The 115,343-nt window shown below is 63.1% G+C and carries 86 protein-coding genes and 8 pseudogenes (1 of these 94 cut by a window edge); 45 read left to right on the top strand and 49 right to left on the bottom strand.

Going from position 1 to position 115,343, the window contains the following annotated elements; genetic code table 11:
* The first annotated feature begins 12 nt into the window (after positions 1 to 12).
* Positions 13 to 906 carry a tryptophan 2,3-dioxygenase gene (gene kynA / locus OG300_RS41785; RefSeq protein ID WP_331723096.1) on the top strand — a complete coding sequence of 298 codons (894 nt, stop codon included), beginning with the start codon at positions 13 to 15 and terminating at the stop codon, positions 904 to 906.
* A 26-nt stretch (positions 907 to 932) separates the two neighbouring features.
* Here the strand turns inward: kynA and OG300_RS41790 are convergent, their stop codons facing one another.
* Positions 933 to 1,271 (bottom strand): YbaB/EbfC family nucleoid-associated protein, encoded by a 339-nt coding sequence (locus tag OG300_RS41790; protein ID WP_331723097.1) that lies wholly within the window; start codon positions 1,269 to 1,271, stop codon positions 933 to 935.
* A 232-nt stretch (positions 1,272 to 1,503) separates the two neighbouring features.
* Between OG300_RS41790 and OG300_RS41795 the strand changes: the two genes are divergently transcribed.
* Positions 1,504 to 2,859, top strand: coding sequence for a DUF6421 family protein (locus OG300_RS41795; protein WP_331723098.1), 1,356 nt, complete (start codon positions 1,504 to 1,506; stop codon positions 2,857 to 2,859).
* Here OG300_RS41795 and OG300_RS41800 read toward each other — a convergent pair.
* From OG300_RS41800 to OG300_RS41810, 3 genes are all read right to left on the bottom strand, one after another.
* A complete protein-coding gene (locus tag OG300_RS41800) occupies positions 2,800 to 3,144 on the bottom strand; it encodes a hypothetical protein (RefSeq protein ID WP_331723099.1) in 345 nt (114 codons plus the stop codon). The two genes, OG300_RS41795 and OG300_RS41800, sit on opposite strands and share 60 nt — an antisense overlap.
* Before the next feature lie 343 nt (positions 3,145 to 3,487).
* On the bottom strand, positions 3,488 to 3,943 hold the full coding sequence (locus OG300_RS41805) for a hypothetical protein (protein WP_331723100.1): 456 nt from the start codon (positions 3,941 to 3,943) through the stop codon (positions 3,488 to 3,490).
* 429 nt (positions 3,944 to 4,372) lie between these two features.
* On the bottom strand, positions 4,373 to 4,987 hold the full coding sequence (locus OG300_RS41810; RefSeq protein ID WP_331723101.1) for a TetR/AcrR family transcriptional regulator: 615 nt from the start codon (positions 4,985 to 4,987) through the stop codon (positions 4,373 to 4,375).
* Between the two features lie 377 nt (positions 4,988 to 5,364).
* On the opposite strand from OG300_RS41810, the gene OG300_RS41815 reads away from it, so the two are divergent.
* A complete protein-coding gene (locus OG300_RS41815; RefSeq protein WP_331723102.1) occupies positions 5,365 to 6,315 on the top strand; it encodes an FAD-dependent oxidoreductase in 951 nt (316 codons plus the stop codon).
* Positions 6,316 to 6,803: 488 nt separating this feature from the next.
* Here the strand turns inward: OG300_RS41815 and OG300_RS41820 are convergent, their stop codons facing one another.
* Positions 6,804 to 7,112 (bottom strand): hypothetical protein, encoded by a 309-nt coding sequence (locus tag OG300_RS41820; protein ID WP_405499008.1) that lies wholly within the window; start codon positions 7,110 to 7,112, stop codon positions 6,804 to 6,806.
* A 140-nt stretch (positions 7,113 to 7,252) separates the two neighbouring features.
* On the opposite strand from OG300_RS41820, the gene OG300_RS41825 reads away from it, so the two are divergent.
* The gene (locus tag OG300_RS41825; protein WP_405499010.1) at positions 7,253 to 8,074 is read left to right on the top strand and encodes a KamA family radical SAM protein; all 822 of its coding nucleotides are present in this window, start codon (positions 7,253 to 7,255) and stop codon (positions 8,072 to 8,074) included.
* Between the two features lie 32 nt (positions 8,075 to 8,106).
* On the opposite strand, the gene OG300_RS41830 is transcribed toward OG300_RS41825, so the two are convergent.
* Positions 8,107 to 9,135, bottom strand: coding sequence for a replication protein RepA (locus OG300_RS41830; RefSeq protein ID WP_331723105.1), 1,029 nt, complete (start codon positions 9,133 to 9,135; stop codon positions 8,107 to 8,109).
* 2,062 nt (positions 9,136 to 11,197) lie between these two features.
* On the opposite strand from OG300_RS41830, the gene OG300_RS41835 reads away from it, so the two are divergent.
* Complete coding sequence (locus OG300_RS41835) at positions 11,198 to 11,344, top strand: transposase (RefSeq protein WP_405499029.1); 147 nt, start codon at positions 11,198 to 11,200, stop codon at positions 11,342 to 11,344.
* Between the two features lie 227 nt (positions 11,345 to 11,571).
* Positions 11,572 to 11,952, top strand: a complete 381-nt coding sequence (locus OG300_RS41840; RefSeq protein WP_405499012.1) for a DDE-type integrase/transposase/recombinase — start codon at positions 11,572 to 11,574, stop codon at positions 11,950 to 11,952.
* 87 nt (positions 11,953 to 12,039) lie between these two features.
* Here the strand turns inward: OG300_RS41840 and OG300_RS41845 are convergent.
* The 3 genes and pseudogenes from OG300_RS41845 to OG300_RS41855 all read right to left on the bottom strand — a co-directional run.
* Positions 12,040 to 12,264: pseudogene (locus tag OG300_RS41845) on the bottom strand (HipA family kinase); the annotation flags it as partial.
* Between the two features lie 656 nt (positions 12,265 to 12,920).
* Positions 12,921 to 13,268: a nuclear transport factor 2 family protein gene (locus OG300_RS41850; protein WP_331723108.1), complete on the bottom strand. Its 348-nt coding sequence runs from the start codon at positions 13,266 to 13,268 to the stop codon at positions 12,921 to 12,923.
* A 141-nt stretch (positions 13,269 to 13,409) separates the two neighbouring features.
* On the bottom strand, positions 13,410 to 13,709 hold the full coding sequence (locus OG300_RS41855) for a hypothetical protein (RefSeq protein WP_405499014.1): 300 nt from the start codon (positions 13,707 to 13,709) through the stop codon (positions 13,410 to 13,412).
* Positions 13,710 to 14,345: 636 nt separating this feature from the next.
* On the opposite strand from OG300_RS41855, the gene OG300_RS41860 reads away from it, so the two are divergent.
* The 6 genes from OG300_RS41860 to OG300_RS41885 all read left to right on the top strand — a co-directional run bounded on the left by OG300_RS41860 (position 14,346) and on the right by OG300_RS41885 (position 36,194).
* Entirely contained in the window at positions 14,346 to 14,780 is a 435-nt protein-coding gene (locus OG300_RS41860) for a VOC family protein (RefSeq protein ID WP_331723109.1), read from the top strand.
* A 134-nt stretch (positions 14,781 to 14,914) separates the two neighbouring features.
* Positions 14,915 to 15,325, top strand: coding sequence for a hypothetical protein (locus OG300_RS41865; protein ID WP_405499016.1), 411 nt, complete (start codon positions 14,915 to 14,917; stop codon positions 15,323 to 15,325).
* A gap of 810 nt (positions 15,326 to 16,135) precedes the next feature.
* A complete protein-coding gene (locus tag OG300_RS41870) occupies positions 16,136 to 17,713 on the top strand; it encodes a hypothetical protein (RefSeq protein ID WP_331723111.1) in 1,578 nt (525 codons plus the stop codon).
* 862 nt (positions 17,714 to 18,575) lie between these two features.
* Positions 18,576 to 21,476 carry an AAA family ATPase gene (locus OG300_RS41875; protein WP_331723112.1) on the top strand — a complete coding sequence of 967 codons (2,901 nt, stop codon included), beginning with the start codon at positions 18,576 to 18,578 and terminating at the stop codon, positions 21,474 to 21,476.
* A 1,979-nt stretch (positions 21,477 to 23,455) separates the two neighbouring features.
* Positions 23,456 to 31,876 (top strand): ElyC/SanA/YdcF family protein, encoded by an 8,421-nt coding sequence (locus OG300_RS41880; RefSeq protein WP_331723113.1) that lies wholly within the window; start codon positions 23,456 to 23,458, stop codon positions 31,874 to 31,876.
* Positions 31,877 to 32,819: 943 nt separating this feature from the next.
* On the top strand, positions 32,820 to 36,194 hold the full coding sequence (locus tag OG300_RS41885; RefSeq protein ID WP_405499019.1) for an AAA family ATPase: 3,375 nt from the start codon (positions 32,820 to 32,822) through the stop codon (positions 36,192 to 36,194).
* 780 nt (positions 36,195 to 36,974) lie between these two features.
* Here the strand turns inward: OG300_RS41885 and OG300_RS41890 are convergent.
* Positions 36,975 to 37,565, bottom strand: a pseudogene (locus OG300_RS41890) (IS3 family transposase); the annotation flags it as partial.
* A 116-nt stretch (positions 37,566 to 37,681) separates the two neighbouring features.
* On the opposite strand from OG300_RS41890, the gene OG300_RS41895 reads away from it, so the two are divergent.
* Positions 37,682 to 39,166, top strand: a complete 1,485-nt coding sequence (locus OG300_RS41895; protein WP_331723115.1) for a hypothetical protein — start codon at positions 37,682 to 37,684, stop codon at positions 39,164 to 39,166.
* A gap of 294 nt (positions 39,167 to 39,460) precedes the next feature.
* Here the strand turns inward: OG300_RS41895 and OG300_RS41900 are convergent, their stop codons facing one another.
* Positions 39,461 to 39,592 (bottom strand): hypothetical protein, encoded by a 132-nt coding sequence (locus tag OG300_RS41900; RefSeq protein WP_331723116.1) that lies wholly within the window; start codon positions 39,590 to 39,592, stop codon positions 39,461 to 39,463.
* Between the two features lie 177 nt (positions 39,593 to 39,769).
* Between OG300_RS41900 and OG300_RS41905 the strand changes: the two genes are divergently transcribed.
* The gene (locus OG300_RS41905) at positions 39,770 to 41,671 is read left to right on the top strand and encodes a hypothetical protein (RefSeq protein ID WP_331723117.1); all 1,902 of its coding nucleotides are present in this window, start codon (positions 39,770 to 39,772) and stop codon (positions 41,669 to 41,671) included.
* 373 nt (positions 41,672 to 42,044) lie between these two features.
* Here the strand turns inward: OG300_RS41905 and OG300_RS41910 are convergent, their stop codons facing one another.
* On the bottom strand, positions 42,045 to 43,181 hold the full coding sequence (locus OG300_RS41910; protein ID WP_331723118.1) for a tetratricopeptide repeat protein: 1,137 nt from the start codon (positions 43,179 to 43,181) through the stop codon (positions 42,045 to 42,047).
* On the opposite strand from OG300_RS41910, the gene OG300_RS41915 reads away from it, so the two are divergent.
* From OG300_RS41915 to OG300_RS41940, 6 genes are all read left to right on the top strand, one after another.
* Positions 43,168 to 43,914, top strand: a complete 747-nt coding sequence (locus tag OG300_RS41915) for a hypothetical protein (RefSeq protein WP_331723119.1) — start codon at positions 43,168 to 43,170, stop codon at positions 43,912 to 43,914. The genes OG300_RS41910 and OG300_RS41915 overlap by 14 nt on opposite strands.
* Positions 43,915 to 43,982: 68 nt before the next feature.
* Positions 43,983 to 45,101: a hypothetical protein gene (locus OG300_RS41920; protein ID WP_331723120.1), complete on the top strand. Its 1,119-nt coding sequence runs from the start codon at positions 43,983 to 43,985 to the stop codon at positions 45,099 to 45,101.
* Positions 45,102 to 45,234: 133 nt separating this feature from the next.
* Positions 45,235 to 45,507, top strand: coding sequence for a transposase (locus OG300_RS41925; protein WP_331723121.1), 273 nt, complete (start codon positions 45,235 to 45,237; stop codon positions 45,505 to 45,507).
* Positions 45,508 to 45,556: 49 nt separating this feature from the next.
* Entirely contained in the window at positions 45,557 to 46,489 is a 933-nt protein-coding gene (locus OG300_RS41930; RefSeq protein WP_405499022.1) for a site-specific integrase, read from the top strand.
* Between the two features lie 20 nt (positions 46,490 to 46,509).
* Positions 46,510 to 46,800, top strand: coding sequence for a tyrosine-type recombinase/integrase (locus OG300_RS41935; RefSeq protein ID WP_405499024.1), 291 nt, complete (start codon positions 46,510 to 46,512; stop codon positions 46,798 to 46,800).
* Between the two features lie 131 nt (positions 46,801 to 46,931).
* Complete coding sequence (locus OG300_RS41940) at positions 46,932 to 49,271, top strand: tyrosine-type recombinase/integrase (RefSeq protein ID WP_405499026.1); 2,340 nt, start codon at positions 46,932 to 46,934, stop codon at positions 49,269 to 49,271.
* A 48-nt stretch (positions 49,272 to 49,319) separates the two neighbouring features.
* Here OG300_RS41940 and OG300_RS41945 read toward each other — a convergent pair whose 3' ends face one another.
* Complete coding sequence (locus tag OG300_RS41945; RefSeq protein ID WP_331722855.1) at positions 49,320 to 49,625, bottom strand: hypothetical protein; 306 nt, start codon at positions 49,623 to 49,625, stop codon at positions 49,320 to 49,322.
* Positions 49,626 to 49,862: 237 nt separating this feature from the next.
* Here OG300_RS41945 and OG300_RS41950 point away from each other — a divergent pair, with 237 nt between their 5' ends.
* Positions 49,863 to 50,471, top strand: a complete 609-nt coding sequence (locus OG300_RS41950; protein ID WP_331723127.1) for an IS5 family transposase — start codon at positions 49,863 to 49,865, stop codon at positions 50,469 to 50,471.
* Positions 50,472 to 50,706: 235 nt separating this feature from the next.
* Here OG300_RS41950 and OG300_RS41955 read toward each other — a convergent pair whose 3' ends face one another.
* From OG300_RS41955 to OG300_RS41990, 8 genes are all read right to left on the bottom strand, one after another.
* The gene (locus OG300_RS41955) at positions 50,707 to 53,157 is read right to left on the bottom strand and encodes a hypothetical protein (protein WP_331722856.1); all 2,451 of its coding nucleotides are present in this window, start codon (positions 53,155 to 53,157) and stop codon (positions 50,707 to 50,709) included.
* Positions 53,158 to 53,189: 32 nt separating this feature from the next.
* The gene (locus tag OG300_RS41960) at positions 53,190 to 54,653 is read right to left on the bottom strand and encodes a hypothetical protein (protein ID WP_405498885.1); all 1,464 of its coding nucleotides are present in this window, start codon (positions 54,651 to 54,653) and stop codon (positions 53,190 to 53,192) included.
* A gap of 821 nt (positions 54,654 to 55,474) precedes the next feature.
* Positions 55,475 to 55,723: a hypothetical protein gene (locus OG300_RS41965; protein ID WP_331722858.1), complete on the bottom strand. Its 249-nt coding sequence runs from the start codon at positions 55,721 to 55,723 to the stop codon at positions 55,475 to 55,477.
* Between the two features lie 10 nt (positions 55,724 to 55,733).
* Positions 55,734 to 56,036, bottom strand: a complete 303-nt coding sequence (locus OG300_RS41970; RefSeq protein ID WP_331722859.1) for a hypothetical protein — start codon at positions 56,034 to 56,036, stop codon at positions 55,734 to 55,736.
* Positions 56,033 to 56,272: a hypothetical protein gene (locus tag OG300_RS41975; protein ID WP_331722860.1), complete on the bottom strand. Its 240-nt coding sequence runs from the start codon at positions 56,270 to 56,272 to the stop codon at positions 56,033 to 56,035. The genes OG300_RS41970 and OG300_RS41975 overlap by 4 nt, the downstream gene beginning before the upstream one ends.
* Before the next feature lie 26 nt (positions 56,273 to 56,298).
* Positions 56,299 to 56,559 carry a hypothetical protein gene (locus OG300_RS41980; RefSeq protein WP_405498886.1) on the bottom strand — a complete coding sequence of 87 codons (261 nt, stop codon included), beginning with the start codon at positions 56,557 to 56,559 and terminating at the stop codon, positions 56,299 to 56,301.
* A 405-nt stretch (positions 56,560 to 56,964) separates the two neighbouring features.
* Positions 56,965 to 57,417, bottom strand: a complete 453-nt coding sequence (locus OG300_RS41985) for a P-loop NTPase fold protein (protein ID WP_331722862.1) — start codon at positions 57,415 to 57,417, stop codon at positions 56,965 to 56,967.
* Between the two features lie 36 nt (positions 57,418 to 57,453).
* Positions 57,454 to 57,888, bottom strand: coding sequence for an SRPBCC domain-containing protein (locus OG300_RS41990; protein ID WP_331722863.1), 435 nt, complete (start codon positions 57,886 to 57,888; stop codon positions 57,454 to 57,456).
* 146 nt (positions 57,889 to 58,034) lie between these two features.
* Here OG300_RS41990 and OG300_RS41995 point away from each other — a divergent pair, with 146 nt between their 5' ends.
* Positions 58,035 to 58,361, top strand: a complete 327-nt coding sequence (locus OG300_RS41995; RefSeq protein ID WP_331722864.1) for a hypothetical protein — start codon at positions 58,035 to 58,037, stop codon at positions 58,359 to 58,361.
* 624 nt (positions 58,362 to 58,985) lie between these two features.
* Here OG300_RS41995 and OG300_RS42000 read toward each other — a convergent pair.
* Together OG300_RS42000 and OG300_RS42005 are read right to left on the bottom strand one after the other, a co-directional pair.
* Positions 58,986 to 64,253, bottom strand: coding sequence for a hypothetical protein (locus OG300_RS42000; protein WP_331722865.1), 5,268 nt, complete (start codon positions 64,251 to 64,253; stop codon positions 58,986 to 58,988).
* A gap of 21 nt (positions 64,254 to 64,274) precedes the next feature.
* Positions 64,275 to 64,826: a hypothetical protein gene (locus OG300_RS42005; RefSeq protein ID WP_331722866.1), complete on the bottom strand. Its 552-nt coding sequence runs from the start codon at positions 64,824 to 64,826 to the stop codon at positions 64,275 to 64,277.
* A gap of 783 nt (positions 64,827 to 65,609) precedes the next feature.
* On the opposite strand from OG300_RS42005, the gene OG300_RS42010 reads away from it, so the two are divergent.
* Entirely contained in the window at positions 65,610 to 65,795 is a 186-nt protein-coding gene (locus OG300_RS42010; RefSeq protein WP_331722867.1) for a hypothetical protein, read from the top strand.
* Positions 65,796 to 66,981: 1,186 nt separating this feature from the next.
* Here the strand turns inward: OG300_RS42010 and OG300_RS42015 are convergent.
* The gene (locus OG300_RS42015) at positions 66,982 to 68,280 is read right to left on the bottom strand and encodes an amidase family protein (RefSeq protein WP_331722868.1); all 1,299 of its coding nucleotides are present in this window, start codon (positions 68,278 to 68,280) and stop codon (positions 66,982 to 66,984) included.
* Positions 68,281 to 68,400: 120 nt separating this feature from the next.
* Here OG300_RS42015 and OG300_RS42020 point away from each other — a divergent pair, with 120 nt between their 5' ends.
* Genes OG300_RS42020 through OG300_RS42030 form a run of 3 tightly spaced genes read left to right on the top strand, consistent with a single transcriptional unit; the run spans position 68,401 to position 70,999 of the window.
* Positions 68,401 to 69,018 (top strand): urea carboxylase-associated family protein, encoded by a 618-nt coding sequence (locus tag OG300_RS42020; RefSeq protein WP_331722869.1) that lies wholly within the window; start codon positions 68,401 to 68,403, stop codon positions 69,016 to 69,018.
* 11 nt (positions 69,019 to 69,029) lie between these two features.
* Complete coding sequence (locus OG300_RS42025) at positions 69,030 to 70,142, top strand: NADH:flavin oxidoreductase (protein ID WP_331722870.1); 1,113 nt, start codon at positions 69,030 to 69,032, stop codon at positions 70,140 to 70,142.
* The gene (locus OG300_RS42030) at positions 70,139 to 70,999 is read left to right on the top strand and encodes a polysaccharide deacetylase (protein WP_331722871.1); all 861 of its coding nucleotides are present in this window, start codon (positions 70,139 to 70,141) and stop codon (positions 70,997 to 70,999) included. Before OG300_RS42025 ends, OG300_RS42030 begins: the two co-directional genes overlap by 4 nt.
* A 3-nt stretch (positions 71,000 to 71,002) precedes the next feature.
* On the opposite strand, the gene OG300_RS42035 is transcribed toward OG300_RS42030, so the two are convergent.
* Positions 71,003 to 72,577 carry a PucR family transcriptional regulator ligand-binding domain-containing protein gene (locus tag OG300_RS42035; RefSeq protein WP_331722872.1) on the bottom strand — a complete coding sequence of 525 codons (1,575 nt, stop codon included), beginning with the start codon at positions 72,575 to 72,577 and terminating at the stop codon, positions 71,003 to 71,005.
* Between the two features lie 127 nt (positions 72,578 to 72,704).
* On the opposite strand from OG300_RS42035, the gene OG300_RS42040 reads away from it, so the two are divergent.
* Entirely contained in the window at positions 72,705 to 74,129 is a 1,425-nt protein-coding gene (locus OG300_RS42040) for a cytosine permease (protein ID WP_331722873.1), read from the top strand.
* Between the two features lie 103 nt (positions 74,130 to 74,232).
* The gene (locus OG300_RS42045) at positions 74,233 to 74,853 is read left to right on the top strand and encodes a glycine zipper domain-containing protein (protein ID WP_405498887.1); all 621 of its coding nucleotides are present in this window, start codon (positions 74,233 to 74,235) and stop codon (positions 74,851 to 74,853) included.
* A 222-nt stretch (positions 74,854 to 75,075) separates the two neighbouring features.
* Here the strand turns inward: OG300_RS42045 and OG300_RS42050 are convergent, their stop codons facing one another.
* The 4 genes and pseudogenes from OG300_RS42050 to OG300_RS42065 all read right to left on the bottom strand — a co-directional run bounded on the left by OG300_RS42050 (position 75,076) and on the right by OG300_RS42065 (position 76,958).
* Entirely contained in the window at positions 75,076 to 75,450 is a 375-nt protein-coding gene (locus OG300_RS42050; protein WP_331723128.1) for a transposase, read from the bottom strand.
* A complete protein-coding gene (locus OG300_RS42055; protein ID WP_331722875.1) occupies positions 75,416 to 75,790 on the bottom strand; it encodes a hypothetical protein in 375 nt (124 codons plus the stop codon). The genes OG300_RS42050 and OG300_RS42055 overlap by 35 nt, the downstream gene beginning before the upstream one ends.
* 108 nt (positions 75,791 to 75,898) lie before the next feature.
* Positions 75,899 to 76,003 (bottom strand): annotated as a pseudogene (locus tag OG300_RS42060) (hypothetical protein); the annotation flags it as partial.
* A gap of 19 nt (positions 76,004 to 76,022) precedes the next feature.
* The gene (locus OG300_RS42065) at positions 76,023 to 76,958 is read right to left on the bottom strand and encodes an NADP-dependent oxidoreductase (protein WP_331723129.1); all 936 of its coding nucleotides are present in this window, start codon (positions 76,956 to 76,958) and stop codon (positions 76,023 to 76,025) included.
* A gap of 635 nt (positions 76,959 to 77,593) precedes the next feature.
* On the opposite strand from OG300_RS42065, the gene OG300_RS42070 reads away from it, so the two are divergent.
* From OG300_RS42070 to OG300_RS42080, 3 genes are all read left to right on the top strand, one after another.
* Positions 77,594 to 79,063, top strand: a complete 1,470-nt coding sequence (locus tag OG300_RS42070; protein ID WP_331722876.1) for an MFS transporter — start codon at positions 77,594 to 77,596, stop codon at positions 79,061 to 79,063.
* Between the two features lie 76 nt (positions 79,064 to 79,139).
* A complete protein-coding gene (locus OG300_RS42075) occupies positions 79,140 to 80,006 on the top strand; it encodes an N-acyl homoserine lactonase family protein (RefSeq protein WP_331722877.1) in 867 nt (288 codons plus the stop codon).
* 188 nt (positions 80,007 to 80,194) lie between these two features.
* Positions 80,195 to 80,413, top strand: coding sequence for a zinc-binding dehydrogenase (locus OG300_RS42080; protein WP_331722878.1), 219 nt, complete (start codon positions 80,195 to 80,197; stop codon positions 80,411 to 80,413).
* Between the two features lie 84 nt (positions 80,414 to 80,497).
* Here the strand turns inward: OG300_RS42080 and OG300_RS42085 are convergent, their stop codons facing one another.
* The 4 genes from OG300_RS42085 to OG300_RS42100 form a co-directional block, all read right to left on the bottom strand.
* On the bottom strand, positions 80,498 to 80,992 hold the full coding sequence (locus tag OG300_RS42085) for a hypothetical protein (protein ID WP_331722879.1): 495 nt from the start codon (positions 80,990 to 80,992) through the stop codon (positions 80,498 to 80,500).
* A gap of 135 nt (positions 80,993 to 81,127) precedes the next feature.
* Positions 81,128 to 81,541: an ester cyclase gene (locus tag OG300_RS42090; protein WP_331722880.1), complete on the bottom strand. Its 414-nt coding sequence runs from the start codon at positions 81,539 to 81,541 to the stop codon at positions 81,128 to 81,130.
* A 31-nt stretch (positions 81,542 to 81,572) separates the two neighbouring features.
* Positions 81,573 to 83,132: a long-chain-fatty-acid--CoA ligase gene (locus OG300_RS42095; RefSeq protein ID WP_331722881.1), complete on the bottom strand. Its 1,560-nt coding sequence runs from the start codon at positions 83,130 to 83,132 to the stop codon at positions 81,573 to 81,575.
* A gap of 20 nt (positions 83,133 to 83,152) precedes the next feature.
* Entirely contained in the window at positions 83,153 to 84,136 is a 984-nt protein-coding gene (locus OG300_RS42100) for a zinc-binding dehydrogenase (RefSeq protein ID WP_331722882.1), read from the bottom strand.
* A gap of 83 nt (positions 84,137 to 84,219) precedes the next feature.
* Between OG300_RS42100 and OG300_RS42105 the strand changes: the two genes are divergently transcribed.
* The gene (locus OG300_RS42105) at positions 84,220 to 85,140 is read left to right on the top strand and encodes a LysR family transcriptional regulator (protein WP_331722883.1); all 921 of its coding nucleotides are present in this window, start codon (positions 84,220 to 84,222) and stop codon (positions 85,138 to 85,140) included.
* Between the two features lie 7 nt (positions 85,141 to 85,147).
* On the opposite strand, the gene OG300_RS42110 is transcribed toward OG300_RS42105, so the two are convergent.
* Entirely contained in the window at positions 85,148 to 86,044 is an 897-nt protein-coding gene (locus tag OG300_RS42110) for an IS630 family transposase (protein ID WP_331722884.1), read from the bottom strand.
* A 132-nt stretch (positions 86,045 to 86,176) separates the two neighbouring features.
* On the opposite strand from OG300_RS42110, the pseudogene OG300_RS42115 reads away from it, so the two are divergent.
* Positions 86,177 to 86,281, top strand: a pseudogene (locus OG300_RS42115) (DUF2510 domain-containing protein); the annotation flags it as partial.
* A 129-nt stretch (positions 86,282 to 86,410) separates the two neighbouring features.
* On the opposite strand, the gene OG300_RS42120 reads toward OG300_RS42115, so the two are convergent.
* From OG300_RS42120 to OG300_RS42130, 3 genes are all read right to left on the bottom strand, one after another.
* Positions 86,411 to 87,358, bottom strand: a complete 948-nt coding sequence (locus OG300_RS42120) for an NAD(P)-dependent alcohol dehydrogenase (protein ID WP_331722885.1) — start codon at positions 87,356 to 87,358, stop codon at positions 86,411 to 86,413.
* A gap of 92 nt (positions 87,359 to 87,450) precedes the next feature.
* Positions 87,451 to 88,284, bottom strand: coding sequence for a nuclear transport factor 2 family protein (locus OG300_RS42125; RefSeq protein ID WP_405498888.1), 834 nt, complete (start codon positions 88,282 to 88,284; stop codon positions 87,451 to 87,453).
* A 123-nt stretch (positions 88,285 to 88,407) separates the two neighbouring features.
* Positions 88,408 to 89,091: a winged helix-turn-helix transcriptional regulator gene (locus tag OG300_RS42130; RefSeq protein ID WP_331722887.1), complete on the bottom strand. Its 684-nt coding sequence runs from the start codon at positions 89,089 to 89,091 to the stop codon at positions 88,408 to 88,410.
* Between the two features lie 166 nt (positions 89,092 to 89,257).
* Here OG300_RS42130 and OG300_RS42135 point away from each other — a divergent pair.
* Positions 89,258 to 89,762 (top strand): annotated as a pseudogene (locus OG300_RS42135) (transposase); the annotation flags it as partial.
* 300 nt (positions 89,763 to 90,062) lie between these two features.
* Here OG300_RS42135 and OG300_RS42140 read toward each other — a convergent pair.
* Entirely contained in the window at positions 90,063 to 90,350 is a 288-nt protein-coding gene (locus OG300_RS42140) for a hypothetical protein (protein WP_331722888.1), read from the bottom strand.
* Positions 90,351 to 91,327: 977 nt separating this feature from the next.
* On the opposite strand from OG300_RS42140, the gene OG300_RS42145 reads away from it, so the two are divergent.
* From OG300_RS42145 to OG300_RS42170, 6 genes and pseudogenes are all read left to right on the top strand, one after another.
* On the top strand, positions 91,328 to 91,666 hold the full coding sequence (locus tag OG300_RS42145) for a hypothetical protein (protein ID WP_331722889.1): 339 nt from the start codon (positions 91,328 to 91,330) through the stop codon (positions 91,664 to 91,666).
* Positions 91,667 to 91,687: 21 nt separating this feature from the next.
* Complete coding sequence (locus OG300_RS42150) at positions 91,688 to 98,836, top strand: alanine racemase (protein WP_331722890.1); 7,149 nt, start codon at positions 91,688 to 91,690, stop codon at positions 98,834 to 98,836.
* A gap of 274 nt (positions 98,837 to 99,110) precedes the next feature.
* Positions 99,111 to 99,305 (top strand): annotated as a pseudogene (locus OG300_RS42155) (transposase); the annotation flags it as partial.
* Positions 99,306 to 99,425: 120 nt separating this feature from the next.
* Positions 99,426 to 100,418: a helix-turn-helix domain-containing protein gene (locus OG300_RS42160; RefSeq protein ID WP_331722891.1), complete on the top strand. Its 993-nt coding sequence runs from the start codon at positions 99,426 to 99,428 to the stop codon at positions 100,416 to 100,418.
* 580 nt (positions 100,419 to 100,998) lie between these two features.
* Positions 100,999 to 101,343, top strand: coding sequence for a winged helix-turn-helix transcriptional regulator (locus OG300_RS42165; protein WP_405498889.1), 345 nt, complete (start codon positions 100,999 to 101,001; stop codon positions 101,341 to 101,343).
* A 51-nt stretch (positions 101,344 to 101,394) separates the two neighbouring features.
* Positions 101,395 to 102,042 (top strand): NAD(P)-binding domain-containing protein, encoded by a 648-nt coding sequence (locus OG300_RS42170; RefSeq protein WP_331722893.1) that lies wholly within the window; start codon positions 101,395 to 101,397, stop codon positions 102,040 to 102,042.
* 318 nt (positions 102,043 to 102,360) lie between these two features.
* Here the strand turns inward: OG300_RS42170 and OG300_RS42175 are convergent, their stop codons facing one another.
* From OG300_RS42175 to OG300_RS42185, 3 genes and pseudogenes are all read right to left on the bottom strand, one after another.
* Entirely contained in the window at positions 102,361 to 102,486 is a 126-nt protein-coding gene (locus OG300_RS42175; protein ID WP_331722895.1) for a hypothetical protein, read from the bottom strand.
* Positions 102,487 to 102,709: 223 nt separating this feature from the next.
* Complete coding sequence (locus OG300_RS42180; protein WP_331722896.1) at positions 102,710 to 103,207, bottom strand: hypothetical protein; 498 nt, start codon at positions 103,205 to 103,207, stop codon at positions 102,710 to 102,712.
* Positions 103,208 to 103,376: 169 nt separating this feature from the next.
* A pseudogene (locus OG300_RS42185) lies at positions 103,377 to 103,553 on the bottom strand (IS3 family transposase); the annotation flags it as partial.
* A gap of 617 nt (positions 103,554 to 104,170) precedes the next feature.
* On the opposite strand from OG300_RS42185, the pseudogene OG300_RS42190 reads away from it, so the two are divergent.
* Positions 104,171 to 104,339: pseudogene (locus OG300_RS42190) on the top strand (glutamate--tRNA ligase family protein); the annotation flags it as partial.
* A 16-nt stretch (positions 104,340 to 104,355) separates the two neighbouring features.
* On the opposite strand, the gene OG300_RS42195 reads toward OG300_RS42190, so the two are convergent.
* Together OG300_RS42195 and OG300_RS42200 are read right to left on the bottom strand one after the other, a co-directional pair.
* Positions 104,356 to 105,621: a site-2 protease family protein gene (locus OG300_RS42195; RefSeq protein ID WP_405498890.1), complete on the bottom strand. Its 1,266-nt coding sequence runs from the start codon at positions 105,619 to 105,621 to the stop codon at positions 104,356 to 104,358.
* Positions 105,594 to 106,718 (bottom strand): ThiF family adenylyltransferase, encoded by a 1,125-nt coding sequence (locus OG300_RS42200; protein WP_331722899.1) that lies wholly within the window; start codon positions 106,716 to 106,718, stop codon positions 105,594 to 105,596. Before OG300_RS42200 ends, OG300_RS42195 begins: the two co-directional genes overlap by 28 nt.
* A 543-nt stretch (positions 106,719 to 107,261) precedes the next feature.
* On the opposite strand from OG300_RS42200, the gene OG300_RS42205 reads away from it, so the two are divergent.
* Complete coding sequence (locus OG300_RS42205) at positions 107,262 to 107,399, top strand: hypothetical protein (protein ID WP_405498891.1); 138 nt, start codon at positions 107,262 to 107,264, stop codon at positions 107,397 to 107,399.
* A gap of 541 nt (positions 107,400 to 107,940) precedes the next feature.
* Entirely contained in the window at positions 107,941 to 108,156 is a 216-nt protein-coding gene (locus OG300_RS42210; RefSeq protein WP_331722901.1) for a hypothetical protein, read from the top strand.
* Between the two features lie 51 nt (positions 108,157 to 108,207).
* On the opposite strand, the gene OG300_RS42215 is transcribed toward OG300_RS42210, so the two are convergent.
* Both OG300_RS42215 and OG300_RS42220 read right to left on the bottom strand, forming a co-directional pair.
* Positions 108,208 to 108,498, bottom strand: a complete 291-nt coding sequence (locus tag OG300_RS42215; RefSeq protein WP_331722902.1) for a hypothetical protein — start codon at positions 108,496 to 108,498, stop codon at positions 108,208 to 108,210.
* Positions 108,495 to 109,508 (bottom strand): RNA polymerase subunit sigma-70, encoded by a 1,014-nt coding sequence (locus tag OG300_RS42220; RefSeq protein WP_405498892.1) that lies wholly within the window; start codon positions 109,506 to 109,508, stop codon positions 108,495 to 108,497. Before OG300_RS42220 ends, OG300_RS42215 begins: the two co-directional genes overlap by 4 nt.
* Positions 109,509 to 109,705: 197 nt before the next feature.
* On the opposite strand from OG300_RS42220, the gene OG300_RS42225 reads away from it, so the two are divergent.
* Positions 109,706 to 110,452, top strand: a complete 747-nt coding sequence (locus OG300_RS42225; protein ID WP_331722904.1) for an SDR family oxidoreductase — start codon at positions 109,706 to 109,708, stop codon at positions 110,450 to 110,452.
* Positions 110,453 to 110,525: 73 nt separating this feature from the next.
* On the top strand, positions 110,526 to 111,107 hold the full coding sequence (locus OG300_RS42230) for a dihydrofolate reductase family protein (protein ID WP_331722905.1): 582 nt from the start codon (positions 110,526 to 110,528) through the stop codon (positions 111,105 to 111,107).
* Between the two features lie 309 nt (positions 111,108 to 111,416).
* Here OG300_RS42230 and OG300_RS42235 read toward each other — a convergent pair whose 3' ends face one another.
* From OG300_RS42235 to OG300_RS42250, 4 genes are all read right to left on the bottom strand, one after another.
* On the bottom strand, positions 111,417 to 111,677 hold the full coding sequence (locus tag OG300_RS42235) for a hypothetical protein (protein ID WP_331722906.1): 261 nt from the start codon (positions 111,675 to 111,677) through the stop codon (positions 111,417 to 111,419).
* Positions 111,678 to 112,791: 1,114 nt separating this feature from the next.
* Positions 112,792 to 113,652: an SAM-dependent methyltransferase gene (locus tag OG300_RS42240; RefSeq protein WP_331722907.1), complete on the bottom strand. Its 861-nt coding sequence runs from the start codon at positions 113,650 to 113,652 to the stop codon at positions 112,792 to 112,794.
* Positions 113,653 to 113,669: 17 nt separating this feature from the next.
* The gene (locus tag OG300_RS42245; RefSeq protein ID WP_331722908.1) at positions 113,670 to 114,989 is read right to left on the bottom strand and encodes an FAD-dependent oxidoreductase; all 1,320 of its coding nucleotides are present in this window, start codon (positions 114,987 to 114,989) and stop codon (positions 113,670 to 113,672) included.
* 71 nt (positions 114,990 to 115,060) lie between these two features.
* Positions 115,061 to 115,343, bottom strand: partial view of an NADP-dependent oxidoreductase gene (locus OG300_RS42250; RefSeq protein WP_331722909.1) — the 3' end only. The gene runs 635 nt beyond the window's last position; only the last 283 of its 918 coding nucleotides appear in the window; the start codon falls outside the window, past its right edge — the gene reads right to left on this strand; it ends in the stop codon at positions 115,061 to 115,063.

The following is a 115,343-nucleotide window of genomic DNA, read 5'->3' on the forward strand; positions in this document are numbered from 1 at the left end:
GCATCTCCGCCGATGGATGAAATCGCCTCGTACACAGAACAGATCGACCTGATTCCCGCCACCGAAGCGCACGGCTGTCCGCTCTCCGCGGAGCCTGAGCAGTGGCGATCGGACTTCTCCGCGTCAATGAGCTACACCGACTATCTGTCACTTCAGACGGTCCTCTCAGCACAGCATCCGCTCTCCCCTGAGCACAACGAGATGCTCTTCATCGTGCAGCATCAGACAACCGAGCTGTGGCTCAAGCTGGTTCTGCATGAGTTGACGGCTACGCTTCAAACGGTCAGCCAGGGCGATCTGCCATCAGCTTTGAGAACGCTGGCCCGTGTAGTGCGTATTCTCGAACAACTCGTGAGTGCCTGGGACGTACTCGCGACGATGACTCCGTTCGAGTACGCGACCATCCGCCCTTACCTCGCTCACGCTTCGGGATTCCAGTCACATCAATATCGACGCCTGGAATTCGTTCTGGGCAACAAGAATCCACAGCTGCTACGCCTGTACCGGAATCAACCGGAGATACACCAGCAGATCCGCACAACGCTGGAGGCACCTTCGCTCTATGACGAAGTAATCGCGCTGCTTGCGCGTAACGGATTTCCGGTCGGCCCCGAACGGCTCGTTCGAGATTGGTCTCAGCCTACGGAGTATGACAACACCGTTGAGGACTCATGGCTCGAGGTCTACCGAAAACCCCACGTACATGGCGGATTCTACTCGATGGCCGAGACTCTCGTCGATCTCGAGGACACTCTCCGGCAGTGGCGATTCCGCCACCTGACCACCGTCGAAAGAGTCATCGGTCTCAAGGGCGGAACCGGCGGAACGGAGGGCGTGCCGTACCTTCGACGCATGCTTGACGTGACACTGTTTCCTGAACTCTGGCACGTCAGGACGAACTTGTAAGCCCGGAGCTCGGCACATCGCCCGAGTCACTCTACGACATGCCTACAGCTGAAGCTGTCGAGCAGGGCGTTGTACTCGGCAAATGCCGTACGCGCGGCGACCGCGCAGGTCGCTACCACGAGTCTTTCGAATTCGTTCGGCGCCAATTCCGAGATACCCGGCGCCAGTACAAGTTCGAGTAGCGTCCCGCGCTCATCGAGCGTTACGGTTACCAGACTGTCGGCTGATGTTTCGCGCACTCGGATGCCCGCGATCGCCTCCGCAAGCTCATCCAGCTGATCGGTACCCCCGCCAGCGCCGACTTTGCCGAACCCGACGATATCCATGGCGTCATCCATGACGACCGACTCAGATATTTCCTTCATGCGACGTCCTCGCTATGCGATCGTCTCATCGATTCTTCGCAGCCTTGCGGTGACAGACATCCGCTGTCTCGCTGACCTCGAGCTACCACCGGGCCGCCGTCCAGCTGGAGATATCGCCGAAAATCGGCGTGCGCACGGATGTCTGCGCAAATCCTGAGTGGAAGGTTCTCTAGCGTAGAGGGCGCTCGTGGAACCCGAAGGAACACTCGTGACTACCACTCATCGATTTCCGATGACTCCATCTTTCGAGACAGGCGCGGATTCAGCATGGATCGGGTTGAAGTCGGAGGTCAATTCACTGCGTCTGAGGCAGATCTCCGACGGCCGCATAGACCCGGGTCGGGCGAACACCGTGAGCGCACATCGTGCCGTGTGGCGCGTGGCCGACTCGATACTTCAACTCGCCCCCAACTTTCCACACGACGGTGAGTACCTCGACGCAGTGGTGAGGGACCTCCGTAACTGGGCTCGTGACGGATTCAACCGGCCGGACTTCTCTCGCTCGATGCGATTGTTCCAGCCTGACCGGAGACGGGCTGACGGACGGACCCATCTCGCGGTCTTCCCGATGTATGCCCGAAACGGCAATGGGCAGTGCCGGTATGAGGCGATGCTCGTCAGTCAAGTATGGCCACACTGGCTCGAGAAGCTGGAGCAGACCTACCACCCCGCGTCCATTCACGTGCCGCTGATGGTCACAGACTTCACGGCCGGCTTCGAACCCGAATCGGGCCTGTGCTACCCGGATACGGTATCGGCAAGCCCGCACGGAGGCGATCGCGCCGACAACTCACTGATCCTGTTCGAGTTCGAGGCTGCCCGGTTTCGTTCGGTATGCGCAGCAATGGTCAGACCCTTGAATCTGGCCCTGGACAGCGAGGTCGCGGCCGCCATCGAGCATCGCCGAACCGCCCACCATGCCTTCCTGGCTCTCGGTTTGTTGCGCGAACAAACCAGCGGTCCCGGTCACGTCTCTCCGAGGTCGGCGACAAGGGTTCAGCGCGGACCATATTGGATGCGAGCACTAGACGAGCTTCGGCGAGACTTGTCCGCCTACCTCATGGCAACAGACTTGGCTCCGACTGGACACCCGGTTGGACTCCTGGTGCCCGGAGTCCTACTGCTGGACAGGGCATTTCGGGCACCACTGTCGGGGGGTCGATGGGAAAACTTCGACAGCCTGGCCGGCCAGATACTGTTCGGCTGCCTGCGGGACAATGACGTCTTCGGCCTGAGTGGCGGGCAGATGTACATCGACGATGATCGTGCAACCCAGGTGATCGCCGAATTGGCGGACGCGATAGATCAGCTCTTCAGCGACAACAGCGATATGCTCGCGCCGACGCTGTGGGCCGCCGGCCATGAATTGATATCCCGGTATGTACCCGCGTCCGAGGAGTCGACCTGGTCCCACGGGACCGCAACACTGTCCGATGCCCTTCCTGACGAGTTCCCGCTGGACGTGTTCTTCGAGCACCTGGCCTCGGACATGCCAAGGGCGGCCCAACGTCATCATCCACCAAGGGGCTCAATCGAAGCCGCTGATCGCGGAGTCGGTCACAGCCAGGCCGACCGCGGCACGCAATGACAGTCCCAAGCCGCGCTTCCAGATGTGCTTAAGCTCGGCATCGCCGCGATCGTGTAGCGCGGCGGCAATACACATCGCGCGATACGCGTGCCGGTAGGTCAAGTCCTGACCTGCGAGATAGTCGACTCGCCAATGACCGCGTCCGACATGCTGAGCGCGATGAGTCGTCGCCCCCGAAGTCATCGCATCGGGCGTCACCTTGATTCGCTCATCAGGCGGGCGCGGCGACGCAAAAGCGGCCCGCCAAGTATCGACCGTCCATGAAGTACTGTGATGTGTCGTCATCAGAATTCCGGATCATATGTATTCGCGGGATTTCTCCCGGCTCATTCGATGAAGCGCGCGAATCGATTGTGACAACATCTCTGAGCAGCAACATCGGCCATCTCATCGAGATCTTCCGTCGACGGAATCCACGCGGTTCGTGAGTGCGCGCGGTTCGTGAGTCCGCGCGATGCGCCCGAACCATGTCTGGTGGCCGGCGGTTATGGATAGCCAAGCTGAGGAATCCGCGACCAAATTCGTCGCTGCCTGGCGGATCATGGCGCGATCTGGATGCGCCGACCACATTTGCTGACCGAGTACGGGCCTAGAGCCTGGGCTAGATCGCGGGTTCGAATACTTTGGGCTACATCGACATCCAGCAGTAGAGCTGTTGCGTCGAGGACGCTGCTTCGCGAGCCAATCCGGCGAGCTCGTCGAGGAAATCAGCGAGCCTCGCCTCACGCCCCGCAAACTTGCCGGCGTCCTGCCATCGAGTGTGAGTCCACAGGGTCACCGCCTCCGCCAGCGACGAGGAGTCGGCGACGGCAAGACAATCCCGAAGACTTTCGGTGATCGTCACGACCCGCGGACCGTTGCCGGGAGTAATCGAAATAAGCGGAGCGCACCAGCGAGGGTCATCGAGGACGCGGTCATAGTCGACTCGGCGTAGCAGCGATTCCAGCTTCGCCATATGCAACGCCGGGTTGATACTGGTGACCATTCCGATGGCTGGCAGTCCCAGCGACGCAGCAGCGCACTGTATTGCGGCGGCAGCGGTAGCGTCGTCCGTCGCGGCGAAGTACTCGTAGAGACTGATCATGACATCTCCAGTGTGCTGAGCATTGATGCGGACGGTCGAACTCCAGAACTGGGACGCGGCGGATCTGGTACGACAAAGTAGGGACAGCGATCGGGCCCCGGCGACTGTGGCCATTGGGCCGCACACAGGATTGGCAACGCTACGGGGGTTGGGGTGGGCCGCCCGGGATGCAGAGGGGTAACTCCCGGGCGGCCCACGACGACACCCACCGTGGTCGCAGCCACAAATCCTGGACGAGATCTGCATGGTCGAGTGCCGTACACGTAAATCTAGAGAGATAGCGCATTCGAGACATCCGCCAGGCTGCGGACCTGCCCGGGAGTCGCGGTTCAGAACCGGACGATCACGGCATACCGAACCCAAGACCAACTACGAATGGAGGACCAACTCTATTGGGAGCCAGCCCGATCCGGGCCGGTCAGCGCTGAGTCATATCACCTGACCGGGGACTTCCTCTGGCTTAGTGGCGAAGAACCCGGACTGGAGGTGGCCGATCGTCGACTGCAGGACAGCGAGGTCGTCATAGAGCCGGGCTACCAGCATCGCGCCCTCGAGTGAACCGATAATGACGCCGGCCTTCTCCTGCGGAGATCCGTCGAATTCGAGGCTTCCTTCGGCCAAACCCTGCGCTAAGACTGTCGAGAGCCAATCCTTGTTCTGGTCGAAGAACCGGACGACGGCCTGTTGCATGGGAGCCGACAAAGTCTTGAACTCAGCTGCGAGCATGCCGCACAAGCACATTCGCTGTTCGCGTAACACGCCGACGTACAAGTTCGCATAGAACTCGAACCGCGCCGCGGCACCCTGCCCATCCACCGCCGACAGCGCGTTGAAGAAGCGCTGCTCATATCGCTGTATGAGGGCGAGTCCGAGTTCAGCCTTCCCCGGAAAGTGGTAATGCAGAGCGGGTTTGGACAGCGACAGAGCGGCCGCGATGTCTGCGTAGCTGAAACTGTTGAAACCCCGAGTTTGCACTAGTTGCTCGGCAACATCGAGGATATGGGACCGTGTGCGTCCCTCCGTGCCCGCGGGGCGTGGCTTCATTGTCTGTTACCCCTTGACCATTGTGCGGACAGTGGCGATAATTTGACCTACTAGTAAGGCAGTATACCTTCCGGTCATTCGAAGTGGCTCACGCGCTTTCCGGTCTGGCACAGGATGTCGCAAAGTTGTCGTGGACCCGCAAGACCTGGCATCGCCGACCACCGTGAACATTGCAGCCCACCCGGCCCGCACCCCATTGCGCCCTCCAGGCTTGGCTGTAACCTTCCCATCGATGAGGAAGGCGAGTCGACCTGGCTCGCACGCAGATCGAATTATCAAGCACTCGTGCGCTTTTCGATGATTACCGATCGTATCCCATCCGACGGAGACAGCGTGTGGCTGCGTTGCATGTCCACGCGGAGCTACGATCGACGCTCATGCGGGTTGTGGTTGTGGGTTCGGGAATATCAGGACTGTCCAGCGCCGCCGCCTTGCTGGACGCCGGGCACCAGGTTACCGTCTGCAGTGACACTCCGATCGAGGCGACAACCTCGTATCTCGCTGCGGCGGTGTGGTTTCCAACAGCCATCGCACGCTCACCGCAGACAACGGAATGGAGTACGACGACCTTCGCCCATCTGGAAAGGCAAGCCGCAACCCGCACGCCTGGTGTCCGAATGCGTGAGTCTCTGGCGTTGTATCGCGAACACCCGCATGTCCCTTCCTGGTCGAGGTTGGTGCGAGGCTTCCGCGATGCCGACGACGACGAACTGCCGCCGACATACCGAGCCGGGTTCCGTTTCAGGGTGCCAATGGTCGAGATGCCCATCTATCTGCCCTGGCTGAAGGACTCGATCACTGTCCGAGGGGCTCGATGGATGCGTTGCGTGATCCATCATCTCGACGATCTGGCCGACCTGGCGCCGGACGTGATCGTCAACTGCGCCGGCCTGCGCGCCGCCCACTTGGTCGATGATCCGAGACTCGTTCCGATCCGCGGGCAGATCGTCCGGGTGACCAACCCAGGCCTGTCCATGTCGGTTCGTGACGAAGCCCATCCACTCGGACGTGCTTATGTTCATCCCCGAAGCAACGACTGCATTCTCGGAGGGTCGCTCCAGGTAGGGGAGTGGGATGTGCAGCCGGACCCAGAGCTGACTCGATCAATCCTGCGGCGGTGTCAGGATCTCGTTCCCGCTTTGGCCGACAGCGCTGTCGTCGAGACGCTGGTGGGCCTACGTCCTGGGCGTGAGACGGTGCGCCTGGAACTGGATACGACCACGATCCCCGACACTCCGGTTGTGCACAATTACGGACACGGCGGCTCGGGCATCACCCTCGGTCATGGCTGCGCGACTACGGTAGCTGACATCGTCGGACGGCTGTGAGACCCGTGCGTGCCGCCGCGTGCGCGGGATGAAACCCGTATCGCTCGCCCCCAATCGAGTGGTCAGCGGGGCGCGCTCAGCGCCGAGCTCCCGAGACTTGATCCCAGAGTGAGGAAGTCGAGTAGAACGCCGAGAATGGTGGAACTGGCAGATCCGGTCGAGAGCATGTTGCCAACCTTATGAGTCGTTGAGCCGCTGGTGACGCAGGGCATCGATACCGGGTGCTTGTTCAGCCCCGGTACAGCGCCGTGTCCGCATAGAGGGAGTGGCACGCGCGTCACGCCGATTCCTCTATGCGCGGGATTTCAATCTAGCGCCTTCCCGTCTGTGGGGACCTGCAGCAGCAGCTGGTCGTCGGTATGGATTGCCAAGTCGCACAAGGGTATACGTGAAAGGATTTCATACCGTTGAAGGATGGCACGTTGTATAGTGGTAGATTAATCGGAGGAGTCTGAGGCCGATACCGAGGGGGCAGATCGCATGATTCACTACACCGGCGAGCGGTTGATCGACCTGGCGAGACGCCCGGTCTGCCTGCGAGCTATCTCCGTGAGATGCGCGTCGTTTCGACGGTGCTGCCCTTCCAGGTCAACGACTACGTGGACGAGGAACTGATCGATTGGTCGACCATCGAGGAGGACCCGATCTTTCGATTGACATTCCCCCACCGAGACATGCTGCCGTCCCAGATCTTCTCCGATATCGCTGAACTCGTCGATGCCGGTGCACCACGCGATGTGCTGAACAAGGCCGGTGCACAGGCTCGCCGACTGCTCAACCCACACCCCGGCGGCCAAATCGACTCCAATATTCCTGTCCTGCAAGGGAAACCAGCGCTCGGATTACAGCACAAGTACCGTGAGACGGTCTTGGTATTTCCCTCCCAGGGTCAAACTTGTCATGCGTACTGCGGCTATTGTTTCCGCTGGGCCAGTTCGTGGGCAGCGAGACCCGTCAGGCTCTCTCGGACATCGACACCATGGTCGCGTACCTCCGGCATCACACAGAGGTCACCGATGTCGTGTTCACCGGGGGAGACCCGATGATCATGAGGACTGAAGTCCTCGGCCGATGGGTCGACGCACTGCTCACTCCGGAGCTGGAGCACATCCGCTCCATTCGATTCGGAACCAAAGCCCTGTCGTATCAGCCATCCAGGTTCACCAACGAGTGCGAGGGAGATCCGTTGATGCAGCTGTTCTCTCGATGTGTCGAAGCGGGTCGACACGTCGCTGTGATGGCGCACTTCTCGCATCCACGTGAGTTGTCGACAGCGGTGATGCGGCGTGCACTCCGCCGTATCACCACCACAGGGGCGATCGTTCGGGCACAGGCGCCGGTAATCGCACACGTCAACGATGACGCCGCGACATGGGTGTGCATGTGGCAACGTCTGGTGGAGTTGGGTGTGATCCCCTATTACATGTTCGTGGAGCGAGATACAGGTGCGCACAACTACTTCGAGGTTCCGCTCGTGCGTGCACTGGGGATCTACAGCGACGCGGTGCACCGAGTCTCGGGGCTCGCTCGCTCTGCCCGAGGACCGGTCATGTCGACCCACGAAGGTAAGATCGTGATCGACGGTGCACCGAAAATCATGGGCACCAAGGTCTTTGCTCTCCGCATGCTGCAAGCACGGAATCCCCACGATACGGGTCGGCAGTTCTTCGCCCACTACGATCAGACCGCGTGCTGGTGGGATGGACTACGCCCAGCCCTCGGTACTACCTTCCCAACCCGATCGTCCGCTCTCACCTAGAGGCATCGTCCTCCAGCGCGTTGGCTGGAGGCTCACTCGATCACATGTAGACGCCTGGCGGGCTTTTTGATCACGTGTGTCGGGCTGGGGTACAGCGTCAGCCCGCTCTGATCGTCGACAGCCACCTGGAGGTCCGGGTAGAACGTCCTGACCGCATCCAGGTGCTTCTTGAAATCTCGGCGGAACTGGTGGCGGCCTTGCTTGGTGTCGGCAAGCGCGGTTCCGAACTGGAGCATGAGAAGCGGCCACGAAATGCGCACGGGGTCTTCGAGTTTGAAGACCCGATAGGTCAACCAGATGTAGATATCCATCGCCATCGGGGAGGACTGCAGGGCATTGAGCACCTTCATGTCCACCGGCACCGGATGTTCGATGACTTCCTTGAAGAATTCGCTGGACAAGTTGATAGTGCTGGGCATGAGAGAGGGCTGCAGTTCGTTGCGACCCCCCATCCGTCTGGTCTGACCGGTCCACCACAGGTCCCAGCTGGTCGCGACGCTCAACTTGATTGCCTTGGATCGCTGCTTGGCGCTGCTGTCCTTGTAATCGATGATGATGCTGCAGCGAAGGAGCCGCTCGGTCTGATTTTGGAATCGGCCGATGGTGCCGGTTTTCCCACCAGTCGCACGCCCGAGGCCCACCGTTCGCATGAACTCGCTCTGCGAGTTGCCCAGTACGATCACTGGTTCGCCGGTCAAGACCGCCTCGGTCGACAGATGTGCCAGGATCAGCCGCGGGATGCCGCCATAGGGAAATCCGTAGGACTGGGCCGCCCCGTCCTCCATCACCATGCCGGGCTGGACAGAGATCCGGTACGCACCGCTTTGGCGGCCCCAGACCGCCTTATCTGCACCAGGATCCTTGTAGGGGAGGCTGAATTGCGTGAAGAGCCTGCCCAGATAGCCCACTTCTTGGAGCTCTTGCTCTCGCAGGGCCTGTATCTCGGCAGCGCAGGCGGCGAGCTCTGCATCATCTCGTTTCGGCCGCGGCATGAGGGTCAGCATTGCACGATCGACATCGATATGCGCGCCCGGCTTCGGCGTGTCGGTGTCGATGCGCATTACATGCCGACCGTACTCCGGGGGATACGCGTTCGCATGATCGGAGTCACATTCAAGCTAGTTGGTCGGCAAGAAATGCGCATCGGGTCGAGAAAGCTGATGCTCGTCGACATTGGCTCGGCCAAAGTCCCACGATCCTGCGCATTTCTTGCCGACCAACCTGTCCGGTCACCCCGGGGGCCGCGTCTCGTCGCTGCCTGAGCGGCAGAGGACGTCGCGGACAGCTCCCGGACGTGAGGGCCGGGAGCTGGTGCGGCCCTCACGTCCGGTGGGTTGTCCACACGTCGCGCGCTACCGCTACTACTACAAGATATTTTCTCTACAGGAAGAACAACTACTTGTAGGGGCAAATTTAGGCCGTCTGACCTGCGAAGATATCAGGTCGGGGTCGGCCTTAAATGTGTGCACAGTCGGCAAGAAATGTGTGAGCGGACCACGAATCGCGAGAAGGCCGGTCGGCGTTAAATGTGTGGATGAAATCTGCAATCCACAGGGTTGTGCACAGATTGATGCACACAGTCGGCGAGAAATGCGCGATCTTGAATTACAGGGTACGAGGCCATCCGATGGTCGGCAACAAATGCGCACGTTCGGCGTGTCACGACACGCCCCAGCAGGTAAGAATCGACTCCCGCACGTCCTGGGGAGGAGGGAGGAGGTCGAAGACTCCAGGCCCTCGGTCCGAGCCTCGGTAGGAACCGGTGCCCCAGAGACCGCCCAACGTCTGGAAGCGCGCACGCGCGAAAGACGCGATGGAGCGGAGCCCTCTGCTTGCACGGTCGGCAAGAAATGCGTGGTCTGACACAAGTCCGCGCCACGCGTCGTCCGACCGGCTACAGCTTCCGCCTCTACCGGCGTGATGGCCACGAGTTGCCGATCCCCGCCCTGACCGGGGGAGTCGGCTTGTTATGCGCGCCGCTGGCGCACTCGCCGGTGATCGGGCTGGCCTGCTCTGGTCACGCATAACAAGCCGACCGCCCAGACCGATGCTGCCGATCATTGCAGGTCAGTGGAATCCGAGGATGATGGTCGGTGCGTAATGCGCACGGGACACTCTGCGCGGCAACCGATTCCGCCCGCGGGGCCGGTCGGCAGGTTATGCGCACGCCAGACGTCATCGCCGCCGGACTTTGCGACTGGAAGGGCCTCGACCCGCAGGGCAGGGCGCGCAACTCTGCCTCGGTGTCAGTTCCTGGAGAGAATGCGTGACCTCCAGCAGGCCAGGTCGGCTGGAAATGCGTGAATCAGGTCTAGTCGACATCTAGACGATGAGAAGTCGCAGGCCAACCACTAACGCTCCCACGACTACCGGCCCGGCGAGGGGGCGTGCGCGCATAAACAGCCGACTCGGCCGCGGCCGGCCACGGCGCTGCGGGCACGGATTGTGCCCGGCGCGCTCAGGATCGAGGTTGTCGGCGCTACGGAGGTAGGCAAGCCCGAGGTGGGAGCCGCGCTGATGGTGCGTTCCAGGCGGACGTGCGCATTTCTTGCCGACCTGGGCGTGATGCACGGCTAAAGACGCGGTCGGCGAGAAATGCGCACTTTGCCACACACGGGACGCCCGCCCGGCGTGTGGCAAACGAGCCTGCGGGGCCGGTCGGTGAACGCGTCCCGAGTGGCGGGACCGCTGAGCAGGGAGCGCGAGTTCGCCTCCTGGCAAGTCGTTACTCGCAGAACACCGGCGCCCCCACCTGCCACAGCATCAGGGCTGCTGCAGGATTGGGTAACAGGTTGTCACGTACCCCGGCAGCAGCCCGCATGCCCGACCTCTACGGGGTGTAGAAGTGACTCGAGTACCGCCACCTGTTCACACAACAATGAGCGGTGCCATCGGGACCAGCCCGGATACCATGGTGTCCGCAACCCGCCGTCACTGCGGGAAGAGGTCGCTTCCACGCGTGCGCATTGCCAAGACGAGGTGACTGGATCCCTTTGGGCAGGTCCAGAGGTTGTGAGGGTTCTGATGCACCAGAATGGGTGCAGGAGGACGGTTCACGACGTGGCGTGACGACGACACACCCCCGAGCAGATCATCCGCAAGCTCCGCGAAGGCGGGAAGCTGATCGGGGAGAAGTTCTCGATCGAGGAGGTGTGTAAACACCTCGAGATCTCCGAGGCCTCCGGGCATCGCTGGCAAGCCCAGTACGGTGGCATGAAATCCGACGATGCCAACGGTGGAAAGAGCTCGAACGTGAGAACGCCCGGTTGAAGAAGATGGTCGCCGAGTAAGCCCTCGACATCGACATGCTTGAGGAACTCAACCGAGGAAACTTCTGAACCCGGACCGCCGCCGCAGGGCCGTACTGGTTCTGCAGCAACGGTTTCGGGTGTCGCAACGACGAGCATGCAGGCTGACGCAAGGCGCACGCACTATGTCGCAGCGAAGGCTTGGTCACCAACCATAAACGGACGCACAGACTCTGGCGTGAGGAAGGATTGGAAAGACCGAGTCGCGTCCGCAAGAAGCGCCGCATCGGACCCGGTCGCAACCAACGGTTGAAGGCGTCGTTCCCGGATCAGATGTGGGCCCTGGACTTTCAGGTGGACGTCACCGTCGACGGCCGACAGGCGCGGTTCCTCAACATCATCGACGAGTTCACGCGAGAAGCGTTGGCCACAAAAGCATTCCGCTCCTGCACCGCAGATCCGCTCATCACAGTGCTCGACGAGATTATCGCGGCGACCGGGCGAAGACCGACGCATGTCCGCATGGACAACGGCACCGAGATGACCGCACACGCGATGACCGACTGGTGCCGGTTCACCGGTGTCGATGGCGTGTGTGCTCAGTCCTGCGTCCTGGAGGGCTCCTCGTAATTGTCTTTGATTCACAGTCCTCAGACTTGCCATAATTTCTTTGCTGAGCGTCTTACCTTGATGAGTCATGAAATGACCCAAACAATCTATAAGTAACTTCGGAAGAAACGCGAGCCTATGGTCAACGACGAGTACCTTACGATCTTCTGCAGGATAACGCGCTCCTACAGTACGGTAGTTATCGCGATGTCGGTCTGTGTTGCCGATGATGTGGTCGAACACCGCCATTTTAGCTTGTTGCTCTTCAGGATAATATTGAACAGCTTCGGCCGCAGTGCTGCCTACAAATTTCTGCGCTGAGCCGCGTCCCATTCCTTCTGGGAGGGTGGACGAAGGTGGTCGTTGGCACGAGTCCGAAGCCTAACTGCTGGTCGGCGCGGTAGGCCGCCACTTCACGCTTCGCATATTCTCCGGGCATCGTGGGTATCCCCAGACGCTGGCCGAGTTGTTCACCGGCCTCAGGTTTGAAGACGTATAGCTGGTCATCACTGCCAATCAGCAGATGAACCTTGTTGCTATGCCCCTTCTCTAAAAGCCGCCGCCGTTCTCTCCAAGTCGCTGTCCGGAATTTCAGTTCCCGAATAGACATCTCGGCGGAGTCTGGGGCGTATATCTCCGCTGTTCGACTCATGTCGCTGGCGGGCTCGCTGATGGTCTTAATCGGGAGAGCTGCATCCCCACGTGGCTATTTACGCTATCGCCTGTATTGGCGTCCCCAGCCACGTCGATAGCATGCACAGATCTATGGTGGTGCTGCTCCCTGCCGGTCGCTCTATTTGTCCCCCTCAGCGGACTTGGAGCCGGGTGTATCCGAGGGCGGAATTTCGTCCATCATGCGATAGTAACCCATCGAAAATGACTGTCACAGAGCTCGCCTCGTCGCCGAAGTCGAGGACCTCCCCGACACGACGTCGGACGCGGTCGCCAGCGAACTCGAAAGGACCCGACGGGAGGCCACTCGGTACGAATCATGCGATCTGCGGACAATTGATGAGCCAAAGCCACGTTCCGTCGGACTGGCACCGTGCGACTTCGACGCTGGAGTGACCGTTGGGAAGGCGCCGCAATGTCAGCGCGAGTCGTCCGTGGCGAATGGTTTGCTGCTGCAGGGCGGAGTCGATTGGTCGGGACGACAGATAGTTCTTCAAAACCTGACGGATGGCGTCATGTCCGGTGATGGATCGTCCGGGTCCGAGCATGATCGTCGCTTCCGGCTCGTACAGCGCGACGATGCCTTCCAAGTCGCCGCTTTTCATCCGCTCGATGAAGTACTTACCTAGATCTTCGGGCCGATCGACGAACGTCACAGTTCTCATGCTGTCCTCCTCCAACACCTCGGAGCCTAGGCCGGGTAACCGAATGGAGTTATCCGCCAAGATGCCGACATGGACGTCTCAGCTGGCAACAGTGTGCAATCATTGCACGGGAGCGTCATACGCACCGAGCCATTATCCGAGTTAACGGGCGACTCCGAACTCTTTATCGTTCCCGCGACAGCCGTACCCGACGCGGACGCGTTGATTGCCGAACAGGACCGCCAGCACCAGTTCTGGCAGATAGCCTTCGATCGGACTGGCCGCGCCCAGACAGATCACCCTGGCTCCCCAGCCCCACTGGAAGAACGCCGTGAGTGCGCCGATGCGGCCGCCGCTGCCAGCAGATTCAGTACCGCCGTGATCGCGGGGATGAGTAGCCTGCGGAAGGCCAGCATCAACAACAGGAAGCTGAACCTGACGATTGTGCGCCGCCCTGTGCATCGGAGGACGCTAAGCCGCACTCCGTGCCATCGCACCGGTGGGCGCGGCCGGCTCAGTCCCTGGTTCGTTCGCTGCCGGGCTCCTTCGTGGCGCCTCGCCCTCAGGCAAGCACTTTGCCTGAATGGGATGTCAGGCCCACTATTGCGTGCACCAGCGCGTTGGTCGGGTATCGGCCAAAGTCGGCAATCGTCAACACGGAGCAACCATCCAGGTCGGTTGGCCGCACCAGTCGCAGGACCTGCCTCTGCGAGGCAGGTCTCTAGCGAGGCTCTGAGATAGCTGAGCCGGGAGCGAAACCGACCTCCAGTTGCCGTGGCACCCGCGCAGTGGTTATTCCGAGAGCGCGACCACGACGAGGGCACCGGAACGTCACCGCGCCGTCGCAAAGGTCCCGCGATCGGGTGGGTTGCAAGGGCCAGCCGTACACCAATTCGAGTGGCGGGTGCGAATCGCCCACCCGGGCCGAGTCAGTCTGTCGCAATGAGAACCAAATCTGTCTGACACGACACCGGCAACAGGCTGGATGAACTCGTATCGTCCTTCTATGACTGAAGACGACATCTGACGTCGAGTCGCTCACAGAGGCCGGACGGCGTCGCTCTTCGGCGGATCGTCGCAAATTTCGCGGAGGTACCTATGGCTCTTATCGACACCGCTGGTATCCACCACGTGCGGTTGACGGTAGCTGACCTGGACCGATCGAGCGCCTTCTACCAGGACATATTGGGGTTCACGATCGCCATCGACCAGGCAGGTGATCCCGCCGACCCTGAGGTGCGCACCGATCCTTCACGCTTCTACGGCGGAGTGGTGCTTCAAAACCGGGGAACCCTTCTCGGGCTCCGGCCCATCGCCGACTCAGCTGACCGATTCGACTCCGAACGCGTGGGGCTCGACCATCTCAGCTTCTCCGTGTCCAGTATCGATGAGTTACCCGCGGCAGCCCGACGATTGGCGGACACGGGGATCGAGCATGGCGAGATTACCGAGGTCACTGCCTTAGGCATCGCGATCCTGTCCTTCAGTGATCCCGATGGTATCCATCTCGAACTGACAGCGCCTCTCACCTAGCTCGTCAAAGAGAACCCGCCATGCGAATTCACATCACCCACTGCCGTTCAGCCGCATACACCGTCACAGTCGCATCCCAATCGCCGAACGAAGTCTCACTCGAACCACATCGGCTCTCCGCTACAACGGAATTCATGGACTGCCTGCTGGTCAAACCGGGAGTTCAACCTGGGGACACCATACTGGTCGACCTCGCCGCAGCGGTTGTCGACCGAATCGCGAGTGAGACCGCAGCTGGGCAGATCATCGTCGACGGGTACAACCAACACCCGATATCGCAGGTACCCAACAGCAGTGAGCCGCAGTGCAGCTCGCTGACCGACCTCAGCGAAATCGTCTCGGAACTGACGGTCCGCCTGACCGCCCGTGGCAGGCGCGTACATAATACTCCCTCGGGATGGCGAAAGACCTGGGAATCCGATCCGTACGAGTACCCCGGATCTCAACGCATCCTGGAATTCGCCATCGGCCAGGAACCGGTCATTTGGAGCGCCGCTGACATCGACGGGTGGAGCACCCGCTGCGGTCTGCTATTTCGTCCCTAGGAGGCGCAAAAGATGCGACATTATGCGGATGTTGCGACTGACGATGTGGTGTGACGATCGACCTGTGGCGATCGCCACTATCAGCGCAACGAGAGAAGCAGTGGTCAAGGCGACTAGAGATGACTCGGTGCCATCAGTCACGCGATGGTTACAGATCCGATGCAACTGTTCGTGAGGACCTCGGCTGCGCTGGTGTTGCCCACACCCGAACAGAGGAGTCTGCTGACCCGACAAGGGCTCCGCGTATCTTGAACGAAAGGCATCTCAGGGACCAGGTGTCCGCGTTAGTCGACGACTCCACGCTCGTCGGCGCATCCGCGCACACCCCGGGGCTCAAACTGATGGCGAACATCGGCCCGGCGACTTGTCGATCGGTTGCTCACCTCGGTGTCGCCGTGCGGATTGAGCCTCCGGTATCGGCACGCGGGACGTCCACGGTCCTCATGGGCTAAAACGTTGCTGCGCAACAGGATTCCGTCTCCGTGAAGTGGCGGATGTTACCCATGTCTGCGAGTTCGTACCCTCTAGCAAGGATCGGTCCGAAACGCCAGCGTCGATCGCGAACAGCCCAGTTAACCTTGGTATTTCGGTGTCCGATGCCGATTCAGGTGTTCGACAGACTGGCATCTGGCGGGAAAGGAATCGCAGGATGAACAGTAGCGTGCCTCTGAAGTGTGAGTTGTGGGCGGAGTCCGGACGGCATCGAATTCGGCCGAAGCTCAGCGTCGGTGCGTCCCTGGCTGTCGATCACGACAAGTCGATTCAGTGTTCAGGTTCTGTCCTCGGCCGGCGACCCGCGGAGGACATCGCGTGAGTACAGGTGACACCACTTCGACCCCTGCGGGGCCGAAAGAACAGCACGGGGAGAGTTTCGAACTGTCCGCGCGCACCTCCTCCGCAGGCCCAGGGGATGTTTCCTACGCAGGCGACTCGCTCGCGCAGGTGGGTTCGATGCCACTGCCGGCGGACTTCGGCGGATCGGGGCGTCTGGTCGAGCTCGGTTCGACCACAGAGGAAGCGGTTCTAGCACAGCTGGTCCGCGAACTATCGGGGGCGGCACCGCCGGAGTGGCATTCGGTTGAGGCCGAATTCGTGACGACTGCCGGGAGCGTCCGCGGGCGGGCCCGCTACACCGTTGGCGAGCAACTGCAGTCGATCGAGCCGTCCGCGGCCGCGTGCAGTTTGGTTCGACATTTGAAGTCGGTCTCGGCCACCTCCCAACACACACCTTGGTGGAATGTCCGCCTGCGGTTGTCCTCGGCAGGTGACATCGACGTCGATTTCGATTCCGGTGATGATCGACCGCCACCGGAGATCTACCTACCGGATCTACCGGAGTATCCACCCGGTCGGCTGCCGGTATGGATGGCTGCACACGTCGGACACGAAGACAGGCAATCGCGTGCCCCCCGGGCGGCCGCGCTGCAGGCCCATGCTGATCGCGTCGCCAATGTTTGGCCGTTACCCGCGGAGAGGGAGTTTCCTGCTCCACCCCTGCTATGGGCACGGTGGGCGACGATCGCCGCAGCTCACATCGCGGTGCGCTCCGAACGCGGTCCGAGGGTGTTGCCTTCACTCGGGTGGTTCGAAAGTGCTGATCGTTGTGGATCGACGCTGTATCTCTTGCCCGGTAGCAGGGCTGTGCTGTCGGGCGGTGTGTGGAACGCGCCCGAACTCGACACCGCATACAACGACGCGGCTGCGATGCCGAACTATTATGCGGGCGCGCCGGATTGGATCGCGGACCCGGTCCTCAATCCACGCGCACGAAGCGGACTACTCTCGTTCTGCTACTGGTGGGATGCCGACCGATGGTATCGGGGAGAATCACCGCCGGCAGTGAGGTGCAGGGCAGCCATCCCCGATGTGTGGACTGTCGAGCTGGCCGCCGCCGCTATCGCCGGTTTGCTCGGCGAGCCTCCCGATCAGGAATTGCGCAATGCGGCAACGGAATTGGTAGAGGCGGCCCAACGACGTGACATTACCCGCGCGCGAGTGATCGCGGTCTTCGGCAACCAGGATCGATTCGACATCGATGGCGCTCTGTACCAGCTCGGGTTGGCCGGGTTGGTCCGAGTGCAGATCGAACCACTCACTGCCGAACAGGCCATCGCTCATGTGCGGCAGTACATCCACGGGCGCGGATACGATACGACCGGCTACCCGTTGCAAGAGTTGGTCGCCGATCGTATCTCGGTCGGTTGGACGGTGTATGTGCCGGTGCCGGCAGGCGAAGTGGCGGTGGGCAGAGCCGTGTTCTATATCGCGGACGATGGGGTGCTGGAGCATTCCTCGTCCTCGATCATGCCGGTCGCCTATGTATCCGGATTCACGCAGCGTTTTCGGCAACGCGCGATAGCACGTCGTGAGGCTGGGTTCGAGCGGTAGTCCGGGGTAAGTCGTAACGGTGACGGAGCAGACTCGGGTTCACGAGGGTCGTGCAGGAGAGCGGCAGGAACCAGTGTCTGCGCCGACTCGGACGCCACGCGGGCACGGCGCGAATGACACTGCCGCGCTCGGGATTTCGTCGGCACAGCGGAGGAGCGGCCGAGTCGCGGGTCACCGCCGTTGCACCCTCCGATGAACCGGCGGTGACGTGCCTCCACCGGTCGTGCGTCCTAACGCTGCGTCTGTACCTTATACGTCGCCGATTGTTGAACAAGCGACTGAATGGGTTCTGCTCTATCTGAAAACCGCTATTGCAGTGCAGGTTTGAGCAATGAGGACGCGGGGCCACCTTGGGTGGAGCCGAAGCCGTCGAATCCTCGATTCTTGCGCCGGCCACCAGGTCCGGGATTGTGTGCCGACTTCTGCAGCCCGAATGGCTGGATCGTCGACGCCCCCTTGACTATCGGGCGCGCAGTGGACAGAATCTGACCTACTAGTAAATCAGTGTGCTTCCGGGCGAACCGCAGCGGCAAAAGTGCTTTTGGTCTGGCACGGCCGGCCACGGTGTCGACACAGTCTCGAATTTCCCGCGGCATTGACCGGGCGTGGTTGGGTCGGCATCGAGTACACGGGTGTCGAGTCCGGAGGACTAGCGCAGTACGGAGCTCGACACGACCAGGAAGGAGTGTGAAGCCGACATCGGTGGAACGCCGGGGGCGTATGTGAAGTGTCTTTTTAGCCGTGGTCTCCGGCCTTGCCGCAGCGAACTCAATGGGGGAGAGCGCTGGTGGCATTTGCGGGATCGTAACGGACAGCGACCGGCCGAAGGACATGTCGGCCCTTCGATTCGCAGGCAGCAGGAATGATGGAAATGCACTCCGAGACCACGTCACTGATCGAACTCGTAGGAGAGGTCAGCACCGAGACCTGTGCCGCATCGCCTCGACCGCAGGGCCTTGTCGGTCAGCTCATTGGCCGTCAGGACGAACTCGATCGCATACAAGCCCTGGTCCATCGATCGATTGCCGGACACGGCGGAATAGTCGTCGTCGAGGGCGAACCGGGTATCGGTAAGACGGCTCTGCTCGTCGCCGCGGCGCGCCAAGCGACCGTGAGCGGCATGAGAATTGTTCGCGGTGAGGCGAAAGAGCTCGAGCAGCGAGTGCCGTTCGCGGCATCCGCATCCCTTTCGGTCCGGACGAAGGAACAAACCACCCACTCGATCGGTGCCAACTTCGCAGACATCGCGATCGGCCGGGAAATAGCACAGGTCGAGTCACTCGTCGCCGGATTGACGAGCAGCTGCGACACCGCGCCGACCATGGTGATCATGGACGACGCGCACTGGGCCGATTCCTCGACCTTGCTCGTCCTGCAACGACTGGGCGAATGCTCCCTCGAACTTCCCATCCTGATTGTCATCGCATTTCGGCCGCTTCCACGTGAGGCCGATCTGTCGAGCCTTATCGGTCAGTACGAGACCTGGGGTGCTGAGCATCTGCGCTTGGGGCCCATGAGCGACACCGAAGTCGCAGCGCTGGTGGAGATGTCGTTCGGCTCTCCGGCGGGGCCGAGGTTGTCCGACTTGGTATCTGGTGCCGGCGGGAACCCCCTGTACATCATCGAACTCGTGACCGGGTTGATGCAGGACGGGATGATAGAACTCGGAGAAATCCGGCGAGACCGCGACACGGAAAGCGGCTCGAGCCCGCAGAAGATCCTGTTGCCGGAGTCGCTGACCGACGTCATTACCCGCAGGCTCGACCTCCTGCCCCAGCGATCGCGCCAAATTCTACCGATGGCAGCAGCATTGGGAACCGGTGTCGAAGCGATCGAACTTTCATCCATACTCGGTGCGCCGGTGATCGAGGTGTGGGACGTCATCAGTATCGCCGTCGAGTCAGGCATCCTCGTGCGTGTTGGTGCCGACCTGATTTTTCGTCACGACCTGATACGTCAGGTGCTGGCCGAACAGCTACCACCATCGACGCGAGTGACATTGCGACAGCGTGCTGCGCGCGTGCTGATTTCCATGGACGCGCCAGTCGAGCGCATCGCCACCTACCTCTTGGCCGGCGACTTGCCGCTGGATGGCACCAGTCTGGATTGGCTGATCGACGTTGCGGAAAGACTGACCATCCGGGCGCCGGCGTTGGCAGTCAGCTTGCTGAGCCGCGCGATCCGAACTCCTGGACTGAGCAGCCCGCTCCGCGAGGCTCTTCGACTCTGGCAGGTCAGGGCATTGTTGTGGAGCGGCGACTCCGGCAAGGCCGAATCAGTTGCTCGGCGAGCGCTGACCGGCGTTCCCACCTCGACAGATCGAGAGACGAGCTCCGCCAACACCTTGCAATGGCTGCTGGCACACGCCTGCTTCGCGCAGGGGAATCTGTCCGACGCCGTCGCGATTGCCGAAGCTGTCCTTGCCGAGCCCGATCTCCTGCCTATCCAACGGGGGCAATACCTCGGGTTCTCCGCACTGACGTACATGTTCCAACGGCGCTGGGAACTGGCCGAAGAGGCTTCGGCACTGGCGATTTCGACCGGCGAGGCCTTCTCGGATCCGGTGGCTTGGGGGCTTGGATCGTTCGCGCTCGGGCTGTTGCGCTACCAGCAAGGCTTTCTCGGTGAAGCACAAGAACTCGGCGAACGTCTGATACAAAACTACGAGCACAACGGCAGACGGCAAATCTCCCATATCGACCCGTACACCCTGAGCGGGCGATGCCATCGTGAACTCGACGAATATACCGCCGCAGAAAAAGCCTTCGTGCTCGCCAGCCGATCCAGCGAGAACACATCCGGCATCTACCTCGGATCGATCAGACTGGACATGGCATGGTCGCACTATCTCGAGGGCAAGTGGGACGCCGCCCTCGCCGATGTCGGTAACCGACCGGAGCCAGTGGACATATTCGGCTACACAGCAACTGCTCAATGCTTCATCGCGCTGGTCGCCGTGCGCCGCGGCACCTTCACCGACGACCCTGCTTTGCTTCCACGCGCGGATGATGAAGGGGGAACTCAAGACTCGGATCACCTTCGGCCTTGGGTTCACGCGCTGGTCCATGAATCGCGGGGACGCTCCGCCGAGGCGCTGGAGGCATTGTCGGAGATCATCACGAGACCTCCGAACGAACTCGCTTCAGTGTCAGTCTGTCTGCTTTACGCGGACGCCGTCCGGCTGGCGGTCACCAACGGAAGGCACGATATCGCGGCCAGAATCGCCTCTGCCGCAGAGGTACTGGATGCACGCCATCACACCACGGGCCGTCGTGCGAATGCGATCCTGTGCCGTGGACTGGCGGAAGGCAACGTCGAAGGTGTCGCCGAAGCGGCCGAGTGCTACCGCCACGCCGGACAGCCTTGGTATGAAGCCCACGCACGCGAGAACCTGGCAGTGCTGCTCGTCCATGGAAACCGCACTCCCGAGGCGCGTACCGAACTGGACAACGCGATCGAGCTGTACACCAAGCTCGAGGCCGCGTGGGACAGCGCCCGCGCCGAGGCCCGGATGCGAGACCTCGGAATCCGCCGCGGGCGTCGAGGCCCCCGGAACCGGCCCAAAACCGGCTGGGATGCGTTGACACCCACTGAACGAAAAGTCGCCGCCTTGGTCGCGCAGGGGCGGTCGAACTCGGACATCGCTTCCAGGATGTTTCTGTCGCCTCGCACGATCCAATCGCACGTATCCAGCATTCTGGTGAAGCTGAGCCTTCAATCGCGTGTTCAGGTCGCGATCAGGATGGCCCAGCAGAGCTCGTGATCGCTGGACCGCCGCGGCGTCCACGCAGGCCCACCTGTATAGGGCTGGCCAGCGTCGAGTGCGGACGGGCGTGGCCGTCGTCGGCAACTGTTGGACCAGCGCCGGCACGGTCGCGGTAGCGCCTTGCGGTGTTGAGACCACGGATTTCGCTCAGGCGATTTGACTGACCTATGAGTTGCCAGCCCGGGGAATATCGGCGAGTTTGACCTGCCCACAAATGAGCCGTTATATAACGGTACGCTAGATGGGTATCCGTGGAAGAGGTCGCGATGAGCGCACATATGATCAAGACATCCCTTGCTGCTGTTGTGCTCGGCGCCTCGCTCGCCGCGGCGGTCACCTGCGCCGCACCCGCGGCCCTGGCCGAGCATGGATGTCACTCCAATGGCCACCATGGCACCCATAGCCTCGGCGACGGCGGTCATGGTCAATCAGCTCGGAACGCAGCTGTATCACCGCTGGGATGCATCCCCGGTTCGCCCGCGCGGCCGTGCCAAGGCCATTGACACAGCTTGTCTACCGAATGATGGGTTCGTCCGCGAAAGTCGGCCAATAACCCGCCAGGTCGGGCGTCTTCAACCTTCTTCCCAGCATTGGCATGGGAGCGACCGTCGCATCCGTCATCGTTGACAGATCGCTGTGTGTTCAGTGCTGATTCGTGCCCTGGACTTTGCGGCGTACGGAGCCTGAACGACCTCGTGGACGTCGAAGGGGGAGAGCTGATCCACACAGGGTGATGCTGGGCAGGCACAACGAGCTGACGGTCATTCTGACCTCGGTTCTTGTAAGCTGCACGCGCTGCTCGAGCCCTGGCGACAGTAGAGCTCGTGGTACCGAATTCAGAATCACAACAAAGGATCCGAGAGACACATGGGGTGTGTCGGTGCCTGCGATTCAGTCCGATGCGGCTGTGGGATGACCTGTGCGCACAGCCATGAGTGGGGCGGACGACGATGAGCCAACCGCTTCAGGTCGACCCAGACGCCTTGCGCGCGCGGGCAACGGTATTCCGCGAAATCGGCACGCAATCGTTGCAACGAGTATGCGAGCTGCAGACCGAGTTCACGGCGAAGAGGCAGCGCTGGGGGAGCGACGCAGCGGGCACACAGTTCGCGAAGGACGTACTGCCACAGATCGATCAGAGTTTCTCGTTCTGCGACCAAGCCGCGCGCGCACTGCTGAAACTGGCGGACGAACTGGAGTCCATGGTGGATCAGTACGAGATGGCGGACCACTCCGGTGCCGTACACATTGTGAACGCAGGCAACAGCACGGGTCCGTCCAGTAGCGAGCAGACCCCGGCGACCACAAATTCGCCGCCGTCGGTGTCGCTACCGCCGTCGACAACTCCCGCCCGATCGGTTCCCTGTGGTGCGCGGCCCTATAGAACCGAGCCCAATACGGCACCCGGATCATCACTCGCCGACCAGGCCCGTCCGGCGGACCGTGGTGTCTCGTCGAGCGCCGAAAACAGCGGACCCTCAGACTCTGCTTCTCCGGATAACGCCACCGGTCAAGCCGGCCCGTCGGCATCCAACCCTCCACACGGTGATCCGACTTCGCCTCGAGAGCCCGCAAACAACCCGGGCGCACCGCCAACGAGCAGATCCGGCAACTCCGACCCCCTCACTCGGAACCAACGAACCGCCACAGATGCGGCAAGACCGCCGAGCACAGCGCCCTTGCCCGGCACGAATTCGGTTGCGCCACAGCAATCCGCCACGCCGTGGTCCGAGTCCGATACCGTCGCGCCACGGCAGGCACCGCCGCGACAGGCACAACCGACGCCCTCTGGAGCAGACACCCTGCCGCAGCACCCGAGCTCAGGACGGCCCAGGAACGCCGAAAAGAAGAAGCCCAAAAAACAGACCAAGCCCGACAGGCCGTCAAAGTTGGCGCAACTCGGACGTGAACTGGCTGACAGACACAACCTTTCCGCCGTATACCGGGCCGGTTGATCAGCGGAGGTCCTGCGCGTTGTGTTCAACGATGACCATCTCGTGGAGTTGGTGGGTTCGGTTCCGACTCCACTGCAGGAGGTGCTGCTGGCGGGCCGGTTGCCGGAGCAGAGACCGGGGGCGTTGAGCGAGGTCGGTGCCGTCGTCGACAAGCTCGGCACTCACCTCGTGCAGTTCACCGCCGCCGCCCAACGCGAGTGGACGCTCACGCAGCAAGCCTTGCAGGGTGCCGCGCAACAGCCTCTCTCGCAACTTCTGGACTCGGTAACCGTCGCTTCGGCCTCGGTCGCTGAGGCCGCGCCCAAGATCGGCGGTGCGACACTCGAATTCGCTGAGGAGTCCCTGGCTTCCCAATTGGCGATGATCATGATGGCGTTGCGGGTGGAGTGGACCGTTCTGGCGGGCGTGGGGAATCCGGTCGCCGGCGCGGCGGCAATCGAGGAGACGTTGCCCTCGGTCATCGCGGAAAAGGCCGCGTTCGACGCCGCCGCCGCGGCGACGATTCACGAAATGACGGGCTTGGAGCTATCTCTGGGTTCGCTCCTGCGCCGCGGCGTGGTCGGGGCGGCGCGGATCGGCGCTGAACAATCCGCGTTCACACTCGCTGCCGACGCTGTGTCCGGAACCCGCGTAGAGCCCAAGAACCTCGCCAAGGACTTCCTGCAAGGTGCCGGGTCAGCATTCGTCGGTCACCTCGTCACCGGAACGGTCGTCCATTTCAAAGCGGGGCTGCAATATTCGGCGCTGGGGCGGCTGGGCGTGGGATTCGGTTCAGGCGCCATCATGGTCGGTGCCGGTGCCGCACTGACCCGCCATTGGGACTGGTCGCAATTGCTCGGCGGAGCGCTCAATGGAGCACTGCTGGGCTTCGCCGGACGCCACGATCACCCCACGGCAGAAGGTGCGCAGACCTTCGCCGCCGGCGATGCCGCGTCATCGGCCCATCCGTCCGACGACATCCCCGCCGTCATCTCGGAAGAAACCAAAGCCGAAGCGAAGAAGATCTATTACAGGATCATGCGCTTCGCCCACCCCGACCGGAACCGACCCGAACTACAGACATATTCCGAACAAGCCGCCCAGGCATGGGAAGTGGTCGAAGGCAGGAACACCGGCCGGTCAGCACCCTACACGCCGCAACAAGCGGTGCAGACACTGCGCGATCTCCACGACAACCTCATGGCAGACCTGGGCCTGTCCACCACGTCACCGACCACTGCCAAATCGCCGCCGCGTCAACGCCCCTCCACCCACCCGACACAACCCCTCGCCCTGACCACCGCCCCCGCCACACCACACAGCCGCGAGACCGACACCTCCGCGCCCTCCCCGAAATCCAGAACCGCGGTATCGCATCCCTCAGCAGAACCCCCACCCGAAACCGGCCAAAGCCAAACCGGCGACACCACCGCTATACATCACAACGACACCCACGCCGAAACCTCCTCCCAAACCCGACAACCGCCGGCCCACCACACCGAAACAACACCACACCACACGACCGCCACAGACCCTGTCCACCCACACCCCAACCCGCGCCACACCGATCCATCCGAGTCCGAGCCCTCCGCCCTCGACCAGGAGCCCCGGCAGCAGCCACCAACGACCCAACACCAATCACCCAAACCCGAACACACCGTCTCACAACACATCTCACCCACACCGTTAGCCCTGGACGCGACCGCTCGACTCCCAGCCAGCGGGGCCAACGAACAAGAAGGTCAGACAGGAGGAGTGCAGGCAGCGAACCAAACGACGGTATCGAACGATGATCATCGAACAACGCGTGCCACCGAACCGCCCCGCTCGCGGAAGACCGCACGCACCCCGACCAGCGCCGTGGACGAGCAGGCCAGTCACGCCGGCGCCGAAAACCTCACTCGACGGGATCCACCGCTTGGATTCCACTATCTGGGTATTCCCGGTGCCGGCGTAGCCGGGGAGGCTCATGAAGGGCGTCGACTTGTCGAGCCGAGACGGTCGGCCGATGACGCACCCCAGTGGGCCGAGCCACGGGATCGGATGTCGTGGTCCCGCAATCCTCCTGGGAACTCTGATGACTACGGGCAGGCACCAGGCACCTCGACCGAGCGAGCGGATGCGCCCGTCTCACTGACCCGCTATCCCGCGCCCGCAGCACCCCCCGCCGTCGAGCCGGCTCTGACGCCGACCAGTGAGGATCAGTTCCGCCACGCCCAACATCGGGCACGCTCCGCAACTCCAGAAACGAAAGAATCTGTCAACACTGTCCGCCCTGAACGTGATATCGACGAAAGCAGACGGCGGGAGGTCGAATACCATGTCGATGTCGCCCCCGGTCAGGGCACGCTGCTCGCGGTTGATATTCCTCACGGTGACGCCGCAGTAATTGTCTATCCCAATGAGACCGACATCCATGCCGGGGGCCGCACGGTCGTCCCGATCGACGATGCCTACTCAGTGCTGGCGAGTGAGCACCTGCGCAGCGAGTTGACGGGCGACTTCTCCGAGGCCGATATCGCTGCCGTGTGGACCAGCATCTATTCGCGTATGCCCTCGGAATGGGATCATGCTCTGACAAATGTGATGACATCTAAGGTTTTCGCTCGGGCAAGAAACTGGCAAGTAATCGACCAGCGCGAGCTGATGCAAATTATGGGCATCGTGTTGACAGAGTACGTGGAGGCCTCATACGCGCGAAGCGGCTGGAAAATCGCCTTCGATGAGCAATTCGATCCAGGACATTCGAACATCAACACCCTGCTGGCCGCCTCCGATATCGACATGGTGCACGACGCGCTCTTATCGTCCGATGCTGGATATCGAAGTCAACTACTCCGCATGGGTAAAAGACCGGTGCCCGCGAATCATGAGGCTGTGACCGCTTTCGAATCGGCTCTTCAAGAGGTTGTCGATGAAAGAGCCGCGCGTCCTGTAGGCGGTGACGAGTTTCCGATGTCCGGAAGAATATCGACATCGTCCTCAGCGTCCGCGCCGATTACTCCCGACCGGCGGTGGCCGTTCATCCTCGACGCGACATTGGCAGAAGTGAATGGAGTTCTGTCCCACGACGATCTGATTCTCTGCGCCAGGATGCTTGCGGCTCGCTTCCCCTCGTTCTGTGAGATCCAGCCCGGTGGCCGTTCTGCTGGAGGGGAGCCGATGTGGCTCTTCTCGGTCCATCCTGATGCGACAGCCGTCGCCGATCCCGCCGACAGGGAATGGGCTTTTATTTTCATGTCTGCGCATCGGGGGGAACGACCTGCGGTAGCTGTCGTCATCGCTTTGATGCATTGGTGGACAATGGGAGCTCGATCGATAGGCCTGGAAGTTCTGCTGGAATTAGATGTGGATGGTGTGCGTGTCGTCGAGAAGCTGTTGGACGATTTCCGGCGTATACCTCACGAGCGAGTCGCAAGATACAGTCTTTTCGAAGGTGCGATGCGTATATTTGATCGGCCTGCCTGCAGCCCTTCTGTGGACAGTATAAAAAAGTACCCGAGTGAGGCCCGAGAGGTTCATCCTCGCCAGATAGAATGGAACGATGGGCGATGGCCTCCTGAACTTCTTGTGCTGTATCGTACGCACCGTCGTCGCGGGCATCGGACGGTAGTCTCCATACACGGCTCGGATTACGGCGACAGATATGTACTCGTCGCGGACGAGCGCGTTGGCGTAGAAATCGGCGAGCGGGTCGAGAGGGCGTCTCAGGACGGCGGATTTCCGCTCACCTATGTATCCAGCGACGACCCCACTCTGAAAGTATTCGCTCCAGGGGTGTATCGAATGGAAGCCGTGTCATTCAATGAACATCAAAGAAACTTCAATGCTTTTCGTAGGGAGGCTCTCAAAGAATCCCCCGAGCGCGCTCGCAGGTACGGAGAGGAGGTCAACTACATCGTCATTGAGACACAGTTGTTCCGACCCACTCGCGATCCGCACCTGACCATCGGGGAAGCGATTGATATCTGGGGTCCTCGTGCAGAGCGGCTTTCCTCGCTTTTTGACATATTGAAGGGAGGTCCGCCTACTCGCTTCTACGAGTCGGCATACAGTTTGCTAGTGGCTCTGAAAGAAATTATTGTAGAGATGCAAGAATCGATCGCGGAGCGGCCGGAGGCGGCAGAAGAGCCTGCGATATTGTTTTATCAATTCGATCAATCTGTGCGAGCCGCTGTTGAGATGCTACATCACTGTGATCTGCGGATCGCAGGTGGAACAGCCACATCGGTGACGAGTTATATCAGGAATATCCTCGATGAGCTCATCTCGAAGTGGTGCGATTTCTTACAAGAAATATTCGAGCTGGTCCCGATATCTGCCCGCAGCAATGCACTCTATGTCGCCAGCATCCTGGTCGATACGATCGAGAACGACGGCAGAAGCTCATCTCGTCCTTCAGCCGCCAGCGAAGCCAGCGATCGCGCGGCGGACGCGCCCGATGGTAACGCTGAGCCACCCAGTGCGAACCAGCGCACAATATCCCAGGGTGTGCGTGGGTCTGGAGATATGGCTCAGGCCCCGGAACGGAGTCCGTTCGGGCGATTGGGTGGGGATACGCCGGACCCCGGTGTCCCGGAGGTCCGCGAGGGACATCGGCTCCTCGAGCCCCGTCGGCAGCCCGACGAAGCGTACCAATGGGGCGAGCCTCGGGGTCGGATGCTGTGGCCACGCAATCCCGCTGGCAACTTCCGTGACCACGGACGAGCATTCGACCAGCGTGGGATCGAACCTTCCGGACCCGAATCACCGCCGCCGCCTGTCAGCATATCCGGTGACCCACCGTCCGAGGAAGCCGAGTCAGCAATGGACTATACAGCCGCCGGTGATGGCGCCGTACCGCCAGAGTTGCATGCCTGGCTCGCCGGACTCGACGATGGAGATCAAGTCTTGGCCGACCTGACGACGATCTATGACTGGCTGCGAGCCAACCACGACGGCGCAGGACTCGCCGCCGATCCGCCCGATGTAGCGATCGTTGTGGGCAGTGCCAACGAGATAGGTCACGCTGCCTTGGTGGCGAACCTGACGAAGCGGGGGTCCCGCTATCCGGTGGTCTTCACCGGATACCGCGGCGAGGCCGAGGAATTCGCCACCCACGCTCTCAAGAATGGGTTGAGCGAAGACCGCATTGTGCTCGAGACCTTCGCGAGGAACACGCAGCAAAATATTCTGCTCGCACGAAAGGCGCTGGCAGAACTGCCCAGCGATTCTCGAGGACCCCAACCCCTACGTTCGATCGTGATCTACTGCGCCCCACCGCACGCGGAACGAATTCACCGGACCGCGAAGAAGAACTGGCCGGGAGTCGACATCGTGGTTGTCACAGTCGACGTGCCGCTCACGGTCTACATGACGTATGGACACCGCCGAAACCCGACCGTGCCCGCTGAGCCTACCGATACCGCGCACGCGATCATCGGCGAAGTACACAGGCTGCGTACCCACTCCGTGCACGGCTACGCCGAAAAGGGCCCGATACCAGACCCGGTTTCTGACGCATTCGACCGACTGACCGTCACCTTCCCGGCTCGCCGCGGCACAACCAGCGAGCGCCGGATACCGTTCTCGCGTACTGCGAACCCCATCCTCGTCGCCACCGAAGTCTCAGACGCTATCGGAGGTACCGGAGGCACCGGCCTCCACCCGGCGCTGGTCGAGATGCTCCGTCGCACTCTTCTCGACTCCAGCCGTGATGGCGCGGTGACCATCGCGCCAGGGCAGCACCCACTTCGCATCGCGATCCGCCTGCACGACGACGAGACCGACGTCGCGGCGCTGGACCTGCATACCGCCGCCGACGATGAGCCGGCCGCAGGGTGGATAGCTCTAGCCAGTCTGCGGATCAGTCCCGACGGGGGCGACGCAGCCGCCAATTGCACGGCCTTGGCCGAGGCCCTGCTGCACGCCGGCGCGCACGCGATCACCGCAGTCTTGCCGACAGATGCTCTCGCCTCGATGATCAGTACGGCCCGCGATGCGGTCACCGCCGACGGTGACCTACGCCTGAACCTCGATGTGCGACGAGAACTGTCGGGCGAATGGGCGGTGGTCGCAAGCCTCTGCGATGACGCCGGACCACGAACCGAATTGGCGTTCGGCGCACGGTCGACGGTCGACGGTGCCCGGTCGAGAGCGCCCTTCCACTATGCGTGGCACATCCGCGTCGGTGACTCGATCGAACAGGTCACCAACGTGACGAGTGCAGTCGCCAGCTCAGTACTGGGTGACTGGACAACTCGAGAGCCGCCCAGCGGCGGAATCGATTCGCTGATACGAAATGCCGTGCCGCACATGCCGAGCGGCGGTGATCGTGCATCCGCTCCGCTGGTCGTCGAACTACGTTCCGACGGATGGGCAGGAAACGAGGCATTGACCGTGGCCCTGCGAAGTCCGATCGACTCCACACTGATCACCGAGCTCGTTATCCGCGAACGCCCCCAACAGCCGCTCGCTCCCGCACTGCGAGTCGACTCGCCGACTCGCGACGACCCGATCGCCGTCGATGGCCTCGCCGAGGCACCGGGGACGACCGCCGTTTCGGCAGTTCAGGGCACCGCGGCGGTCGAGGCGGATCAGCACGAAGCCGTGCCGATCTCCGCGACCACCATCACGGCCGGTATGGCTTCGGCTGAGTACACACTCGGACTGTTTCGGCGTAGTGGCAACGTGGGCGACATACCACCACCACGGATCGAGGAGGCGACCCACCCCGAAGTCGAACAGCAGACACCACATACCCGGCTGTTACGTGCACAGGACAACCGCCGCTGGATTCAGGAACTGGGAGCGCCGGGTGCGGTTATCACGGGAGCGCTGGCGGCAGCACCCACCGCGCGATGCGATCTCTTCATGGATTGCTATGACCACACCGTGACGGCCACGCTCGACTACGAACTCATCGATTCTCTTCGGCCCGTCACCGCCACACTTGCCCGCCACAACATCTCCTGGACAGAAGACCTGGCAGCGGGCGGGCACCAGCAGCTGAGATTCGACCTGCCGGCCGACAACACACGGGCCCGCGACGAACTCGACTTCCGGATCGCCAAGATCGCCGGCCGTATCGCGCATCTAACCGAGGCCGATATCCAGCGCCCCGCAGACTTCGCCAATATCAACAGCGAGATCGCCGCGGTGCGACTTGCTCCCACCATCGAGCCCGGCTCGCTGACTCAACTGCGCACACTCCGCCTCGGGGAACGAGTCGCCGCGGTCACCCACGTCGACCTTGCGGCTACCCAGGCCGCATGGCCACAACCCGCCCGAATCGCCGCCCAAAGAGCCGTAGCCGGCATCGTCGACTCGATCCCCCTGGACCGACGGTTCGGCAAGGTCTACGCCACTCCACTACCCGGGCAACGGCTGTATCTGCGCATCGACGTCGTCGGACGCGGTATCCCACACCATCGCCTCGCGACGACGATGGCAAACCTCGGAGTGGAAAGGGAATCATGGAGCGTCCGTCGCCCCGGTCAAAACCGACATCAGCTTGCGATTCGTCTCAACCTGCCTTCCGCTGTCAACCCCTCGGAAGCAAGGCGAGCGCATATCCCGAGCGACTCCCGCTGGGCGCGGCAGGATGACATCGGCGATGCTGCCGAGAGAGCCGCCCCGCGGCGAGCCGACGTCGAATCGGAACCCCCGCGTCGGCCGCACACTGGCACCGACGGCCCAGCGCTCAATCGATACCCGACCGGCCGCGGAGACAGACAATTGCCGCCGAATCCTCGCCGCGAGGCGCGGATCCACCTCGATCCTACCGCTGGCACGTCGGCGAGTGAGGCCGCGCGCGGGCTGGAAACCCTCGCAACACACTGGCCCGCCGACGGCCGAGACGGAATCGTCGATACGATTCGCGATGATGATCCAGCGCGCGGAATCGTCCGCGAGCCCCGATCGACCCTGCATAATCCGAACGAATATCGGCTGGCGGGCAACGAAATTGATTCCGCTGTCCTTGCGGCACTAGGGATGCCCAATGAATCGATCGCAGCAGTTTTGCATGTGCCTGCTGAGAGCATCCCGCTGCTGATCAGCCGGGTGCATGACAAACACGGCATCCTTGGCGGAACTATCGAGCTGTCCGCAAGGCTTGACATCAAAGAACTTCGCCGGGCACATCGATGGTTGGCCGGCGAGCATGAGATCCAGATGCTGAACGAGAAGGAAACAGCGTTACTAAAATTGCTCGGATCCAACGACCTTGCTCGAGAAGAGGAAAACGTCACACCAGAACGGATCAGAAGGGATCGCCTGGCTCAGGCGGCGGAACGGATCGGAATAACCCGTACCGGGGTCAAATGGAGACTCGGCCGGATCATCGACAAGCTTCATGTACGTAACCTCGCCGGCGCTATCGCCGCAGCGCGCCTGAGTAGAGAGGTCAGCTTCGATGACCTGGAACCAGTGACCCTCCGAGGTGGCGGTCGGTTGATCGATTCTGTGTACGATACGCGGTGATCTGCCGCCGATGCCTGCGTTCTGTGCGCCCACATCCATGGTGAGGGTACGCCAGTGATCTGGCAGCACGGGTGCCAGGTAGCCGGTTGGGTCCGCGCAGACCAACCAGGGGGCAATGGGGGCCTGTGTCGCGATATGCCCTTGGCCGCGGCGGTTCCCGCGTCCGATCAGATGCCGATGTATGGGGGACTATGAACGCCGCAAAGATCTACCAAGGTCCAGAGGGCAGTCGAGCGCAAATCGAAGGACGGGTTGTCGACTTCAGTCGAAATCCCGATCAATCTGGAAGGTATCATACGTTCGAAGGTGCCTGAGTCCGTGATGAAATCTTGAAAGAGATACCTGGAGACACTGGCGTCGGATATCTAGCGGGTACCCACCGAGGAGGTGCGGGTTGGGAGACTGACGCGTTGGCGATCAACGGATGTCCGTGGGAAGTGCCATTTTCGAGAATTATGTGCCCGGTGCTTGATCGTGGCGCGAAAGAAGAGGCAACGCAGCTGCCACACGTACAGTGGCTCGCAAATGAGGTCAGCGGATCGAGCATGATTACCTGAATCGAAACCGATCGAACTCACGCTGGAGGACCTCCAATTTCGGCGCCATTCGGACTACGACACCGATGGCCAGGGATTGGGACGACAGACAGACCGTTGACGTCGAACGGCTGAGAGCTCGGCCAGCAACGTGGGAGCCGTTGCACTCGGAAGCCACCCGATCGCAACGTAGCCGCGCAACGCGCATTGCGCCTTCGGAACGAGCTGACGCCCGCCCCGCCGAAGGCGACCGGCCGACGGCGAGCTTGGCCGACTCCGGCCCTGGCATGAGACACCGACATCCGGCAACTACGCCGAGCTTCGGTCCAGAACTCGACTCCCCACCACCGCATCGGCTCCGGCAAAGCCTCGAATTCCGCAACGAGCATGCCGCGCAGTCGCATTCGATGTTCTCGAAGGATGATGCCGGAGAGACTCGTGCACAACTCATCGTGTTCCTGGGCACTGTGATCCGACCGTATCGCGTGTGCGGCGGGATTGTCGATCAGCTCTTGACTATCAGCTGGAAGCTGCAAGAATCCGACTTACTAGTAGATCAGTACACCGCCAAGAGGAGCGAGGCGCGCTTCCGTGCGTTCCGCTTTGGTGCCACTGGACCAACGCGTCGAAATCAAGCGGACACCAAGGTCGGCATCCGAGCGCGGTATCTGGAGCGTTGTGGTTCGACACCTACTTACCAGGAGGTCAATCCCTCGAATCGGCGGAATTCGGGGCGACATATGCGAAGCTTTCTGTCCGCCATCCAAGCTGCGTCGAGCCGCAGCGGACTCATCCGGATTGCGGAACGGCACAGATCCGAGCCGATCGCACGAGACACGTCGGTGTTCGCACACGATGCGCAGGCAGCAGGAACGATGACACCAGAGTCCCAACACCCGGTAACGCACGCTCTCACAGGAGGCGCGCGCACCGCTGCGGCGCCCGCATCAGGCCGACGGCAGGGCCTGATCGGCCAACTCATCGGTCGCCGTGACGAGCTCGAACGAATACACGCAGCGGTTCAGCAAGCTACGTCCGGGCACGGCGCGATTGTCATAGTCGAAGGCGAACCTGGAATCGGCAAGACCGCGCTACTGGTGGCCGCGGCACGGCACGCGAGCGTCGAGGGCATGACGGTCCTACGCGGTGCAGCGAAAGAACTCGGACACCGCGTGTCGTTCGCCGCCTCGGCATCGCTACTGCCCACAGCCTGGAACCAATCCGACACGATCGGCCCAGCGGACGCCGACATCACCAGTGTGGCCATCGGCCGCGAGATCGCACAGATCGAATCGTTCATCACCGGATTCACGGACCTCTGCACAGCAGCTCCGCTCATGCTGATCATGGACGACGCCCACTGGGTGGATCCATCGAGCTTGCTGATGCTGCAACGACTCGGCGAATACGCCAGCGAGCTCCCGATTCTCATCCTCATCGCGCTGCGACCGTTACCGCGCGAGGGTGATCTCTCGAGCCTGCTCAGCCAGTTCGAGGCATGGGGCGCCGAGCATCTCCGACTGGGCCCCATGAATGCCACCGACGTCGTGACACTGGTCGAGACGTCGTTCGGCTCGGCCGCTGGGCCTCGCTTGTCCGACATCGTGGCAGGCGCCGGCGGTAACCCGCTCTACATCATCGAGCTGGTCACCGGTTTGATGCAGGCCGGGATGATCGAGCTCGGGGAAATCAAGCCGGACCCTGACACTCAGCCGACTTGGCGCCCGACACCGATTCAGTTGCCCGAGCCGCTCACCGACGTGATCGTCCGCCGCTTGGACTTCCTGTCCCCACGATCGCGACAAATACTGCCTATGGCTGCCTCGCTTGGAACCGACGTCGAGGCCATCGAACTGTCGTCGGTACTCGGCGCGGCCCTGATAGACGTCTGGGACGTCATCAGCGCCTCGGTGGAAGCTGGAATTCTCGTTCGGTCCGGCAGCGACCTTGTTTTCCGCCACGATCTCATTCGCCAGGTTCTCGCCGAACAGTTGCCCCCCTCGACGAGGATCACACTGCAATTGCGGGCCGCACGGGTGCTGATGTCGATGGACGCCCCGGTCGAGCGCATCGCCGCCTATTTGCTTGCCGGCGATACTCCGCTCGATACCGCCATCCTGGACTGGCTGATCGATGTAGCCGAAAGACTGACTGCGCGCGCTCCCGGGCTCGCGGTCAGCCTGATCAGTCGAGCGGTGCGAACGCCCGGACTGGATAGCTCTCGTTCGGATACCCTTCGCCTCTGGCAGGTCAGGGCGCTGCTGTGGAACGGAAGCCCCATGGAGGCCGAAGCCGCAGCTCGAGAGACATTGTCAGAAGTGGTCACCTCAGCCGATCGCGACCCGGCAGTGGAGAGCCCGTTGCAATGGTTGCTGGCCCATGCCTGTCTCGCGCAAGGAAAGGTCGCCGATGCGCTCGCCGTCGCTGAATCCGTACTCACTTGGTCCGACCTTTCACCGCTGCAGCGGGGGCAGTTCCTCGGCTTTTGCGGTCTCTCATATCTGTTCCAACAACGATTCGACATGGCGGAGAGGGCATCGGCACTCGCGATCTCCTCCGGAGACGCGCTCTCGGATCCGGTCGCCGGGGGCCTCGGTGCGGCCGGACTGGGCTTGCTGCGCTATCAGCAGGGGTTTCTGAACGAAGCACAAGACCTCGGCGATCAACTGGTACAAGACTACGAAAGTGCCGACCGCCGGCGGGTCCCTCAAATCGACCCCTATTCGCTGAGCGGACGCTGCCATCGAGAACGCGGTGACTACGCGTCCGCGGAGAAGTCGTTCACGCTGGCTCTCCGCTTGAGCGAAAGCACCTCCGGTACGTACCTCGGGTTGATTCGATTGGACCTGGCGCATACGCACTACCTGCAAGGTCGGTGGGATGAGGCGCTCGCCGACCTGCGTGCCCTCCCCACCGAACGTGACGTGTTCGGTTACTCGTCAGCCGCGAAATGCCTTGCCGCTTTGGTCGCTGTGCGACGCGGCACCTACTCCGACGATGCTGCGGCCCTGCCACAGCCAGCCGAGCTGATAGGAACCCGCAACACGACCCACCTGCGTCCCTGGGTTCAGGCACTGGTCCACGAATCACATGGCCGTCCTGAACAAGCACTGACGGTGCTGTCCGACGTCGTCGCCGACCTCACTGACGAAACGACCGCCGCTACGGCGTACCCACTCCACCCAGATCTCGCCCGGTTGGCGGCTGCCACGGGCAGACACGACATTGCCGAACGGGTCGCAGCGGCAGCGGAGGTCCTGGACGCACGTGGCCACACCGCGAGCCGTCGTGCGAATGCTCTGCTGTGCCGCGGTCTGGCCGAAGGTGACGTCGAGCTCGTCGCCGAATCGGCAGAGACCTACCGAGGTTCGGGTCAGCCCTGGTACGAGGCTCAAGCCCTGGAGAACCTCGCGATACTGCTCGCCACTGGGGATCGACAAGAGGACGCACTGTCCACACTGGAAAAAGCGGTCGAGCTCTACACCGGACTGGACGCTGCTTGGGACGCCGCGCGAGCTGAGACCCGGATGCGAGGGCTTGGGATCCGGCGCGGGCGCCGAGGTCCCAGAAAACGGCCCAAGACCGGCTGGGACGCGTTGACGCCCACCGAACGAAAGGTCGCCGCCCAAATAGCCCAGGGTCGATCGAACTCCGAGATCGCCACCCGAATGTTCTTGTCTCCCCGGACAATCCAATCGCATGTCTCCAGCATTCTGACAAAGCTGAATCTTACGTCGCGAGTTCAGGTCGCAGTGGGGTTGGCGCAGCAGACCTCGTGGTGACACACTCCAAGGCCTCTTACGTGCAATCGACGAGAGTCATTGGATCGACGACGACCAGAGAAAAGACCGTACCGCCCGAAGGACCGGCAGGCGAGGTGTCAGGCCCCCTGACAGGCTTCATATATCCATTAATGGAAATATAGCGATGTTTGCACTTAATGTCAGTATGTCCCTCAGCAGCCGCGGCCTTCGGTCGATCAACCCTCGTAAGTTGAAGACGCCTCCCATCGCTACGCCAACACCAGCAAGCGCCCGCCACTATTCGTCACGTGACGAATAGTGGCGGGCGCATCTCGGTGGCCGAAAGGTCGTCAAAGTGAAGCGTCTCCGCGGCCCGTATTGCGTAGTCCCTACGAGAGAGGGAGGGTCCGGTGCTGCAATCCGCTTACATGCTCGAGCAGACACGAAGGCCGACTCATGTTGCCGCCCAATATCATTAGATCGCCGATAACATTTCTTATGTAAACCTACGGTGATGACTGCCGCCCCCGCAGGCCCACGCGAATCCTGCCTTACGTGTCCGTTCGCGGTCTAGTTGGCATTTTTCGCACGGAACGTGGCATTCTCCGGAATTCAGGACGTAGTCGCATTGAAGTTGGCAACCGGCCGCTCCCCGGCACCGGTGCTTTGAACTGCGTGGATGCGTCCAATACGAACCTGCGGTTCGCCTCCTCCGGATCTGGCTCAGGTTGTCGAGTTCCTGTTGGCAATAGCTCCGGATCTTCGGCTGGATTCGGAGGGGACTGCCCCGAGTTCGGTTGACTCGCGGGGTGTGGTGTTTCAGGCCGCGAGCGCGGGCTGATTGATTGTCTCAAATTCGATCGGTGTCAGGCGGCCGAGTCGGCGTTGCCGTCGGCGGCGATGGTAGGTCCGCTCGATCCAGATCACGATCGCAAGGCGCAGCTCCTCTCTGGTTGACCAGTGCTGACGGTCGAGGACGTTGCGTTGCAGCAGGGCGAAGAACGACTCCATCGCGGCATTGTCGCCACACGCTCCGACTCGGCCCATCGAGCCTCGTAATCCGTTGGCTGACAACGCATGAACGAATCGGCGGGAACGAAATTGACTGCCCCTATCGGAGTGGACCACAGTGCCGGCCGGTGAGCGGATCGCGACCGCGTTGCGCAGTGCCGCCACCGCTAGCGCGGCGGTCATGCGCTCGTCGATCGAATAGCCGACGATCCGGTTGGAGAAGCAGTCCTTGATCGCGCAGAGGTAGAGCTTTCCTTCACTCGTGCGATGTTCAGTGATGTCGGTGAGCCACAAACGATTTGGTGCCGTCGCGGTGAACGCTCGAGCCACCAGATCGTCATGAACCGGTGGCCCCGCCCGTCTGTTGAGCCCACGTTTACGAGCGAATACCGACCAGATCCGCTGCTGGGAGTGGAATTGGCAGCGAATGTCGAGCGACAGCGATGGTGCTGGCTGATGAGGTTGGTCGAGAAATCTGATTGTCACGTCGACCGTCGACACCCTAATGTTCACTCATGAACCAGATCGTGAGGTCGGCCTCCTGGTGTGAGTTCGAGTATCGAACCTGCGCTGACGACTGTCCGCTCAATGCCGCCGAGGCGCGGCTGCGTGAAGTGCACCGTCACTGGCACGACTGCGCTCGCTCATACCAAGACCCTGAAGACTTTCGAGTTGCACTGAACTCCACGATCCAGGCTCTCCGCAATGTCACCTTTGCATTACAAGCGGCGAAGTCCGCTGTGCCGAATTTCTCATCATGGTACGAACCGCAACAAACCACGATGCGCGCCGACAAGATCTTGCGTTGGATTGTCGATTCCAGAAATAAGGTGGTGAAACAGGGCGACTTGGAAACCCACTCCCGACTGAACGTTGCGTTCGTCATCGACTACACGGACGAAGCCGACCTCATCGCCCGAGAGCAGCGAACTTGGGACGAATTCTTGCGCTGCGACTACGCCAACATGAGAGAATCCACCGCACAGGTCCCCGTCGGGATGTCCGCAGCAGAGATCCTCTCGGATCTGCGACAACTGGACCTCCCCTTGATGGTCCGCCAGCGTGCCAGCGTACTATTCGAGCGTCGGTGGGTCTCCGCCGACATGCCCGGATACGAACTCCTCACAGTGCTGGCGCATGCATACGGTCGACTGCGCGAATTGGTACTCAATTGCCACGAGCTCCTCGATCGAAAACTCGCTCGCGTCGCTGTATCGATCGGCGATGACGGCAACCCGCTCGAATACACCATCGAAGAGATCGATCGGATCCCTTTTCGCGGGGGTCTGCAGTGCATGCTGTCGACCCGTAACATCCGTACGACCAGACGCCGACTGGTGGACGGCACCGTAGTCACAGAGTTCATCAGTCACCGATCAGAGTTCGACCCCGATATCCAAGAAGTCCTAGACACACAGAAACCGTACGGAGAGCATCCTGACTTCCCGACAGAAAGAATCGGGAAACTGCAGACATCCGAACAGCTCGCCGAACTCGTTGAATTCTACCGCGAATTGGCATCTGGAATTCTGCGGAGCGGACAGGACCATGCATGCTTCACGCACTACTTCCGCAACGGAGCAATGTGTGACAGCAGACTGCACATGACCATCGATTCTCAAGGAAAGCATGCCCTCGCCAGCGAAATAGCGTTGATTGCCCTCGAAAATCAAGCTGACGTCGTTGTTATCATCGGCGAGGCCTGGACCGCGCCCTTCCAGGCCACCGTGGACGGGGGTCACGTCCCGCCGCAGTATCACCCCGACAGAGGGGAATGCCTGTTCATCAGCGCGGTCGCCCGCTCGGGCGCGACAGCAGGAATGACACTGCCGTTCACGGTCCTCGACGGGGTGCCACCGCACCGCCAGATCGAAATCGGCACGCCGAGTCACCTGCGATCGGTCAACGGCATGCTCATTCCGACGCAACACGCGTGGAATCAGGCACAGCCGTCATTGACCGGCGAAGCCTTCTGGCGCGCGCAAACCCGAAAACCCTGAGACCTCATCAGACTCGATACCTTCGACGCCCCCGCCCGGCGGGGCTGAGCCGCAACTACGGACCCAGTGACAAGTCTGGCGGTCATTCCCTACATAAACTCTCTCGATCGTGCGACGCTCAGCGACGCCGACCTCGATCCCGACCAGTCGGTGCGTCCACCCGGGTACCGGCACGTCACCCAAGTGGGCGGCGTGTCGGTACCCGCAGGCAGGTCGCCGAACAACGCCGCGCGCAATGCCGCCGAGCTCCACGCCGTGTGCGCCACGCGGAGACGAAATGAAACGGCAGCAACTTCAGCTGCGCAGCCATATTCCATAGCAGCGTAACAACTTCGACACACGTTGCTGGCTCAGGACCACCTGCGGGTCATCGGGATCGACACCCTCTTCACGCAACGCCTGACGTTCATCGTCATCGAGTTCCATGCAAGATCGGACGCCCCGGTGCACAGAAACGTTGCCACGGCGATCTGAGTGACCTCCACTTCGCCTCCCCGACGAGCCAGTCGTCCTCCCTGCCGCCGCATCCGCGTATCGGACGATCGCCCCGTCGCGGTCGCCGCGGCGGGTCAAACCGTTTGCGCCCCATGGGATGCTGGCACGATGCTGCAAGTCATCACCGGCATGTATTTCCGCGACGTCGCACTCTACGAGACCGAACATCGCCGGACCCTCTACACCAACCTGTGGGGACCGTGGACCTGCGACCGGATCGACCTCGGTATCGGCCACCTGATACCCACCACCGACCACACCGCACGGGTCTCGACCATGCTCGTCTGCGTCACCGAACGCCTCGAAGCCGTCCGCGACGACGGCACCGACGAATTCCTGAGATCCACCGGCGGTAGCGCGATCATCGATGATCTGGCCACGGTGTTGTCCTTCGCGCTCGGCGCGACCGTCACCACCAACCACGACACCGCCGAGCGGCTCATCGGCCCACCATCGGGCACCTACCGCACTCCCGTCACACCGGCCGACATCTTGCCGGGCGTCTTCACTCCCGGTCGCTACCTGACCGAAGAGCAGATAGCTGACCTGCAACAATTCCTGTCCACGGTACTCGGCCTGCGCCGTGAGTCCTACACCGCCGCGCTGGCCGCGATGCGGCGCATCGTCACCGCCAGTCAACGAGTCGCAGAAGACCCGACCCTGTCCTACACCGACTACGTCGCCGCCCTGGAATCGCTGTCGGCCGAGACCGACGCGGCGAGGACGAACTGGCAACGCCTCGACTCACGCAAACGAAAGATCCTCGACCCCGCACTGAGCGCACTCGACGACGACACCGCCACGCCCATCCGTGAGGCGATCCTCGAAGCCGAACGCGCCGGAATCCGCAGCCGCTACAGCGAATTCGTTCTCACACACGTGCGTCCCAGCTTCTATCGCGAAGAAGCCACCACCGTGACCGCGCCAGTGCGCGCGGCGGCGCTGCCACGACTGGTCTCGGCCGCATACACGGCACGCTCGAAGAACTTGCACGAGCTTCGCCACCTCGACCCCCGCGCCTGGCCGCTCGTCGGTGACGCCGAGGTGCTCGACCCCGTCAGCGGAGACCCCATGCTGACCCATCGCGGACTCGATCGACTCGCCCGCCACGTAGTGCGCACCTTCGTCGACCGTGCCCCCACCGGCCGGGACGAGGATTTCCGCTGGCGTGAACACCTGCCCAACCTCGTCCACGCCCGGCTGGCACCCGAGTACTACCTCGGCCACGCCGAAGCCATGGCAGCGGAAGTAGCCGCCACCCGCGCCGGCGAATACATCGCCCACCTCATCGAAGCCCTGTCCGGGCGCGCCGAGCAGTACATCGACATGCGCCCAGCCCTGCAGCGGATCGAAACCATCGTCCCCGACACACGCAAGAGCGACGTACGGCTGCCTCTGCTGACGATCTACTACTTGTGGCACATGGTCACCCACAGCGACATGCATTGCCCCGCACCGGAGAAGCTCCTCACGATCGCCGTGGACGAGCTGCGAGGTCCGAACATCTACTCCTTCGCCATCAGCATGCTGCTCGCGAAGACTCCCGACTGGACGACAGCGCAACTGCAGCAGCTGGCCGACGCGCGCATGACAGAGCTGCAGCGCCGAAAGCCCCTGGAACTGCATCCCCGACTCGACGCAGCCCTCTGGGTCCGCGCCGCGCACGCCCACCAACTCGACGGTGAGCACGCCGCAGCACTCACCGCGATCGAGCACGCGATCGGCTGCCGCCCCGGCGACCAAGCGCTGCTCGACCTGGAGCGCACCGTGATCGCCACCGAACCGATCGACATCGATCTGCGCGCCTACGTGCTCGGCCCCCGCCCACCCGAGCAGGAAGCACCTGCGCCCGCACCGTCGCAACCCGAACCCGTCACCGTGGCAGCGGCTCCCGACCCTGCGCACCCGCAACCGTCGGCACCCCTACCGCAGTCCCCCGCCGCGGTCGTCGCCATCCAGGACGAGCCGAAGGGCACCAGCCGACCCGATCCCGACAGCTCGCAATCCTGAGACGGCCCGCCGTTGACAGGCCCGAGCGCGGTCGCCTGCACACACCGTCCTCTCACACGCCACGTCTGCACGACGGGAGGCCGATATATCAACACGTCGGCAAACGCGGTCGCGCAGCTCCACTCACCCGGCATCGCTCTGAGGTCTCGTGTGAGAGCGGAACTCGTTGCAGGCCAGCAGATTCGGAGGCGTTTCCGGGAGGTGATGGTCGGTGTACGAGCAGAGCGACGGACTGTCGGATGAAGGGTTCGGGCGTGGTCGGGTGAGTGCTCACTCGTCGTGGATGCGATGGGCGTCGGGCTCGTCGGGTTGCGCCGGGGCACCCCTCAGTCTGGTTTTCCACAACCTTAAGCGCATGTGTTCGTGCTCGAGTTCAGGATGATCGGCAGGATAGATTTCTTTCGTCGATCGCCAACGCCCGCTCGACCAGGGCGCCCGCGTCGTGCGGGTGGTTCTGGGCGTAAAGGACATCGCCCAATCCGACCAGCACTGCGGGCAGGCGAGGCCGAAATCCCTCGCCCATCGACTCCAACAGTGTGATCGCAGACTCGAATTCGGTACGCGCCACCTTCAACTTGCCCTGTCTGGTGGCCAGGCGCGCGGAGACTGCCGCCAGGTCAGCGGCGATCAGTGCGGAATCTCCGAAGCCGGTGTCGGCCACCTGGTCCCGGGCGCGTGCCAGCAACTGTGCGGCGGTGTCGAGGCTGCCTTCGGTGACCGCGGCGTCGGCGGCTGTATGCAGGTTGAGGATCTGGGTCAGTGGCGGGATGTCGGTGGCGGCCTGCGGGCGCTGGTGTAGTTCCACCAACGCCAGCGCGTGACGCAACCCGGCGGCGCTGTCGCCGCGGTCGCGTGCCAGCAGTGCCGCAGTGGTCAACGCTTTCACCCGCAGCAGCAGTGACACCTCGTCAGGGTCGGCGGCGATGGCTGCGAGGGCTCGATCGCAATGGTCAGCCGCGTCGTCGATGCGTGCCAGCATCCGCAGCACGTTCGCGTGCGCCAACAGCAGTTGCACCGTCATGTGTGGTGCCAGTTGCTGATCTCGGAACTGCTCGAGATAGCCCAGCAGCACCGCGGCGGTGTCGCGGCGGCCGTGGAGGGTCACGATCGGTTCGGCGACCACGACAGCCTCGGCGATGACCCGTGAGTCTTCGACTTGAAATCCGTAGATCATCGCCGAACTGATCGCGCGCAGCGCTTCCTGGACACGTCCAGCGAACGCGTAGGCCTGCGCCAGCACCAAACAGGTCTGCGCAGCCAAGACCTTCCAGATCGGATCGACATGCATGGCCAGGCCACCGGAGACCCGGCTGGCGTGTTCACCGAACTCGATCGCACTCCAGCCCCGCGGCAGAGCCGATTCCTGGGGGCCCACCGCCATCAGTCGCCCGCACAGCAGCATTGCCAGCACCGCCGGCGCCACACCGGCGAATTCCCTGCCCAGTGCGGCCGCGGCGACATGCACGGCCGCGCACAGGTTGTCGTCGATCACCGGGATGGGCTCGTTCACCGAACACGCGTTACGCCACCGCGGGCTCCTGCCGGCCAGTGTTGCCCGCGACACGCCGGCGCGGGCCGCGGTGTGGCGGGCTCTGGGCACGCTGCCGGCGACCGCGTTCACGACACCCCCGCTTCTGCACGATCAACCGGTCACCGAGCGCGGCGTGTGCCGTCGCTGCAGTCACGGCGCGACGGCCACCGCGCGGCTGCCGGGGTGGGGGTGGGTGTGCGTACGGCATCGGATCTGGCTGGGGCACAACCAGATCCCCGTCGCGACCGCTGCGGCGATCCTCGCCGCCGAACGCCGGTTCCGCGCGAGCCTGCCGTGGCGCGGTGTGCTGCACGACAGTCCCGTGATGCTGCTGGCCGGTGACTGCGTCGCCGCGGGCCTGCTCGGCGCCCGCCAGCTCGCCGAGCGTGCCGCCGCCACCGGCATCAGCGACGCGGTCGCGTTGGGCTACCCCGAACAGGTCCGTCTGGCCCGAGCTTTGACTCATGGTGCTTTCCTGGCCACCGCGACGGCACCGGATCGCACCGACCACGACCGCACCCGCATCGCCGCCACGCTCGTAGCGACGATCGCGGTGCCCGGCGGCGACGCTGAGCCGTGGCGGGCACGCGCACGCATCACCGCACTGCTGCACCGGCTGGCCGACATCCGCCGCAGCGCCGCCCATCTCGGCGCACCCGCCACCGATCCCGACACCAACCTGCTGCGCCTCATCCCCGACCCCAGGCAGTGAGCGACACCGCTCACCGCGCACCGTTTCCCCACCCCCGCATGCCTGCGGACCGTCCTGTTGGAGTGCCGATGTCGTTGCGTCCCTTCCTGTTTCGTCCGCATCTGATCCGCGGTCAGCCATTCGAGGCGTTCATCGAGAAGCTGGCCGAACTCAACGGTTCCACCGCCGAGATCGTGGAACGCTGGATGCGCCAAGACCGGCTGCTGCCCCTTGGGCCCGGCAGCGAACCGATTCGACGGCGCTTGTGGTCGCAGCGGGCCGGCCTCGACACCGACTCGTTCACTCTCGACGGTGTCCTCGCGACCGCGCTGCAACCGACCCGCTGCCGACGCTGCGCCGACGAACACGCCCCCGCGGCACCGGCGACGACCGGCTGCGTGTGCCTGAGGCATCGCCGCTGGCTCGGCACCGCCCAAGCCGACCTGCACACCTACCCTGCCGCGGTCGCCGCTGAGCACGTCTTCCGCCGCGAGATCGCACCACAGCGGCACGGTGCCGCCACCCTGCTCATCGGTGAACTCGCCCACCAGGTCACCACCGACATCGTCGGCACCACCGAAATCACCCGCCGCCGCCACGCCCACGGGCCGTTGCCGCATTCCGCGCTGCTCTACCCCGATCAGGTACGCCTGCTGAGCGCGGTGAGCGATCCGTCGTTCCTCGACGCCACCACCCACCCAGCCCGTTCACCCGGCGCCCGAGGTCTGGTGTTGCAGCACTCCCTGCAGCGGTTGTTCCCCGAGGCGGACTGGTCGGGTCACACCACGATCGCCGCCTATCTGCGTGTACTACTCGAACAGCTCGCCCAGGTGCGCGCCGACACCACCGAGAACGACCCCCTGACCACCGTGGTGGCCACCGCACCGCTGACCGCGCTGGGGCTCATGCTGCCGCGCCTCTGGCTACCGGCGCCGCGCCCGCGCATCCCCCGCGAGCCGTCCCCGCTGGACCCGATTTTCGCCCGCGAGCTATCACCGGTCGACCCGACGTTCCCCTCCTGGGTGTACTCCCGCACGTCCCCCGACATCGTGCAGCCGCGCCACGCTCAGGCGGCGGCACCCAGCGCCCCGCCCGCCACCGCCACGGTCACGCGTGTGCTGCCCGGGCCCTTGCCGATCCGTGTGCGCGCGGCTGGCTCGAGCAGGAACCTTCCGGGGTTTTCACGATCACCAATGACGCTGGTGTAGTGGGTGATTGACGGTCCACGGCGTGCTCATGCAGCGGTTTCATCGCTGTCGGGCCGGTGAGGACGCCTGCGAGGCGGGACCTGGTGGTAGCAACAGGAATTACCACAAACCATGCACTCCACCAGGTTCCACCATGTCCTTCTACTCTGCAAATCCCTGCGTTGGCACCCCACCCTCGGCAAACGATTGCCCTTGCGCGGCCTGCCGCTTCGGGCACGGCACGATCCATCCGGCGCGGGCTCGCCACTACAGCTCCGACACCACCGACGCCCAATGGACAGTGCTCGCACCGCTGCTGCCGTGGCCGGTCTGGCTCGACGGCGCCGGAGGCCGCCCCGAGGAATACTGCCGCCGCGCTGTGATCGACGCGATCTTCTACCTGGCCCTGTTGACTGAACTAAATTGACCGTTTTTGCAGGTAGATAAGGGTATTGGTCTTCTGACATGATGCTCCGGTGCTTGATCGAGAAGCGTTGGGTGCAGACCCGGCAAGGGCAGAGATACCCCGGGTCGGTCGGCTGGCGGAGACCGGTGATTCGTTTGATCCGTACCTCCTGATGGATCCGTGTGGTGTATCGATCGAGGCGGTGAGCGTGTTCTTCCGTGACCTGCAGGCTGCTGGTCGGTCCGCCTCGACGCTGCGGTCGTATGGCATGGATCTGTTGCGCTGGTTCCGGTTTCTGTGGGCTGTCGAGGTGTCGTGGGATCGAGCGACCAGCATTGAGGCGCGGGACTTTTCGCGGTGGATCCAGCTGACTGCCAAGCCAAGGCCATCGAAAGTGCGGGTCGTGGCCGCGCGGCGTCAGCAGATCGCGCCGGGTTCGCCGAACCCGGTCACAGGCAAGCTGACGATCGGCGCGAAGTACAAGGCCAGCACGATCCGGCACAGTGAGACCGTCCTTCGATCCTTCTACGATCTGCACTTGGAACTCGGCTCCGGACCTGTCATGAACCCGTTCCCCTTGCACCGCTCTCGCCGCGGAGGACGGGCCCACGCGCACCATAATCCGTTGCAGCCGTTCAAACCTGAGCGTTCCGGCCGCTATCGGCCATCGACGCCGAAGCGGCTGCCGAAGGCGATCCCGGACCGCCTGTTCGACGAGTTGTTCGTCAGACTTGGATCCAACCGGGACCGGGCGTTGGTGGCGATGTGGATCTCCAGCGGGGTCCGGGCATCAGAGCTGTTGGGGTTGGTTCAGAGCGGTGTCGAACCAGGCCGTCAGCTGATCACGGTGCAGCGCAAAGGAAGTCGCGCGATTCAGCAGGTGCCGGTCTCCACCGACTCGTTCGTTTGGCTGCGGCTCTACCAACAGGAGATGCATGGTTGGTGCCGACCGGCCGGAACCAACCGCTGTGGTGGACGCTGCGCCGACCGTTCCGGCCACTGACCTACCACGCCGCGCACCGCATGTTCGAACGGGTCAACGATCGGATCGGCGCGAACTGGCGGCTGCACGATCTTCGCCATACGGCAGCCCAGCGGATGGCATCGGACCCGCACATGAGCCTGACCGACGTCCAATGGATTCTCGGCCACGCACATCTGAGCACCACCGAGATCTATACCGTCCCAACGCAAGAGCAGGTCATCGAACGGGTGGTCGCGCACCATGCGCGGCGCAAGGAAGCACCACCGCCGGCACCGGCACCGGGTTACAACCCGTCCTCGCTTCAGATCCTGTTGGGGCGCAAGCTGTGAGTCCCTCGCTGCTCAAGTCGCCCGCGCTCGCAGCGTCTCCCGCAGGCCCTGTGGTGACACCGAACGCGAATGATTCTGCGCTGCAGGCACTCCGAGGTCAGTATCCCGCCCGGCAGACGGCCGATTCCTGGGTGCGGACCGCGCTCGCCGCCGGGGAGGTTCTGCATCTGGTTGCTGAGGCGACATCGACCGTCAACCGAGACAGTGGCCGGCATCAACGCCGCGGCGCCGAGCGGCTGCTGATGTGGTTGTCCTCGTTCCCGGGAAACACCTGGCAGCAGCGATGGCGTTCCTCGCAGGCCGAGCACCGCGCGCAGTGGCGCGAGAGCGCCGGGCGCTGGCTGGCCGAGCAGTCCGTGGGCACGGTGACAAGGAACCCGACCGAGCTGGCCAGCGGGTTCCTGGTCTTGATGAGCCTGGACGTTCTGCGCCCGTCGCTGGCACATCTGCTGCAGCGCAAGAACAACGCGGCATTTCTGACCCGGGAGATCGGTCGAGTCCGTGATCCTGAAGGCTTCGCGCTGCTGCGCGACGCGGTCACGACAACGCCAGCGCTGCAAGCCGAGGGATCGGCGGCGATCGCGATGATTGCCAAAATCGTTGCGGCCAAGGGCGGGACGGTCGCCGAGGTGACTGTCGGCGATCTGGTCCAGGCATACGACCTGCGTCGAACGGCGGGAAGACGGGCGACCTACATGTCTGCGGCCTACACGCTGCTGCGGCAGGTCGGGATCGTGCCCGCCCACGCACCTGCCACCTTTCGGGCGTTGGCCCACACCACGGGACAGCGCAGCCTGGAGGCACTGCTGGATCGCTACTCGATCGCCTGCCAGCCGGTCCGCGCCGTGATCCTGGACTACCTGCGCGAACGTCAACCGACCGTGGACTACACGACCTTGGACCAGCTGGCGTTCATGCTCGGTGGCAAGTTCTGGGCCGACCTCGAGCGCCATCATCCCGGCATCGACTCGCTGCACCTGGCACCAGAGATCGCGGCCGCCTGGAAGGAGCGACGGCAATACCGGACACGCAAGGTCAAGCACGCCGACGGCACCACCACGCAGGAGCGGATTCGGCGGCTGTCGGACAACGAGCTGACCGCGGTCCGAGCGTTCTACCAGGACATCGCGCAGTGGGCACTGGAAGAGCCTGCCCGCTGGGGACCATGGGTCGCACCATGTCCAGTGCGCGACCGCGACCTCACCATCCGCCAGAGCAAGGTCAACAAGCATCGCAAGGCCCGGATGGACCAGCGCACTCGCGAGCGACTGCCCGTGCTTCCACTGCTGGTCAAGACCGCCCAAAACCAGCTGGAACTAGCGAGCCGACGACTGCGCGCGGCCCGATCGGTCGATCCGGGCCAGGACTTCGACGTCGATGGTCAACGCTGGCATCGCCCTGTCCTGGCCAGGAACCTGCTCAGGACGCCACTGGTCTGGGCCAGCGATCCGGACACCGACAAACGGCGCGACCTGGCAGCCGAGGAAGACGACGCCTTCTGGGCCTGGGCCATCCTGGAGGCCCTGCGCCACACCGGTATTCGCGTCGAGGAATTGCTGGAGCTCGCCCACCATGCGATCACCGAATACCGGCTGCCCTCGACCGGCGAACTCGTCCCGCTGCTGCAGATCGCCCCGTCGAAATCCGATGCCGAACGGCTACTTCTCATCAGTCCAGAGCTCGCCGACGTCCTGAGTGCCGTGCTCCAGCGGGTCCGTGGCACGGACGGCATGGTCCCGATGGTCACCGCCTACGACCGGCACGAGCGGGTTTGGTCACCGCCGATGCCGCTGCTATTTCAGAGGCGCACCGGCAGCGAAATCCGCGGCATCCCTGCCTCCGCAGTCAAGCAGCTACTGAACAAAACCCTGGCTACTACCGGCTTGACTGACGATACGGGGCAACCTCTGCACTTCACGCCCCACGACTTCCGCAGGATATTCATCACCGACGCCATTATGAACGGGCTTCCGCCCCGCATCGCCCAGATCATCGCTGGCCACGAAAACATCGAGACCACAATGGGATACAAGGCCGTCTACCCCGAAGAGGCGATCGAGTCCTACCGCGCATTCATCGCCCGCCGCCGGTCGGAGCGTCCCAGCGCTGAATACCGCACGCCGACCGAAACCGAATGGGACGAGTTCCTCGCCCACTTCGAGAAACGCAAGCTATCGGTCGGCATCTGCGCCCGTGCCTTCTCAACACCTTGTATTCATGAGCACGCTTGTGTCAGGTGTTCGCTGCTGCGGCCGGATCCGCAGCAACGCGCCCGGCTGGAAGAAATCCGAGACAACCTCGCCGACCGGATCAGCGAAGCGGAGCGGGAGGGATGGCTCGGCGAGATCGAGGGCCTGCAAGTCAGCCTCGCCGGTGCTGAAGGCAAACTTGCCCAACTCGACGAGGAAGCAGCCCGGCGAACCGTGATCGTCAACCTCGGCACACCGACAATCACCCAAACTGACACCTAGACAACAGCTTCCGAACGGTGACGCGGTCGCAATCTGGCCGAGGCAAGCTCACTCTCGTTGAACGGCGACGCTGCCTCCCAGATCCTCAATTATCGCGATCACCTCGTCGATACTGCGCGGCTTCTGCTCGTCGAGAGCAGCGAAGAATTCGGGAATCTGGTTGTAGGCAGGCGAATCGGAGGGAGCCACTACCTGAACAGTGTCGGTTCCATCTTCTTCGCGCTGCTCAACTTGGATCTGCCAGTCACACCCGAGCAGAAGCTTGCCCGGTGAAGACCCGACGACGAGCGTGGGGATTTCCGGGGAGGAGATGGACTTAATGAATACAAGCGAGTGCCCTGCCTTCAGGTTCATACGCTGACCCTCCACTCGGGATATCAATCTCGGTTTTGATTAGACCCACAGGGATACCTAGCGATCGATGATTCCGAACGTGTTAGCTTCCGACCTCAAACTCGCCGGTGGGGACGGCGTGTCACCCGATCGGATTCGGCAACACGGGCGGCTGGATGGTGTGGCCGGTAGTTCAGAGAAGCCGACAACGGCGCCAAATGGCGCAACCTGCCGTGCGACTTCCCACCCTGGCGCACCATTTACGGCCTGTTCTCACGCTGGTGGGCCAGCGGCGAAATCGCTGCCGTCCACAACGACCTGCGCGACAGACTACGCGTCGCGGCCGGCCGCGACTTCGACCCGACCGCGGCGATCATCGATTCCCAAACCGTGCGCGCCGCCGAAACCGTCGGTGCCGCCACCCGCGGCTGGGATGCCGCGAAGAAGATGAACGGGCGCAAACGCCACATCATCGTCGACACACTCGGGCTGCTGTTGGTCGTGCACGTCACCGCCGCCAACATCCAGGACCGCGACGGCGCCCGCGCCGCCCTGACCCGACTGCGTGAGCTGTTCACCGCGATCATGCTGGTCTGGGCAGACGGCGCCTACAGCGGCCACCTCGTCGGCTGGGCACATCAGAAACTGGCGCTCACCCTCGAAATCGTCCGTCGCAGCGAACCGCTGACCAGCTTCGTCGTGCTACCGCGCCGCTGGCTCGTCGAACGCTCTCTGGCCTGGATCTGCCTGCGCCGCAGATGCATTCGCGACTACGAACGACTACCCGAACACCACGAAGCCTGGGTCACCTGGTCCATGGTCATGCTCATGTCACGCCGCCTCGCCCGCACCCAACCACGGAAATGAGCAGTTTGTTCACAGGCACTAAGGCAACCACCGTCACCCACCAACCATGCGACGACCTGGCCTCCTCGCACCGCCCCGGACAACGACGCCATGATTCCGCCACACCCTCAGCGACCCCGCCGGCCTGCTTGTCAGCGCCCCCACGGCCCGCCACGGCGACGGCGCAATCGCGACGGAGAACATCGCAATCACCGCAGTCGCGCACAATCCGGACGGTTTCCGCCATATTGAATTTCTAGGTCTTGGTCGTGACCGAGAATCTGCCGGTGGCGCGGCGGTGCACGAATTTCTCGACCCGACCCTCGCGTTTGAGTCGTGTCAGCAGTCCGCGGTGCAGGTCGTCGGCGGGCAGCGTGAAACTCTGTCCTGGTTGGTTGAGTTTGGGGTAGTTATCGGGCAGGTGGCTGAGGATCTGCTCGATTTCGGCGGCGGCGATCTGGGAGGCGGGTAGTGCTGAGACGAGGGCGATCGTGATGACGGGGTCGTGTGTGGCGGCGGCGATCCGCTCGATGTGCGGCGCGGCGAGCCGGTGGCCGGTATCGATGGCGTAGCGTCCGGCGGCGAGCAGCGCGGCTGGGGCGGTGTGGGGTGTGAAGGCTTCCAAGGACTGCAGCACCGTGGTCTGCGCAGCGGTGAGAGCCGACCCGTTCGTGGTGAAGAGGCGTTCGACAGAGTGCTCGTCGAGGAGATCGGGGTTGACGAAGTCTGCGAACGTGCCCGAGGCCAGAATCGCCGGGTGGAGGGTGTCCCAGTCCTGGCAGGGGAAGTGCGCGAAAGTCGCTGCCGAATCCTCGCAGATGTGCCGCATGATCAGCAGCGAGAGAAGACGCCCGTGCTCAGCGGTCACGGCAGTGACATCCACCCAGTCGGTGAGGTCGAGCCGTTCGACCACGTCGGTCCGGAAGTCGGCGTCGGGCAGCGTCGATGACGCGTTCAGCACCGCGAGGGCCACAGTCATTTTCCTGTCCGCGGCGGTGGGCATGCTCTCGGCGGGGGCGGGGTTTTCTGCACTGGTGTCGATGGAGCCGGTGCGTAGCAGATGCCCGGCGAGCTCCTCGTCGATCGACCCGGTGTCGGCGAGGTAGGTGTGGACGTTGTTCAGCGTCAACGTGAATCGCGAGGCGCGTGCCAGCGTCGGCCACAGTGTGGTGTTGGCGTCGTGTGCCAGATCCGTGATGTGACAGGCAGGTGCGGCGTTGGCAAGGACCCAGTCGAGGTGCTCGCCCGTCCACAACCGTGCCGTGTCGGCGTCGGTGTCGGCGTCGTGCGCACCGGTGGTGGCGATGAGATCGTCGAGAATGCCGGCGAACGCTGCCGGGTCGGTGATGACGAATTCGGTGTCGGTATCGTCGTCGAATGCTGCCCTGAAGGATCGGGGGTCGGCCAGCGCAAACTCATAGACCTGCCGGCTGGCTGCCCATAGCGTGTCCAAGCCGATGTCGGCTGTGGCGGCAGCGGATTTCAGGTTCGCCGCGCTGCAGCGGTAGCGGCCTGCGGTGACCAACCGCTCACGCAATCGCGGGGCCACCACGGCCAGATCCTCACAGACGAATCCCGCCTTGTCCAGGATATCGAAGGTCGCTGCGGTCTCGGTGCCGGTGTGGTCGCCGACGATGGCGTTGATCTGGCTGTAGTAACGAGTCAGGAAGGCTCGCACGTCGTCGTCGAGGGTGTAGGTCATGGTCGGTTCCGAAGCGAGCAGAACAATGCTGGTGAAACGGATTCGGGCCGCGACGGCAATATCGGCGTCTCGGGCCAGGAAGGTGAACACCTCACTCCAGTTCCGGGTCGCCCACATGAGTGCGTCGTGCTGCCGGTGACCGCCGGTGAAGTAGGAATTGAGGAATTTCTGCTCGTGCTCGCCCCATCGGGTGACGATGTGACCCAGCAGCACATCGGCGAGGTCGGTGTCGGCGAGCGGACCCGAGTCCACCCGCCGACCGGCGACGAGCAGGTAGTCCAGGACCGCGATGTTGTAGCCGCTGAGGTCGTTGAGGAACGTGGCGCGGGTCTCCCGCACGACGGCCTCGACGTCGGTCGCGGCGAGGTCGTAGTGGGTGTCGGGGGTGTTGCTGGCAACGTTGTTCATCAAGAACTTCATTGCCTTGGCACTGACGCGGCCACCGTAGTACTGCGAGACGTAGACACAGTAGTAGGGGTCGATGTATCCCTGAGCTATCAAGTCAGCAACCAGTGCCGAGCCCGCGATGTCCCCAACGATCATCGCGAAAGTGCGTGGCGCACTACCGAATTCGATAGTGAACTCATCCAGTGCCAGCAGCGCCCGGTAGTCAGCGTGGCGCAGCACCGTCAGCGTGTGTTCGAGTTCGCGTTTGTCGGCGTCGAGTACGTCGTGGCTGCGCGCGGTCCACGCCGCCAGGTCGAAGTCGTCACCCAACAGCCTGTCGAGGTCAGCCCTGAGCAACGGCGCGGTGGTGATGTTGCCGTAGTGGCTGAACCTGATCTCCCATGACTGCGACATGGCCAACAGCGCTTCCCAGAACTCGACCGTCTCCGCAGCAGCGACCTCGTGGACTTGGCCATCGATGGCGTATCCGCAATGCTCACCACGTTGCGGGTTGCCCTGCTGCAATGAGCGCACGAACCATTGCAGCTGTGCACGCAACCGTCCCAGTTCCGCGTTCAGCGCGGTCCGGGCAGCCGAACCGTCGGCTATCGAACGCAACCGATTCTCACAGTCGGCGATCGCGCTGCTGATCAGGTCACGGCGCGCCTGATCGAGCGTGTCGAGGCTGCCGGTGCCTGCAGCATGTTCTCGAAATCACGCAGATGCACGTTCTTGTAGACGACCATCGCGAACAGCTTGTCCGGGGTCAGGTCCTGCACGCCACGTTTGTCGGTGATCAGTCGGCGTGTGAAGACCATGTATTCGTTGCAGATGTTGGTCAGCAACCGCATGTCGGGCAACCTGCGTGCCACCACGTCGATCAGGTCACCCGATACATTTGCCTGCGCGCCGGTCAGCAACCGGGCCAGCAGATCACGTGCATTGTGGTGGGTGATGAACGGAACCAGCGGGATGACGAGATCGAAGAACTTCGTCCTGTTCGCCATCACGATCTCGGCGGCCACGGCGTCGCCCGCACGAACCGTGCCGTCTGTGGAAGCGGAATTCGAAGGCTCGGCCAGGTCGTGGCCCAGCTTCTCGAACACGCTGTCGCGGATTGCGTACACGAAGCAGATGCGGCGACGATGCCGGCCGCGGCGGATCTGGCGCGAGGAGTTCAGCACCGTGTTCAGTTCCCGCAGCGCCTGGAATATGTGAGGGTCGTCGAACCGGTCGAGGTCCTCGAGAATGACGATGTCGACCCGAATCCGGGCGAAGAAGTACACGATCTCGTCGAGGAATTCATCGAAGTAGGTGCTGTCAGCCTTGGACAGTGTCACCGACGCCCCAGCAGCCGAAAACTGCGACACCACATAGTTTCTCAGCGCTGTCCGCAACCATGTCAGCGTCGCCACCACGCTGACGATCAGACCCATCCACCCCAGCACAACCACCCACCAGCGGTGCTGACCATGGAAGGCTGCCAGCTCGAAATTCCCGTGGACCAGCCACACCGCCAACCCGACCACAGCGGCTTGAACGAGGGTCAGCGCGAACGACGTCACGACTGACCGGGTCGAGATCCTACGAAACCGCGACTGCGGTACCCGTCGCGGCGGTTCACGATGCAGAAGTTGCTTGACGAATTCCTTCTCGATCCGATTCGTCAGGCCTTCGTTTCCCTCGTCAACTCCGAGATTCGACAGCGACACCCGCAGCACTCGCCGCCCGTGCCGACGTTGCGTCTCGTCCAGCACGCTGGACTTTCCCGCCCCGTACCGACCCGTGAGCGCGATATTCCGCACCGAGGGATTCGCGATCCCAGCATCGAGGTGATCGGCATACATCTGGTGCTGAGTCGGCTGATATCCCGACGTCAACGGGTGCAAACTGCCACTCTGAGTCTCCGCCGATGCCCCCCGGCGGCGGCACCAGTGCCGCACCCCGCTCAGCCGCACCTCGAACACACCATTGTGCCCTCGCGCCATTCGATGCGCCGCCCCTTCGTCCGGTCCAAGCCCGCCACGCCTTCGCCCGCAACGGGCCCGCCGAACGATACTCGAACCCTCCGACACCAACGGCTCGCCACCCCACGAGCACCTCCCAACACACATCCAACGGACTCGGCAATCACCGACAACTCGGTGTCGTCATGAGTAATCTCAAACACCGGACAGAGCACACGCCGCGCTTCCGCACGCAGCAACACTGTCGAAGGCAGGCATCCTCCACCTCCGTAGCGGCTTCATCCAAATTTCTTCGAAACCGCCTATTGCTCAGGCGGTGTTCGGGTCAGGCGTCGGCTGCCAGCAGCCCCTCCAGCCACACCAACTGACACCCTGTCGGCCAGACCCAACAACACTCGTCGTAGCCACGCCACCCACTAACGAAGCCACAACGCCACGTGACGAAATGAAAGCCACACACTGACAAGCGCGGCCAGTGCGCGACGCCTCCGGAATTGCCAACTACATCGAGAAAGCCTCCGAAATTGCCAACTACACTGCGACGAACCCTGCCAAATCTGTCGCAATTATCCTGTCAATCGCCTGGTCAGCACTGCCAACTCGAATGCGACCGGACACTTACGCGTTGAACGGGTCAGCAACCCCCGGACGCAGTGTCGTGATGCAGCGTCCGCCGGGCATCTGTCCCCGCTGCGTACCGGCAGCGGTACCCTGCTCGGTCTCAATATCGTCTGCGCGCACCGCAGCGCCTACCTGCGCGGCTTGGCCGCCACCTGTCCGGGCTGGCAGCCTCTCAAGCCTCCGTGAGCAACCCCGATATGAGCGAACAGATTCCGCGCCGCTGGTATCCACCGACTAATCCGGAGCACCGCCGGTACGTGGCCGAGGTGGCGGTGTGGCGGGCGTGGTGGATGGTCGGCCGGGGCGGCGGGGGGTAGCTCACATCCGTGGGTGGCGCCCGTCGTAGGTCAGCTCTCGGACAGTTCCAGTGCGCGGTACAGCGCCGACTTCGCTTGGTCGAGCAGGTTTTTCGCGTCCGCGATGCGCTCTTGGGCCTCGCGTTTGGCGTCGAGTTCGCCAGCCGCAGGTGGCGTGTCGATGTCGGCGGTGTCGGAGGCGAGGGTGTCGCGGGCGTCGGAGAGTCCGGTGCGGGCGGTGTCGAGGGTCTTGAGTGCGTCGGTGAAGACGTCGATCCGGGTGGGCAGGTTCTGCGGCATGGTGGCTACCTCACAGGTCTTCGGCTGCGCGCAAGGCGTTTTCGACGCGTTCCATGGTGTCGCGGTCCAGGCCGCCTACGCGTTCGCCGAGGCGACGGCGGATGGTGGCCTCGGGGTGCATAGCCGACACCCACCCGTAGGCGGTTTCGACGGCCAGGAGGCCGCCGGGGTCGGTGTCGAGGATGTGGCGGGTGAGCACGACGGGCAGGCCGTCGGCGTCGTTGATGGCGTTGCTGCTGGTGATCAGGCGCAGGGTGGAAACGCCGGGGCGGTTGATGACAGGTTCGTAGCGGTAGACGTCGCCGCGGTTCACGCCGCGCCGCGCTCCTGCTCGACGTCAGCGGCGGCCTGTTCGGCGGCCACCGCTTCGGCATGGTCGGGGTGGTTGGCGTACCAGGCGGCGAAGCTCGCGGCGGAGTCGCGGACCTGCTGATAGCGGGCGAGCTTCTCCACGTACGCGGTCACGTTGCCGCAGGTCTGCACTTCGGCCTGTTTCCGCAGGTATCGGCCTGCGTCGTCGCTGAAAGACAGCGTGATCCGATCTGTCATACCGAGATCATACCGGGATGCGACTGTCAGCGAGTGGCGTCGAGGGCGGCCTGGTCGACCTGGCCGGCCAGCGCACGGAAGTTCCGTGCGCTGGCGATGGCGAGGTCGGTGGTCTCGGCCGGAGTTTCCCCGATCTGAGCGGAGACGACCGGCCTGCCATCGGCATCGTGGATCTGCCATCCGCCGATGGTGACGACTGGGACACCACGGTGATTGGCGAGGGCGAGTTCCGACAAGGCGCCCCAGGATCCACTGACCACGGTCACCGCGTCGGCCGGCTCGAGCAAGTTCTGGAGATCAGCCAGGTAGAACGGCCTGATCGTGGGTCTCCTAGGGCGTTCTGCGATACGTACGAACCGGGCGCCGAGTTCGGTTAGCTCATCCCAGGTTCTCACCGTTGCGTGCAGGTGATCACGGAGCCGACGGCTATGAAGAGCAGATCGGCTACGAGTCGTGCCTGAATGGTCTGCGACCGGGCGGTGGGCAACTGCAGTTTGTCGGTCAACCTGGTGAGCCAGTTTCCGTTCACAGCGGAAAGCGCCCTCGCCGCCGCGATCTTGATGGTGTAACGACTGCGCTCCGCTGCCGGTGATCATCGAGTGCTTTGGCCGGCTTGTCACCAGCACTGAGTTCACCCTGACTGGCGAGTCGCGACAGACCGCTACCGACTGCGCCGTCGCCAAGGATCTCCTCTAGGAACCGCGAAGCGAAATACCAGTCGAGCGTAGGGTCATCAGGTCGGATTCTGGAATCTGGTCGAGGAACGCCTGCGTCATGATGAGCTTATCGACCTCGACACTGGATACGTCGATTTTCTCGTTGGCGGCCGTGGCCGCAAGCGCCGCGTGCACTTCCCAGTACCGACGATTGCGCTGCAGCGGGCGGCAGTTCGAAGGGATATTGCACGATCTTCTCGATGTATTCGAGTGTGCGCTGGGGCTATTGCCGACAACTGCGGTCGTCGACAGCACGTCGTTGATCGTGATTTGGTCGCAGGCGAGCGGATAATGGATACCGGGAAAGCCGCCGAGTAACCGTACGGTCTTGAGTACCGCCAGCAGTTCGTTCGCATCGAGACGGCCAAGGTCATCGACGATGATCAGTACGCGGGGTGCGCTGCTTGGACAACTCTTCCGAGAAGCCACGGAATCGTTCGTGAAGCGACTCGGATTCCCCGAGGGTCAATCCGCTTCGGCGAGATAGCTTTTCAGGCTGTCGAGCACCATGCCCCAGGTCTTCTCGGATTCGGCCACCTCGCCCTCGGCGCGATTGTTGCCCTGGCGGATCGTCACGGTGGTGCCGCCGGGCTCGGCGGTCAGAATCCAGGTGACGGTGTGATAGTTCTCCGGGATGTCGGGCAGCCCGGTCATCGGGCTGTAGTGGGTGACGGCCAGGCGCTGCGTCGGCGTGACCTCGAGGACGCGGCCGCGATCCTCGTACGGCTTGCCCTGCCATTCGCCCTGCCAGGAGATGTCGCCGCCGACCTGCCAGTCGGTGACCACGCGGGTGCCGAAGAAGTACTCCGCGATCTCGGCGGGATCGGTGAGTGCCGCCCAGACCCGCGCGGGCTGCTGTGGGACGGTCACGCTGGCGACTGCATCGGGGATTTCGGACATGGGAAACCGCCTTTCGTTGTTCGACACTCTCTCCACTCTAGGCCGCGTCGGTACCCGATTCTTGGAAAAACGCGCCAATCGATCTCCGGGGCGGGCACATCCGAACGCGACGTGGCACCTGATGTCCGGCAAAGGGTCAGATTTTCGTGGACTTCGACGTTCGGGTATCGCCGACGGAAGACTGGACCGAGAAACCAGCTCGTCGTTGCTCGGTACCCGTCGAGCACACCCGCCTCCGCGAGAAAGAACGTCCCGGTACAGGCGGCCGCGAGCTGCGAGCCCTTCTCTTGCATTGTGGAGATGCGGTCCAGGACGTGCGAGCTCGCTGGCGAGGAAACAAGTTCGATCAATTGCCGGGCATCGAAAATCTCGACAGCGGGCACGATCATCAGGTCGATCGTGTCTTCGATGGTGTCCAGCGGAATCGTCGGGACGAGGTGGCCGTGGCCGGTACGGACACTCGTGCCGAGTGACACCGTCCGCACGCGCCACGGCTCCGGGGGGGCTTCCAGCCCAGGCAACAACCCGTTAGCCGTCGCTCTGCTACCGACTTCAGGGCCTCACTTGGACGTCGCCCCCACAGCCTTAGGTTCGGGATGGAGATCCGCCTGACCCATTGGCACCCGGCCGAACCCCACGGCTGCATCGCCGACGAGACGGCAATCTGACATAAGGGGTTATCGGTGCCACTATTGGGCGCTTCTCGATGACCGTTGCGAACCCCGATCGAACGTTCATCGGGACACTTAAAGTCGACCCACATCGGAATGCGGAAGCCCAGTGCCGGACCCAATGAACCTCAAGCCACACAAGACCCTACCTATTAGCTAGCCCATATTCGTCACTGTGACGAATATGTCAGGGAAAAGGAGGATGCATCGCCAGCCTTCCCGAAGGCGAACTATCGCGATGACGGCCAGACCAGGCGCAGTAACGCCGGGGGCAGCGGGAGGCGCCGGTGAGGGAGCGTCGCGCGGGGAGATGCATCGCGGGTTAATTGCTCGCCATTGACTTCGTCGGCCGGTAGAAAGGTCCACGCTATCCGGCGCGCGGGACCGTCGGTATCAAGGATCGGCCCTGGCGCGCCCCACTCGCGCTCACGACCCGCCGCCAAGGGTCACGAGTGCCGTCAGTGCGAATGGCGCAGAGGGATCGCTGCGCGTGAAGGCCAGTGGCGCGGTCTGGATGTGAATTCCACTCTGGTCTTTACGATCTAGAATTTTCCCTTCTGCCGGTAAGGGTGTCCACTCTTCATACGGGCGAATACGAGGTGTGTCGCGGTTGATCGAAGAATCGAAAATATACACCTGCCCTTCTATGTTGGTTAACACATGGCGGAATACCTGTCGTCCTACCTGGATCTCGACCGCGACGGTGTCCACTCCCCCGCTGCGGCGTCGGACGCCATCTGCGATTCCCGCAAGAAGATTCCTGGTGCTTGCGGTTCCATGAGCGTCGATTTGGGCGAATTTCGGGTCGATCCATCTCTGGATTTCGGAAGTTTCGTAACGAAATCCAACAGTCTCGGCACTATCGGCACCGAGCGATTGAAGCGTCCGGATAGTGTAGGTGGCGTCGTCCTTGACGCGAGGCGGCAGTAACATCCGGCGAAGTGAGCCAGCGACAGGACTAATCAGGAGGGTGGCGCCGAGGGCAGCGGCAGCAGACCACCGCGCTGCGGGGAGCACTCCGAAATGAGACACCAATTGTCCGGCTTCAATACTTCCCCCCGCGAAGCCCAATCCCCATAGCATATTGTTCACCTGCGAAGCTCGACCTCGGAAGCTTTTTCTCACCAATAGCTGATTCCACTTTCCGGCTGACACTCCTGCGGCACTGATAACGGCCCAACCCAACGCCGTGCTAGCCGTGGCTGCCCATGGATCACTCGTGACTGCCTCCACGCCGAGCATTCCGGTCACCGTCGCCAACGTGAGCAAGCTCGTCGATCTGACGATTCCGGTGCTGAATTGATCAGTACCGTCGATCGTCTTGCTGAGACGCTTGTGATTGGTTGAAAGTATGCCGCCCATACCGCCGGTAACAGCGGCCAGTCCTGCTAGGCCCGTTTGCCAACCGGGAAGAGTTGTAATCAATGAGGTGTAATATAGTGCTTGCGCGCCCTCGAAGGTATACAACGCAGTGGAGCTCCTACTGTAAAAGCGCAGCGTCGGCGTGCGACGGATCTCATGTATACCCTTTCGCCAATCGGCCCAGAAGGTACCCTTGACATGAGGTCCGACACTGCTATCTTCGCGACTCTTCGGATCGACATGCCCTTTTGGCAAACCACCGATTGCCCTTATGTTCCATGCTGAACTCAGCGCATCGATCATGAATGGTAGCGCACCATCAGCTACGTGCATCAACACTGGACCGAGTGCGCCACCAAATAGAATGACACGGCTCTGGAAGCCCGCGAAACGCCTGTATGATGCAGCGCGAGCATCGCCACTCATGTTTTGCAGGGTATTGGAAATTGCCTGGAAATAGAATATATTTGATCCCACTGCGACAGCAGTCGACGCGGCCAGAATTTCCATCAAGCCCGGGGAGTGCAGTGCGACTGCGGTGCCGGCTCCGGCTGCGGCGACCAGTCCGACGCCCTCAATCATCATTAACGGGAAGCGGAGACTATTTCTTCTAGTATCCGTTATGTAGCCAACGATCGGTGGCACCAGAAAGGCGGGCACCGTACCAGCCAGCGACAGGAGTCCGGCGTCGGCCGGGCCCAAGTGACTCATCGCATAGATCGGCAGGGCAGCCGCTGATATGCTCGATCCGAAAGTGCTCCCGAAATCTCCGATAATCAGCCTTCGGAACGTTTTGTCAGTTCGTGCCAGGTGTACGATGGAGGTCTCTTCTTTTCCTGCAACCCCGCTGGAACTATCGGATAGGGCGGGTTGTTTGCTCCGACGACGCGGCTTCCCGGTCGCCGGAGCTTTGTTGTCTGCGCCCTCGGCTTCTGATCTGTCGCCAGGTCTGGCGGAGCTTTCCTGATGCGGGATCCGCGCCGAGCCTTCGCTGGTTCGGCTCTTTTTCCACCACGGGTGTCGAACAACTTCAGCGGGGCCCGAGGTCGAGTGGGAGGTAGCGGCCGACTCGGAGGGCAAAATGGTGCCGTGGTCTCCGCTGGCATTGTCCGGACCGACACCTGCGACACGGGGACTCCTATCCTCTTCCTCGTTTTTCTGTGGAGTCCATGGCGTGCGCGCGTCTGTGCCCGCCGACTGCGTACCAGTCTTACCAGTCTGTGGATTCGGCGTCGGCTCGCCGGGCGCTGGTTCGGGATCGCGGTGGCCGTTCCTCGGCTTCGGTGACTCGCCGTCCGCGGGTGTCGGATGCACCATCTGTGGCTGGTCCGGTGGTTCGGGTTCGGTGCGGCCGATGTTGGATGTGAGATGTGGCGCCGTTCGTTCGGTCGTGCCCGACCATGGCATCCAGTTGCCGTCTCGGTCGAAGATGCTCGCGAGGGTGAGGCCGTGGGTGTTGGTTCGTGGAGGGGCATCGCCGGGGTGTTGTGCAGGGTCTTCGAGGACGATGCGGCTGCCGCTGCCGTCGGATTCGGAGTGGTAGATGAGGCGGTAGGTATGGTGGCCGACGCCGTGCTCGTCGATATCCCGGGTGCCATCGGGGTGGAGTCGTTCCTCGACGATCACAGCGAATATGCCGTTTCTGCGCTCGTGCGCTAAGGCTTCTGCGATGCGTGTCAGAGCTGTTTCGATCTCGGAGCGATTCTCGTACTTCTGGAGTTTGGCTTGCCAGGCGTCTTCGAAGGCGGTGTCGGTGACTCCGCCCGGCCCAGTCACGGTCAGGGCGCGGATGTGGGTGTTGCCGGTTTGCTCCCGCGCGGCGCGTAGGACTTGTGGCGCGCATTGGTTGAGTCCGGCGAGAAGGGTTGGGGACGCAAACGATTCCTGGGCATTCGCTGGGACCACCCGTAGGGCCTCCGGTGGCCGTGCCTGCGGACTGTGCTCGGCAGCGCCGGAGGCTGATCGGTCCGGGTCCACGCCGGACCCCGCGACACGGCCACGGTTCGGCTGCTCACTCGACTCTATCGCCACGCGATCCGGTCCCGTCTTGCTGGTCGCGGAAGGTACAGGGAGCAGAGCGTCGTATTGCGTATTCGGTGTGTCGCTGCGCTCGCCGCGTGGGTCGACCGGCAGCTTCGCCACAGTGTCGGAGGGTGTCGATGAGGGCGGAGATCGCAACTCATGGGTGCCGCCCGATGCCCCGGAGTTGTGTGATGGGTTCACGGTTGGGATCTGGTCGCTGTCGGCCTCGGGCGCAGCACCCTCATCCATGGCATCGGTGTGGTCTGATTCCGTTGCCGTGGTATCTAGTTCGTCGTTTCTGGGCGCGGCCGAAGGATCGATCAGGTACGCCGGAGATCGGCCGATCGGCGAGTCGCCCGGTAGATGCGCGGTCCGGTGTTCGACGTGCCCCTCAGTGCTGGCAGTGCCGCTTGATGTCTGGTCTGGTGCTGGCCGACCGAGGTCGGGCCGCGGCTCACGCTGGGCCGGGCTCGCAGTTGGGGAATCGGGCAGCAATTGCACCCCAGCATCGTGTGCGCGGGTCTCGGTGGAAGCCACAGTCGCCTGGGAGTGAGGCGCTAACTCGCCGCTGACCCCCGAAGAGTGTCCAGATGCCACGTCTCGTGCGTGCGGGGCCCGTCGGTCTGGTGACTCCGATGAGGCCTGCGGCGGGGCGCTGTTCGTAAGTGTGGAGGGAGCGTGAGTCTGGGACGCCGGCCGAGACAGGGCTTGCGGATTCGGCCTTGTCTGAGTGGCGGTGGGTGCGTGTTCTGCTGGTGGTGTGCTGGTCGGGGTTGCAGTGATGGCAGCGTTTGGTGCTGTGACCGGTGTGAGCGTCGGAATCGACGAGGCTGAGCCTCGCAATTGCGGAATTGCCTGGGGCGCTGCAGAATTCGATGTCGGCGTGTTTTTTCGGTCCTGGGTGTCGTTGTGATGTATAGCGGTGGTGTCGCCGGTTTGGCTTTGGCCGGTTTCGGGTGGGGGTTCTGCTGAGGGATGCGATACCGCGGTTCTGGATTTCGGGGAGGGCGCGGAGGTGTCGGTCTCGCGGCTGTGTGGTGTGGCGGGGGCGGTGGTCAGGGCGAGGGGTTGTGTCGGGTGGGTGGAGGGGCGTTGACGCGGCGGCGATTTGGCAGTGGTCGGTGACGTGGTGGACAGGCCCAGGTCTGCCATGAGGTTGTCGTGGAGATCGCGCAGTGTCTGCACCGCTTGTTGCGGCGTGTAGGGTGCTGACCGGCCGGTGTTCCTGCCTTCGACCACTTCCCATGCCTGGGCGGCTTGTTCGGAATATGTCTGTAGTTCGGGTCGGTTCCGGTCGGGGTGGGCGAAGCGCATGATCCTGTAATAGATCTTCTTCGCTTCGGCTTTGGTTTCTTCCGAGATGACGGCGGGGATGTCGTCGGACGGATGGGCCGATGACGCGGCATCGCCGGCGGCGAAGGTCTGCGCACCTTCTGCCGTGGGGTGATCGTGGCGTCCGGCGAAGCCCAGCAGTGCTCCATTGAGCGCTCCGCCGAGCAATTGCGACCAGTCCCAATGGCGGGTCAGTGCGGCACCGGCACCGACCATGATGGCGCCTGAACCGAATCCCACGCCCAGCCGCCCCAGCGCCGAATATTGCAGCCCCGCTTTGAAATGGACGACCGTTCCGGTGACGAGGTGACCGACGAATGCTGACCCGGCACCTTGCAGGAAGTCCTTGGCGAGGTTCTTGGGCTCTACGCGGGTTCCGGACACAGCGTCGGCAGCGAGTGTGAACGCGGATTGTTCAGCGCCGATCCGCGCCGCCCCGACCACGCCGCGGCGCAGGAGCGAACCCAGAGATAGCTCCAAGCCCGTCATTTCGTGAATCGTCGCCGCGGCGGCGGCGTCGAACGCGGCCTTTTCCGCGATGACCGAGGGCAACGTCTCCTCGATTGCCGCCGCGCCGGCGACCGGATTCCCCACGCCCGCCAGAACGGTCCACTCCACCCGCAACGCCATCATGATCATCGCCAATTGGGAAGCCAGGGACTCCTCAGCGAATTCGAGTGTCGCACCGCCGATCTTGGGCGCGGCCTCAGCGACCGAGGCCGAAGCGACGGTTACCGAGTCCAGAAGTTGCGAGAGAGGCTGTTGCGCGGCACCCTGCAAGGCTTGCTGCGTGAGCGTCCACTCGCGTTGGGCGGCGGCGGTGAACTGCACGAGGTGAGTGCCGAGCTTGTCGACGACGGCACCGACCTCGCTCAACGCCCCCGGTCTCTGCTCCGGCAACCGGCCCGCCAGCAGCACCTCCTGCAGTGGAGTCGGAACCGAACCCACCAACTCCACGAGATGGTCATCGTTGAACACAACGCGCAGGACCTCCGCTGATCAACCGGCCCGGTATACGGCGGAAACGATGACTTGATAGAGCGCTTTCGCTGTTCTGCTCGCGCTGTCGCCGTCGCGTATCACCGCCAGGAATGCCTCCTCCAGCGCGGCCATCGGGTCGAGTTGTCCTTCGCGATTCGAGAGGCCCTCTCGGTCCAGCCATGTCCGATATCCCCGAACGACCCGCGCGAGCGTGTCGTAGCGTCGACGGATGTCGAGTGAATCGAGATAGAGTCCGATCAACGTCCGGTGCGCCAACGTTGGCGCATATCCCGCGCCTGCCGCGATCAGCGCTCGACCACATACGCGCGCGGTGGCGGCGAAGGTGGCATTGGGTGCCGGCGGAGTCGCGGCAGTGACGAGTGCGCTGTTCAGGATCAGTATCGACCCCGGGGTGTCGTCAGCCTGGACGAGGTCGACCAAATGTGTTGCTGCGGGGGTGATCTGCACTTTCCGAAGAGCTATCTGCGGGTGAGCCGGCACGATCGCGTCGATAGCAGCGACGAACTCCTCGGCGGCGGCCAGATCGAGATCAGGGTTGTCGAAGCCCATTACCTCCAGGTTGTGTCTGCCTGCCAGCTCACGTCCGAGTTGAACCAGCTTCGGAGTCGTGTCGGGTTTAGTGTGTTTTTTGGGCTTCTTCTTTTCGGCATTCCGCGGTCGACCTGGGCCGGGGCGCTGGGGCTGGTTTTCTGAATCGGGTGGCGCCGGTGCTGTCCGAGGCGGCGGCTGTGGCACACCAGCGTTGGACCCAGACCACGGCGTGGTTGTTTGAGGCGGCGGCGCATTCTTGTCGGCTGAACGTCCGGCGGCGTCGGTACTCGACGGTCTTGCTGTAGTGGAGGCGGTCGGCTGCTGAGTGGGCACCTTCGCGTTACCGGGCCGAGCCGCAGGAGATCCATCCACATTGGTCGCGGGCCAGCGGGGCCGAGTCACCTCGTGGGGTGGAAGGTTGCTGGCTGCTGGGCCAGGCTGACCAGTTTTGTTATCCGGAGAAGTCGAGTCGTTGGGTGCGGCCTTGTCCACTGCCGGGATCGACAAGGTGCCAGGGATCGACAAGGTGCCAGGGACTCCCAGATGCGCCGGAGCGGCGAGTGATCCGGGTGCCGTATTGGGCTCGGCTCTCTGGGATGAAGGAGCGCCGGGAACCGATCGAGTGGGTATTATCGGCTGTGGCAGCACAAACGGTGTCGATTGTATAGGTGTAGCGGTCGGCTCACTACCGGACGGGCCTGCGCCGTTGCCTGTGTTCATGATCATTCCAGCACTGGAGAGATCCACTGCCTCGTACTGGTCCGCCATTGATTCCAGTTGGTCCGCCAGCTGCAAGAGTGAGTGCGCGGCTTGGTCGCAGAATGCGAAACTCTGGTCGATCTGTGGCAGTACGTCGCTCTCGAACTGTTTGCCGGCGGCGTCGGCACCCCATGGCTGCCTCTTCGCCGCGAACTCGATCTGCAGCTCGCGTACTCGCTGCACCGCGTGGGCACCGATTTCACGGAACGCCGCCGCCCGCGCGCGTAACGCCTGCGGGTCGACGTAGAGGGGTTGACTCGTCATCACCCCACCCACTCATGTTGGCGCGCGTAGGTCATCCCGTAGTCGGCCGGGATGGAAATGTAGGTGCCGATACACCCCATGGGCTCTGTCAGATCCTTTGTAGTCCTGAATTCGGAACGATGGGCTTCTGCCCCCGCCAGGTCTTGAGCGACGCGCGCAACTCTGCCCCAAGTTGAGGTCAGGCCTACCGTCCACAGAGTGCGCCCGTCCGATTAGTGCCATTCGCGGATTGGCCTCCCCCTTTTTCCAGCGCCCGGTCGTCTCGAGGCCCTGCACAGTTCGACCAACCTGCTTCGAATTGTGAATGCTTCCGATCCGGTTGCGCAGGGCTAGATGTACGGTGACCCGTCGACAACGATGACTGCTGCCGCAGTCGGTCCTGCTGCCAATGCTGGGAACAGCACCGAAGGGCCCGCCCGCGGCAAGGTTGCTGTCTGCTCTGAGCCGACCCGGCCATCATTCGGCGCAGGGAGGTGCATCAATGGTTATGGCCTTGGCAAGGCCGCGCGAGCGAACCGGGGGGTGCATGCCAGCGGCATTACACCTCCGTTCGGAACGAAGTGGGCGTGACTTCCGTCGCCGAGGGTGTGGGTGCCGTGGTGATCATTCGAGTGGCATCCATGGTCCGCGAGGGCTGCCGGCGCGGCGCAGGTGACCGCTGCGGCGAGTGAGCCGACGACGGCCGATGCCGCGAAGTCCTGAACGAACGTGCGGCGCGGGCCAGTGCGGTCCGGGAATCCCCGCAACGGGCTGAGCCAAGGCAGCGTGAGGCATGGATGCGGCAAGGTGCCGCGGAGTTGGGTGGTGTGGCTGCCGTGCACGCGATAATCGACGATGTGTTGCGCCGACCCGCACCGGAACGGGCGACGATCACCGACGACTGGATCGATGTTATTGCCCTGCAAGTAGCTCAGGCTGTCGCCATCCGCCATCCGCCATCCGGAGCCACGCCTGCATCACTTTCGTGCCGAAACCGAGAGGCGTTTGCGAGGTCGTATCGGTGCAGACCAATGGGTGACGCTCGCGCCGCGGGTCACGACGGCAGCCCGAGAACTGGTTCGCCGCTGAGTCCGGAACCGAGCGCGCGGGGTGACGCCACTGTGGAGCAGCAAGATTCGAGGCAACGGCCGCGTGTTTCACCAGAGACGGATCACCGGGTGTCAACGATGCGAGCGGCGTCTGCGAGCAGTTGGACGTCTTTGCCCTGAGGTCGGGACAGCAAAGCGGCGCAGCCCGGGTGTGCGCAGGGAAGCGGGAGGCTTATTCCGCAGGTGCCGAGGTAGCTGAGCAGCATGGTGGTGCGCAGCGCGTCGGCGTTCGCCTTGTCGTATCGGTCGCTATCCGTGGTGATGTCGTCCATGGCGCAAGGTGGCCGGCGGACGGTCGGACAGAGCAGGCATGCCCCGTCCAGTTCGTCGACGAACTGGCGGCGGAGGCGGTCCATGGAGTCATAGACAATTGCAATGGTGTCCGCCGTGTACGCATTGGCTCGCAGCCGTCGTTCGGTGGAGGGCTGGATCGGCGGATTCCTGCCGAGCCGTCGATGGTGCCGTCGGTAGGCTTCGGCACCGACGATGGTGCCGTTGCCGTCCATAAGGTCTTGAGCCTGCGCCATGGAGGGTAGTGGGCGTCGCGTGATCCGGAATCCTGCTTCGCGCAATGTGTCTACGACTGATTCGAAGTCGCCGGCGATCCGCGGCGCGATGTCTTCCGACCATTCGCCGGTCGGGATGACAAACCATGTGTGGCCGAGCGATCGGGTGGCGGGACGTCCGCCGAAGACGCCGTCCAGCGCGACGATGTCTGCCACTGTCTCGGCGAAGAAGCCGACGCTGTCCAGCGTCGTTGACAGTGGCGCGAAATCCTGTGCGCCATAACGTCCTACGCTCGCGCGGTATCCGGTCACGCCGCAGTAGGCGGCTGGGACCCGTACCGAGCCGGACGTGTCGGTGCCTACGGCCAGTGACACGATGCCGCGCGCCACCGCGACAGCCGAGCCGCAGGACGATCCGCCGGGTACCAGGGCCGGATCCAGCGGGTTGGCGGGCGTGCCGAAGTGGTCGTTGATGCCCAGGCCGGAGAACGCGAACTCGCTGAGGTTGGTCTTGCCCACCGTGACCAGTCCGCCGGTGGCCGCCCGTCGTACCAGCAGACTGTCGTGCGGAGCCGGTGGATCGGCGCTGCAGGCGGCGGAACCGCTGGTCGTCACTGTGCCCGCGACGTCGAACAGGTCCTTCCAAGCGATCGGAACACCGTCCAGCGGGCTCAACCGTTGCCCATGCCTGCGAGCGCTGCCTTCGGCTTCCAGTACGGCTCGTTCCGGCGTGGTGGCCAGGAAGACGTTGGCAGCCGCCGTGCCGCTGGCGGCGGCGAGCGTCGTGGCCACGATGTCGTTCGGCGTCGTTCGGCCGGAAACGAGGGTCGCGGCCAGTTCCATCGCTGTCGTCATGGTCGGGCAACCTTAGCCGAAAACGGACAGGGTGTGACTGGTCGAATGCACAGTGTCATGGTCTGACACTGGATGAAGTTCTATTGATGGCCGGGTCCGCGGCGGTGTTGACTGGGACCCGTGATTCTGGACGAAGAAAGCGATCCGCTGGTGGTACCGGCGAGACAGGGCCGCGCCGTGGTGTTGCACAGGGGTCAGCAGGTGCGGATCACCGACATCTGCGGCCGACAGGTGGGCGATGTCTTCGTCTACAACGCAGCCGATCTCAGCGAGCACCACAGCGCATCGCACACACGTACCCACACCGGCAGATTGTTTCCCGAGGTGGGGGGATGTTTCGTCACCAATCACCGCCGGCCCATCCTGACCTATCTGGCCGACACCTCGCCCGGTGTGCACGACATGCTGATTGCCGCTTGCGACCCTGAACGCTATGCGGCGCTGGGCGATCCGATCCACGCGTCGTGCGCCGAGAACCTGCTTGCCGCGATGGCGGCGCTGGGGCATCCGGCACTGCCGTTCATTCCGCAGCCGATCAACATTTTCATGCGGGTGCGGCCGGCCGAGGACGGCTCGCTGAGCTGGCTGGACGCCGCGACAGCGCCGGGCGATTCCATCACCTTCCGTGCGGAGATGGACTGCATCCTCGTGGTCTCGGCCTGCCCGCAGGATCACGTGGTGATCAACGGCGACGGGCCGACCCCGCTGGCTTTATCCGTTCTAGCCTCGGACAACTAAGGAGACAGTCGATGACTAAAGCACATCCGGCGCTCGACGCGTTCGCGTTCGGTCGGTTCGATTTGCGCAACCGGTTCGTGGTCGCACCGATGACCAGGATTTCGGCGCGGGCCGACGGCACGCCGACCCCGCGTATGGCGGAGTACTACCGGGAGTTCGCCGTCGGTGGTTTCGGTCTGATCATCACCGAGGGCATCTATCCCGATGCTCGACACAGCCAGGGCTATCTCAACCAGCCGGGTCTGGTCACCGACGAGCACGTAGCGGGTTGGCGCACGGTGGTGGACGCGGTTCATGACGCAGGTGCGCCGATCATCGCGCAGTTGATGCACGCGGGTGCGCTTTCGCAGGGCAATAGCTATGGCGTCGAGACTATCGCGCCTTCGGCGGTCGCGCCGATCGGCAAGCCGTTGCCGGAGTACGGCGACGTGCCGGGCGGATGGCCGACCCCGCGGGAGATGACCGCCGCCGACTTCGACGAGGTCGTCGACGGCTTTGTCGCGGCGGCGTTGAACGCGCGGTCCGCGGGCTTCGATGGGGTCGAGATCCACGCTGCCAACGGGTATCTGCTCGACCAGTTCATCACCGACTACACCAACACCCGCACCGACTCCTACGGCGGAACCGTCGAGAACCGGATCCGTCTGACGGCCCGGATCGTCGCGGCGATCCAGGACACGCTCGGCGGGTTCCCGGTCGGTGTGCGATTGTCGCAGACCAAGGTGAACGACTTCGTCTACCGCTGGCCGGGTGCCGAGGCGGACGCGAAGGTGATCTTCGGCGCACTCGCTCACGCCGACTACCTACATGTCGCCAGTGAAGGCCGTGATTTCATCGAGACGGCGCGGTTCCCGAGCGGCCAGACGATCACCGCGGTGGCGGCCGAGGTGGCGGGCCGGCCGATCATCGCCAACGGTGGGATGCATGATCTCGCACAGGCGGCCGACGTGCTGAACGGCAAGCACGCCGATCTGTTGTCGGTGGCGCGGGGTGCGTTGGCCAACCCCGACTTGCCTCATCGCGTCGCAGCCGGTGTCGCGCAGACGGTATTCGACCATGCCATGCTGATGCCTATGGCCAACCTCGAGTGTGCGGACCTCTGGCGTCGGGGCACCGCACAATGACCGAGAACGGGTGGAGGCGTGGCGCCGCCGCGGTGGCGACCTTGACCTTCGATGTGGACGCCGAGACGCCGATCCTGGCGCATGGTGGCCGCTTCGCGGACCATCCGATGGTGATGTCGCATCAGTCTTACGGTCCGGACGTCGGCGTGCCGCGGATCCTCGATCTCTTGGCGGATCTGGGGGTTCCCGCGACGTTCTTCGTGCCGGGCTGGGTCGCTGAAAGCCGGCCCGGCCTCGCGCAGTCCATTGTTGATCGTGGACACGAGGTCGCCCACCACTCCTACAGCCACCGCGCGCCGACGACGTTGACGCCTGCCGAGGAACGCGCGGACTTCGAGCGTGGTCTGGCGGTATTCGCCGCACAGGGTATCGACATCGTGGGGTATAGGGCCGCGATGTGGGGCGCGAGTCGGGAAACCATCGGTCTCTTGGCCGAATACGGCTTGGCCTACGACTCGTCGCTCATGGGCGACGACAAGCCGTATCTGGTGGATCCGGCCGTGGTGGAACTGCCCGTGCACTGGTCGCTCGACGACTGGGAACAGTACGCCTACCTGCCGGAACCGTTTATCGGCTCGAATATCGAAGCACCGTCGAAGGTCGAGGAGATGTGGCGCGCCGAGTTGGACGGGATGCGTCGGTTCCATTGTCTGTTCAACGTGTGCATGCACCCTTTCCTGAGCGGTCGGCCTGGGCGGCTGTTGGCGTTGGAACGGGTGATCGCCTATGCACAGCAGTGTGGGGACGTGAGCTTCGCCCGCTGCCGCGATGTGGCGGCGTGGGCGAAGGGCGATCCGTCGATCGAGCACCGGCCGTCGCCGGTCTACGAGATCGATCCGGCGGTCTATCCGGACTGACTGTCAGGACTTTCCCTCGACCGTACCGGCCTCCAACGCGAGGAACAGGTCGATACGGTCGGCCATCCGGTTCACGTCCCGGCCGGTCAACTCGCCGATTCGGGCCATTCGATTGCGCAGTGTGTTGACATGGACATGCAGCGCCGACGCGGTCGTTGCCCACTGGCCGTCATGATCCAGGAAGGTCCGCAGGGTGTGCTCCAGATCCGTGTGTACGCGGTCGTCGTGCCCACGGATCGGACCCAGCACCTGTTCGGAGAAGTGGTGCAGCACTCGACGATCGAGCAGTCCCAACAACATCCGATAGGTCGCGATGTCGGTGAATATCGCCACCGCGGGCCCATTCGACCCCAGCAGTACCTCGCAGATCTCTCTGGCGCGCACCAGTGGCTCTCGCAACGCACTTGCGTCATTGGCGATTTCGCCGATGCCGACCACGATCCGTTGGCCGTTCACCCGTTGGCTCGCTTTGCCGGAGATCTCGTGCGCCAGGCGCGTCACGTCCTCGATCGAACGCTCCCATGGAGCGATGGCCACCACGTCTCGGCTGCGGGCACAGGTGAACGCTGGCAGGCCGTGGGCCGAAAACACCTCGCTCACGGCGGCTCTGATTGTCTGTAGCGCGCCAGCATCGGCCGCCTCCGCTGGTGCCGCGATCGCGAGAACCGCGAGCGGTTGGTCCGGTGGCACCCCGTAGGTGTGCAGCCGCTGTGTCACCTCGTTCGCGCGGCCCGGCCCGGACAGGATCATCTCCAGAAGCTCGCCGGCAAACCGCGCTTCGATCGCGTGTACGGCCTGCTGTTTGGCGACCTCCAGGCTCAGGAAGCGGGCGGCCTGCGCGAGCGCGTCCCGATCCGCCGCGGTCAGTTCGGCGAGAGGCGCGAGACAGTACAGGCCGGCATTGATCTCACCCATCGCGCCCTCGATCAAATAAAGTGCGGCCGACGTCCGGTCGGTGATCGCGACCTCGAGCGGGGGCGGGAACAGATTCAACGCGGCGGCGGCCGTCTGCAACTGTTCATTGGTCAACTCGCGCCCGATGCCGGCGAGCCGCCGTGCCGCGCGGTCCACCACCAGCAACGGCAAATCCCGGTCACGGCGCAGGATTTCGAGGACCCCTGCCGCGCCGCCGCCCCGGGACAGGGACTCGGCCAGCGCATCTCCGCGGTGCACGGTGGCGGTCAGTTCGGCTTGCAGTACCTCGTTCTGAATGTGCGAGGCGGCTTTGGTCAACTTCGTGAACGCGACGTCAATGCACAATTCTATGAGCGGAAGGTCGCGGGAACGACAGCTTTCCGCGAGATCCGGCGGTATCTCTGGTGTCTGGGACGTCAATCCGAACACCAGGCCCGCGGCGCGAGCGCGCGCCACAGCGTCGACAAATGATTCTACCGGGTGATGTGGCAGCCACAGCCCGTTGGTCAGCACCAATTCACCGGGCCTGATGTACAGAGACGGATCGGGCAATTCGGTCGTATGCAACCAGCGAATTGCCACATCGAGCCGCCCGGCCGGGCCCGGCGTCACCACTCGCAGTCCCAAAGCCGGATCGGACACCAGCGTCCGGATCGTCAACACATATCGGAATGTACACCCCGGGGGCCTAAATTGTGGATATTCATCCAGATCCGCTGTCGGTGGCGTGGTGTTTCTATGAACTGCGTCACTAACGAAAGAGGCTGGTATGACACCCTCGGAATCACAAATGCCTACCGCTACTGCGGTCAAGGCCATCGCTGAATCCGGTCGCGACGCGGGCGTCCGATTCGACGGTCACGGAATCGGTCCAGTACCCGATGCGGAACGAGATTGCTCGCCGGGGGAACTGTTCTGGATCTGGGCCGGAGCCAATATCGCACCGATCAACTGGGTTCTCGGCGCACTCGGCCCCGCGCTCGGCCTGAGCGTGGTGGAAACCCTGGTCGTCGTCGCGGTGGGAAATCTGATCGGTTGCGCGATCTTCGGATTGTTCTGTGTGATCGGACATCGGACCGCGGTCAATCAAATGGTTCTCGGGCGATCGGCATTCGGAATCCGGGGCGCAGTTGTTCCCGCCATCGTCCAGGGATTGCTGACCATGGCATGGGTCGGCGTCAACACCTGGGTAGTGCTCGACCTGGTGCTCGCGGTGCTGCGCCAAATGGGCATCGACGGTGGCATGGGATTGAAAATCGGTGCCGCCGCCGTGATCATGATCGTGCAGATTCTGTTGGCACTGTACGGATTCTACGCGATTCGCACCTTCGAAAAGTACACCGTTCCCGCCACCGCTGTGGTGATGCTGGTCATGACGGTCGTGGCCCTGTCCAAATCGGATATCCACTGGGCTGTGTACTCGCACCTCTCGGCGGGCAGCAAGTTCACCGCCATCACACAGCTGCTCACTGCGATCGGCATCGGCTGGGCGCTGACCTGGATACCGTATTCGGCGGACTACAGCCGTTTCGTACGCCCCTCCCTGAGCAGCCGAAAGGTATTCTGGTCGGCGGCGGCGGGAATGTACATCCCAACCGTATGGCTCGCCGGACTCGGCGCGTGTCTGGCCAGTGTCGCAGGCAATGTCGATCCTTCCTCGTTCGTGGTCAACGCATTCGGAGTCTTGGCCATCCCGGTGCTGTTGCTGATCATGCACGGCCCCATCGCCACCAATATCCTGAATCTCTACTCCTGTTCCCTGGCGGCACTGACCATCGGCATCCACGCTAAGCGATGGAAGGTCACCTTGTTCGCCGGCGTGGTCGCGTCGGCAGTGCTGGTGATATTCATCAACGCCGACGGATTCGCGCAGGCATTCGACAACTGGATGGTGTCGATCCTGATGTGGATCAGCCCCTGGGCGGCAATTCTTTTCGTCGATTACTTCATCGTCCGTCGCGGCGCGTTCTCCGTGCCTGATCTATATGCGACGGGAACGCAGTCCCGTTACGGGAACATCAATGCCGGCGCGATCATCAGTTTGCTGCTCGGAACCGCAGCCGCCTGGTCCTGGCAATACGGAGCGGTGCCCGCGATGCGCGGACCTGTCGCCCGAATTCTGGGCGAAAGCGACTTTTCCTGGTTCGCAGGTATGGCCGTCGCTGGAATCCTCTACTACGCGCTTTCCCGCCGACGCGTAGCCGTCCGGACCTGAACCGATCCGGTCCGCCTTGTCCACCCCACTCAACCGGCAAATGGCAGGTCCAGCAGCGAAGGTCGCCGGTGCCCTCGCAGCGCAGCACAGAAAGCAGATCACCATGATCACCATAAATCGCATCGCCGCGATTTCGGCCCTCACAATCACGACACTCTCGCTCGGCACCGCCACATCCACTGCGGCCACCATCCACCCCCACGCCTCGGCGACGCCCATCGCCGCCGAGAAGGTGTTGCCTGTTCGCCACCACGAGTCGACGGTGACCATTCCCGCAGTACGCCATGACGCGAACGTCAGCTTGTTGTCGCCCGTTCCAGCACTCCGGCCACCCGTCCCCGGCAACAACACCGCAGCGGTCAGACGAACGGTGCAGCCCGAGCTGGCTCCCACCGCGCCGATGATCGCGCAGAGCATCGACACCACGGCCGATTTCAACAGCGCACTCGGCACGGCAGCAACCCAATTCGGACTGGCGACAGGAGTCGGCACCCTGGCTGGCGGCGTCATCGGCGGCATCGCGGGTTGCGTGCTCGGCGCTACCGTCGGAGCCGCGACCCTGCCCGTCTTCTTCCTCGCATCCGGACCGGCCGGCTGCCTGGTGGGCGCGGCCCTGGGCGCCACCCTCGGCCCCGTTATCGGGGCCGCCATCCTGGGCATCCCGACCGGCGTCGCGAGCGCGGTGCAGATGTACAACACCCTGAACACTCCACCCGCCACCTGATTCCGACCGTCGCGTTGATCAATCATCCGCCGCGTCGCCACGAACAAGACCGCTAACTCTTCGAGTTGGTAGGCGTTGCGAGCCAACGCCTACCACGGCCACGGATATCGTCCATCGGAGAAGATGCCGGTCAGATCGAGTACGTCTCCTCCATCAGCAACTGCTCTGCGGTTACCCATGTTTTGCGTGTCCTCGGGGGCAGGGTGCTGGCGTTGTCGCATTTCAGCTGGCCAGTAGTAGTGCGAGCGGGCGGTGAGCGTCTCGGCTGTGGTGTCGGCAGGCTTCGGCGATGTTGGTTTCGCCGTAGAGGCGGTGCAGGCTGATAGCGATGTTGCGCAGGGTCGCCATGACTTGTGGTCCGCTGCCGGTGCGGATCTGGCTGCGGTCTTCGTCGAAGGTGACATCGCGGATCCAGTGCACGGTATTTTCGATTCCCCAATGCCCGCGCAACCATCGGCAATCTGGGCGGGGGTCGCGTCGGCGGCCAAGAGACTGGTGACGGCGTGGACGGTTTCGCTGCGGCGTTTCTCGGTGCGCCGATCGGTGCGGGTGCGAGTCATCTTCAATGCCTGCACGGCATCGGGAAAGCCTCGACAGGACGGTGGGTCTGCATGTCGATCAGGATGGTGCCGTAATTGTGGCCGCGGCGAAGCGCGAAGTCGTCGACGCCGAGCACCGCAGGCGTGGGCCGGTCGGGATCAGGAAGCGCCCTAATGTGTCTCAGCAGCGCCATCCGACTGACAGTGGCGGCCAGATGTCGGGTCAAACGGGCTCCGGGGCGACCGCCCAATGCCAACGCCACCGCGCACTGGACCCGCTGCAACACCGCCGTGCGGCGAGCGTGCGGACCCGCCAACTGCACAACTTGCTCTGCGAACGTTGTTCTGCCGCAGCCGCTGTTATCGCAGAACAGCCGCCGCACCCGCAGCCTGATCATGACCTCGCGCCCACCCACAGCCGTGTCCGATAGTCGTCGCTCAAAGCGGCTGTGCACCCGCTTCGACAGGGCAGGTGCCGGCGCGGGGTCGCCGATCCACCTTGTGCCATCCCAATACCGTAGGAAACCCGCGCCGTGCGGGTCGGGATACCAGCGGTGAACTGCATCGCCGGTGACCGAACCTATGCCAGGCGCGCAACTGTGCATCGTCATCGTCGGTGCGGCGGATGGCTCAGTTGACGGTGAGGACCAGCTTGCCGACAGTGCGCCCGGACTCGCCGAGAGCGTGGGCCTTAGCTGCCTCTGCCAGTGGGTAAATTCCGGCGATAGTGGGCCGCAGTGCGCCCGATTCGGCCGATTCGGCCAGCGCCAACATTCCCGCGTGATCCGCCTCCACCAGTAAGATCTCGGCGCGTGCATCGACTCTGCTGGCCTGCTCACGCAAGCGTTCGGCTCCGAATCCGCGCAGAGTGATGACCAATCCGCCCGGACGCAGGGTTTGTAACGAACGGATCGCGTTCTCGGGCGTCAACGAATCGAGAACCACGTCTATATCACGCACTGTCTCGGCAAAATCGGTTGTCCGATAGTCGATCGCTTCGTCGACGCCGAGACCGTGAAGAAATTCATGGTTGGCCGCGCTCGCGGTGCCGATGACATAGGCGCCTCTAGCTTTGGCGATCTGCACCGCGAAGTGCCCGACGCCTCCGGCTGCGGCGTGGATTAAGACGCGCTGTCCTGCTTGGATATTCGCGGTGTCTACCAACGCTTGCCACGCGGTCAGTCCGGCCAAGGGAATCGCGGCGGCCTGGACATGGTCGAGGTTGGACGGCTTGCGCACGAAGGCCCGTGTGGGGCCGGTAACGTACTGGGCGGCCGCACCGTGCCCATGTGGGTAGGGCAGCATGCCGAACACCTCGTCCCCCGGCTTCACAATTGTGACGCCGGTCCCGATGGCCGCCACCTCGCCGGAGACGTCCCAACCGAGCACGAACGGAGGCGCGGACAGAAACAGGTCCGGTAGTGCGCGGTGTCGCCAGTCGGTTGCGTTCAGCCCGGTTGCGCGGACACGGACCAAGATCTCGCCGGGACCGGGGCGCGGTACCGGCAGCTCGATCTGGTGCAGGACCTCCGGCCCGCCCAGGACGTCTTGGCCGATGCCCCGCATCGTGGCGGGGATATCATTGCTGCTCACATGCCCCAGCTTGCCGCCACACGACCATGCGGTAAATGGCACAACTGCCAATATCCGATAGAATCCTGCCATTTTGGACATATCGCAAGTTCACGCCCTCGGGGTGGCACGTACAACATCTACACAAACGCGGACCCGCCGTGAACTGCAGATTTCCGCCGATATGCCTGTAGCGCGGCGCATCAATCGGCGATCGCCGTTTTAGGATCCCTGAAGCGGCGGTCGCTGACGGCCCGCCGCTTCAAACGCTGTTCGAGGTCTGGCTTTAGTCAACTCAAGTGCGCGCTCATGCCGAGTTTGGTGCGTCGAGCGATGCGGTAATGACGTTGGGTGCAGCGCAATCTGACGGGTGAACGTGCGTATCGAGAAGGGGCCATGGATACCAGGACCGTCACACTAAGACCGGACCTGTAGGACCTCCGTTGGCGAATCATGTGGTTGATCGTTGCGGTCATGTTGGTGCTGGCTGGCATCGGTGGTGCGGGCCATGATCCGGTGATCCTGGTGTTGCTGTCGCCACGCTTGGTGTGAACACTCGCCGACGAATTCGGAGACGCGCCGTCGTCTCAATTGGTGAACGCTCAACCACCAGTTGGAGAGGAAGCCCAATGGCAGCCACGCCGCAGGACCAGCTCACCGCCGCGACCGATGACCGGTCGCCGACAACATCGGCAACCGGCGAGAAGTGGCTGTTGACACTGACTTCGCTTGGGGCGTTGATGGTTACGCTCGACGCACTGGTGGTCGCCTCCGCGTTCGCGACTATTCGCCGCGAGCTGCACGCCTCGATTGATCAACTCCAGTGGACAGCGAACGCATACACCCTCAGCGTCGCGATGATGCTGATGGTCGCCTCGGTCCTCGGAGATCGATGGGGTCGCAGGCGCGTGTTCATGACCGGACTTTTCGTGTTCACGGTCGCATCGGCGGTGTGCGCGGTCGCCCCCACGATCGGAGCCTTGATCGCGGCACGTACAGCGCAGGGCATCGGGGCGGCATTCATCATGCCGATGGCGATGGGGCTACTGGTCGCCGGCTTCCCGCCGGAGCGACGCGGCTGGGCGACAGGGATCTTCGCCGGGATCACAGGCTTGGGGGTATTCGCCGGGCCGATCGTCGGAGGAGCAGTCACCCAAGGCTTCGCTTGGCGAGGAATCTTCTGGATCAACGTACCCATCGGCCTGGTTGTCATGGCGCTCACCGCGCTGAAGGTCGCCGAGAGCCGCGGCACCCGGCGACCACTCGATATCCTCGGAACGCTGCTGATCACCTTTGCAGTGGTCGGGATCGTCTGGGGTGTCGTACGGGGCGGCACCGTCGGCTGGGCTAGCACCGAGGTCGTCACGACCCTGGCCGTCGGCGGACTACTGCTGGTTGCTTTCATTGGCTGGCAGGCGAACGCGGAGCATCCGATGGTGCCGCTGCGCCTGTTCGCCAACTCGAGCTTCTCCGCCGGAAACGCCGCCGGGTTCCTGCTCACCGCATCGATGTTCGCGACGGTCTTTTTCGCCGCACAGTACATGCACGCTGCCTACGGCTCAGACCCGCTCAAAGCCGGTCTTCAACTGTTGCCGTGGACTGGATCGCTATTCGTCGTCGCGCCGATCGCGGGACGCTTCATCGACCGGGTCGGCGAGCGTCCTTTCGCCGTGATCGGTCTGAGCGTTGAGGCCGTGGGGATGTTCTGGATGAGCCACGAAGCCACCGTGCACGGGTACGGGGGGATGGTTGTCCCCATGATCGTCGCAGGCTTCGGCGTCTCCCTCGCGCTACCAGCTGTGCAAGCTGCGGTCACGGGGGCAGTGCCACCGCAGGCAGCTGGCATGGCAGGAGGCATCTACTCGATGATGCGGCAGACCGGAGGTGCCGTCGGAGTCGCCGTTCTGACCGCGGTCTTCACCAGCGTCGGGGGATACACAGATTTCCCTCGGAGCATGCAACGCGTGCTGGAGGTCAGCGCAGGCCTCTGCCTGGCGGCCGGGATCGCGGCGATCTTCATCGCGCCCCGCCGACCCAACCGACCTACCGCCCAGATGGACATCACGCCAAAGCGTCCACCGGCGAACGCCACCAAATGACTTCCTCCCCTCAACTCGAGAGGAGTAGGCAAGACGCGCGTCACCCATGGCGCGCAGAACAATACAAGGGAGAACCATGACAACCAACCCGATCAAACGAGTTTCTGTACTTAGTACCGGAACCGTGGTGATCCACCCGCAGCACGTGCGATCCGGCGGCACCCCCCAGATGTGGTGGCTGCTGACATCTCGCCGCTGGACCGACCCGCTGCCGATCAACGTCTACGTCATCGAACACGACCAGGGACTGATCCTGTTCGATACCGGAGAGGACCGCGCCGCGGTCACCGACCCCGACTACTACCCCGGCGGATTTACCGGCTTTATCTACCGTCGGTTCGGACACTTCGACATCGGACCACAGGACACCCTGTCAGACCAGTTGGGCCTCCTCGGGTACGACATCGCGCAGGTACACACGGCGATCTTGTCCCACCTCCACCCCGACCACGCCGGCGGAGTTCCTCAGCTTCGACGCGCCAACCTGGTGGTCAGCCAAGACGAATGGGATGCACTGGTAGGCAAAAAGGCGCAGATGATCGGGCTCATGCCCAACCACGTCGATCTTCCCGACCTGCGTTGGAACCGGATCACCTTCGAACCCACCACGGATCCGTCCCTGGCACCGTTCACCGAGGCCCATGACCTGTTCGGCGACGGAACCCTCACTCTGCTACCCACCCCGGGGCACACTCCGGGGTCGATGTCGCTACTTGTACGCCAACCAGGCCTCGTGCCGCTGCTCATGGTCGGCGATCTCACCTACGATGTCCACCTCTTCGACGAGAAACACCTGCCGGGAATGGGGGACAAGCACCAGATGAAGGACGCAACCGACAAAATTCACCAGCTCCGGGAAACCAACCCCGGCCTCGTGATCCTGCCCGCCCACGACCCCGAGGCAGCACACCGCCTGGCGGCCGCCACCGCGACGCGCACCTGAACCCGAGATCAGCTTCCCAACCTTGGGAATTGGATGCCTTTTATTTATTCCGGCGCGAATAATGCCATCACCGCCGCACAAGACTTTTTTAAAGCTAGCCCATATTCGTCATTGTGACGAATATGTCAGGGGAAGGAGGCATCCCGGCGCTGGCCCGATGGCATCCCGGTTTCAGATTCCGTTTGGCGATGAAACGCTTCCCGTCTACGCGAACACGGGCCGGGGCTCGCGCTGGGCCGCGGCACGGCGCGGTCCACCGACCGGTTCAGCAGCCTGATCGACCTCTACCTGGAGGCAGACTCCGCTCCTACATCCAACAGACCTACCCCTTCGACCGCGCCGCCGACGCCCACCGCGACATCGAAACCCGTCACGTCCGAGGCAAAATCGCCCTCACCCGCAACTAAGGACAATGGCCGAATCGGCGGCTACCAAGCCGAGCGTCGGTTAGTTCTGTTGTGGCGGTTCATTTCTGGTTGGCGACACCCTGTTCAATCCCAACAGTTGAACAGGGTGTCGCCAACTGTTTCGGGCTTCCAGTAGCGAACCTGCGCGAGTTCCGCGTCGTCCAGCTCCGAGAGGTCGCACTTGGCCAACGGCGTCGCTAACTCGGCCCGGGTCAACGCGCGGTAGCGGGAGATCCGGCTGATCGTCGCGGCGAGGTGAGGGTCATCCATAAAGACGAAGGTGGCCTCGTCGTCGGGGCTCGTCGGTTCGGCTATCGCGATGAACGGCCAGTGCAAGTTACAAAGAACGGTCCGCGCGCGATCCGGGTAGACGATCGATACCGCTACGAAGCTCCGGGCCGGGCCGACAGACGGCTGACCGGCGGCTCTGCCGCCGGTCAGCCGGGCGGCTCTGTCGCAGACGCCGCGGAATTCGCGTTGGTCTATGTCCGGCGGGGCAGCCTGTCCGGCTGTCCAGAAACCGGTGACGCCGCGGGGCAGGCGCGCGGCCGCAGCGCAGGGATCGTCGCGGCGGTTCATGCCCGGATGCCGTCGTGGTCGGGGGTATGGAAGCGGGCGACAAGAGCACCCGGCGCGGACATTGCGTACATATACAGCCGCCAGTTTTGTCGTGGTGATGGAGGGTCTCATCATGGCTACCTCGGCCCTGTTGGATCAATGCGACTGATCGGCAAGCGCGGCACGTAGATCGCCCTTGCCGATCACCCAGCCCTCGATCATTTTTCCCGCATCATCAAATCGGAACACGTCCGACATCCACACCGAGAACCGTCGACCGGTGGCGGGAATATCTTGGAACGTGCCGCTGTGTGTTCCCGACAGCGTGAACAGCACCATCACGACGTCGTCGGTTGCCGTGAGGTATCGGATGTCGATGTGCCGGTCCGGAGCCCACATATCCGCTTGGGCGATCACGGCGCGCCCGGCCTCGTGGCCGGTCAGAGCGGTGGTCCCGACATTGATGTAGTGCTCAGAGATGTAGTCGGGAACTGCCTCGACACGATGATTGTTGAATGCGTCCAGCAGCCAGGCGCGGGCGGTGCGCAGGTTCTGTTCGGTGGTGGTCATCCAGGTTCTCGTCTCGTCGGCGCTTCGGAGACTAGTGCACACGCTCGGTGTGACTGGCCCAATATGGTTCACGCAGAACGGATTTGAGCAGTTTGCCTGCGGCGCTGGTGGGCAGCGGTTCGTCGTGAAAACGCACGGATCGGGGAACCTTGTAACTCGCGATCAGACCCCGACAGTGGTTCAGCAGTTCTTCCTCGGTCAGCTCGCGGCCTTCGCGCAGCCGCACCACGGCGTGCACCTGCTCGCCCCACTGTCGGCTGGGGATGCCGATGACGGCGCATTCGGCGACCGCAGGGTGCCCGTGGATGGCGTTTTCAACCTCGGTGCTGTAGACGTTTTCGCCGCCGCTGACGATCATGTCCTTGGCTCGGTCAACGACGAAAAGGAAGCCGTCGCCGTTCAGGTAGCCGATGTCGCCAGTGTGCAGCCATCCCGCCCGCAGCGTCTGTTCGGTGAGCTCCGGTTGATTCCAGTAGCCGAGCATGACATTGTCACCGCGTCCGCAGATCTCACCTTCGTGGCCGGGCCCCAACGCCTGGCCGTCCGGCCCGACTATCGCCACCTGGCAGCCGATCGCTGCCCGCCCGGCCGATCGGTTGTATTTCGCGCGTGGACCGTCGATCACGTGATATTCCGGCCCGAGGATTGTGAGCATCGGGGCGGCTTCGGTCTGTCCGTACAGCTGATACAGCTCGACCTGACCAATCACCTCGGCTGCGGTGCGCTGCACCGACATCGGGATCGGACTGCCGCCGTACACCAGTGACGTCAACGACGACAGGTCGCGATCACGGGTTGTCGGTTCTTCTACGAGCAGTTTCAGCATCGTGGGGACTACGACGCTGGTGGTGACGCGATATTCCTCGATGGCCTCCGCCATCGTCGCTGCGCCGAAGCGGGGAATCATAGTGTGACAGCCTGCGGTGAGAAGCGTGGCGAAAGTTCCAGCGCCGTCGGCGAGGTGAAACATCGGTGCGGCGTGCAGGTAGTTCGTCATGCGGTCCCAGCGCAGGTGGGCCAGCAAGTGCATGGCGCTTGCCAACAGGCTGGCATGGCTGTGCACGACACCTTTCGAACGCCCCGTCGTGCCGCCGGTGTAGAAGATTCCGGCTGCCGCACGAGCATCGCCACGTTGCGGGCCGACTGGGACGCTGCCCGCGATCAGTTCCTCGAAGTCGACGAACCCGTCCGGAGTGGTCCCCTCGCCCGCGTAGAGCCAATGTGTCACGGCGATTCCCTTTTTGCGCAGCGCGAGCGCCGGCTCGACAAAGCTGTCGTCGACAATGACGACCTCCGAGCCGGAATCCTCGAGCCAGAACCGGATCTCCGGCACAGCGAGGCGGGTGTTGATCGGGACGAACAGGCCGGCGAACCAGCTGACTGCCAAGATGAACTCCAGATAGCGGTCGCTGTTGAATGCGAGCATGGCGACCCGTGTCCCCGGCATGGCACCGAGCTGGACTAGTCCTGCAGCCAGACGTGCGACGCGGTCGTTGATCTGCGCCCAGGTGCTTATGCGCTCGCCGAAGACGGTCGCAGGCCCGTCCGCGTTGATCTGTGTTGCGCGCTCCACGCAGTCACTGATTCTCATAGTTCGCTCCCGACGGTAGGTCACCGAGTGATGCGTAGCACCACTTTCCCGGTGGTGGTCCGGTCGGACAGGGCAGCCAGCGCCTGCTCGATGTTTGCCCAGTCGTCGATTCGGCCGATTGTCGGTACCAGCGTGCCGGTGGCCACGAGGTCGACCAGGTACCGGAGATCAGCCGCGATATCTCCGGGCGTGGAATAGCTGAAATAGGTCTGGATTCGGGCGTTCTCATGGCCGCCGATGAAGTCGTAGATGCTCAGCGGTGTCGGTTCGGCCGAACTGGCGCCGAGCATGACGATCGTGCCACCAGGGGCGATCGCTCGAACAGCGCCCGCGAGGCTGTCGCCGCCCACCGATTCGGCAATCAGATCGAATAACCCTTCGGCTTCGTCGACCGAGGCAACCACATGTGCAGCTCCCAGTTCGCTCAGTAGGGCCGTCGTGTCAGCCCGGGTCGATACTGCGGTCACGTCTGCTCCTCCAGCTACGGCAAGCTGCACTTGCAGGTTGCCTACTCCGCCGCCCGCACCCGTGATCAGTACCCGACGGTCAAGCAACTCACCACCGAGCCTGAGTGTCCGCAACGCGGTCAACCCGGCCAGCGGCAGCGCAGCGGCCTGGTCCACCGATACCTCGGCGGGCAGCTCGACCAGTCGGCCGGTGTGCACCGCCACCTGCTGTGACCACGCACCCTGCTCGGCCAGGCCGACCACCCGGGCACCTGCTATCGGCCCGGATCCGTCCGGGGCGGGCTCGACCACGACGCCTGCGACGTCCTGCCCCGGACGCCAGCCAGCGGACCGTACCTTCAGCAGGCTCAGTTCCCCGCGATTGATACTGGAGGTCGCGACCGCGATAACCGCCTGCTCCGCTGTTGGCGTCGGCGGCTCGAACTCCTGGCGCGCCAGCCGCCAGACTGCATTCGGATCGATCGCCAAACCCCACATCACCAAATCCTCCTTCTCGGAAATCAGATCGACCCGGCTACAACGGACCAGGTACGCCACAACGCTATGTCGACCAACGTGGCGGTCCCAGCCCCAAACACCGAACCGACCTATCATCGGTCGTGATAGGTCGGAGGGTTGTTGTGGAGTTACGACAGCTGGAATACCTCGTCGCGATCGTCGACGAAGGCGGGTTCGCGCGGGCTGCTGATCGGCTCCATATCGTGCAGTCCGCAGTCAGCCAGCAGATCAGAAGGCTGGAACGCGAACTCGGTTTCACCGTGTTCGACCGCAGCCACCGACAGGTGCGCCTCACCCCCGCAGGCGAAGCGTTTCTGCCCTACGCCCAGGCCGTCATCGCGGCTACGACTGCGGCACGCGACGTCGCGACGACGCTGCTCGCCGAGGGGCACAACGTGCTACGCATTGGTACCAGTGAGGGGCTCGGTGAGCACCTGGAGGCCATCCTCGCACTCGTGACCGATCGGCGACCAGACATCCGGATCGACCTTGTCGCAGCGCACAGCGCCGCCAAGCTGGCGGCGCTACGGGCCGGAGATCTGGACGCCGCGTTCATCCGTGCCCCAGGTGATACCGCCGGATTGTCGGTGCTCGAGCTATGGGACGCCGAACTGGTCGTCGCCCTACCCGCCACCCACCCCGCGGCGGCCCACCCCGTGGTCGAGCTTGCCGACCTCGCGGACCTCCCGGCCGCCCTCGCCCCAGCCGATACCGCTGCCGGTGTTGCCGAGCTGATTCGAAAGGCGTGTGCCGACGCGGGTTTCGGGACGAAACCTGGCCCGCCATTCACGAACCTGCAGGACCTGCTGGCCGGGCCGATCGCCACCGGGCGTTGCTGGACGTTGCTCTATGCCGACGTGGCCACGCGCATCCCCACTCGCCGAATCGCTTTTCGGCCAACGGATCCCGCAATTACTATTCCCACCGCCCTCGTCGCCCGCGTACCGGCTACCCCGCTGGTGGCGGCGCTACGGTCCGCCGCGCGTGCGTACGCGGCAAGCGTCGCCGGATCACACGATCGGCCACCCCGATCCATTGGCTAGTGCCTTGTCAGGCAACGTTCGGTAGGTAATCGGGGTGCCGAATCTTGGAGTTGACGGCGAAGCCGCGGATGGGTTCGGCGTGCTGGTTGCGCCAGCGGATGTAGGTGCCGATCGCGTCGTCCTGCTCGCCGTGACTGCGGTGGTCGGTGCCGTTGAGCGCGAAGTACCGCAGCGCGGCGAACTCGCACTCGATCCTGTTCAACCAGGACGAATAGGTTGGCAGGAACGCGAGTTCGATGTCGTTGTGGGCGCACCATTCTCGGACTTCGCGGCGCTTGTGGACGGAGTAGTTGTCGCAGATCAGATACAACTTCTCGCGCGGCCGCCGGGCTCGCAGGGACTTGAGAAAGGCCAGGAATTCGGTCCAGCGTTTGCGGTCGCGGATCCGGTAGTAGAGCCCGCCGGTGGCCAGATCCAGCGCGCCGAACATGTGCCGAACGCCCTGGGTTCGATGGTAAGTCGCGCGCAACCGTGCTGGAGGGCGGCGGGGAAACCAGCCGCGACCAGCGCGGGGCTGCAGGTTCAACGGCCCGAACTCGTCCACGCACACCACCCGCCCGTCAGCGGGTGGGTGGTCATAGAGATCGAGCACCCGCGCCATCTTGGTCGTGAATTCGGGGTCGTTGCTGGCTTTCCATGTCTTCGTCGCCTGCCACGACACCCCACCGGCTTTCAAGATCTGACGCAGAGTCTCCCTGCTCAGATCGGCGATCTGGTTGGTGCGCAACACATCCGCGAGCTTCGACAAGCTCCACACCGAAAACGGCCACCCTAGATTCCGGGGGCAGCACCGGGCGATCTGACAGATCCGATCACGCATCGCCTGATCGGTCTTCGCCGGCCTGCCCCCGTTCCATTTTGGGTCCAGGGCGTCGAACCCCTTCTCGTTGAAATCGTGAGTCACTTGCCGCACATACGATTCCGACACCTGCATCAGCTTCGCCAGCTAAGGCCCACGCTCTCGGCGAGTCCGGGCGCACTGTCGGCAAGCTGGTCCTCACCGTCAACTGAGCCATCCGCCGCACCGACGATGACGATGCACAGTTGCGCGCCTGGCATAGGTTCGGTCACCGGCGATGCAGTTCACCGCTGGTATCCCGACCCGCACGGCGCGGGTTTCCTACGGTATTGGGATGGCACAAGGTGGATCGGCGACCCCGCGCCAGCACCTGCCCACCCTCCCATCCGCATTCGGCTCACCCGCTGGTGTATGAGACGGTGCTGTAGGGCCGTGGTCCCGGGCGTGGGGATCGAGCTGATCGGTCCGTTCTTACGGACGGTCAGAGTCGATGTCGATGTCGGCATCGTTGGTTATCGCCACCTTGCCGAAAGGGGCCTCAGCTTCGTAATAACTGAAGGCTTCCACGGCCTGGTCGAAGGAGAAGGTCTGCGCGACCACTGGCCGCAGAACCCCTTGTGCGATGGCGCTATTCATAGCCTCGAACTGTGCACGGTTTCCCGTCGCAACGACCCGCACTGTGGCAGACGAGTAGAACAGGGTTTTCACGTCGACGGGGTCGATGGACTCCTCAGCGAGAAAACCGACGAAGGCGACCTCCCCGCCCATCGCGACGGTCTGCAGCGATTCGTTCAGTTGCCCGGCCACGTCGACGACGAGATCGACGCCGCGCCCGGAGGTGAGTTTGCGTACCGCATCGAGCCACCGAGACTCTGATCGATAGTTGATGACCTCGTCAGCTCCCAGGTCACGCAGAGGTCCTTCCTTCTTTCGGTCACCGGTGGTCGCGATCACGCGCGCGCCGAGCTGCTTTGCGAACGCGATCGCGAACAGCGATACCCCGCCGGAACCCAGGGTCAGCAGAGTGTCGCCTGGGGCGAGTGAACGCCCGCCGGTGACGGCGTTCCATGCGGTGACGCCGGCGCACGGCAGCGTCGCTGCCTCGACAAAGGTCAGGTGCTCCGGAATTCGGACCAGTGCGCCTTCGGGCAGTACGGCGTAGTCACGAAGAAGGCCGTCGAGCGTAGAACCCAGCTGGGAGGCGATGTCCAATCGGAGGGGTCCGTCGTGCCAGAACGGAAAGATGTTCGCGGCAACACGGTCGCCCACTCGGAACCGATTCGCCCCTGGACCGAGACCGATGACTTCGCCCGCGCCATCGGATAGCGGAACTATGCCCGGTGTTACCGGCAGGACATAGTCGCCACGTAAGACCATCCGCTCGCGATAGCTCAGCGAGGTCGCCCGTACCCGGACCACGACCTCGCCTGGCCCAGGAGATGGAACGCGCTCTCTAGTGAGAACCAGACCGTGGATGCCGGCGCCGGACCGCTCGAGGCGATAGGCTCGCATCACGGTCTGCTTGCCTGATTGGCGGCTGCGACAACGTCGAAATAGCTTTCCTTCGAGGCGATGAGTCCGTTCTCGTCCAGGGTGATCACATCGATGCCGCTGAGCGCCAAGGGCTTTCCGTTGGCTGGAATCGTGACCGCTCCCAGTTCGAGTGGCTGGGCGAGAATTCCGTGCATGGTCGCTTGCCAGCTGTAGAACGAGTCTCCGTAGTGGGCCTTATCGAAGGAGAACCTCAACTCGCGCCAATTGGCGAGCGAGGAAGCAAAGGCGACCCGCATTGCCTCGCGTCCCTGAATCGCGGGGAGGCCGGCGACGTGCAGCACGTATGTACCGCTCTCGGCGTGCATCGCACTGATCGCATCAGGGTCTTTCGCTTGCCATGCCTGGTCGTAATCGCGAGAAAAGGCTTGAATGTCGAACTTGGGCGTGGTGGCGTCGGGCGAACCGGCGGCGAGCAGAGGGGTCGGATCGAAGTAGGCCGTGCCCTCGAGGGCGCGGCCATCACTGACGCGGAACTGGTCCACACCGCGGATCTCGAACGCGGATTCGCCCCGCCGCCCGGTCATCAGCCACTCGATGAAAACGCCATCACTGGTGGCTGCCCAGCTGACAGGGCTGATTCGGTGGTCGGCGATGCCGGCCACCAGGCCCGCCATGTATCCGGGCAGGTCGCTGCGTGACAACTCGCCAAGAGGATTGCGCAGCACCGCACCTTCGTGCAACAGGCTCGGCCATCGCTCGCCGTCGTGGTCGCGCCACATGGTGGTCCAGCTCTCCACGAACGACGCGATATCATCCGGATCTGTCGTGCCTTCGGCATCAGTCATAGTCATAAGAACTATGCTACCTATAATTGAAGTTGCTGCAACGTGTATTGAAAGTTATCGGTTCGACGACGTGCAGTGCTCGGATCCGATCTGGGGTCAGCACCTTGCGTTCAACGTGATCGGGCCACGTCAGCGGGGTAGCCGAGGTAGCCGAGGCTGCGGCTCGACTGGCGGGAACAAGCTCGAAAGCTGTCGCAGCAAGGTCCCGTCACCTTCTATCGCGGCCTGCTGAGTAGCAACTGCTTGGGTAAGTGTTGTTCGGCTGGCGGCGATGTCACGAAAAGTCCGGTAGTCCGTCGTCAGAACGAAGTCCGGCTGCTGCGCGGGGCCGTAGTTGGTTTCGATGGTGCAGTCGTGGATACGGGCGTGGAAGACCTCGTCGCCGATGCGGAATTCACACACTGCCTGTATGCCGGTCGCGGCCCCCCGGTCGAAGCGAGCCTTGAGGCCAAGCACCGCCCAGCCCGGCTCGAACGTCTCGTCATCGCGAGGGTCGGCCATTGCCCAGCGCATGCCCCATTGCGCGAGGCTGAGCACGACTGGTACTAGTTCGTCGCCAGCCGCTGTCAGAACATACGCTGCGGTTCGGGCCGGCGGTGGCAAGACGGTCTTGCGAACAATGCCCTGCTGCTCGAGGTGTTTGAGCCGGGCGGCCAGCAGTCCTGTTCCGAGGCCGCGCAAGTTGCGCTGCAGATCACCGAACCTTTTCGGGCCGGTAAGTAGTTCGCGCACCAGGAGCAAGGTCCAGCGCTCGCCGACGACGTCGAGGGTTCGCGCAGTCGCGCAGTATTGATGGTAGGTTCGCTGTTCCACTTCGTTTATGATACCCGGCTAGCTCAAAAGTAGAATTATGCAGGCCATAAACATGAAGTCGCGGTCGAGGGTCAGCTCCCTGGCGGGGCACTACCTCTGTGGCGAGTGTCGTTGCCGCCGTCGCGGACATTCCCTCGATGCACTTCAGGCATAGGCGGTCGAGCTGGACGGCCTGGGTTTGCCCGAGGCGATCGAGCAGACCTGGCCGGCCGCGGTGGTCCAGACCTGCATCGTCCACGTGCTGCGGGCGTCGTTCTCCTACGCCGGGCGCCAGGATTGGGCCGCGATCGCCAAAGCCCTGAAACCGGTCTACACCGCAGCGACCGAGGCCGCGGCGTTGGAACGGTTCTATGAGTTCGCTGAGGTCTGGGGGCGAAATATCCTGCGATCGTGCGGCGTTGGGAGAACTCGTGGGCCGAGTTCACCCCGTTCCTGACCTTCGACACCGAGATCCGCCGCGTCGTCTGCTCCACAAACGCGATCGATTCGGTCAACGCGCGTATCCGTCGCGCGGTCCGCGCTCGCGGTCATTTCCCAACGAGCAAGCCGCCCTGAAATGCGTCTACCTCGCGGTCATGGCACTGGATCCCATCGGCGAAGGCCAGAAACGCTGGACCACCCGCTGGAAAGCAGCGTTGAACGCCTTCGACATCACCTTCGAAGGCCGACTCACCGCCGGGCGGAGATACCCCAATCAACCCGAGTTACACCGTTATCTGGACAGACCCGTAGAGGCCACGACGAGCCGCCGACCCTGTTCCCAGCATCGGTGACAGGAAAGACGTCCCATAGGGCATGGTTGTTCACAGGTTCAGTTGCTACACGATGGTCATCCATGGCAGTGGACCGTCAGATCCGCTGGATGCAATCATGATTGCGAATCGATCAGGGCGAAAGGAACGCCTGTGGCGCGCTTCACCTGAGCATGGCATCAATGTGGCTAGGACGGCATGGGCTTGCCTGACCACGGTTCAGATCCCCCATCGGTCGAAGGTCGATCCCTGAGATGCACGCACTGAGTCGATGGGTTGCAGATTCCCGCGCACAGTGGCGGCGTCGGCCAGGTCGTCGTTGACTACATCGCGGTTCAGTACATACGACGAGGCGGGGGAAGGGTGATGACGAGTCCGTTTCTGTACGTCGACCGGGGTGGCGACGCGGCCGGCCAGCAATTCGAGATAGCCGTACTCCCCCAGATCGACGAGAGCTTCTCGGTCTGCAACCAGGCCGCCCAGGCTCTGCTTCAATTTGCCGATCATCTGGGTGCGATGGCAGACCAATACGAGACAGCCGATCTCGTCGGCGGCAAAACGATCGCGAACGCACCCGACCTCCTCGGTCCAGATCCTGTTGTCACAACCGAGGCGTCACCCTTGCTGTCGGGTCCAATGCCACAATCCGTGCCAACGCACACAGGATCGACTGCCGCCTCACATTTCCCTGGCCGAGTCGAGTCGATTCCAGGTACACATACACCCAACAGGCTTGGATCAGTCCCAGGCCCTACATTCACAAGCCCCCCTGGCAAAGGACCTTGGAAACCAAGACGGACTCGGACAGACGCCCACTCCGAACAACGAGCTCGGTCAATCCGCGCCGACATCGAGCAACCCTCCAGCCGATAGCCCGGCTCAACCGCGCCAACCCGCGCCCCGTCCATGGAGAGGTTCTCCCACCCAGCCCAGCACGTCGCCGCCGGCTACGCCCGCCCAATTACCCCTCAACGCCGTAGATCGACCGCGCGAGAAAACCCCACCCGACGATCCGCCGACAGTATTTCACGTTCGACCCGGCAACCAGCCTCACCATGGTCTGGCCCGAATGTCCTTGGCCCACAAGCGCCCTCGCCGCGACAATCACCGCCGATGCAACCGCGGGAGGCCGAAACCCAGGCACCACACCGGACTCCAAATCAACCTCGCAACCGGACGAAGAAGGCGACAAAGGAGCAGACCAAAACCAAGTCAAGCTCGGATCTGTCTCGACTCGGACGGGAGCTGGCCGATAGGCACGGCCTGCAAGTGAGCGGCTTCGACACCCCCGACCTCGATCTGGCCGCCGCTAGGGAATTTGCGGCCGCTATCTACGCAATTCTGCCGGCCTACCCGGAAATCGGACTCCGCCCGGTGCAGATCGGCCCTGCAGCAACACGTTTGGTCGAGTTGACGAAGCCAGACACTCTTGGCGAAATAGGGCTTGTAAACAGTGCCCTCCGCCTCCCGCGACAGCTCCGCCGATGCCCGGCACCACTTTTGCCGCGGCCGTGCGCCGTTCCGGCCGGGCGTTGATCGACGCAGGCGGCGGACAGGCGTTGGAAACAGTCCACCGCACACTGATCGGGCTGTACCTCAACTCTCTGAATATCCGCGAACGTTACGACACGATCGCCCGGGTCGCGCGGGGGTATCGGAGATGGCTGATCAGTCAGGCCTCGGTGGTCGGCGAGGGCAGTCTCGATGTCGTGGCTGTGTTGGAGGAGGGGTTCCTGGCGGTGGTGCGTAACGGTGAGAGCGAGAGTGATGCTGCGAAAGCGTTGCATCAGATCGTCGTGTCAGCTGTTCGTCGGTCTGGTTGATGGGCAAGGGTTTTCTGTTTCGTGTTCAACGATGACCATCTCGTGGAGTTGGTGGGTTCGGTTCCGACTCCACTGCAGGAGGTGCTGCTGGCGGGCCGGTTGCCGGAGCAGAGACCGGGGGCGTTGAGCGAGGTCGGTGCCGTCGTCGACAAGCTCGGCACTCACCTCGTGCAGTTCACCGCCGCCGCCCAACGCGAGTGGACGCTCACGCAGCAAGCCTTGCAGGGTGCCGCGCAACAGCCTCTCTCGCAACTTCTGGACTCGGTAACCGTCGCTTCGGCCTCGGTCGCTGAGGCCGCGCCCAAGATCGGCGGTGCGACACTCGAATTCGCTGAGGAGTCCCTGGCTTCCCAATTGGCGATGATCATGATGGCGTTGCGGGTGGAGTGGACCGTTCTGGCGGGCGTGGGGAATCCGGTCGCCGGCGCGGCGGCAATCGAGGAGACGTTGCCCTCGGTCATCGCGGAAAAGGCCGCGTTCGACGCCGCCGCCGCGGCGACGATTCACGAAATGACGGGCTTGGAGCTATCTCTGGGTTCGCTCCTGCGCCGCGGCGTGGTCGGGGCGGCGCGGATCGGCGCTGAACAATCCGCGTTCACACTCGCTGCCGACGCTGTGTCCGGAACCCGCGTAGAGCCCAAGAACCTCGCCAAGGACTTCCTGCAAGGTGCCGGGTCAGCATTCGTCGGTCACCTCGTCACCGGAACGGTCGTCCATTTCAAAGCGGGGCTGCAATATTCGGCGCTGGGGCGGCTGGGCGTGGGATTCGGTTCAGGCGCCATCATGGTCGGTGCCGGTGCCGCACTGACCCGCCATTGGGACTGGTCGCAATTGCTCGGCGGAGCGCTCAATGGAGCACTGCTGGGCTTCGCCGGACGCCACGATCACCCCACGGCAGAAGGTGCGCAGACCTTCGCCGCCGGCGATGCCGCGTCATCGGCCCATCCGTCCGACGACATCCCCGCCGTCATCTCGGAAGAAACCAAAGCCGAAGCGAAGAAGATCTATTACAGGATCATGCGCTTCGCCCACCCCGACCGGAACCGACCCGAACTACAGACATATTCCGAACAAGCCGCCCAGGCATGGGAAGTGGTCGAAGGCAGGAACACCGGCCGGTCAGCACCCTACACGCCGCAACAAGCGGTGCAGACACTGCGCGATCTCCACGACAACCTCATGGCAGACCTGGGCCTGTCCACCACGTCACCGACCACTGCCAAATCGCCGCCGCGTCAACGCCCCTCCACCCACCCGACACAACCCCTCGCCCTGACCACCGCCCCCGCCACACCACACACATCCACTGCCGACCAAACCGCGGTCAGCCCGCACCCTTCACGTCAAACCCCCGCAGCACCCACCAGGATCTCAGCAGTACACGCTGCGACCGCGCTACCGAACACATCCGCCTCCCCTGCATCGAATGTGGAGCCTGAACACCCTTCGCACATCCAGGAACACCCTGCGTTGGCACAGCGGCTCGACGGGCGCCCCGTCGATCCTTCTGCCCGCTCGGCCACGGACCAGAGCGGATCCGCAACCACGAAGCGCTCCGAACGTGTCAGCAACAACGAGGTGTTGCCCGGCGAGCCGGTGAGCGCCCACCTCGCAAGCGCGTTATCCCCACTTCACACTCCCCTCTACCGGTCACCCCTAGGCGACTCAAGTGGTGCTCGGCAAACACCTACCAGTCTCGTAACGGCGACCCACCCTGATCACAGGGGCGAAATCGAAGGGTGTCCGGTCTCGCCGACCGGAACATCGAGCCTGTCAGCCTCAGAGCCTTCGGATCCGCTGCTTGATTCGGGACACCCAGCCGACGCGGAAAGAACCACTGAGGGAATTTTGGCAGTCGAGTCGAACGAGGATAACTCGCCGCTGCACCCGTATTCGCCAACTTCAGGTGACTTGGCCGACGGTGATCAAGGTAGCAGCAGGGGCTCGCCACCTGTGGAATTGCCGCCTACCGTGGAAGAGCCAGAAGAACAGAACTATGGCGATCGACTCGCAACGAAGCCTGGCCCACCTCCCTGGAGTACCGAATGGGACGGCACCTACCCGGGAATCGGGACGATCACGCGATTCGACGGTCGAAATCACGACCACCGAGGCAGCGCGCCCGAGCCGCCGGCCAGCGACCCCGCGACTGAACATCGTGAACGGCCATCACCGGTAACTCCACAAGCATCCGAGCCAGAAATAGACACTCTCCATGTCCTCAGCGAGAGCGAGACCGAACCGCACCGCGATGCCTCGCAGTGGACTTTGCCCGACCTGCTCAGCTCCGACCGAACGTTGCTCGGATCGCATCTGAGATGGGATGGCGACCGGACAGTACGAATTGACGGTCTCCTACAAGTGGAGACGGTCGAGATTCGAACACACAGCGACCCCAACAAGCCAAAACTGCACATCACACGAGACGAGTGGTCGAACACACCGCCTACGCATATCCTCAGCGTGTCTCAAGAGATGTCGAGACTGGATGCAGGAAGCGCAATCGCGCGCGCGTTGGAAGGGGTGAGGGCCACAGCACAGTATTACACCCTCGAGCTCTACACCTCGCCGCCGAAGCCCGGCAGCACCGACACACCGCAGATGTCGATCAAATTGATGTCCCATCTGGCAGAACTGCGCTACTTGGTAGCCAAATCGGATCAAGCACCCGGCACGCTGAGCGCTCATCTGCGCAAGTCGCTCGAGAACGCCCGCGAAACCATCGGTCTGGACCTCACCGGATCGCACGCCGAGGCATGGTGGAAACTGGTACGGGAATGGGATCCCGGCTCCCCGCTTGCTGATCGCCTTCTCGTCTTGATCGCCGAACTCCGTACGGTCCGTGACGGCTGGATCGCGGCGCGGGCCAAAACCGTACCGCCAGTCGTACAGAAGGCGATTACGACGATACGAGCGTCTCCGGGCGACAGATTCTCGGGACATCGAAGGGTCGAACTGGTCCGCGGCCAGCCGCTAGACCGTTCGCAAATGCTTCACGTAGCCGAGTTTCTCGAGCTGATCGACAACGACAGAGAGGCAATCGCTGGCAGCGCAGCCTTTGCCGGCCGTGACGTGGGCGAGTTCCTGGTTTCCGATCTTGAGGGCGAACCGATCGAGGTGACCCTGTGGTTACACCCCACTCCGATCGCCCGGCCTGCCGTCTACACCTTGCTTCCCCGCCCTCCCGGCTACAACGGGCCAGACAGATATGTCGGACTTCTTTCGCCCCTGAATCCGGCCCGCGAGGTGTCCCTCGTGGCTGCCGACCTGGTGGAGCAGATCCGGCATGTACATGACACAGACCCAGTTCGACGCGGGCTGCTGAGCGATAGCACGAGATGGATCAGCTCCGACGTTGCCGGGCGCATCGCGCGGTTGCGCTTACTGGTGCACAAGCTGGATCAGGCAGCTGGGGATTCGTCATCGACTGAATTTGGCTTGCTCCGTGGGGATTTCGCCGATCTGTGCGCAGACCTCGACAGGAGAGCGATCGGCCAAGACTGGATGACGACCTTGGCAGGCCTGTCGCCGATGGCTGCCGAGCGAGCAGTTCACTGGCAGTTTCGATTCAACCTCGACGACACGCCCTCCCCACGAGAGCAACGGAACCTTCAATCCGCCAAGTTTGTGTACGACCTCGAGGATGGAAGCCCCAAAGCTGACCGGTCCGATCGCACATCGGCTGAGCTTCACCAGCTCATCATCGACGATCGCGCACTGATCGAAGACAGTGAGGTGACCTTGCTCGGCCCCGACTTCGTGCTGCACGGTGCGAACGGCGCGAAGCGTGTCCAGGTCTCCTGGTGGTCACCGCGCGTGAAGGTGATGGAAGGGGAGAAAGCGGGAAGGGATTCCGCGATCCAGAGCTGGGGCCGCCGTGAGGTCTACCAGGGCCCTTTACCAGCGAATGTAGGTGCCAAAGTCACGATATCCGGGGACAACGCCGAGATCGCGCTGGCATCGTCGCTGAATCCTTCGAGGGTTTCCGAGGTCATCACGTCGGCGTTGGGGAAATTGATAGCGCCCGACGATGAACGTGTTGCCACGCACAGGCGGATTCGGCTATTGACCGGGAAAATGGACCTCACCACCGCGGCCGCTTTGGTCGAGGAAATGCAGGAATTACGTCGCAGGTTGGTGGCACTCGCCAGTCACAACGAACTGCGGCCAGGGCACCCCAATTTCGAGGCGCATATCGCCGAGCTTCGAGATTATTCACCAGTCGTGGCCGAACGATTCCATGCCTCGATACGGGAATCGACAGATAATCGCACTGCCCTCGCTGTCGAGAACTTGAACCAAATGAATTCGATCGTGAGCATTCGGACGCAAGCAATCACAACCAATGCATCCCAACTCGCGCGGCGCAGGCCCGCGGGACTGATAGGAGACCTCTGGGAAACACTGGCCCCTATCGAGTCGGCCCAAGCGATGATACATGGCGGGGTGAAAATTCTGCACGGAACGTTCCCGACCGTGCTCCAAGCGGTCGCCGCCGGTCTATCTGCCGATTTCATCTCCACCCGTCTCGCACCCAACCGCGACGTTATCGAACAGGCGCGAGAAAAGGGAATCGGCATAGGGTTTTCATCGTACGATCAACTTCGGTTGCTCGAAGCCGGTGATACTGCGGCACCTGGCAGAGAATCTGCACCCCCTTTGAAGGTTCTCGTGCAAGTGGAGACGGGAGGAAATACAGGGGGATTCACTCTGGACGAGCTGCCGAAACTGCTGGAGAAACTTGAAAATCTACAAATGGACGGCCGAATCATTTACTACTCGATGTTCACCGTGCTGTCCCATGGAAGTGATCCCTGGCATCCTCTAACCGAACTTCAGGCATATAGATTCGGGGAAATGATGGAAAGGTCCCGAAGTATCGGCGTCTACCCAGAGCAAATGCGGTACTATATCGCAGGTTCAGCCATGATTCGGCGGCAAGAATTGGGCGGGGGCACCCTGGCGCTGGTCGATGCCCCCCTCTACGGAATCGGAGCGCCAGGTCTGGACCTGGAGTGCGCGATCACCTCGTCGGCTCGCGTAGTCGCGACGCGCACCGTGTGCGCTGGGGAAGGGATCGGATACGGCGGTCTCCCGCTCGATCGGGACACGCGGGTGATCTGGACCGGAATCGGGTACGGGGACGGCTCCCCCGACACTATTGGTAGTCACGAGTCGACCGCGGATCTACGACTGATGATCAACGGACACGAATGCCCACCGATCGTCGAGATCAACATGGACCTCCTGGCCGTCGAGGCCCCGCCAGATGCCGAGATCGCAGAGGGCGACATGGCCCTAATCGCAGGACCTGGCACCGACGGCGAAATGACCTACGAGCAGTGGTCCAGCGAGTTGAACGTCCCGGTGGATCTGCTATTGACCGCCCCACACGGTCGAACTCGCGTGGTTTTCCACGACGGGTCCGGATTGCAGGCTCCACCGATCTATCCACGCACTGCTGTGACGCCGACCTTGACGATGGTCCGCGCAACGACTGACATTGACGCGCCGCGGCAAAATATCGACGCCTTTCGGCAGACGATGCTGCCCAAGCTCGCCGGAGCGCCTATGCCCAAAATCCTGCTCGTGACAAAAGCAGACGGATACGGCAACAATGCAAATTTGATGGCGCAAGCGGCAGCGAGATCGGGGGCATACATGGTCGGCGCGGTCCATATCGAGGAATTACTCCAACTACGCGCCGAGGGCAACACAATGCCCGCCCTGGCATGGGGTACTAACCCCCGATCGCCCTTCGTTTCGGCGATCCGGGCCGACGTTCAGGTAGCTACACCGTCCGAGGCGACCTTGGAAGCCCAGGTCGAGGCGGCGATGACCACCGGATTGCCCGTGCGGGTGCATCTGTTCAGCAATGTTGGTCTCAACCGTGAAGGCTTCGACCTGCCACAGTTGGAGAGGATCATCCCGACATTACATTCCCTTGTCGCCGACGGACTAATCGTTGTCGAAGGGCATATGGCTCATACGGACCATGGCCACAGCACATGGGAACGCGCGTTCGGGCGTTGGACAGAGCTCGACACGCTGTTGCGGGAAAACGGTATCGAGCCTCAGCTCCGACACCTGTGGGCCTCTCACGTGGTGCACCTCCCGGTCGAATATCTGCTGAGCACCAACATGGTGCGCCTCGGCACCGGGGCCTACGGCAACGATTCCGATTTTGCCGAGACCACCGGTCTGAAATGGCCATTGAAGGTCACCAGCGATGTCGCCCATGTGTTCCTCGGATCCAACACCGACGGAGCCCCGGCTCGGCTGGCTGCCGTCCCAGCCGGTTATGCCGACGTGAGCATTCTCGGGACACCCCGAGGACTTGAGGTCGAAATCGGTGGACGGAAATACCCCGTCGTCGGACAACCTGAACGACACTCTCTGCTGGTCGACCTCGGCACGAATACCACCGTGAAGACAGGCGACGAGGTCATCCTGGTCGGCCCACACACCCTGCGTGACTACGCCAACGCGGGTGGAGGTGTGGGAATTTTCCTCGGCAGCGATGTCTCTCACGCCACCATCTCCGATGACCCGCCACCAGCCGACCTCGATGCCTCATCCGCCGAAAACCCCAACCCCGCCGACAGGCCAAACGTCGGTAAGCACCCGACCCCCGGCACACCATGGACAGCCGCACGAGCGCACCAGCAGAATCAGGCCTTCACTGCCTCGCAACCCAGCTTTGGATCGAACCGAGCAGAACCGCTGCCTCACGCCGCCGCGGGTCTCCCCGTCGCGCCTCCTTCCACCAATAGCAGTAGCCAGACTGCAGAGAAGGCCGGCCAGGACGCTACGCACCATTCGTCAGAGCGGGACACCAGAACTACCCCAGACTCCGGCGGCGGCCTGATGGGGCCGCTCACGCAACCACAGCCGATTCGAGGAGATGCACTCGCCGCCCATCGAGGTCCGCGCCCATGGAGCACGGAATGGGACGGCATTTACCCCGGGATCGGCACGGTCCCGCGGATCAGTGGTCATGAGGGCAACGATGGCGACGAGCCTTTAGCCGACATGCAGCGTCGGAAGGGCTGGTCCCAAGCCACTGTCGAGTCGACACCAAGCCCCGATCTGCCGCGCGATGTGGTTACTCCCTGGTCACAACCGCACGGTCACCCGATGACTTCAGACGACGGGCTCTTGAAGCCCTGAGCTAGCCCTTACGTACCCCCGATCGGCCAGGGGACCTTCCTTTGAACCACGGACAAGGGATCATCTTGTGCAGGCATGCTCTGCATAGGCTCGCAAGGTGGACTTTTCTCTTTAGCTTGAGATTTAACATCGGTTGACGTGTCAGGCGGTCGGTCTCACGTCGGGCGAAGTCCTTGGCTGATGATTCTTTTGCAACAGAACGAATCTCAAACCAAGGACTTCGATTTTCGGTGTGCATGATCCTGGCTCCGAGCGTGCGCTCGAAGAGTTGAGGATGTTTCGTGAGAACTTCTTTTTCTGCTTGACCAGACGGGCGGATGCGTTGTTGGAGCTGGTCGACGCGGTGTTGTGTGCTGACGGGCCGGTGGCGTCGCTGGCCGGGTTGTCGCTGGTTCCCGAGCATCGGCGTGGGCACGGCGCGTTGTACGACGCCCTGAACTGCGGCAGGGTCGAGATCACCCGGCTGCGGTCGGGATCCCCGTCGCACCATTCCCGGCGTCGATGAGACGCTCGGTGAGGTCACGGATATGGGCGCAGGTACGTCTCAACCCCTGATGTCGCAGCAGCCATCTTTGATACCCTTTGCGACATGGATGTCGCAGTCTTCGTCGTCGACGGAGTCGCAGACTTCGGTTTCACCGCGGTGCTGGAAACCTTCAGCACGGCTAACGGGTTGTTGCCTGGGCTGGAAGCCCCCCCGGAGCCGTGGCGCGTGCGGACGGTGTCACTCGGCACGAGTGTCCGTACCGGCCACGGCCACCTCGTCCCGACGATTCCGCTGGACGCCATCGAAGACACGATCGACCTGATGATCGTGCCCGCTGTCGAGATTTTCGATGCCCGGCAATTGATCGAACTTGTTTCCTCGCCAGCGAGCTCGCACGTCCTGGACCGCATCTCCACAATGCAAGAGAAGGGCTCGCAGCTCGCGGCCGCCTGTACCGGGACGTTCTTTCTCGCGGAGGCGGGTGTGCTCGACGGGTACCGAGCAACGACGAGCTGGTTTCTCGGTCCAGTCTTCCGTCGGCGATACCCGAACGTCGAAGTCCACGAAAATCTGACCCTTTGCCGGACATCAGGTGCCACCACTGCTGGCGCGGCCCTGGCACACCTGGATCTCGCGTTGTCCTACGTTGCGGGGGTCAGTCCGACTCTTGCTGAGTTGGTCGCGCGATACATGATGGTGGGCGACCGGGTCACCCAGGGCGAGTGTGTGGTTCCAGAAATCATCGCCCGTGGCGACTCCTTGGTCGCTGCCTTCGAACGCTGGGCGCGTGATCGGCTGGCGGATCAGTTCTCCATGACTGACGTAGCACGCGAGCTAGGCACCACCACACGAAGCCTGCAACGTGCCACACAGGCCGAGTTGGGAATGTCGCCCCGAGACTTCGTCGACGAAATCCGGCTCGATCGAGCCACGAGGCTCTTGCGGACAACGACTTTGACCGTGGATGCGATCGCAATGAAGGTCGGCTATCTCAACGCCGGAACATTACGTGCTCTGTTTAAGCGCCGGCGCGGGAGAAGCATCGCCCAAGTGCGTGCCTCCAGGGCATCCTGGATGCCGACAGGCACATCCTGACACCATCCGGCACCGGTGACAGTTCCGATGCCTGAGCCCTCACCCACCTCGGGCGGCATGATCTGCCCCTACAGCCCGGCGAGCGGGACGCGGCTACTCCCCGCACTCTCGGGGCCAGCCCCCCCGTGGACTCTTCTGCGTCCCGGCGACTCCCCCAACGCTCGCCCAGCAGTGTGGACAGCTGACCGCCGAACGCGACGTTCTCGAATCGGAACTGGCCACCCAACACGACTCCATCGCCGCGGTCCTACATGTAGTCGCCCAGCTGTCACTCGAACTCGACCAAGATGTACCGCCGCAGACCTCCGAGCAGTGACCAGAATCAACGCACATCGCAACAACACGGTTGACCACCTACAACCTCGATGTCGGCCGAAATCGCACCGAGATCACCGGGCCGAGGTGTGCGGGGTTTCTGCGCGACGGTGGAGAACATTGGCGGGCGAGAACGCTGGCATGCCGAGCAGCCAGACAGCGTCGGCGCCATGGCGCTGTGCCGAGTCGACCGCATGATCCCCGCCACACCGGAGGCTACGACGGCGTAGCCCGTACGCTGGACTGTTATGAGCGGGTCCATGCGGTGAGCGAAAACGACGTCTTCCTCGCCGACTGTCCGGCGCGCACCACGCTGGCCCTGGTAGCCGATACTTGGTCTGTCGTTATCATTTTCGGACTTGGCGACGGTCCGCAACGTTATAGCGAACTGCATGACCGGATCGGGGGCGTCAGCAAAAAGATGCTGACGCAGACCCTGCGGAGGCTGGAGGCGTCCGGGCTGATCGAGCGCAGAGTTCTTGCCACCGCGCCACCAGGCACGGAGTATACGCTGACCTCACTGGGAGAAAGTCTGCTGGAACCGGTATCGCTGCTGGCACGGTGGGCGGAAGATCACGCCGAAGAGTTGGTGTCGGGGCAGGAATGCTGATAAGCCGCTAGGGAACCGCGGGGTGTCCCACGGTCCCCTAGCCTCGATCCCATGCGTATCTCGATTTTCGGAGCAGGTGAAATGGCCGAGGCGCTCGGCGCCAAGTGGACCGCCCGCGGGCATGATCTCATGATTGCCGGACGATCTCCCGACAAGGCGGCGGGTTTGGCGAAGCATCTGAACGCACGTTCGGGAAGCTTCGCGGAGGCGGCGCGGCACGCAGAGGTCGCGCTGATTGCCGTGCTGTACCAAGGTATGGATTACACCTTGGATCGTATTGGTGACGGCTTGAGGGGTATACCTGTCATCGACTGCAACAACCCGGTGGAAACCGAGGGATTCACCCTGGCGACCCCGCCAGGGGTGTCGATGGCGCAGCGGATCGCCGGAGTGACTGGCGGCCACGTCGTTAAGGCATTCAACCTCTGCCACGCCGACGTATGGCGCATGTCGGCGATGACGTTCGATGGCCGACCGCTGACGGTGCCCTACTGCGGCGACAATCCGGATGCCTTGGCCGTGGCTGCTGGTCTTATCGAAGACATCGGCGGGATTCCGCTACGCACCGGGGATCTGCGGCATGCGCATTATCTTGAGGCCAGCGCGGCCGTGATTATCGCCCAGTTGTTCGGTGGCCGTCCCACGCGCACGGTGTTCAATCTGGTGGACGATCAGCCGACATCGCAACGTCAGCGGTAGCAAGGCCGGGCCCGGCGCGATCGTAATAGGCGGGGTCGTGTCGATGCCCGCGGTCGCGAGTTCGGCGACTCCGGCGGCGCTGAAGTCCGAGGCACCACCAAGAGAATTCGGGGCGCAGGAGTGTCGACGACAGCGCGGCGACGTCGGTATCAGTGGCGTACACCACGAGTCCCTCGGTGGTGACTAGAGCCTTGCGGTGACCGGCCAAGACGCTGCCGAGCAAGGCGGATACGGCGTCGCGATCGGTGAGACCCAGGGCGGTGCGGGTCAGTGCGCACTGTCGTGTGTCGTCGGCGGGGAGCGTGTTCTTCTCAGCGATCACTGCGGGTAGGTCAGCTTCGAGCCAGGTCGGCGGGGAGGCCGGCCCATTCCATAGAGGCGTGTATCGAAACCCGCGGTCAGGTCGAGCACGAGATCGAAACCCGCGTCGATGGCCGCGGTCACGTCGTCTTCGATCAGTTTGGTGCGGGTAACCAGCTACCAATCGTCGCCGATGGCCATCCCGGCTTGGTCCGCGATGGCCCGGCCGCGCACATCGCTAATCGGTGGGCCACGTGGGTCGTGGAAGCGCGTCCGGGCGGGCGGATTCGATGGCCCGGCAGGCGGCTACCCGACGAGCGGTGTCGGATAGGTGCGTGACCAGTGGTCGTTCGATCATCTCGGTTCCTTAGGTGAGCGGGAAGTTACTGACGAAGACAGTGCTGCGGCCGTTGATGTTTCGGAGCCGGGCGAGTGTCTGGCGAGTGAGGGCGCGTGCGGCGGTGTCGACCGGGGAGAGGAAGATGAAACGGAACGCGCGGTAGCCGATGTAGGGGCTGAGTTCCTCCCGGTAGCTGTGCTTTTGGTTGTTCACGACCGCGCCGGAGAAGGTCACGAGATATGGGTCGGTAAGAGCTCCTGCGGCGCTATCGGATTGGCGCGACAGTGCGCTGCCGAAGTGGCGTAGTTGCACGTTGAAGAATGGATCGATCGGTTTCAGCAAAACGGAGGCGGCGTCGTCATCGAGGTGGGTCAGCTTCTCGGCATGGGAGATGCTCGCGCTGGAGCTGGCGGTCTCGGCCGTGCTGTCTCCTATTTGCTTGACTGTCAGCACCTTTCGGGGATCGGAGAGCCCGGCCGTCGACGTGATCGAATCGCGCCAGCAGGTCCTGTCCACAGCCAGCATCGTAGAGAATGGTGACGTCGACCCCGACTCTGACTGAGGTCGACGGGAATTGGAGCCGCTGGAACCACACGGTGAGCTCGTCGGGCGCTTGGGCCGTCGTTTCCTGCGCTCACTCGGCGCTACCCCGGTCAGCTATGGAGCGGGGCACCTCGGCCGGATCTGCGACCTCGGCCTCACCCGCGTCGATCGCGCCCTGGCGGATCCACTTCCGCAGAGTTTCCGCGGTCATTCCCAACCGGGCCGAGACCGCCTTGATCGCGGCTCACTCGCTGGCATAGTCGTCGCGGTGGTCGACGACCAACCGCACAGCCTTCGCCTTTGTCGCTTCGTGGTACGTCGATGGCATAGTCTGCCCATCCTTCCCAAAGAAGAAGGTGAGCACCAAACCTGGGGCGATTCAGAAAGCTGCTTAATCCCAGCGATTGAACAGCAGGTCGCCGAGCGTCTCGGGTTTCCAGAAGCAGATCTGCGCGAGTTCCACATCGCCCAGCCCCGTGAGGTCGCACTCGGCCAACGGTGTCGCCATCTCGGTTGGAATCAACGCGCGGTACCGGGAGATACGGCTGATCGTTCCGGCGAGTTGAGGGTCGTCCACGAAGACAGGGGCGGCCTCGTGGTCGGGGCTCGTCGGTTCAGTGATCGGCCCGTGAGCGATCCGGGTAGACGAACGACACCGCGACAAAGCTGCAAGCCGGGCTAGCGGGCGTGTAACCGACGACTTTGCCGCCGGTCAGCCGCGCAACGGTGTGGCAGACGCCGAGGAACTCGACTCGGTCTAAGTCCGGCGGGGCCATTTGTCCGGCTGTCCAGAAACCGGTTACGCCGCGGGGCGGGCGCGCGGCCATTGCGCCAACGGCCACTACCTGTTCGGTGATACTCGCCGATTCGTCGGCTGGATCTCCTGCCCCATCCCTGCAACGGGTGACTACGACTAAAGTTCGTTTCGCTCCGTCGCCGACAGGGATGTTCCAAGTCGGCGACGCCCATTCGGCATTGTTCAACTGGGCTGTCGCCCGTCAGGCCGAGGGCGGCCGGTTGGTGCTACGCATCGAGAACACCGACCAAGCCCGAATGGGTGCAGGGCATCATCACCGCGTTGGCGTCGATCGGCATCTCCGAGGCCGGATTTCAGAGGGCATATTCGATAGTCACTCTGTTCGACAACGAGCCACTCCTGCAGCCGCTTCGTGACGCCGCCGCCGCCACCATACCCGAGCCCACAATACGTGCGCACTTCCAAGGACCATTAAGACAACGACGCTATCGAGTCCATTAAGTAAAGATCGCTGTACACCCAATCTCGTAACGGCGCGCGAGATCAGCGTTATATCGACGGGAAAGGTGAATATGGCCGTGGTCGTGAGGAACAAAATTGTCCCGGCAATCAGAACTGCACTGTAAATGCGTACCGCTCGACGTTCATGCGACCGCAAGGAGAGACTCGGGTCAACGCATTGAGCGCTCGACTTGACGAATATTTGTCGTATTCGACTTCCTATATAGCGGAGATAGGCGGTGCCGTCGCCGAAAAGGTTCCGGCAACCCGTAATGTCCTGCAAGACAAAATATATATCTGTTCGCATGAAGATCATAAACTCGAATGGCAACGACATGAGTGCAATAACCATCGTGGCGGCCGTGGCCCGATGCACGATGCCTGCATCGCTCGTCATTGCCTGAACGAAAACCGCAACCGCTGCAACAGACAAATTCGTCGCGATTCCAGCGAGGTATGCAGTCAGCCGTTGCCTTCGAGAAGCGATCTCTATGCCAGTAATATCCGTCTCGGCGACCAGGAATTGCAGCCGGGTACCCAGCTGAATCCGAGCGTGCACACCTGCCGCTCGCGCAACGATAAAATGAGCGAGCTCGTGAACATACACCAGCGCCCATCCTGCGCCCGTACCCAGGGCCAAGACTGCGCTTCCGCTTTGGCTCCACAACAGTTCATGAAAGCTGGGGCGCAGGTCGCGCCGGAGCGCAAGTACTGCGCTCGCCGCCAGCATCAGGCCACAAAACAGAATCGGAACAGCCGGGCTCAGGACGAAACGCGCTTGGCCTGGACGGATACGTGGGAACGACATCGGAGGCGCCGGTTCAGTCTCAATGGAGCAGCCATCAACGGCGGCGACGAACCCGAACGTAACAAGGTCGCGGGCGAAGGAGAGAACGTCAACCGGGTAGTTCTCGGATTCAGCTGCCCGTGTCGTGGCCTCCCCTATCGTCAGTTCGCCGCGGAGCAATTCAAGCACAGCCATTCCCTCCCGCGGCAACGCGACGAACTGCCGCGTCTCCAATCTACCCACGATCCATTCATCTCGATCCTGCCGAATCGCAATATTATGCAGCAAAATTCGGCTCGTGGGAACGATCACTGTAGGATCAATCAAAATTGCGTACCACAGGTCTCGCACCCATCGCGAGCATCGAAACGAATAACGCTCGACTCACCAGAATGCGCGAGGTTCACCTCGTGCCAGAAGCCCGGTGAGACCGGAGGTGCGCCTGTGAGGGCCGCGAGCGCAAAATATGCCATGAACATGCCCGTGATTCCGGCCGATACGGCGTTAGCGGGATGCCAATCAAACTGAGGATCAAGGTCATCATGCGAGAACCCAGGTGGAAATCTCATTTCGGGGGCTTCGATCGCTTGATCGTGTAGACACTCCCAGCATGCTCCGGCTCCTCTCCGGTGCATGCCGACAGAGACAATCGGGCCATAATAGCCGCCGACAATCCAGGCCACACCGGCCCGGTGACACGCACGGTTAGCCCATCGACGAATTTCGTGCGGTTCGTCAGCGCAGAGTAACACAAGATCATAACCCGGCTCAAAAATATCGCTCAGATCTGCTTCGCTCGATATCGAAAGCCGATCTCCAGAGATTTCCACGTCAGAATTTATATCGCCCAGGTGTTCGATTGCAGCATCGACCTTCAACCTCCCGATATCCTTCTCTCGATATAGAGTCTGCCTATTCAAATTTGAAAGCTCGACGAGATCATGATCCACAAGCCGAAGAAGCCCGACCCCCGAGGCAACGAGTCCCTGTGCGACAGTTCCGCCCACTCCGCCCACCCCGATCAGGAGAACTCTCGACCGCCGCAGTATCGCCTGAATATCCCAGGAGCTGCGACGTGGCTGCTGGTCAAGCCAGCGAAAGAGAGGGACACCTCGAGCGTAACGTTCACGATCTCGATCGGTTACTTCTCCCGGGATGGGTGCAGAGCTGTCTTCCAGAACACCTGCATCAAGCAATTGTTGCATTATTGCAGCTATTTCTCGACTGGATGCGTTCACGAGCTCTAGACCTAATATTTCAGCTGGTGACCGCGTGCCATCCAGGGCGGCAATAGTAGCTTTAATCTTGCCGCCTGGATCTGCGATTTCAATTCCGAGCCCGAAGACAGTGGCCCCGATCCGCACGGCGCCATCAGCGGTCACATACGGACTCAGCTCAGGTTTTATCCGCGGAGCGATCATATCTAAGACGCGGATCGGTCTATTCATTTCACGTTACCCCCAAGCGATGCGCCTCCGCGTCGAATTCATGAAGCGAAGGCGCATCATTCGTTCAATTCAATCGGTTATGAGGCACCGTTACCACTGCACGGCAGACCGGTGGTTTCCTTCTTGTCGAGGCGTCGAATAGAAATCACAACAGGGGGCTGATCGTTACGAGGCTGAGCTGGCTTGCTGACCTTCTTCATGGCTGAACTCCTTTACGTCAGATGGCGACCTGCCGACCGTCAGATGGCGACCTGCCGACCGTCACCTGGGTCTGCTTCGAGTACGCAATTTATGGTAACATGATCGAATATTTCACATTTTCCATCCATGGGAATAGGACTTTGTGCTTGAACTGTTCGCTGACAAATTTATTTTCGCTGTGGTGCTGGCGTGCGGAATAAATTCGTGTGCGCGCAGGCAATGCACGTGACTACCGTGCGCTCTACCGGCGACGGCGCGGACGGTGCCGAGCGAGCTATGCTCGAAGGCCGCAGCAAGTCATCTTGACCGATATTTCGATCCGGGTAGCGACCGGTGCCGGCGGTGGCGACCGCGGTGCACGGTGGCGAGCACGTCGGACTGCTGTCCGGCTTCGACATGGTCCCGCAACCGAAGCGCCTCGACCGCTGCTGGTCATCGACGTACTGGGTGAACTCCCCATCCCGCGACGCCAAGTCGTAGGCCTGCGCGCACTTACGCAGCAAAGGCACGGTCCTGGTGCGACCGGTTACCACTGGATCCGCCAGCTCCACCTCGGCATGGACGTCCGCGACCTACGCTACGACGGCCTCGGCCAAGGCTACGGACGCCTGCGCTCCGTCGGCAACGACGTCCGAGTCCCCGTCCGCGGTTACCGCCGAGGTCGCCTCGCGCTCACCAGCCCCGGCGACGGGCGAGTGTGCTGGTCAACCATCCCCGCCACGGTGTCCGCCAGACGGCTCGGGCCGGCGCGCACCAGATGAGCGATCGAACGTTCCGCCGATATACGTCGTCGATGGCGTGGTCGTCGACTCCGACCGCATGTTGCAGTCCGCCGACGGCCGCTGGGTTGAATCGCAACTCCTGCACTGCGCCAAGGGGCACTGTCTGCTCGGCGATACTCGCCGCTGATCGGCTGGATCTCCTGCCAGTCCCCGCAATTCGAGGCGGTCGTAGGCTCACTCGCCTGCCTGCACCCAGGTGGTGGCGCCGTCGACCTCCGGCTGCCCGCCGATGAGCCGGTGTGCGTCTGCCAGCAGCCGCGTTCCTCGCCGCCTGTCAGCCCATCCGCAGTCCCGGCCGCAGCCTCGTCCGCTTCGAGCCGGACACCGTCGAGGACGAGGACGGCCCGCTCGCGGAGAACGACGTGATGGACCCTGAGCGCACGCCGCCCATCCTCTGGGACATCCGCCTGCTGCAACGCGGACTCCACTACCTCAAGGCCTCGACGACGGGCTAGCGCCCTCGGCGGGTCAGCGTCCTCGAGGCGACAGGTTTCGCCGGCGAGTGTTCAGATCGGGCGTGGTGAGAGGAGCAGGAGGATCACCGGGTCGTGGCCTGCAGCGCCGATGTGGGCCAGTGGGAGTCCGGAGAGATGGATGATCGTGCCGGCTCCGAAGTCGGCTTCGCGTCCGGATTTGCAGGTCAGCCGTAGGATCCCTTGCTGCACCATGACCAGGGTTCGATCCCAGGCGGCGGGGTCGTAGCTGACGGGTGTTCCGGCCGGGAGGCTGACGTGCGTGCGGTTGGTTCCTGGGGTCGGGCGGTCGGGGAGGATCAGGCCGTCCGGCTCACTGGTCATGCCGCTGCGGGGAGGTCGAACAGGTCGAACAGTGCCGGGTTCAGCATGAAGACCGCGATCTCGTGTATGCCGTGCGTGTCGAGGGTGAGGACACCGATGCCGAACGGTTCGTAGTGGGTGCGGTCAGCTGACTGCAGGTATAAGCCGAAGGCAGGCTGGTTGTTTGCCGCTGTCGGCAGGAGTCGGATGTGGCTGCCCACCTTGGCTCGGGCCGAGGAGTCGTCGGGCATGGGGCTGGCCAGGAACGTGGCGATGGCGGCGGGTCCTTGGAACCAGGTGCGGTAGGGCGGCATGACGAGTCGGGCGTCGTCTGCGAGCAGGCTTGTCAGCGCGTCCATGTCGGCGCTCTCCCAGGCCTGCACCAGCTTGTCCAACATCATTCGGTCGATGCCAGTCGATGACGTGAGTGCGTCGGCGCGGTCGGGTGTCCGCGCAGCCAACGTGGCTTGCGCGCGACGAAGCGCCGAGTACACGGCAGTCGGGGTCATGCCGAGGGCGGTCGCTGCCTCCTTGGCCGGCCAGGACAGGACATCGCACAACAGCAGCACGGCACGCTGGCGGGGCGGAAGTTGTTGGATCGCGGTGAGAAACGCCAACTGGATGCTCTCCCTGGCCAGGACCGAGTCCTCGGCCGAGCAGGCCTGTCTCAGCAAGGAATCCGGGTAGGGCTGCAGCCAGGGGATATCGCTGGGCGCACCGGGCAGGCTCCCCGCTTCGGCTGCCTCGAACATATCGGTGGGCCACGGTCTGCGCTTGCGACGACGCAACGCATCCAGACACACGTTGGTCGCGACCGCGTAAAGCCAGGCACGGAACGTGCTCGTACCCGCATATTGCCCCACCCGCGTCCAAGCACGCAGAAGAGTTTCCTGGACAGCGTCTTCGGCGTCCTCGGCCGAACCGAGCATGCGGTAGCAGTGCACATGGAGTTCGCGTCGGTGCGGTGATACCAGCTCCTCGAATGCCCGCTCCGATCCTGCCCGGGCCTTCTCGACCAGTAACTCGCTCATATTCATGTGACGTCGTTTCTGTCGACGATTCGTCGGTCCTCCCGACAAGTGTCGGGTGCTTGCCGAAGCGAGTCGGCTCGCTCCGACGAAATGCGTTCGCGGTCGGCGTCATATGAGTGACACCACTGCCAGCGTGGTACGGACCACGATACGTCCGTACGTTGCCGGCGCCAATCCACACTGAGAGGAACTCTGCGATGGATCCATCGAGTGACCGAACTGTCGCGATCATCGGAGCCAGCCGCGGCTTGGGCCGCGGGGCCGCGGAAGCTTTCGCCGCCAGCGGAGCAAATGTCGTTGCGATCGCCCGTGATCAGCGAGCCCTGGCGGACTTGGCCGCAGGCCACGACCGCATCAGACCGCTGGCGATGGACGCGACCGCCCCGCATTCGCCCGATGCGGTCATCGTCGACCGGCACCCTGATGTGCTGGTCCTGGTCGCGGGCGTCACGCCACCGATCGCGCCGATCAACGAGCTGAAGTGGACCGAGTTCTCCGCGACCTGGGAAACGGATGTGAAACTCACCCATGTGTGGCTGAGCGCGGCGTTGAACGCACCGATGCGGCCGGGCAGTCGAGTGATCGTGATCAGTAGCGGTGCCTCGCTGAACGGTTCACCCCGCGCAGGCGGCTATTCGGGAGCCAAAGCCATGCAACGCTTCATGGCAGCCGACGCCCAGAGCGAGTCCGACCTGCGTGGGCTCGGGATCACGTTCACCTCGGTACTCCCCAGACTCACCCCGCTGACCGCCGTGGGCGCGGTCGGCGCACAGGCGCACGCGGGCCTGGAAGGCATCAGCGTTGCGGAGTTCACCGAGCAGTTGGGCGAGACGTTGACCCCCGACATCTTCGGTCAAGCCTTGGTGGACCTGGCCGGACGGCCGGAAGCGGACGCGGCGGGCAGTTTCCGGCTCACCGTCGACGGCATCACACCATTGCCCTGACGACAACCCACAGCAAGAAATTGGATATCAGCGGTCCGTGCCGGGCCGCTTACATGAACAGGAGACAACAACCATGCGTAAGGTGATCGCGGCTTTCAAGATCTCGGCTGACGGGAAATATGGCGGGCCGGAAGGCTACGCGGACTGGGTCGTGAGTTGGCCGGAGGACTTCGGTTCGTGGCTGACCACGCAGATCGACGCGTGTGTACTCGGTGCAGAGTTCTATCCGCTGTACGAGCAGTACTGGTCACAGGTCGAGTCCGCGCCGAGCGAGATTCACCCGTTCACCGGGAGGGTTCCGACGGCGGCCGATGTCGAGTGGTCCGAGTTCGCGTCGAAGACTCCGCACTACGTGGTGTCGAACACCCTGAAGTCGGTGACGTGGCCGAACACCGAGATCCTGCCGGACCTGGACACGGTAGCGGCGATGAAGCGAGAACAGGGCAAGGACATCTACCTCGTCGGCGGCCCGACGCTCGCAGGCGCCGCCATCGACGCTGGTCTGGTGGACGAGCTGCACCTCATCGTCTATCCGCTGATCGTCGGGGACGGCAAGGCGTTGTTCTCGTCGGCGGCGCGGCACACCATGCAGCTACACAAAGTCGAGCAGTTGCCGGAGGGCCGGTTGAGCATGGTGTACAGGATCGGGCAGTGACGAAGTTCGCTCCCGTAGCGGTGGTCGATACAGGCAGCCAGGTTCGCTCATCGGCTAGTTAGAGACTGGTATCAGGATCGGATTCTGGCCAGGATTTGATCCAGTTGCCCGGTGCGGTGCTCTCTCTATTGGTTTGCCTCCCACCGGGTGCCGTGCCGGGAGGGCTCGCAAGGGGTTCTGCCCCAGCTCGAGCCAGCGGTGCCTTCCCGCACGGATACCCACCGCCGACCTGGGAGGGATGGTGAGCGTCATCATCGGGATAGATCCACACAAAATTCTGCCACTATCGAAATCCTCGACTCCACGGGCTCACTGCATCAGCAAAATGTGCCAAGCAACAACCAACAACCTTGCAGTGTGGTGCTGTATTCCGCACCCGACGCTGATGAATATCAGCGCTCGCTTGGGCCCCGTAACCACGCCGGTGCCGGAGAGCTTCATCCTCACCAGCCGGAACACACCAAGAAACGTCGGGACAGACGACGAGCACAGCCATTCGACCAGTTCCACTGCAGGAAGCCCAGCTCCGATGGAGCCGGAGACCGAGGTCGCCATCAGCTTGTCACCCACCTCTGCCGCCCCTCGCAAACCATCGGACAGAACTCCCGAGCCCGATCGAGACCGCCGCCCTGCGGCCGACCTCACACCGCTTCAACAAGATCCCGCTGAGGCTGTCCGAATCAACTACGACGTGGGCAGCGCCGTGGAGGCGCTCGACCACGAGGTGAATACGCCGAGCATCCTCGTCGCGTGGAAGGCTGACCTCGCCGACAATCGCCCGGACGTTGCGCGCGTCAAATCCCTGTGGAGCCCGGGCGGTCACGTTGACGACCTGCCCGGCCCTGGCCCGGAAGAGCGGGGCGCACGATGTAGGCGAGGAAGACACACAAATCGAGCGTCCAGACGCGGCGCCCCCTGAGACCACCCCGCTGTGCAGCGACAGTGCCACACCGGACATACGGGATACGAAACCGACCTGGAATCGCTTTCCCAGCACAAATCGGACGCCGTGGACTGCCGACAACAACGAGATTCATCGGAATTACCCAGATCCGACTATCTGACAACTCCGAGTTATTCACACTCCGCCCCTCGCCCCTCGGCCACGACGGATATCGGCGCCGACCCGGTCCGCAGGACTGGAGGCGATATTCAGGCGGTGGCGTCGTCTGTCGCGGCGACCGCAACGAACAACGCACAACGGGCAAGAGCGATTGCCCCCCAAGAACCCGGCAGCCAACGGAATTCTCCATCGGAAATCGAATCGCCTACCGACGGCCACCAGCCACAGACATCTAATTCTCAGAAGTCGAGCCCCTCGACCGAACCGCTCCACGCGGCGCACGACCGTTCGAGAGAAGAGGCCACGAACAGCGAACGCACATCCGAGGACGGGCGCGAGGCCAGAGGGAGCGACGAAGATCCGGCGTCGCGCCCGGACCTCGCCACCTCGGCCGACGGCGGTGGCCGGGGGAACGGTGGCGGTCAGCCGCCGTCCAGATCCTTCATGGTGTCGCTGCAGCGTCCAGTCGTGATGGCGGAACACCCGGTTGCGTGATGTGCTACGGAATTGCCGGAGCAGGTGTGGCGGTGACTGTGGCTGGGTCGAACGACATACGTGGGAATTCCGCTCGCCACAGTCGATTCGGATCGGAAGCTTTCCTGATCTCTTCGAGGCAGATCTCTAGGTAGTCGGTCGAGTGGCGGGGGTCAGTCGTATGACCGCGCTGTAGGGGCGTGGTCCTGGAGCGCGGGGATCGGGCTGTGGATTGTCGAGGGCGCCGCGCATCTGTGGGGGCAGTCTGTTGTATCGGCCTGCGGCGGTGAAGACCGGTTCGAGGGATGAGACTTCCCATCCGAGGTTTTCGAAGAATGCGACGCCGTCGGGTGGGAGGAAGGTCCACGGTGCGTGACTGAGCAGACCTTCGACGCGGTCGGTAGCGAGCTCGGCGGTTCCGGCAGCGCTGAAATCGAGGGACCACCAAGCGATTTCGGTGCGGGTGAATGCTGAGGAGAGTGCGACGACGTCGTCGGCTTGCAGATACATGACCAGTCCTTCGGTGAGGACGAGGGCTTTGTGGGCGCCGGTGAGCGCGTCGTCGAGGAAGGTCGCCACGGCTGCTGTGTCGGTGAGATCCACGGCGGCTCGTGTCAGTCGGCACCGCGGCTGCTGGTCTGCCAGCAGCGCGTTTTTTTCGTTTACCACTGCGGGCAGGTCGACTTCGATCCAGCGGAGCTCATCGGGTAGCGCCATACGGTATGGCCGTGTGTCGAAGCCGGCGGCGAGATTGAGTACGAGGTCGCACCCTGCGTCGATGGCTTCGGTGACGTAGTCGTCGATGAGTTTGGTTCGGGTGACCAGGTACCAGTCGTCGCCGATCGCCAGTCCAGCTTGGGCGGCGATCTGATGGCCGCGCTCACCGGCCAACCGGCTCGCGAGCGGGTCTTTGAACAATGCGTCTGGGCGCTCGGATTCGATGGCCCTTCGGGCCGCGACCCAGCGGGCGGTGTCGGAGACATGGGTGACCAGCGGTCGCGATGTCATGAGTACGGTGCCTCGATTCAGGTGTTGATCGGAAAGTTGCTGGTGAACACGTTGCGGGGATCGCGGCTGCTTTTGACTTGCCGTAGCCGAGAGAGTGTGTCCGGGGTGAAGGCGCGCACGGCGGTGTCGCCGGGTGTGAGGAAAGTGAACGGTATGCGGGTGCCGAGGTATGGGGCGAGTGCTCGGCGGAAACTCTGTATTCGGTCGTTGGAGGCGACCGCGGCCGGTCGGGTCGGCGCGGCTGCGGAGAAGATCACGCAGTACGGGTCGGTGAGAGTTCCGGCGGCACTGTCGGAATGCCGGGTGAAGGCACCGCCGAGGTGGCGGACCTGCAGGTTGAACAGTGGATCGATCGGCTCGAGGAGGGCCGTCGCGGCGGTGTCATCGAGATGGGTGAGGATTTCTGTGCGGGAGGTCCCGGCGGTCGGGTTGGTTGGTTCGCCTGTGATGCCACCGATGTCGGCAGGGGCGAGTGCCTTGCGGGTGTCGGCGAGGCGGCCGTCGATTCGGTCGAACCCTTGTAGTAGGTCGTGGCCTTGTGTGAGATCGCCGAGGTAGGTCGTGTCGATGCCGACCATGGGTGGAGCCGAGGGAAATTGCAGCCGCTGAAACCAGACGGTGAGTTCATCGGGAGCGTGTGTTGTTACTTCTCGGAAGGCATCGAGGACCTGCGGTGCGCGGTCGGCGGGCCAGAGCATCCGTCCGCCATAGATGGCGGGCGCCGGAAAGAGCCCGAATTCGAGACTTGTGACCAGCGCGAAGTCGCCTCCGCCGCCGCGCAGAGCCCAGAACAGGTCGGGGTCGGAGTTGAGTGTGATCCGTGTGGAGTTGCCCTTGGCGTCGACGACCCCGAAGGCGGTCACGGCATCGGATGCCCAGCCGCGTGCGCGTCCGAACCAGCTCAGTCCACCGCCGAGGGTGTATCCGGCGACGCTGACCGCGCCAGAGCTGCCGGCCAGGCCGACAAGCTGGTGTGGTTGTGCTGCGGTGAGGAGGTCGCCCCAGGATGCGCCGGCTCCCACCTGTGCTGTCGCCGTGGTCGGATCCACCGTGATCTGGTTGAGTTTGCTGGTGCGAACCAGAATCACATCGTCGCGCAGGTTGCCGCTGGCCCCATGTCCATTGGGCTGCGTTGTCACGCCGAGGCCACGATCGCGGGCGTAGTTGACCACGGCGACCGCGTCGGCGGCGTCGGCGATGTCGACCACAGCAGCAGCGGTCTGGGCGACAGCGGTATTCCAGGGGCGAGCGGCGGCATCGAAGCCGCCGTCGCCGGGCAGGTATACCGGCCCGGCGACCGCGGATCGCAGGTCCGCCACGGACTTGGTGCGATTCACGCACCCCGCCGCCAGTAGGCCTCCGGCCGCTAGGGTTGCACCCAGAAATGCTCTGCGCGTGGCGAATTCAGTCATGACACGGTGAGAACGAGCTTGCCGCGGACGTGTCCGGTTTCGATGGCGCGGTGTGCTTCGGCCGCGTTGTCCAAGGGATAGGCGTGCTGGATCTCGGGGACCAATGTGCCTGCGGTGTAGGCGTCCACCAGGTGTTGGAGTCGGGCGCGCGAGCGGTCCGTGCTGATTGCCCGGACCCGATATTCCGAGGCGACCGGGCTGAATGCGACGGTGGCGACGCGATCCCCGTCGTGGACGAGCTCGGCCGAGGTTGCGAAGGCTTCGCGTGTGGCGATGGCG

Origin of the sequence: Nocardia sp. NBC_00511, from assembly GCF_045161165.1 — a bacterium.
In the GTDB taxonomy this organism is placed as follows: domain Bacteria; phylum Actinomycetota; class Actinomycetes; order Mycobacteriales; family Mycobacteriaceae; genus Nocardia.

What these genes read in the sequence shown, in the direction of transcription:
- kynA (WP_331723096.1), top strand. Translation starts at nt 13, where the DNA reads ATGGATGAAATCGCCTCGTACACAGAACAGATCGACCTGATTCCCGCC.
- OG300_RS41790 (WP_331723097.1), bottom strand. Translation starts at nt 1,271, where the DNA reads ATGAAGGAAATATCTGAGTCGGTCGTCATGGATGACGCCATGGATATC.
- OG300_RS41795 (WP_331723098.1), top strand. Translation starts at nt 1,504, where the DNA reads ATGACTCCATCTTTCGAGACAGGCGCGGATTCAGCATGGATCGGGTTG.
- OG300_RS41800 (WP_331723099.1), bottom strand. Translation starts at nt 3,144, where the DNA reads ATGACGACACATCACAGTACTTCATGGACGGTCGATACTTGGCGGGCC.
- OG300_RS41805 (WP_331723100.1), bottom strand. Translation starts at nt 3,943, where the DNA reads ATGATCAGTCTCTACGAGTACTTCGCCGCGACGGACGACGCTACCGCT.
- OG300_RS41810 (WP_331723101.1), bottom strand. Translation starts at nt 4,987, where the DNA reads ATGAAGCCACGCCCCGCGGGCACGGAGGGACGCACACGGTCCCATATC.
- OG300_RS41815 (WP_331723102.1), top strand. Translation starts at nt 5,365, where the DNA reads ATGCGGGTTGTGGTTGTGGGTTCGGGAATATCAGGACTGTCCAGCGCC.
- OG300_RS41830 (WP_331723105.1), bottom strand. Translation starts at nt 9,135, where the DNA reads ATGCGCATCGACACCGACACGCCGAAGCCGGGCGCGCATATCGATGTC.
- OG300_RS41850 (WP_331723108.1), bottom strand. Translation starts at nt 13,268, where the DNA reads ATGAGAACTGTGACGTTCGTCGATCGGCCCGAAGATCTAGGTAAGTAC.
- OG300_RS41855 (WP_405499014.1), bottom strand. Translation starts at nt 13,709, where the DNA reads ATGCACAGGGCGGCGCACAATCGTCAGGTTCAGCTTCCTGTTGTTGAT.
- OG300_RS41860 (WP_331723109.1), top strand. Translation starts at nt 14,346, where the DNA reads ATGGCTCTTATCGACACCGCTGGTATCCACCACGTGCGGTTGACGGTA.
- OG300_RS41865 (WP_405499016.1), top strand. Translation starts at nt 14,915, where the DNA reads ATGGACTGCCTGCTGGTCAAACCGGGAGTTCAACCTGGGGACACCATA.
- OG300_RS41875 (WP_331723112.1), top strand. Translation starts at nt 18,576, where the DNA reads ATGATGGAAATGCACTCCGAGACCACGTCACTGATCGAACTCGTAGGA.
- OG300_RS41885 (WP_405499019.1), top strand. Translation starts at nt 32,820, where the DNA reads ATGTTCTCGAAGGATGATGCCGGAGAGACTCGTGCACAACTCATCGTG.
- OG300_RS41895 (WP_331723115.1), top strand. Translation starts at nt 37,682, where the DNA reads ATGAACCAGATCGTGAGGTCGGCCTCCTGGTGTGAGTTCGAGTATCGA.
- OG300_RS41900 (WP_331723116.1), bottom strand. Translation starts at nt 39,592, where the DNA reads ATGGAACTCGATGACGATGAACGTCAGGCGTTGCGTGAAGAGGGTGTC.
- OG300_RS41905 (WP_331723117.1), top strand. Translation starts at nt 39,770, where the DNA reads ATGCTGCAAGTCATCACCGGCATGTATTTCCGCGACGTCGCACTCTAC.
- OG300_RS41915 (WP_331723119.1), top strand. Translation starts at nt 43,168, where the DNA reads ATGGGCTCGTTCACCGAACACGCGTTACGCCACCGCGGGCTCCTGCCG.
- OG300_RS41920 (WP_331723120.1), top strand. Translation starts at nt 43,983, where the DNA reads ATGTCGTTGCGTCCCTTCCTGTTTCGTCCGCATCTGATCCGCGGTCAG.
- OG300_RS41925 (WP_331723121.1), top strand. Translation starts at nt 45,235, where the DNA reads ATGTCCTTCTACTCTGCAAATCCCTGCGTTGGCACCCCACCCTCGGCA.
- OG300_RS41935 (WP_405499024.1), top strand. Translation starts at nt 46,510, where the DNA reads ATGTTCGAACGGGTCAACGATCGGATCGGCGCGAACTGGCGGCTGCAC.
- OG300_RS41945 (WP_331722855.1), bottom strand. Translation starts at nt 49,625, where the DNA reads ATGAACCTGAAGGCAGGGCACTCGCTTGTATTCATTAAGTCCATCTCC.
- OG300_RS41960 (WP_405498885.1), bottom strand. Translation starts at nt 54,653, where the DNA reads ATGTGTGTTGGGAGGTGCTCGTGGGGTGGCGAGCCGTTGGTGTCGGAG.
- OG300_RS41965 (WP_331722858.1), bottom strand. Translation starts at nt 55,723, where the DNA reads ATGCCGCAGAACCTGCCCACCCGGATCGACGTCTTCACCGACGCACTC.
- OG300_RS41975 (WP_331722860.1), bottom strand. Translation starts at nt 56,272, where the DNA reads ATGACAGATCGGATCACGCTGTCTTTCAGCGACGACGCAGGCCGATAC.
- OG300_RS41990 (WP_331722863.1), bottom strand. Translation starts at nt 57,888, where the DNA reads ATGTCCGAAATCCCCGATGCAGTCGCCAGCGTGACCGTCCCACAGCAG.
- OG300_RS42005 (WP_331722866.1), bottom strand. Translation starts at nt 64,826, where the DNA reads ATGGGCTTCGACAACCCTGATCTCGATCTGGCCGCCGCCGAGGAGTTC.
- OG300_RS42015 (WP_331722868.1), bottom strand. Translation starts at nt 68,280, where the DNA reads ATGACGACAGCGATGGAACTGGCCGCGACCCTCGTTTCCGGCCGAACG.
- OG300_RS42025 (WP_331722870.1), top strand. Translation starts at nt 69,030, where the DNA reads ATGACTAAAGCACATCCGGCGCTCGACGCGTTCGCGTTCGGTCGGTTC.
- OG300_RS42030 (WP_331722871.1), top strand. Translation starts at nt 70,139, where the DNA reads ATGACCGAGAACGGGTGGAGGCGTGGCGCCGCCGCGGTGGCGACCTTG.
- OG300_RS42040 (WP_331722873.1), top strand. Translation starts at nt 72,705, where the DNA reads ATGCCTACCGCTACTGCGGTCAAGGCCATCGCTGAATCCGGTCGCGAC.
- OG300_RS42045 (WP_405498887.1), top strand. Translation starts at nt 74,233, where the DNA reads ATGATCACCATAAATCGCATCGCCGCGATTTCGGCCCTCACAATCACG.
- OG300_RS42055 (WP_331722875.1), bottom strand. Translation starts at nt 75,790, where the DNA reads ATGATCAGGCTGCGGGTGCGGCGGCTGTTCTGCGATAACAGCGGCTGC.
- OG300_RS42065 (WP_331723129.1), bottom strand. Translation starts at nt 76,958, where the DNA reads ATGCGGGGCATCGGCCAAGACGTCCTGGGCGGGCCGGAGGTCCTGCAC.
- OG300_RS42070 (WP_331722876.1), top strand. Translation starts at nt 77,594, where the DNA reads ATGGCAGCCACGCCGCAGGACCAGCTCACCGCCGCGACCGATGACCGG.
- OG300_RS42075 (WP_331722877.1), top strand. Translation starts at nt 79,140, where the DNA reads ATGACAACCAACCCGATCAAACGAGTTTCTGTACTTAGTACCGGAACC.
- OG300_RS42080 (WP_331722878.1), top strand. Translation starts at nt 80,195, where the DNA reads ATGAAACGCTTCCCGTCTACGCGAACACGGGCCGGGGCTCGCGCTGGG.
- OG300_RS42085 (WP_331722879.1), bottom strand. Translation starts at nt 80,992, where the DNA reads ATGAACCGCCGCGACGATCCCTGCGCTGCGGCCGCGCGCCTGCCCCGC.
- OG300_RS42090 (WP_331722880.1), bottom strand. Translation starts at nt 81,541, where the DNA reads ATGACCACCACCGAACAGAACCTGCGCACCGCCCGCGCCTGGCTGCTG.
- OG300_RS42095 (WP_331722881.1), bottom strand. Translation starts at nt 83,132, where the DNA reads ATGAGAATCAGTGACTGCGTGGAGCGCGCAACACAGATCAACGCGGAC.
- OG300_RS42125 (WP_405498888.1), bottom strand. Translation starts at nt 88,284, where the DNA reads ATGACTATGACTGATGCCGAAGGCACGACAGATCCGGATGATATCGCG.
- OG300_RS42140 (WP_331722888.1), bottom strand. Translation starts at nt 90,350, where the DNA reads ATGATCGGCAAATTGAAGCAGAGCCTGGGCGGCCTGGTTGCAGACCGA.
- OG300_RS42145 (WP_331722889.1), top strand. Translation starts at nt 91,328, where the DNA reads ATGCCCGGCACCACTTTTGCCGCGGCCGTGCGCCGTTCCGGCCGGGCG.
- OG300_RS42160 (WP_331722891.1), top strand. Translation starts at nt 99,426, where the DNA reads ATGGATGTCGCAGTCTTCGTCGTCGACGGAGTCGCAGACTTCGGTTTC.
- OG300_RS42170 (WP_331722893.1), top strand. Translation starts at nt 101,395, where the DNA reads ATGCGTATCTCGATTTTCGGAGCAGGTGAAATGGCCGAGGCGCTCGGC.
- OG300_RS42180 (WP_331722896.1), bottom strand. Translation starts at nt 103,207, where the DNA reads ATGCTGGCTGTGGACAGGACCTGCTGGCGCGATTCGATCACGTCGACG.
- OG300_RS42200 (WP_331722899.1), bottom strand. Translation starts at nt 106,718, where the DNA reads ATGAATAGACCGATCCGCGTCTTAGATATGATCGCTCCGCGGATAAAA.
- OG300_RS42215 (WP_331722902.1), bottom strand. Translation starts at nt 108,498, where the DNA reads ATGACCAGTGAGCCGGACGGCCTGATCCTCCCCGACCGCCCGACCCCA.
- OG300_RS42220 (WP_405498892.1), bottom strand. Translation starts at nt 109,508, where the DNA reads ATGAGCGAGTTACTGGTCGAGAAGGCCCGGGCAGGATCGGAGCGGGCA.
- OG300_RS42225 (WP_331722904.1), top strand. Translation starts at nt 109,706, where the DNA reads ATGGATCCATCGAGTGACCGAACTGTCGCGATCATCGGAGCCAGCCGC.
- OG300_RS42230 (WP_331722905.1), top strand. Translation starts at nt 110,526, where the DNA reads ATGCGTAAGGTGATCGCGGCTTTCAAGATCTCGGCTGACGGGAAATAT.
- OG300_RS42240 (WP_331722907.1), bottom strand. Translation starts at nt 113,652, where the DNA reads ATGACATCGCGACCGCTGGTCACCCATGTCTCCGACACCGCCCGCTGG.